The sequence below is a fragment of the Microbacterium sp. LWH13-1.2 genome (assembly GCF_038397735.1).
Classification (GTDB): domain Bacteria; phylum Actinomycetota; class Actinomycetes; order Actinomycetales; family Microbacteriaceae; genus Microbacterium.
The window spans coordinates 1,865,228-1,976,763 of the sequence record NZ_CP151635.1; the positions used below are offsets into that span (position 1 = coordinate 1,865,228).

Genomic DNA, 111,536 nt, shown 5'->3' on the forward strand with positions numbered 1-111,536 from the left:
GTCGACGTCGACGTTCGGCACAGCCGCCGTGTCTGCTTCAGGCTCGGCCGGGCGACCGGGTCGAGCAGCAACAGCTGGCTCGTCCTCAGCATCAGCATCAGCATCAGCATCAGCATCAGCACCTGTCTCCGCACCCGCAGGTTCCGCGGGAAGCTCGATGATCATCGGAGCAGATCCCAGCACCGGTGGAGATACCTCGGCCGCCTCGATCTCGGCTGCGGCCTTCGCAGCGGCCACGGGCTCGTCGATGATCAGATCAGCGACGACCTCGCCGTCGACGACGCTGTCGTCTTCGAGGTCGTCATCGTCGTCCTTCGGGAGGATGACGCTCACCTGAGCGGTGTTGCCGAGGATGCCGATGCCCGAGGTGTCCAGGGATGCGGCGTCGTCGAGCACCCCTCTGGACTCCTCGTCCGGCGTTTCTGCCACGTTCTTCGGGGTCACGTTGTCGCTCCAAGCTTGTGCGGGCCTCGGGTGCGCTGCGTCGAGCGCGGCCTCGCCCGCACAAGATTAGTGCGCCGGGCTGATGACGACCAAAAGATCTCCTGCTTCGACCTGCTGCGTCGTCCCGATGGCGAGGCGTTCGATCACGCCGTCGACGGAGGCGGTGATGGCCGCTTCCATCTTCATCGCCTCGATGGATGCGACCGGTTCGCCGGCCCGCACCGCGGTGCCGACCTCCACCTTGAGCGTCACGACGCCGGAGAACGGCGCGGCCACGTGCCCCGCGACCGAGGTGTCTGCTTTCTCGATCTCGTGTGTGTCGACGGCCACCGCCCTGTCCCTCACGAAAACCGGTCGCAGCTGACCGTTGAGGGTGGTCATCACTGTGCGCATGCCCTTGTCGTCCGCGTCGCCGATGGCCTCGAGGCCGACGAACAGCTGCACTCCGCGGTCGATCTCGACCAGGTGCTCCTGCCCCTGCACGAGTCCGTAGAGGTAGTCGCTGGTGTCGAGCACCGAGAGATCGCCGAACTGCTCCCTCATCTGAGTGAATTCGCGCATCGGAGCCGGGAACAGCAGGGTGTTCAGACGAGAGCGACGGCTTTCACTGTCACCCGCGAGCGCCGCTTCGTCGTCCGCCGAGATCTCGGTGAGTCCGGTGCGCACCGACCGACCGGCCAGCACCTTGGTGCGGAAGGGCTCCGGCCAGCCGCCGGGGAGGTCTCCGAGCTCGCCGGCCATGAATCCGACGACGGAATCCGGCACGTCGTACTTCTCGGGGTTCGCCTCGAAGTCTGCGGGGTCGGCTTTGACCGCCGCGAGGTGCAGCGCCAGGTCCCCGACGACCTTCGACGACGGCGTCACCTTGGGAACACGTCCGAGGATGCGGTCCGCGGCGGCGTACATGTCCTCGATGAGCTCGAAGTCGTCTGCGAGGCCCAGCGCCTTCGCCTGCTGCCGGAGGTTGGAGAGCTGGCCGCCCGGGATCTCGTGGCGGTAGACACGCCCCGTGGGTCCGGGCAGGCCGGACTCGAACGGCGCGTAGACCCGGCGGACGGCCTCCCAGTAAGGTTCGAGATCCGAGACGCTGCCGAGATCGATGCCGCTGTCGCGGTCTGTGTGCGCGAGCGCGGCGACGAGCGACGAGAGCGACGGCTGGCTCGTCGTGCCGGAGAGCGGTGCGGATGCCGCATCCACCGCATCCACGCCCGCGGCGCTGGCGGCCAGAAGAGTCGCGAGCTGTCCGCCAGGGGTGTCGTGCGTGTGGAGGTGGACGGGAAGGTCGAACCGCTCGCGCAGGGCCGTGACGAGCTTCGCGGCCGCGGCGGGGCGCAGCAGCCCTGCCATGTCCTTGATGGCGATGATGTGGGCGCCGGCCGCGACGATCTGCTCGGCGAGGCGCAGGTAGTAGTCGAGCGTGTAGAGGTCCTCGGCCGGGTTGAGCAGGTCGCCCGTGTAGCAGAGCGCCACCTCGGCGACCGCCGTACCGGTGTTGCGGACGGCCTCGATCGCCGGGCGCATCTGCTCGACGTCGTTCAGCGCGTCGAAGATCCGGAAGATGTCGACGCCGCTGGCTGCCGCCTCCTGCACGAATGCCTCCGTCACGGCTGTCGGGTACGGCGTGTACCCCACAGTGTTGCGTCCCCGGAGCAGCATCTGGATCGCGATGTTCGGCAGTGCCGCGCGGAGCTTGTCGAGGCGCTCCCACGGGTCTTCCCCGAGGAACCGCAGCGCGACATCGTAGGTTGCTCCGCCCCAGGCCTCGACCGAGAGCAGTCCGGGCGTCATCCTGGCGATGTGCGGGGCGACGGCGACGAGGTCCCGCGTGCGCACTCGTGTGGCGAGCAGCGACTGGTGCGCATCCCGGAACGTCGTGTCGGTGATGGCGAGAGCGCTCTGCTCGCGCAGGCTTCTCGCGAATCCCTCGGGGCCGAGTTCGAGGAGCCGCTGGCGCGACCCCGCGGCCGGCTCGACCGAGAGGTCGATCGCCGGCAGCTTGGTCCGCGGGTCGAGCGGCCCCGGGTGCGTGCCATGCGGCTTGTTGACCGTGACATCGACCAGCCAGCTGAGGATCCTCGTGCCGCGGTCCTTCGACTCGCGACCTCGGAGCAGATCGGGGCGCTCGTCGATGAACGAGGTGCTCACATCGCCGGCGATGAACGCGTCATCGTCCAGCAGCGCCTGCAGGAAGGGGATGTTCGTCGAGACGCCGCGGATGCGGAACTCCGCCAGCGCACGCCGCGCACGGGCGACGGCCGCCGGGAAGTCGCGACCGCGACAGGTCAGCTTCGCCAGCATCGAGTCGAAGTGCGGGCTGATCTGCGCGCCCTGGTGGACGGTGCCGCCGTCGAGGCGGATTCCGGCTCCACCGGGCGAGCGGTAGGTCGTGATCTTCCCTGTGTCGGGTCGGAACCCCTGCGTAGGGTCCTCGGTCGTGATGCGGCATTGCAGAGCAGCGCCCCGCACGTGCAGGTTCTTCTGTTCGAGTCCCAGCTCGGCGAGCGTCTGACCGGCGGCGATGCGCATCTGGCTCTGCACGAGGTCGACGTCGGTGACCTCTTCCGTGACCGTGTGCTCGACCTGGATGCGTGGATTCATCTCGATGAAGACGACCTCGCCGGTGCGCTCCCCCGCCGTCTCCAGAAGGAACTCCACAGTCCCGGCATTCTCATATCCGATCGAGCGGGCGAATGCGACGGCGTAGCCGTGCAGTGCCGTGCGGATGCTGTCGTCGAGGTTCGGGGCCGGTGCGATCTCGACCACCTTCTGGTGGCGACGCTGCACCGAGCAGTCGCGCTCGAACAGATGGACGGTCTCACCGGACTTGTCGGCGAGGATCTGCACCTCGATGTGGCGAGGACGCAGCACGGCCTGCTCGAGGAACATCCGCGGATCCCCGAAGGCGCTCTCGGCCTCGCGCATCGCCTCGGCGAGTGCGGGGGCGAGCTCCGCGGCCGACTCGACCCGACGCATGCCGCGGCCGCCACCGCCGGCGACGGCCTTTGCGAACAGAGGGAACCCGATCTCTGCCGCCTGAGCCACGAGCGCCTCGACGTCGTCGGATGCCTCGGTCGACCGGAGCACGGGGACACCGGCCTCGATCGCATGGCGTTTGGCCTCGACCTTGTTTCCCGCCATCTCGAGCACCTTCGCCGGCGGGCCGATGAAGGTGATGCCGTTCGCGGCTGCCTTCTCCGCCAGCTCCGGGTTCTCTGAGAGGAACCCGTAACCCGGGTAGATCGCGTCCGCCCCCGCATCCTTCGCGACGCGGATGATCTCGTCGACATCGAGGTACGCGCGGACCGGATGGCCCCGCTCGCCGATCTCGTACGCCTCATCGGCCTTGAGCCGATGGACCGACCCGCGGTCTTCATGAGGGAAGACGGCGACGGTCCTGGCTCCGACCTCGAATGCCGCGCGGAAGGCACGGATCGCGATCTCGCCGCGGTTCGCCACAAGGATCTTCTGGAACATGCACACCTCTGGGGGCTCGATGCACGCCTGAATCGTCGCGCACGGGGCGGGGCTGAGTGTGCACCCAGCCTAGGGGAAGGTAACGTGGTGTTCGTGCACGTACTCAGCGTCAGCTCTCTCAAGGGAGGCGTCGGCAAGACGACCGTGACCCTCGGCTTGGCCTCAGCGGCCTTCGCCCGTGGTGTCCGAACGCTCGTCGTCGACCTCGACCCGCAGTCAGATGTGTCCACCGGGATGGACATCCAGGTGGCAGGTCGGCTCAACATCGCCGATGTCCTGGCGAACCCGAAGGAGAAGGTCGTCCGTCAGGCGATCACCTCCAGCGGCTGGGCGAAGGTGCACCCCGGGACCATCGACGTGCTGATCGGAAGCCCCTCCGCGATCAACTTCGACGGACCGCACCCGAGCGTGCGCGACGTCTGGAAGCTGGAAGAGGCGCTGGCTGCCGTCGAGGCGGACTACGACCTGGTGCTCATCGACTGCGCGCCGTCGCTGAACGCCCTCACCCGCACGGCCTGGGCCGCGAGCGACCGCGTGATGGTCGTCACCGAGCCCGGCCTCTTCTCCGTCGCCGCCGCCGACCGTGCTCTCCGCGCGATCGAGGAGATCCGTCGAGGCCTCTCCCCCCGCCTTCAGCCGCTCGGCATCGTGGTCAACCGCGTCCGCCCTCAGTCGATCGAGCACCAGTTCCGCATCAAGGAGCTGCGCGACATGTTCGGTCCGCTCGTCCTCTCCCCTCAGCTGCCCGAGCGCACGTCGCTGCAGCAGGCACAGGGTGCGGCCAAGCCGCTCCACATCTGGCCGGGCGACTCGGCTCAGGAGCTGGCCTCGGACTTCGACCAGCTGCTCGACCGGATCATCCGCACGGGGCGCATCCAGGTCGCGGAATCGGGCGCTCAGGCCTGACCGACCGCAGACAGCAGAAACGGCCATCCTCTGACGAGGATGGCCGTTTCTTCGTCTGTGCGCGGCTCGGGGCCGCGGATGCTCAGGCGGATCGCTTGGTGCGGCGCGCCGACAGCTCGTCGACCGGGTCCGGTGCCGTCGCATCGAACGCGACCAGCGTGGACTCCACTTCGCGGAGCACCTTGCCGACGGCGATGCCGAATACTCCCTGTCCGCGGCTGACCAGGTCGATGACCTCGTCGTTCGACGTGCAGAGGTAGACGGATGCGCCGTCGCTCATGAGGGTCGTTCCCGCGAGATCGCGGATGCCCGCGCGGCGGAGCTCGTCGACGGCGGTACGGATCTGCTGCAGAGAGATGCCGGTGTCGAGCAGGCTCTTCACGAGCTTGAGCACGAGGATGTCGCGGAAGCCGTAAAGGCGCTGAGAGCCGGAGCCGCTCGCGCCGCGAACGGTGGGCTCGACCAGCTCGGTGCGCGCCCAGTAGTCCAGTTGACGGTAGGTGATGCCCGCTGCACGAGCAGCGACGGCACCGCGATAGCCGACCTCGTCGTCCATGGCCGGCAGGCCGTCGGTGAAGAGGAGTTCGGGTACGAACCGCGGGTCGCCTGCACGCTCATCCGCATTCATCTGAAATCCTCCCTGGAGCCGTTACCTCCACGCTAGAGCAGCCCTCCGGCACCGGCAATGACATCCGTACGACACCGAAGGTGTGTCGCAATCAGTTCGTTACGAAAGCAACCGCGCGATCGCGTCTTTGACGAAGAGCGAACGCACCTCGTCGATCTTCGCGGCAAGATTGGGCGCCATGTCGCTCGCCTTCGCACGCGACGCGGCATCGGTGCGGCGCAGCAGCGACGACAGGGCCGATTCGATCAGCGCCACCTCGCGCTCGGCGCCCTGTCGCAGTGAGCGGAGGTGCCGAGGCTCGATGCCGTGGCGGTCGAGAGCGACCAGACCGCGCAGCAGCGTGACCGTGGATTCCGGGTAGCTCTCCTGTGCCACGATCACGCCGGTGCTGATCGCGTCGTTGAGCAGCTGCGGGCCCGCGCCTGCCGCCGACAGCAGCTCACTGCGACGGTAGCGGCGCGGCGTCGGAGTGATCGAGGGCGGCGGCACGAGAGCCGCTGATTCGCCGTTCGCCTCAGCCTCGTCGAGCTGCTCGCGGATGACGCTGAGAGGGAGGTAGTGATCCCGCTGCAGCGTGAGACCCAGGCGCAGCCGCTCGATGTCGGCCTGCGAGAACTTGCGGTAGCCCGATTCGGTGCGCGACGGCGTGACGATCCCCTGAACTTCGAGGAAGCGGAGCTTGCTCGAAGTGAGCTCGGGGAACTCTGGCGTGAGTCGCGCCAGGACCTGACCGATGCTCAGAAGACCCGCGGACGCCGAGCGTTCGCGGGCGGGGGAAGCCGCCATCAGTCGATCGCCGCGACGCGATCGACGGGAGAGGCGAAGAAGTTCAGCCGGAACTTGCCGACGCGAAGCTCGGTGCCGTCGACCAGAGCACTGCGGTCGACGCGCTCACCGTTCACATAAGTGCCGTTGAGAGAGCGCTGGTCGATGATCTCGAAGGTCGAGCCGGTGCGGGTGACCTCGGCGTGACGACGCGAGACGGTGACGTCGTCGAAGAAGATGTCCGCTTCGGGGTGGCGGCCGACGGTCGTCACGTCCGTGTCGAGCAGGTAACGCGCACCTGCCAGTGCTCCGGAGCGCACCAGGAGCAGTGCGGAACCGGAGGGAAGCGCCGCGATGGCGCTCTGTTCCACATCCGTCAGCTCCGCGCCGAAGGGCACGAAGGAAAGGTCCGAGTCATGCCCGAACGTCTGCGTCACGTCGTGCCTCTGCTCGCCGGCACGATGGATCGCGGCGTCTCCGCCCGATCGGGTTTCGCTGTCTGTCACTTTGCCCTCCTAGTCCTCCAGACTAACTGATCAGCGACCTCACGCGGGAGCTCCCTTCACACTCAGCCCTCGCATACCGATGCTTCATAGGCTGGGCATGTGAAAACCACAGCTCGCCGCCTCCCCTCAGCCCCGATCGCTCTCGCCGCAGCCTTTTTGACAGCGTTCTTGGTGCTGTTCGTGCCGCTCTCCGCCTCAGCGCACGACAGCCTCATCGCGTCGTCTCCTGAGGCTGACAGCACTGTCGACACCCTTCCGGCCGAGCTCACCCTCACGTTCAGCGCGAAGCTCATCGACGGCGACGGCGCGACCGAGATCGTGGTGACCGATCCCGCGGGCACCCCTGTCACCGATGGCGCGCCGACCCTGAACGGTGCGATCGTCACGCAGCCGCTCGCCTCCGAAGCGCCGGCCGGTGCCTATCACGTGATCTGGAAGGTCGTCTCGAGCGACGGCCACCCCACCTCCGGCGAATTCGACTTCACCGTCGCGAGCGGGACGGAGAGCATCCCGACCGAGGAGCCGACGGCATCCCCCACGACCGCCGAGCCGACTCCCGCCGCGACCGCCGGCCCCGGAACGGACATCACGTCCGCACCTGAGGAGAGCGACTCGTCCGCCGCGACGACCATGATCTGGGTGCTCGCGATCACCGGTGTGCTCGTGATCGTCGGCATCGTCGTCTGGCTCGTGATCCGCGGTCGCCGCAGCCCCGGTTCGACCGATTCCGACGTCCCCACGGAGCGATAGGCTTAAGGCATGCCACACTACGATGTCGTCATCCTCGGTGCAGGTCCTGGCGGATACGTCGCTGCGGTTCGCAGCGCGCAGCTCGGTCTGTCCACCGCCATCATCGAAGAGAAGTACTGGGGTGGTGTGTGCCTCAACGTGGGCTGCATCCCCTCCAAGGCTCTTCTGAAGAACGCGGAGCTCGCGCACACGCTCAACCACAAGGCCGACTTCTTCGGCATCTCGGGTGAGTTCACGATCGACTACGGCAAGGCGTTCGATCGCAGCCGCGTCGTCGCCGACGGCCGCGTCAAGGGCATCCACTTCCTGATGAAGAAGAACAAGGTGACCGAGTACGACGGTCGCGGCACCTTCACCGGGCCGAAGGCGATCTCGGTCGCCAAGGCCGACGGGTCGACCGAAGAGGTCACCTTCGACAACGCGATCATCGCGACCGGCTCGAAGGTCCGCCTGCTCCCGGGCGTCCAGCTCAGCGACAATGTCGTGACCTATGAGGAGCAGATCCTCAGCCGCGAGCTGCCGAAGTCGATCGTCATCGTCGGCGCCGGCGCCATCGGCATGGAATTCGCTTACGTGATGACCAACTACGGCGTCAAGGTCACGATCATCGAGTTCCTCGACCGCGCTCTCCCCAACGAGGATGCGGACGTGTCGAAGGAGATCGCGAAGCAGTACAAGAACTACGGCGTAGACATCCTCACCTCCACCAAGGTCGAGTCCGTCGTCGACAACGGCTCGTCCGTCACCGTCTCGTACACCGGCAAGGACGGGCAGCAGTCGTCGATCGAGGCCGACAAGGTGCTCATGTCCGTCGGCTTCGCCCCGAACATCGAGGGCTTCGGACTCGAGGCCACCGGTGTGAAGCTCACCGAGCGCGGTGCGATCGACATCGACGACCACATGCGCACCAACGTCGAGGGCATCTACGCGATCGGCGACGTCACCGCCAAGCTGCAGCTCGCGCACGTGGCAGAGGCTCAGGGTGTCGTCGCGGCAGAGACCATCGGCGGCGCGGAGACCCAGACCCTCGGCGACTACCGCATGATGCCCCGCGCGACGTTCTGCTCGCCGCAGGTCGCCTCGTTCGGCCTCACCGAGCAGCAGGCCAAGGACGAAGGGCGCGAGATCAAGGTCGCGACGTTCCCCTTCATGGCGAACGGCAAGGCGCACGGACTCGGCGAGCCCGTCGGCTTCGTCAAGCTGATCGCCGACGCCGAGCACCTCGAGCTCATCGGCGCCCACATGATCGGCCCCGACGTCTCCGAGCTGCTGCCCGAGCTGACGCTGGCGCAGAAGTGGGACCTCACCGCTCTCGAGCTGGCCCGCAACGTGCACACCCACCCGACTCTGTCGGAGGCGCTGCAGGAGGGCTTCCACGGCCTCGCGGGTCACATGATCAACTTCTGATCCCACCCGATCACCACGAAGGCCCGGCACGCTCACGCGTGACCGGGCCTTCGTGCGTCACCGTCCGGCGCGGCCGTTGTGTCTCAGCTCGAGCCGCGACGGAAGACTGAACCGCACGGTCCATCCGGGCGGCACGATCGACGTCAGCTCCTTCGACGTGTATGAGCGGCGGATGCTGATGAGGCCGTCCTCGCGGATGAACGATCCTCGCAGGAGCACGCCGGAGACGAGCCAGGTCACCGCGCTGTACAGCATGTACGCGGCCCTGCTTCGGGCGATGTCACGATGCACCACGAGCCCGTCTTCGCCGACGAGCCGTCGCGAGTCGAGCAGCAGGCTCTGCAGCTCTTGCGTCGTGAGGTGGTGAAGCAGGTGATTCGAGAAGACCACGTCGTACTGCTCCCCCTCCGCGACGAGTTCCTCCGACAGAGCGCGGCGGTATCGCACGCCGGATCCCCCGTCCTGAGCGGAGGCCCACCGGATCGCGCGCTCATCGGCATCCAGCGCGGTGATCTCGGCGGTCAGTCCGTCGCGCTGGAGCCTCGCCGCGATCATCCGGCAGACGTCGCCGCCGCCGGCTCCGATGTCGAGGATGCGGATCGGACCGCGCCGGGCACGGGGGCGGATGTCTCGACGGTAGAACTCCCCCGGGCCCGACACCAGGGCGTTCACGAGGCGGAAGCGCTCGTAGGTGCGCTCGAGCATGGCGATGTCCGCGTTGGGGTCGTCCATGAGCTCTCGCGCATCGGACGCACGGGTCGAGAGGTCGTGACTCATGCGACGCCGACGGCGACCGTCATCAGGGCGCTCTCGGCCGTCAGCCCCGGCCCGAAGGCCATCGCCGCGACGCGCGACCCGTCGGCGGCGCCGTCGTCGAGGATGCGCTTGATGACGAAGAGGATCGTCGCACTCGACATGTTGCCGTTCACCCGCAGCGTCTCGCGCGCGGGATGCAGCTGAGCATCCGAGAGATTCAGTCGCTCCTGCACCCGATCGAGGATGCTCCGGCCACCGGGATGGATGGCCCAGTGCTCGACGCGGTCTCCGACGCGCCCCTCGTCGAAGGCCTCGGCCAGCTCGCCTTCGCGCGCATAGAGTGGGCGGATCGCCCCGACGATGGTCTCGCCGATGATCTGCGGAACCCTGGTCGACAGGATCATCTCGAAGCCGTGGTCACCGATCGTCCATGCCATGTCCTGCTCGCCCTCTGCGGCGATGGCCGTATGGAAGCCGTCGAGACGGACCCCGGGAGTCGGCGTGGGAAGATCACGGGCCGTGACGATGCCCGCGGCCGCTCCGTCGGCGAAGAGGGAGTTGGCGACGATGAGGTCAGGGTCCTCGGTCGATCTCAGGTGCACCGTGCACAGCTCGACACTGACGACCAGCACTACGGCGTCGGGGTCGGCCGCGCAGAACTGGCTCGCGGCGCGGAGCGCCGGCATCGAGGCGTAGCAGCCCATGAAGCCCAGGTGATAGCGCTGCACGCTGTCAGGGAGCCCGAGCCCCCGCACGATCTCGTACTCCGGGCCGGGGGCATGGAATCCCGTGCACGATGCCGTGATGACGTGCGTGACGTCGGCGGCGGACACGTCGGGGTCGGCGTCGAGGGCGCGACGCGCGACCTCGACGAAGAGACGCGACGCCTCCCTCACGTAGAGGTCGTTGCGTGCCTTGGTGCCGGGTGAGCGGAGAAGGTTGTTCTCCCGCTCGAAGAAGAGCGGCTCGCCGGGCTGCGGATGTGACGAGAACTCGTCGATGACCGTGTGCCGCGTGTCGATACCCGAGCCGTTGAAGGACGCGCCGATGATCCGCTGCGCGAGCCTTCCGACATCCGGCTGCGACGCGAAGATGTCGCGCACCTCGTTCTGCTCGAGGACGGTGTCGGGAACGATCGTCTGCAGCGAGCGGAGGACGGCGGAACGACTCATGTCAGTCACTCAAGCACCACCGCGCATCGAGACGGAAGGGGCTTGCGCCGCGTGTCAGAAACCGAGAGCACGGGCGAGCTTCGAGCCGGATGCCGCGTCACGACCGCCGACGGCGAAGATCGCCCTCTCGACGGCATCGAACAGGGCCTCGCGCCCTGCTGCATCCGCCGGAGCGGCGGGGCCGAGTTCGAACTCCCACTCACGCCACTCGCGCAGGACGTCCTGCCGGAGGTCGGTCGCGCGGACCCGATCGTCGACGAACTCGGCGATCACGCCGTCTGCACCCGAGAGCAGATAGGCGGTGCGGCTGTTCTCGATGCGCGCGAGCGGCGTCAGTCGCCCCGTCGTCCATCGGGAGAGGGTGTCGGTCACCGCATCCGGGATGCTGTCGTCGTCGCCGTCGCCCAGAGGCCAGCCGATCTCGAGACGCCCGTCGCCTTCGCGGGGCCCTTTGATGTGCCATCCGGCATCCGGGCCGCCGGTGCGGCGACGAAGCGCCACTCCGGCACGCGAGAGCTCGGCGTCATCGGTGTCGAGATAGCGGGCGTCGAGCTCGCGCACCTCGCCCTCTGACACGGCGTCGACACCGGGCAGTCCGTCCCACTCGGGGAGGGGCGTGCCCTCGTCGACGTCGTACTTGCGCTCGACCTCGACGACCCTGGTCGGCTCGGAGCCGGACTGCGAAGGAGTGCCGCTCTCAGTCATCCGTGAGCGTGAGGTCCTCGAGGGACTCGTCGAACCAGTAGTCGATCTCGGTGGGCCCGTCGGCGTCGCCGGTGTTCTGCTCCTCGCCGCGTCGGTTGTACACCACCTGGGTCTCGCTGTAGGGGACGATCAGCTTGTCGTCCGCGTCGCCGAGAGGAATGATCTGCCCGTCGAGCGGGCCGCCGTGAAGTCGTGCGAGTGCCATGTGCTCACCCTATCCCCGTCATCGCGGATGAGGGGTCATCCCGCGAGTATGCCCAGGAGCGCGCCGAGGATCATCCACGGCCCGAAGGCGATGCGCGTGGATCGGTCGGCCGCGTGCGATGCCATCAGCGCCAGCGCGTACAGCGCTCCGAGGACGAAGGCCGATGCCGCGCCCACGGCGAGCGCCTGCCAGCTGTGCCATCCGAGCAGCAGACCGATCGCGGCGGCGAGCTTCACATCTCCCCCGCCCATCCCCTCTCGGCCGAGCAGACGGAGCATCGCGTAGAAACCGCCGAGGATCAGCATGCCGAGCGCACCTCTTGTCAGCGCGCCGCCATCACCGGACATCAGGGCATCGACCGCACTGAGCACGAGGAGAGCGGCGAGGGTAGGCAGGACGATCCGGTCCGGCAGCCGATGGGTGCGGATGTCGATCACGACGAGTCGGCAGCCGATTACGAACAGCAGCAGGTGGACGGTCACGACGAGCACGCTGCGGAGATCCATGCCGGAAGGCTAGGAGAAGACGGATGCCGTCCCCGGGCCGGGTGTGGATAACCCCCTGCCCCCATGTCGGAGGTTCGAACTATCGTGATCATCTCCAGTTGCTTTATTAGTACATATCTTCGAGGATGGATTCATGGGGATCGGGCTCGATGCGGTGACCGCGCTCTCTCCGGCTGGCGACTCCCGCGCCGGAGAGGTGCTTCGGCTGCGCCGGGAGATCAGCCGCATGCAGCGCAGACGCAGCGAGCATCCGCTGCTGCCCCTCGATCCGGCCTTCTCCTCCCTGCTTCCCGAAGAGGGGCTGCAGACCGGCACGGCCTATACCGTCTCCCCCTCGCCCAGCCTCGTCCTCGCCCTGCTCGCCGCCGCGTCGAGCAAAGGGCTCTGGTGCGCCGTGGTCGGCATGCCCACGCTGGGGGTCGAGGCTGCAGCCGCCTTCGGCATCGAACTCGCCCGGTTGATCCTCGTCCCCGAGCCGGGAGACCGCTGGCTCGCCGCGACCTCCGCACTCGCCGAGGTCGTGCCGCTGATCGCCGTGCAGCCGGGCAGCCGGGCACGTGATGCCGATGTGTCACGACTGAGCGCACGACTCCGCGACCGTGGGAGCACGCTCCTGGTCACCGAGTCGACAGCGGCCGGCGCCTGGCCGCAGAGCGAGGGTTCCATCCGGCTGCACGACCAGCACTGGCTCGGGGTCGGCGAGGGATGGGGGCTGATCGAGGGATCGACGGCGACCGTGACCGCGAGGACGAGGCACAGCCCACTGTCCTCGAGCGTCCGTGTGCGCCTTCCCGGAACCCACGGAGCGGTCGAGGAGCTGCCGGCCGAGGAGAGCGTCGGAGAGATCACGGCCGAGCCGACCACGCTGCACGGCCTGCGCGGCGGAGCCGGCACCCCGCGCGAGTACCCGCCCCTGGCGGTGGCCGGATGACCTCGCCTCTCCGTGTCCTGGTCCTGTGGTTCCCCGACTGGCCGTTGCGAGCCGCTCTGGGCGGACCCCCGCCGCATGCGCCGACAGCCCTGGTGCAGGCGAACACCGTCATCGCCTGCACCGCATCGGCCAGAGAGCACGGTGTACGCGCAGGTCAGCGTCGCCGCGTCGCGCAGGGACACATCTCGTCGCTGCGCGTGCTTCCCCACGATGCCGCCCGAGACGAGCGGGCCTTCCTGCCGGTGCTGCAGATCATCGAGAAGCACGCCCCCGGTGCGGCTCTGCTGCGTCCGGGGCTCGCGGCGGTGCGCGCTCGGGGCATCTCCCGGTACCACGACGGTGAAGCCGAAGCCGGTCGGGCGCTGATCGACGTCCTCGCCGACGCCGGCTTCCCCGAGGTTCGAGTCGGCATCGCCGACGGACCCTTCACGGCAGAACTCGCCGCCAGGGGGCGCACACCCTGCACCGTCGTGCCCGCGGGGCATGCGAAGGACTTCCTCGACCCGCTGCCCGTGAGCGTGCTGCGCGACGAACAGCTCACCGGTCTTCTGATCCGGCTGGGGGTGCGAACGCTCGGCGAGTTCGCCGGCCTCGACGAGATCGAGGTGCGTGATCGCTTCGGCGAGCGCGGCGCCCGCCTGCACGCCCTCGCCGCCGGAGCGGACTCCCGCGCCGTGGTGCCGCGTCCGCCCGACCCAGAGCTCGTGCGCTCCGTCGAGTTCGAGCCTGCTCTGGCCGGGGCCGACCAGGTGGCATTCGCGGTCCGGCAGACGGCAGATGCGGTGATGCTCGGTCTCGGCGACGCATCGGTCGTGTGCACCGAGGTGCGCATCGACCTGATCGACGACAACGGCACGGTGTTCTCCCGCCCCTGGCTGCACCCGACCTGCTTCGATGCGGCCGACCTCGTAGACAGGGTGCGCTGGCAGCTCGAAGCTCTGGGGGCGGAGTCCGCCAAAGAGCCGATCGACGAGGCGCGGGCTTTCGGCGGCATCGAACTGGTGCGGATCGTCCCCGTGGCCGTCGATGATGCCGCACACCACCAGCCGGGCCTCTTCGGCTCAGGAACTGATGAGCGCCTGCACCACGCCATCTCCCGTGTGCAGACGATGCTCGGCCACGAGGGCGTCGTCACCGCAGCGCTCTCCGGCGGGCGCTGGCTCGCCGACCGACAGGTGCTCACGCCCTGGGGAGAACGCGCGGTCGCACCCCGAGACCCCGGCCGCCCCTGGCCGGGGAGCCTTCCGGATCCGCTTCCCGCCGAGGTGTTCCGACCGCCTCGGCCGATCGGAGTGCTCGCTCCCGACGGCGCGACGGTCCTCGTCGACGAGCGAGGGGCGCTCTCCGCGGCGCCGACCCGCATCGACGGTGACGATGTGCAGGCATGGGCGGGCCCGTGGCCCATCCACGAGCGCCGATGGGACGCCACCGGCGGCAAGCGAGGACACCGCCTGCAGATCATCGACGATCATGATCGCGCCTGGTTGGTCTTCTGCACAGGCGATCGCTGGTGGGCCGAGGGGAGGTATCGCTGATGGGTTGGCACAATCCGCCTCTGTCGTGGAACGAGCTGGAACGCACCCTCAGCGGTGAGGAGTCGCCCTATCCGACCGGCGGGACGCCACCGAGCACGCGGCCGGGCACGCGCCCGGACCCCGGTCCCATCAGCACCCGGCGCAAGAGGACTCCTCCGACCGCGGTCGGACGGCCGGAGGACGCCGTCCCCTACGCCGAGCTGCATGCGCATTCGTCGTATTCCTTCCTCGACGGCGCCTCCTCCCCCGAAGACCTCCTCGCCGAGGCCGAGCGGCTGGGCCTGACCGCTCTGGCGCTCACCGACCACGACGGCTTCTACGGTGCGGCCCGCTTCGCCGAGGTCGCAGAGCTGATGGATGTCAAGGTGCAGACCGTGTACGGAGCCGAGCTCTCCCTCGGACTCGACGCGCCGCAGCGGGGCGCCCCCGATCCGATCGGCGACCATCTGCTCGTGCTCGCCGACGGCTTGGAGGGTTACCACCGGCTCTCCGGCGCGATGACGGCCGCCCATCTCCGAGGCGGAGAGAAGGGCCGCCCCGTCTACGACCTCGACGAGCTGGCCGCCACCGCAGACGGGCACTGGACGATCCTCACCGGATGCCGCAAGGGCGGGGTCCGCCGCGGACTCGAAGCCGGAGACGCGCACACCCCGCTGCGCCGCCTGGTCGATCTGTTCGGGCAGGACCACGTCGCCGTCGAGCTCTTCGACCACGGCGATCCGCAGGACTCGCGACGCAACGATGCTCTCGCAGACCTCGCCAGACGGATGAGGCTGCCCGTGGTGGCGACCAACAACGTGCACTACGCCGCACCCGAGCGGGCGTCGCTCGCCGAAGCCGTCGCCGCGGTGCGGGCCGTGCGCAGCATGGACGATCTCGACGGCTGGCTCCCCGCACACGGAGGGGCGCATCTGCGCAGCGGTGCGGAGATGGCGGCGCGCTTCCGGCGTCACCCCGGCGCGATCTCGTACGGGCTGGAGCTCGCCGCGGCATCCGCCTTCCCTCTCCGCCGCGCGCGCCCTGCGCTCCCGAAGCAGGAGGTGCCGGACGGCCACACTCCGATGAGCTGGCTGCGGCACCTGGTGTGGGAGGCCGTGCCGACGAAGTACCCGCGCCTGGATGACGACGGTCGCCGCCGGATCGGCCGCGAGCTCGACGTCATCCAGGAGAAGGACTTCCCCGGCTACTTCCTCATCGTGCACGGGATCGTCACCGAGGCGAAGCGTCTCGGCATCCTCTGTCAAGGTCGCGGCTCGGCTGCGGCGAGCGCCGTCTGCTACCTGCTCGGGATCACCGCCGTCGACCCGATCCTCTACCGCCTGCCCTTCGAGCGCTTCCTCGCGACCACACGTCAGGAGGAGCCCGACATCGATGTGGACTTCGACTCCGACCGCCGCGAGGAGATCATCCAGTGGGTGTACCGCGAGTACGGGAGGGAACGCGCGGCGCAGGTGGCGAATGTCATCCAGTACCGACCGAAGAACGCCGTGCGCGACATGGCGAGGGCTCTCGGCTACTCGCCCGGACAGCAGGACGCCTGGTCTCGGCAGGTCGACGGATGGAGCTCAGGGCTCGAGGTCGCCGAGGAGCACGACATCCCCGCGAACGTGCTCGAGTATGCGGGCGAGCTGCTGAAGGCGCCTCGGCATCTCGGCATACACTCCGGCGGCATGGTACTGACTGCCAGACCCGTGGGCGAGGTGGTGCCCGTGGAGCATGCGCGCATGGAGAACCGCACCGTCATCCAGTGGGACAAAGACGATGCGGCCTGGATGGGGCTCGTCAAGTTCGATCTGCTGGGCCTCGGGATGCTGGCGGCCCTCCAGCACTGCTTCGACCTCATCCGCGATGCCACGGGCGAACGGTGGACCCTCGAGACGCTGCCCAAAGAAGAGCCGGCGGTCTACGACATGCTCTGCCGTGCGGATTCGATCGGCGTGTTCCAGGTCGAGTCGCGTGCGCAGATCGGCTTGCTCCCCCGACTGCAGCCTCGGGCCTTCTACGACCTCGCCATCCAGATCGCGCTCATCCGTCCTGGGCCCATCCAGGGCGGGGCGGTGCATCCCTTCGTCCGCCGCAAGATGGCGAAGGATGCGCTCGACGAGGAGAACCGCGCCAGGACTGCCAGGGGCGAAGATCCGGTGGTGCTCGAGATCCCCTATCCGCACGACGATCTCAAGCCGATCCTCGAGCGGACGCTGGGCATCCCGATCTTCCAGGAGCAGCTGATCCAGATGGCGACGGCCATCGGCGACTGCACAGCCGACGAAGCCGATCTGCTCAGACGCGCCATGGGATCCAAGCGCGGACTCGAGAAGATCGAGAAGGTCCGCGACAAGCTCTATGCGGGGATGACCAGGCGCGGGCTCTCCGCCGAGCAGTCGGATCGCATCTACGCGCAGATCCAGGCGTTCTCGAACTTCGGTTTCGCCGAATCGCATTCACTGTCCTTCGCCCTGCTCGTCTACGCCAGCTCCTGGCTCAAGCTGCACTACCCGGCTGCGTTCCTCGCTGGGCTGCTGCGGTCGCAGCCGATGGGCTTCTACTCCGCCTCGACGCTCACCGCAGACGCTCGTCGACACGGAGTCGAGGTTCGGCGTCCCGATCTGCACTCCTCGGGTGCGACCGAGACTCTGGAACCACTCGAAGGAGCACCTCTGCGAGCTCCGACCGGACTGGATTCCTGCTCCGACCCGCTGCAACCCCGCGTGCCGCGCTTCGACCGATCCCTGCCCGACGAATCGGCAGCACATCGCAGAGACGGCGGGTATGCGGTGCGCATGGGACTCAGCGGAGTGCGCGGCATCGGTCTGCCGTTGGCTGAGCGGATCGTCGCTGAGCGCGAGTCAGGCGGCCTCTTCCGCGATCTGAACGATCTGGTGAGGCGGACGGATGCCACTGCTGCGCAGCTGGAGGCTCTCGCGACCGCCGGTGCGTTCGAGTGTCTCGGGCTCCAGCGCAGAGAGGCGATCTGGCTGTCCGGAGCGGCCGCGGAGGACCGCTCGCGATTCCTCCCGGGAACGACCGTCGCCGTGCAGCCGCCGCTGTTCACGGATCAGTCCAGCTATGAGCGGCTCTCCGCCGATCTGTGGGCCACCGGCGTCTCGACCGATGACCACCCGATGGCGCACTTCCGCGCACTCCTCCGTGAGCGGGGCGTGCTCACCTCCCTCGACCTCCAGGGCCACGAGACAGGACGACGCATCGAAGTCGCAGGCCTCGTGACGCACCGTCAGCGCCCGGCGACCGCAGCGGGCGTCACGTTCCTCAACCTCGAGGATGAGAGCGGCCTGGTCAACGTCATCTGCTCGACAGGGGTGTGGAGCCGATATCACCGGGTGGCCCGCGATTCGCCCGCTCTCATCATCCGCGGCATCCTCGAGCGCTCGGCGGAGGGCGTCGTGAACGTCCTCGCAGATGCCTTCGAGGACCTCCGCACCGGAGTCACCCATCGCTCTCGGGACTTCCGATGAGCGTCATGTCAGGGCACGCCGCTCAGAGGGTCCGCGGAGCGCTCACCAGAAGCGCTCAGGCTCCGGTTCGGGCACGCGATCCCCACCACCCCAGCGGTCTGCTTCGGCCTTCGCCGCGTCCACCGCGGCATCCGCGCCGTGCAGAGCCGTTCGCGCACTGGTCGCACCTCGTCCGTCGCCGTCGATGTCGACCGTGAGCAGGGTGCGCGATCCGTGGCCGACACCGATCGTCACCGTGCAATCGACGACACGGCCCAGCCACCGGCTGACCCGCTCCCGCGGCTCTTCGGGGCGGCGATACCGGATGCGGGTGTCGAGGTCGATGACAGAGAGGATCACGGACTCACCGGTCAGCTCGTCGACGCACTCCGACACCTCGACACGGTGTCCGTGCGCGATGGCGAGGGGCGCGTTGATCACGAGCTTTCTGTCCATGAATCCACTCTATGAGTGGACGTTCTCGCGGCAAGCCCCAGTCTCGGAAGAAACATTCGTAGATTTATTTGTCCCCCAAATGGCGGACAAGACGATTAAGCGATATTCTGCAGGGAGTAGCGGGGGCTACCGACTGAACATCTGGGGATATCAGTCGAGAGAGCAGCGAAAAGTCTTCGCCGCCTCCCCTACCGTCCGGGAAGGACGGTGAGCCCTCTCGAGCGATCCAAAATGGGGTTTGGATGACTCGAGAGGGCAACCAGTCCCGACTTACGCGCGATCCAGCTCAGACAGCAGTCGCGCGAGGTCGACGGACGCCACCCTGATGCTCTGGTCGGCCACGCCGTGCGGGATCCACAGCGTCCCCTCATGGATGATCCCCCCGCAGCTGTACACCACGTTCGGCACGTACCCTCCGACTGCTCCGAAAGGCTCGATCAGCGGCCGGTCCAGCACGCCGATGACCTGCGACGGATCGTCGAGATCGAGCAGGAGTGCGCCGATGCTGTACGAGCGCATGGGGCCGACCCCGTGAGTGAGCACCAGCCATCCTTCGTCCGTCTCCAGCGGCGGTCCGCAGTTGCCGGTCTGGACGACCTCCCAGAGCGCCCCCGGGCGATGGATCGCCTCTTCGCGCCCCCAGTCCACACCGTCGCGAGAGCGGGTGAGGCTGGTGCACTCGCCATCCGTTCGACTGAGCGCCACCCATTCCCCCGCGATCGGGCGGGGAAAGAACGCCATGCCCTTGGTCGCGCTCGGCGGCCCCGTGAGCCTGTGCACCTCGAAGCTGCGGAAGTCGTCTGTCGTGATCATGCGCGACGCGATCGAGCGGCCGTCATAGGCGGTATACGTTCCGCGGTACCTCGGCCCGCCCGCTCGATGCGCTCCGTCGATCTCGACGAGTCGGACATCCTCCATCCCCCGCCGCTCCTCGTCGGCCGTGGGAAGCAGAACGCGTGCGCTCACCGGGCTCGTCGGTGCGAACTCGGCCCGGTAAGCGGACTCGGCGATGACACGCATGCTCTCGATCTGCTCGCGGGCGCCGTCTTGATGCAGCAGAGGGGGACGCAGGTCCTGCAACACCGCGGCGAACTCCGCAGCAGAGAAGGTCGTCGGGAGCATCTGGACGACCGCGCGGACCATCTCGCCGGATCCTCCCCCGAGGAGCAGCGCATGCTCGAAGCGGCCGCGATCCCAGGCTGCCGCACCGATTTCCGCGACCATGAGCTCCGGCTCTCGAGGGAGGAATCGCCAGGTGCGTCCAGGGCCGACGATGGCCTCGCAGAACTGGATGGATGAGATATGCCCCTCGCCGATCGACCGCACGCTCAGAACCAGACGAAGCTCCCCCGGGGCCAGGTCCTTCTGGTCGGGGTGCACGACGACACTCGGGTTGCACAGCGCCGCCCCCTCGACCGCGAACTCGCTCGAGAACACCGCGCCGACCACGACCGCAGTGTCGTCGTCGAGGTCCGGCGCCCCTGCGGGAAGCACGAGTCGGGCATTCGCGCGCAGTACCTCGACCAGATCGCTGTGTCTGGGTCCGAATCGCTCCCGAAGCGAGCGCGCCTCCGCCGCGAGCACGTCAGGTCGCATGCGCAGGACGCGGCGCAGCACGGCTTCGGTGCGGGAGTCGCCGCCCGGTGTGCTCTCCCCGGGCAGGAACAGTCGGGCGACGACGCGCTCGTGATCCGCGCCGAGCTCGACGCCCGCATCGACGGCGAGCGCGCTCACGAGATCCACCGCCCGGCCATGCGTGCGTTCTGGTTCGTCCTGATCGCGGCGAGGGTGGACTCGGCCCCGCAGTTCTCGTTTCGACCGCCGGGTACGAGACCGTCGTAGCCACCGCCCACGATCGCATCGAACATTGGAATGCCGTTGTCGTTCTCGCCCTCGAACCAGGCCCATGCCCGCAGCACCTCGCCCGCCCACCTGTGGTCGCCGGTGACCTCCAGCGCGTGCGCGCATGCGTCTGCGATCGCGGCCGGCTCGATCGGCTGCTGATCCCACTGCGGCCCCACCGCCCCCGATGCTCGCCCCGAGGAACCCGTCACCGACAGGTGCCCTCTCGGATCCGTCTCGATGCGGAGAAGCCCCTCGAGCATCCTCAGCCCGTCCGCTGCAGTCGCGTGCCATCCGAGCACATAGCCACCCATGATCAGCGCGTCGCACAGAGCGGCGTTGGCGTAGCGCAGCATGGGTTCGGGCCAGCCTCGCCCTCCGTCGTCGACACGGGGAATGCGTGACAGGCATTGGATGAGGAGCATTCGCGCCGCCGTCGCATCCGGTCGCGCCTGCAGCACGTCGGCCGCCCCGACCGCGGCGAAAGCGCTGGCACGGACATCGATCGAGGACTGCGCCGAGGCCCGAAGGAACGCGCGAAGCGCCCTGGCCCGGTGCCCGGCGTCGCGCGAGTACCGCACCGCGGCACCGAGCCCGGCGATCGCCCGACCCCACCAGTCGTCTGTCGTCGGCTCGTCGGTCCAGACGCCTGACGCCGACATCCTGTTGTGCACGACTCCCCGCGCCGACACCGCACGCTCGAGGAAGCCCAGGTAGACGGACTCCAGCTCGTCGAGCTCTGGCGAGCGCAGCGATTCGTGGACCACCACGGTGAGCGCACGGGCGACGTCGTCCGTGCAGTAGCCGTGCTCCGCCCGCGGCCGCTGGAACTCCGCATGCTCGTGCAGGCCGAGCGGCGTCGTCATCGCCACGAGATGCGCGAACGCCATCGGCGCGATCGCCGGAGCCTGCACCGCCCTCATCGCCTGCTGCCTGCCATCGACAGTTCCGCGGCGAGCGCTCGATACCGGTCGGCGATGCTGTTCCACCCGGTGACGGAGGTCAGATCGCGAGATCGCGCGGCTGCGTCCAGCGCGAGACGGGGGTCGTCGAGAAGACCCCGTATGGCAGCCCCGATCGCATCCGGATCCTGGTGGGCGACGAGAGCTCCGCCTCCTCCCGCGAGCATCTCGATCGCATGAGGGAATCGCGTGGCGACCACCAGCTTTCCCGCGGCCATCGCCTCGACAAGGACGCCGGACGTGGCCTGATCGTGGGAGTCATAGGGAAGCACGACGATGTCCGCTGCCGCGACCTGTGCGGCGAGCTCCTCCGACTCGAGATAGCGCGCGTCGATCTCGACGGCACCGCCGACGCCGAGCTCATCCGCGAGAGCCCACAGCGAGCGCCGATAGTGCTCACCGTCCTCGAGCACGACCTTGGGATGCGTCTGCCCGAGCACGCGATAAAGCGGCTGCGGATTCAGCTCCTTCATGGTCGCGAGCGCCCTGATCACCCATTCGATGCCTTTGCCGGGCCCGAGCAGGCCCCAGGTGAGGAGCACCGGTCGAGTGGAATGGGCTGCGGATACGGGCAACTTCCACTCGTCGACGCCGTGCGGGATCATGCACAGCCGCTCATCGGGCACGCCGTACTCGCGCGAGAGCAGCGATGCGGCTGTGGAGGTCATCGCCACGATCACGTCGGAGTTATCGACGATCCGGGCCGTCACGCTCCGCTGATGAGGGGTCGGTGACGGGAGCACGGTGTGCATGACGACGATCCTGGGTGCCCGCAACCGTTCGAGCAGTTCTACGACCTCGTCACCGTCGGGACCGCCGTAGATCCCGTACTCGTGCTGGATCACCACGACGTCGCAGGTGTCGAGCGCTGCGAGCGCCGACTCGCGATCCGCGGCCGAGCCCGGCTTCAGCATCTCGGGCGCGACCCGCAGTCGCGCAGTCGGGACCGATGGTCCAGCGGGCACGCCGTCGTCCACTCGCACCACCAGGCACTCGTCCACGCCGTTCGACGCGACGGCAGTCGCGAGCGCGGCGGTGAACGTCGCAAGGCCGCAGCGCGTGGGCGGGTAGGTACTCAGAAAACCGAAAAGCGTCATTGGTGCGCATCCCATCCGCGATGGACCGGGTACCGACCCGGTCCTACGACGAGACGTCTGCCGATCGGCACCTCCCGCGGAATCACCCGAGGGGGATCCGGTCATCGACCAACGACCCGCTCTACGGGCTGCCGACGCTGTTGTCCTCAGAGTACGCCAGTTGCCAGGTGCCCGGGCCGCCCTGGCCACGCGGGCCGCCCGCCGGCGCGACTTCAGTGCTCGCGGCGACGAAGGCACGCCGGATGCCGCCCGCCACCCACCGTTCCGATCCGGCTCAGCGCACGAGGCGCGCACGCAGCGAGTCGAGAAGCAGACCGACACCGAGTTCGAACGTGCGGTCGGCCCTGGCGGTGCCGCGCTCTGACCCTTCGAGCACCCGACCGAGCGTGCGAGTGCCCTCCCCGGGCTCCCACACCTCGTCCGGCGAAGCCAAGTCGAGACCGAAGCCGATTGCGAAGGCGTCGATGACCGCTATCACCGTGAGCACCTCATCGTCGGGGAAGCCGCCCTCGACGAGCACGGTCGCGAGGTCGTCATAGGCCGCGATCACCGCGGGGTGGGTGATGGTCTTGCCGATCAGCAGAGGCACGAGCGCCGGGTGGTCGGCGTACATGCGCCGTTGCCGCCGGAGCAGTTCGACGAGGAACCGATCCCAGGGTTCGTCGCGCGATTCGACGCGGTAGTCCTCGATGAGCCTGCCGCGCATGAGCTCGATGATGCCGTCCATGCCGTCGACGTGGTTGTACAGAGACGAGGGGCGCACGCCCAGCCTGCGGGCGATCGCATTCACCCCGAAGGGCTCTCCCGCCCTCGACAGCTCGAGGCCGGCCGCGCCGATGATCTCGGGCGACAGAAGGGGACTCGACGGCCTGGGCATCGCACGCTCGCTCTCTGATCCGGTGGGGTGGCGAGAAAGGCCTTCCCCGCAGCATCCCTCCTGTGCATAATAGTGAACATCATTCGTTGACGAACACCATTCGTTTACGGAATCGTGCCACACCCGACGCACTCCGGCATCACCTCCGCGCACATCGACGTGCCCCCTCTCCGTGGGAGATTCATGACCGTCATCGACCTCAGCACCCGAGTCCCGCTTCGCGTGCCCACCGCCACCGCCACCTTCGCGATCGGCATCGCCGGCTACCTCGGCGTCAACCTGTCGCCCTACATGATCACGGCCGCGCAGACCGGTCTCGGCATCGACGTGCTCGCCGCGAGCTGGCTCGTCACCGCGACTCTCCTGCTCACTGCGGTCACCGGCCTCGCCATCGCGCCGCTCTGCGCCGGCGCGCACCGACGCACCGTCGCGCGGGCGGGCCTCTCGATCGCGGCGGTCGGCTTCGCCGCGGCCGCCCTCGTCCCCCCGCTCATGCTTCCGGCGCTCCTCCTCGGTGGCGCGGGCGCCGGCGGTGCCGTCGCGGCATCCGGCGCTGCCCTCGCCGCCTTCCGCAACCCCGACCGCGTCGCGGGTTTCAACGGCCTCGCGAACCGCGGCGTGATCACGATCGTCCTCGCGGTCATCCCCCTCGTCGGCCTGGCCCCGATCGACGTCTTCGGTGCGCTGGCCCTGTTCAGCATCCTTGGTCTCGTCGTCTCGGCGTGGCTGCCGGCGGCACCAGTCGTGGATCCTCGGGCAGCGGCTGCGGTGGCCGAAGCGATGCCGATCGAGGTGCCGCCGACCGGCACGGTCCGACTCTCCCCCGCGCGCTCGCGCACGGTCACGATCGCCGGCTTCGGTCTGCTCGTCGTGTTCGCGCTGTGGGCGGCGAGTGAGGATTCGCTCTGGGCCATGGCCGGCGTCATGGGCGCAGAACAGACGGGGCTGACACCGGAAGGACTCGGCCTTGCGCTCAGCGGAGCGACGGCGGGCGGACTCGTCGGGTCTGTGCTGCTGATGATCGTCGGATCCCGGCTGGGTCGAGCGGTGCCGCTCGCGGTGCTGTTGCTCGCCGGAGGTGTGCTCAAGATCGTCGAGGGATTCACAACCGACCCCACAGCGTTCATCGTCGTCTTCATCGCCTGGAACACCGTGTACGCGATCGCCTTCATGTACTTCGTGTCGACCTCGGCGGCACTCGACGCCGACGGTCGCTGGTCGGGACCGCTCCTCGCCGTCTACCTGGTCGGATCGGCACTCACACCTGTGATCGGCGCCGCGCTCGTGAGCGTTCTCGGGTTCCAGGGATTCGCCGTCGTCCTCGGCATCGCGAGCTTCGTCCTCGCGGTGCCCGCGAGCGCGATCGCCCTCCTCTCCACACGCCTCGAGCGTGCCGCCACGACCGCTCGGGAGTCCCTCTGATGGCCCGCACCCTGTTCCACAACGCCCGCTTCTTCACCGCCGACGACGTCGCTTGGGCCGATGCCGTCGTCGTCGACGGGGAGTCGTTCGCCTTCGTCGGCGCAGCAGCCGACGCGCCTCCTGTCGACGAGACCGTCGACCTCGGTGGCCGCACCGTGCTCCCCGGCTTCACCGATGCGCATACTCACCTGCTGATGATGGGCGAGGCGCTCGGACAGGTGGGCCTCACCGACGCGGGCTCGCTCGCGGAGATCCAGAGCAGACTGAGCCGGGCGCGGCAGAGCGCCGACGGAGAACTGCGCGGACGTGGATGGCTCTTCGACGCGATACCCGGTGGCGTACCGACGGCCGCGATGATCGACGCCGTCGTCTCGGACATCCCGGTCTACCTCGACGCGAACGACTATCACTCCTGCTGGGTGAACTCGGCAGCGCTGAGCGCCCTCGGTATCACCCGCGACACACCGGATCCGATCGGCGGAAGGATCGAAAGGGATGCCGACGGCGAGGCGACCGGGATGCTCTACGAGACCGCGGCGCAGCAGCATGCCTGGGCCCACCGCGACGCGGTGACCACGGACGCGCAGCGGGATGCCGCCGTCGCGCGGGTCGTCGACGCCTACCTCGCGTCGGGGGTGACGGGCGCCGTGGACATGGCGTTCGACCGTCTCGCCCTGGACGCGCTCGGACGAGCGGCGGAGCAGGGCGGGCAGCCGCTGCGGATCGCCGCGCACTGGTTCGTCGCGAATACCGGCGACGACGAGGCCAACGTGGCTCAGGTCGCTGAGGCGACGCGACTCGCCGACACTGACACGACCGGCGTCAGGGTGATCGGCATCAAACTCGTCCTCGACGGCACGATCGACGCGTGCACAGCCGCGATGCGGGCGCCCTACGCCGACGGCACGAACGCGGCTCCGATCTGGCCCTCCGAGCGCCTGCTGCCGGTGGTCGTAGCGGCGGATGCCGCCGGGTTGCAGGTGGCGATGCACGCGATCGGCGACGAGGCGAGCACCCTCGCGCTGGACGCCATCGAGCATGCGATCGCCGTCAACGGCGACCGCCCGCGCCGCCACCGGATCGAGCACCTCGAGTACGCGGCGCCCGGGACGGCCGAGCGGATGGCCCGCCTCGGCGTGACGGCATCCATGCAGCCGGTGCATGCCGACCCGGCGATCTTCGCGAACTGGGCCGCGCAGCTCGGCGACGACCGCGCCGATCGCGCGTTCGCATGGCCGGAGTACGAGGATGCCGGAGCGCTGCTCGCGTTCTCGACCGATGCGCCGACGGCACCGCATGAGGCTCTCGCGAACATGTATGTCGCCGCGACGCGGGCGTCGGCCCTGGACCCGCACGTGTCGGCCGTGCATCCGCAGTTCGCGCTGCCGCTCGATCGCGCGATCGGTCACGCCACCCGCGATGCTGCGGCGTCGATCGGCGACGGCGCCTGGCGCGGTCGCATCGCGGTCGGTCAGGCAGCGGACTTCGCGGTGCTCGACACCGATCCGTTCACGGCAGGCAGCGGTTCCCTGCTCACGGCGCGGGTCGTGCGGACGGTGATCGCCGGACGCACGGCGTACGAGGCCTGAGACGGAGGTGGAGGAGCCCGCGATCAGCTCCGTCAGTTGTCCGGCGTGAGCGCCAGCCGGGTTCCCCATGGGTCGCTCAGCCGCAGCGTACGCCCGTCGTCCTCCGACGGGATGCTGTGGAACGAGAGGCGGTCGGCGAGTTCGTCGATGTCGGAGCGAGTAGGCACGCTCACGCGCACGTCGCCGAGTCCGAGGGAGGCCGCGCGTGGTCCTGCTCCGGCGCTCTGCCAGGTGTTCATGCCGATGTGGTGGTGATATCCGCCCGCGGACACGAACAGCGCCGAGTCGCCGAGGGCAGCGGTGACGTCGAATCCGAGGATGTCGGAGTAGAACCGGCGGGCCGTCGGGATGTCGCCGACCTGCAGGTGCACGTGGCCGATCGTGGCCGTCTGGCCGGCGTCCACGGCATCCGGCGCCAGCCACCGCCGGAGGAACTGATTCGGGTCGAGCGCGAGGGAGTCCATGTGCACCGACCCGTCTGGCGCGACCTGCCACTGCTCCCGAGGACGGTCGTGATAAAGCTCCAGACCGTTGCCTTCGGGGTCGGTGAAGTAGAACGCCTCGCTGACGAGGTGGTCGGCCGACCCCGTGAACGTCTGCGGGGCGCGCTGCGCCACCGAGAGCAGGGCGGCTGCCAACCGTGACTCATCCTGGAACAGGATCGCCGTGTGGTAGAGCCCGGCGGCACGGGGATCGGCCGTCGGAAGGTCCTTCTCCTGGCGCAGCCGCATGATCGGTTCGCCGGCACGACCGAGTGTCGCGGTCGCCCCGGATTGGTCGAGGATGTCGAGGGTCACGGCCTGCTGGTAGTAGCCCGTCATCGCGTCGAGGTCGCGCACCAGCAGCTCGACCGCGTTATGCGCGCGCCATCGGGTGCGGACCCTGCCGTGGCGACGGCCGGGGCGCGCCAGGCGTCGATCGTGCTTGTCATGATCGGCTCCGTTCGGCCCGAGATCGGGCCGTCGTCGAAATTAATTGTCGCTACAAGTAACGTACGATGAGCCCATGGTATTCCGGGTTCCTCGAATGGACGAGCGCGAGTCCGAGGCTTGGCTCGGACTCATCGCCGTGTCTCAGCTGCTTCCCGTCGCGTTGGATTCGCAGCTGCAGAGGGATGCGCACCTGACGCATTTCGAGTTCATGGTGCTGACCTCCCTGCGCTTCGCGCCCGAGAACACTCTGCAGATGAGCGAGCTCGCCGCATCGACGAACGCCACGCTCCCCCGGCTCTCGCACGTGTGCACCCGGCTCGCGACCCGCGGCATCATCGACCGCTTCCCCAGCCCCGAAGACAAGCGCGCGACGAACGTCCGCCTCACCGCCGAGGGGCGACGACAGCTGATCCATGCGATGCCCGGTCACGTAGACACGGCCCGACGGCTCGTGATCGATGCGCTGACGCCCGCACAGCTCGAGTCGCTCGCCGAGATCACGGACGCGATCACCGCGCGCCTCACGGATGGAGAGCATCGCTCCCCTGTACCTCGTTGAATGCTCGGCCGCAGAGCGTCGGTGCGGCACCCGGATGCCGTGAGATCGCGCCATAGGCTGGGACGATGCTCATCGCTCTGATCCGCCCCGTCGAGTCCAGCACCGTCGATGTGATCGGGACAACTCTTGCAGAGGTGCTGGTGGAACTCGAAAAGCACCGCAAGCCCGGGTTTGACCTGACGTCGGCCCCCGTACGGATGCTCAAGGGTGAGGCGAAGATGGAGGCCATGGGCACGTTCAAGCGGGTCGACGGCATCGAGCAGATCGAGGCCGACGACATGGCATCACTCCGGGCGAAGGTGCCCGAGGGCTGGCGGATGCTGACGGTGCGGTCGGCGTAACCGCCGCCGCATCAGAAGACCCCCACCTGACCCGGAGGCCCGATGGGGGTCTTCATCTGAGTTCCAGTCAGCCGCCGGACGGGTTCTCGAGCGGCTTGCCGTCGTCGTCGGTGGTCTCGTCCTCGAGGATCTCCTCGGTGCTCTTCGACGTCGACTCCTCGGGGGCGCCGCCGGAGGCGGTGTCCGCCTCGTCGTCGCCGCCGGATGTTCCGTGCGTGTTCTGCAGATCACTCATTGCATCTCCTCTGTCGGAGAGGCCGACGCTACGCGCGGGTGCCCGATCGGCGGAGGGGGTTGACGGGCGGCGGAATCGGGATGCTGTGGAGATCGAAGCATCTCGGGTATGGAAAAAGCCCCGGAGATCCGCGTGATTCTTGCGATTCTCCGGGGCTTACTGGTCGGGCTGACAGGATTTGAACCTGCGACCCCTTGACCCCCAGGCAGCCCCGACCCGGTTTCCGGGGTAGACGACAGCTCTCGCCTCTTCCCGCCTCTCCCCGTGTTTCCGGGCTTTTTGGCAGGCTCCGGGAGAGGCGACGTGAGCACTCGGGAAGCTACGTCAGGCGTCGTTGGAGCCCTTTCGGAGCCCTTCGCAGCCCTATTGCGCGTTGTTCTGGTCGGCGTCCCACTCTGAAGGCACCCTCGCTGCGAGCCAGGATGTGACGCCCAGCGGTCCCCAGCCAATGGCTTCGAGCCTGGGAAGAGCGCACCACGGCAGAGATGCGCAAGGCGAAGCGTGGCGGAGAGAAGCTGCTCCCGCCCAGCACGGATGGCCTTCTTCTGCGCGAGAACCAGCCCGCGAGGGCGATTGTTCGATTCGCCGCCGACATCAGGTCCCATCGTCAGAAGTTCCTCTGGCAGGACCGCATCCCACTGGGGACCGTCGGTCTGCTCGAGGCCTGGACCGTCAACACAGTCGCAAAGGTGCACAAGCGCCTCGTCACCAACCTCACCAAGGACACCACAGCGGCACCCGCCGCCTGAACTAGGAGCACCACATGTCCATGACCGATCACGAAGCGCACTCGATGCGCGTCGTCGAAGCCCTCCGAGCGGAAGTCGTTGATGCCGCTGCACTGGCGACCGTCTACATGGGGCCAGAGCGCACCCTCACCGACACCGAGCGTGAGGAAGCCCCGGCGAAGCTGCGCCGCGCGGCCGAGACCTTCGCCAACCTTGCCAACCTCATCGAGAAGGACTGAATCATGCCCCAGCAGACCTACGCGCCTGGCGGAACGGTCGCCGTCGCTGACCTCGAAGTCGGCGACCTGATCTTCGCCCGACACAACCTCCAGACCAAGGAGCCGAGCCACCCGGTCGAGGTCGTCCGACTGCAACCATCTGCCGCCACGTTCTCGCCCCCGATGGTCCGCGTCGTCGTCCGCAACCTGCTCGGCGTGACCCTGCCCGCTTGGGCCATCGGGCGCTCGGGCTACCTGGCCCTGGACAAGACCTTCTTCCGCGCCGTGCCCGAGGCTCCAGAGGAGTGATCCCCGTGCACCGCCCGTTCCCTCCGCGGAAGACGCTCGGCACGCAATACAACCTGCGCCCCGCAACGGGTCCCGTCGAGGCTCAGCGCCTCCAACCCGGCGACGTGATCGTGATCGATGACGAGTGCCCCGTCTTCATCGTCTCGATCAACCGCAAGCACGGCCGCATCCGCGTCTGGGGGAAGTTCATCTGGCAGACCCAGCGCGAGCTGCATTGGAAGGCCGGCACCTTCGACTACACACAGCGACTCGCCCGCGCCCTCCCCGGCGAGTATCCCGACTCGCGCCGTCACACCCGCTGATTCCGCCCCCACCAAGGAGCACGACATGGCACACATCACCACCAAGGAGACGTCGAAGGGCACCGCCTACACGGTGCACTGGCGCCCACAATCGGGCACTTTCCGGAAGAAGGTCTTCTACGTGAAGCGCGAGGCCGAACGTCATCGCGACAAGATCGAGCACGAGCTTGCAGACGGCAACTCGACCGAGCACCTTTCCGGCCGGTCGAAGACCTTCCGGCAGGCTGCGGAAGCGATGATCGCTGCGAGCGCTCACCTCAAGCAGAAGACTCTCGACGGGTACGAGATCGCACTGCGCGTGCACGCATATCCCGCGTTCGAAAACCGGCGCATCTCGACCTTGAAGGCCGCGGACATCGACGGCTGGCTCGCGGACGTCCGAACTAAGCCGAAGGCGGACGGTGAGCAGCGCACGGAGACGAGCGTCCTCGGGACGTACAAGGTGGTGCGCAAGGTGTTCTCCTACGCCTACGCCCACCGGCTGATCCCGTTCAACCCCTGTATCGCCGTCACGAAGCCGAAGGCCGACACCGCTGAGGCGCGCTTCCTCTCGGTGGAAGAGGTAAACCGTCTCGCCGCCGAACTAACGGCCCAGCCGCCGTACGACCTGCTGGTGCGGTTCGGCGCTCTGACCGGGCTGCGCATTGGCGAGGTAGCAGCACTACGCATCCGGGACATCGACCTGCGTCGGGGTGAGGTGCAGGTGCGCCGGAACATGACGCATACCAGCAAGGGCTACGTCCTCGGCACCCCGAAGACCGCGCGGGCCGTGCGAGACGTGCCGATCCTGGACGAGACACTGTTCCACGACCTGGGCGTGTACCTGCGCCAGCACCCGCACCGCGACGACCTGGAGGCGGGATTGTGGCCGGGGAAGGTACCAGGACACAACAAGCTCAGCTATGAGCACACCTTCGACCCCAAGGGCTTCTATCGCTACACGTTCAAGCCTGCCGCTACCCGCGCTGGACTCGACGGCCTGCACTTCCACGAGCTTCGCCACACCTTCGCCACGCTGGCGCTAGAGTCCCGCGCGCTTGACATGCACGAGCTATCCCGGGCGATGGGCCATGCCAGCTACGCCATCACCGACGGGGTCTACGCCCACGTCCGCCCTCGCGACTTCAGCGCACACCGAGCTGCATTCTCGGCACACATCTCGGCTGGGACTTCGCCTGCGCCAGTGCGCCAGATCGGAGGCTAGAGCGTCGGGTCAGCAGTCGACCACGGCCCATAAATCGTCTTCCTGGACCGGATGTAGCGGTGGGTCATGTCCCACCAGCCAACGAAGACGACGATCGCGACCAAGATCATGACTAGTCCAGCGAGAACGAGCTCCTTGCTCCAAACGACGACTCCGGCCGAGGCGAGATTGACACAACCAGCCGCGATGAGCGCCAGCCAGAACTCACGTCGTGTTCCGCCTTCGGCCTGGCTCAGCGAGCCAAGTCGCGGCCTCTGGATGTTTCTCGGATCTGCTCGGTACTCGTATGCAATCCGCGCTCGCTCACACAACAGGCGGATCGCGCGCCGAATAGGGATCGCGACGACCACGAGCGAAGCGAGGAAAGCCAGCACGACCGACCACCACTCAGGCGAGTTCCGCGTCCAGAGGAAGAACTGCGCGACGCCGACAAACAGAAGCCACACAGGCATGAGGAATCGCCAGCCCGGCACGAGCATCCCCGCAACGATGCTGGCTGACACCTCTACGTGCAGCTCTCGCAAAAATGCCGCCCGCGATTCATCAGGCTCATCGTTCAGCGCCTCGCGGATCCACTTCTCCCGACGCCGGAGCAGAGATGGTAGCGCGGCTTGTGTCAGAGCGGTGACCACGGCGACTGTCGCAGTGAGAACGCCCAGCACCTTGGCAACGGAGTCCAGCGCTTCGGCGATGTCGAGAGGCGGCGTGGTCACGCCATCATCCTGGCAGAGGCTGTGGACAACTGGAGTCCTTTTGGAGCCCTTGGCGTTTCCCGGACATGCAGAAGGCCCGGAGACTCCTGCGAGTTTCCGGGCCTTTCTCGGTCGGGCTGACAGGATTTGAACCTGCGACCCCTTGACCCCCAGTCAAGTGCGCTACCAAGCTGCGCCACAGCCCGTTGTTCTGCACTCTCGCGCAGGCAACTCCCCTATCTTAGCCCCACTCGCGCGTGCTCCGCGAACCGAGCGCCCGCCGGGCGTTGCGGGGTGTCGGACGCCCGGCGTACGGTCGCATGCATGGTGACGATCACGACTGAGGTGGCGACGGCCGCCCGATGGGATGACGTGCAGCATGCGCTCACCGGCGGCGGCGACGGTGCGAGCTGTCAGTGCATCTGGCCGATGCTGACGAACAAGGATTGGCATGAGACGACGACTCCGCAGCGAACGGAGATGCTCCGCGACGAGATCGCCGAGGGTCCGCCTCCTGGCCTGATCGCCTATGTCGACGGCGAGGCCGCGGGGTGGATCCGCATCGGACCGCGCTCGATGCAGGCGCGGATTCCGCGCACCCGCATGATCGCCGCCGCCACGGCCGAGCCGTTCGACGACGATTCGGTCTGGGCGGTGACGTGTTTCGTCGTCCGCCGCGAGCATCGAGGGGCAGGACTCAACCACGAGCTGCTGCGCGCCGCAGTCGATTTCGCGCGTACATCCGGAGCGCGGCTCATAGAGGGCTACCCGGTCGACACCCGAGGCGAGAAGAAGCGCACCAACGATCTGTTCCACGGCACGCTGGGCACATTCCTGGCGGCGGGATTCGGGGAGCAGACCGCGATGAAGCCCGGTCGCACGCTCGTCACGCTGGAGCTGACGGCGTGAGCGACGACTAGCGTGGGAGCATGAGCGAAGAGCATCCGACCATCGACGACCCCGAGCTCGGCACCCTCACCCGCGCGACGACCGAGCTCACCGACGGCACGGTCCTCACTCACGACTGGTATGCCGGCGGAACCGTCGTTCAGGGCGCGCCCCTCGACCTCATGATCGAGGGCACGAACTCGGACGAGGCGAGCGCGCTGCTCCCCCACGTCCACGAGACCGTCGCCGCTCTCGCGGTTCTCCGACGCCTCGCCTCCGACGCCATCGTCACGGCGTTCAGCACAGGGACGCCGGAGCAGCACGAGCTCGACGACGCCGCCTCCGATCTCACCCTCGAGACCCTCGAGGCATCCGCCGACGGAACCATCGTGTTGCACTTCATCGACTCGTGCGGCGAGCACTTCCCCGAGGGTTACTGGCCCGCAGTGCATCTCGGCACCGACGGCCAGATCACACAGGTGACCGTCGAGTCCTGACAGCAGGCGTCTGCATCACCCGCCATACGATGGGTGGATGCAACGCCGCTCGTCCGCCCCGCCCCTGTGGTCCTTCATCCCGTACATCACGGTATCGGCGATCCATGTGGCGTTGCTCGCTCTCGAGAGCCCGGCGGCAGGCCCGAGCAAGTTCCTGCTGATGCCGCTGCTCGCGATCCCCGTGCTCGTATCGGTGCGCATGATCCGCTCACCTGCCGCTCTGGCGCTGCTCCTCGCGGCCGTCGCGTTCTCCTGGCTCGGCGACAGCGCGGGAGCGCTTTTCCCCGATGCTCCCGAAGTGCCGCTCATGCTCCTCTTCTTCGGCATCGCACACCTGGCATACATCGCCCTCTTCGTCCGATACCTCGGCCGGGGACGGATGCCGTGGTGGGCTCTCGTCTACGCCGCATGGTGGGTCGCGATGCTGGCCCTTCTCGGCCCGCACGCAGGAGCACTGCTCATCGCCGTCGCGGTCTATGGGCTCGTCCTGGGCGCGACCGCCGCGTTCTCGACCCGGTGTCGCCCACTCGTCGCCGTCGGCGGTGCGTTGTTCCTCGCGAGCGATACGCTGCTGGCGCTCCGCCTCTTCCTCCCCGACTCGCTCCCCGCCTGGAGCAACCCCGCGATCATGGCGACCTATACGATCGGGCAGGGACTGATCATCGCGGGCGCGCTGATCGCACTGAGAAAGCGAGATGCCTGATGGCTGATGCCGCACGGGTCGACAGCTGGCTCTGGGCGATCCGCGTCTATAAGACGCGTTCCGCCGCGACGACTGCATGCCGTGCGGGGCATGTACGTGTCAACGGCGAGAAGGTCAAGGCCGCGCAGCACATCCGGATCGGCGACGAACTGCGCGTGCGCATCGCGGGTTTCGACCGGATCCTCTTCGTCCGCCAGTTGCTCGTCAAGCGCGTCGGGGCTCCACTCGCCGCGTTGGCGTACGAGGACCGCACTCCGGAACGCGAGCCGCAGGCGGCGCTGGGACTGCGCGATCGAGGGGCGGGCAGGCCCACGAAACGCGAGCGACGGGACATCGACCGGCTGCGCGGGCGCAGCGCGGAGGATGACGGTATATTCCACGGCTAGCCCTGTGTCAGTTCGAACATATCTTCTAAACTGGAGGCATGGCTCAGCGCACCGATCTCGACCTCGATCTCGAGGAGCGCTGTCGCCTGCTCGATGAGTGGGTCGACACGCGGCGTCGGATCGCTGCCCTCGAGGCCGAGTCCTACGCGCTCCTCGTCGAACGCATCGGCGTGCACAACCGTGACGTCACCGAGAGCCCACACCACCGCGATGCGATCTATCGCTCGATGATCGCGGAGTACTCCGCAGCCGGGCACATTCCCAAGGGCTCGATCGAGTACGCATTCACCGACGCCCGCACCCTGTCACTGTCATTGCCTGCCGTCTTCGCATCCTTCGCCGCCGGCTCGATCACTGCGCACCATGTCCGTGAGATCGTGCGAGCCAGTGAGATCGTCGACGACGCCATCCGCGACGGACGCGTGGAAGCCGCGACCATGGGCCTCTACGAGTCCGCAGTGCTCGTGATCGCCGAGCACGACACCGCGTCGCGCACGAAGTCCCACGCTCGAAAGGTCGCGGCCGGCCTCGTAGGCGAGACCGTCGTCGAGACTCAGCGCCGGGCGGAAGCCGAACGCTGCGTCAGCGTCAGGTCCGTCGGCGATGGCCTGGCTGCCCTCACGGCGATTCTGCCCGAGTGGGTCGCCGTGGCGATCTCCGATCGACTCACACAGATGGCACGACACATCGATCGCACTCGCGACGAGCGAGAGCCGATCCTCGACCCGCTGGAAGACACCGAGAACTCGTTGCGCCTCTCCGACCTCTCCCCCGATGATCCGCGATACGACGCGTACTTCAAAGCCGGAGTCATCGCTGCCGACGGCACCTTCGTCCTCGATCCGCTCGCTGGTCTGATCGACCCGATGACCGATCCTTCCAGCCCCGACATCGAGCATCTCTCCCGCGACACCCGCACGTTCGACCAGATCCGCGCAGATGTCCTCGCCGACCTGCTGCTCGCCGCCGACCCGAGTGAAGCGAACGGCACCGGGCTCGAGAACATCTCGGCCCGCATCCAGGTCACGGTCGCCGCGAGCACTCTCACCGGAGACGACGATCGACCGGCCGAACTCGACGGCCACGGGCCACTCGATCCCGATGTCGCCCGCGGGCTCGCGGGGCGTTGCACGGGATGGGCGCGCCTGTTCCTCGACGCGGCGGGGCTGGTCACCGAAACCGACGCATACTCCCCCACAGAGCAGATGAAGCGGTTCCTCCGAGCGCGGGATGAGCACTGCAGGTTCCCTGGGTGCAGGATGCCGGTGCACCGATGCGAGATCGACCACAACCACGACCATGCGCGCGGCGGGCGGACACGCGTCGACAATCTCAGCCACTTCTGCACCACACACCACTCGCTCAAGCACCCCGACATCGATGAACGCTACCGATGGACCGCCCGGCAGACCTCCGATGGGACGGTCACCTGGACGAGTCCGCTCGGCCGCAGATACTCCGACCCACCCCGTCGACGAGTCATGTTCGTCTGACATGTTCGTCTGACATTCACGACGAACGGCGCGACTCTCTCCGCGGCAGGCCGGGGGCGCCAGAACGCGCGGACGCACAGCCGCACAGCCGCACAGACGCACAGACGCACAGACGCACAGCCGCACAGGCCCACGGCGCTTCGCTGCCCTGCCTCGACTCAGTTCGCCGAGGGCGCGGTCGCTTTCATCACGATGTAGAAGGCCGCAATGAGTGCCGCCGCTATGAGGAAGATCACGACGAAGGCCACGACGGCTCCGATCACGAACACGATCATGAAGAGCGCGTTGAGCGCGGCGATGATCGCTGCGGCTCTCAGCGCACGACGGGTCACCGATCCGGGGGCAGCTGCATCGCGCGGTCCACCGCGGGAGCTCAGAACATCCCACGCACGGGCGCGGGTCGCGCGGACGATGGTTACCACGAGCAGCACCACCGAGATCCAGAAGGCGCTGAAGGCGATCGCATTGCCGAAAGGGAAGAACAGGAAACGCAGAGGGAAGTAGCTGTCACCACCGAACATGGCCAGGTGCACCGCGACCGTTCCGCTGATCGCGGCGCCGACGCCGATCGCATCGCCCACACGATCCGCAGCCGACGGCGGAACCCGATTCCGGCTCATGGCGCCGCGTCGAGGGTGCCGAGCAGCCATCCTGCGGACTGCACCTGCGACGCCCCGGCCGCGAAGACTCGATCCTGCAGCTCGCGATCGCTCGTCACGGCCACGACGCGTTGGCCCGCGCGAACTCGACGCTCGACCTCGGCGACGATCGTGTCGTCACCGGCGGCATCCGCCTCGACCACCGACACCACACCGGACGGAAGCAGCGGGGCGGACTCGTCCGTCTCCGGTGCCGAGATCCCACGAGCGCGACCCTCGACCACGAGCGCGATCTCCGGGAACCAGGTCGTTCCGCCGATGCCGAGGCCAGACGCCGGCACGGCGAGCCCGTCCAGACGCGAGGCGAGGCGCGTCGCGGCACCGGCACGGTCCTTCCACCATCCGTCCGGCACGGAACCGACGACGTTGGCACCATCCACGACAAGGGACGGCCGCACGTCGAGCAGTTCCCGCAGCGTAGGCCAGGCGCTGCCGAACCCCGGATGCAGGGGACGTGAATCGACCTCGTCCACCGGTACCCATTCGAGAGCCACGCTCTCGGGATCGCTGATCACCGGCTCGAACGGCCGTACCACGTCGGCGATCACGGTCGTGTACGACCAGACATCCAGATCGAGCACGCTCGTGAAGCGCGGGCGGACCGAGCCGTCCGGCACGCCTGCTTCCTCCTGCGCCTCGCGCACTGCGCCCACGATCGCGCTCTCCCCCGCGTGCAGAGCACCGCCCGGCAGACCCCAGGTTCCGCCGAAATGGCTCCAGGAGACCCGGTGCTGCAGAAGGATCCCGCGCTCGTGGTCGAACGCGAGCAGCCCGGCCGCACCGAAGCGCCCCCAGTACTTCTCCCCCGACGGCGCGATCACCCAGGCATCACCAGGGTTCCGCGGCCCGTCCGGGCGACGAGGTTCACCGGCAGCGGGAGGTACGACAGTCACCCCTTCAGCCTGTCACAGCATCCGGGTATCGGCATCCGCGCGGGTCATATGCGGGAACAGCCGCCCTGGCGGACGGCAGTTCCGGAGCACTCGCATCGACGCCCGGCAGACACAACTGTGCCCGCGCGAATTCGCGCGGGCACAGCGGCGACTCGGATGCGACTCAGCGCTGGCGCTTCTCGCGGACGCGCATGTTGATGACGATCGGGGTTCCGTCGAACTCGTACAGCTCGCGAAGGCGACGCTGGATGAATCGGCGGTATCCCGGGTCAAGGAATCCGGTCGTGAACAGCACGAACGTCGGCGGACGCGTCGACGCCTGGGTGCCGAACAGGATGCGCGGCTGCTTTCCTCCACGCAGCGGGTGCGGGTGCTCGGCGACGAGTTCGGCGAGGAAGGCATTGAACTTGCCCGTCGGGATACGACGATCCCAGTTCTCGAGAGCCGTCTCGAGCGCGGGCACCAGCTTGTCGAGGTGACGGCCGGTCTTGGCCGAGATGTTCACGCGCGGAGCCCAGGCGACGTGCGCCAGGTCCTGCTCGATCTCACGCTCGAGGTAGCGGCGGCGGTCCGCGTTCTCGAGATCGTCGTCGTTGAGACGATCCCACTTGTTGAACGCGAGCACGAGCGAGCGACCGGACTCGAGCACGAGATCGATGATGCGCACGTCCTGCTCGCTGATCGTCTCGGAGACATCGAGGACGACGACTGCGACCTCGGCCTTCTCGAGAGCAGCCGAGGTGCGCAGCGAGGCGTAGAAGTCAGCGCCCTGCGCCATGTGCACGCGGCGACGGATGCCGGCGGTGTCGACCAGGCGCCACAGCTTGCCGCCGAGCTCGACGATCTCGTCGACCGGGTCGCGGGTCGTACCCGCGAGGTCGTTGACGACCACTCGCTCCTCGCCTGCGGCCTTGTTGAGCAGCGAGGACTTGCCGACGTTCGGGCGACCGAGGATCGCGACGCGACGAGGTCCACCGATCTCCGCTTTCGCGACCGCCGAGACATCCGGAAGCGTCTTCAGCAGAGCGTCGAGAAGGTCGGCGACTCCACGACCGTGGATCGCCGAGACCGGGTGGGGCTCACCGAGTCCGAGGTTCCAGAGAGCCGCGGCCTCGGGCTCCTGGCGGGCGTCGTCGATCTTGTTCGCGACGAGGAAGACGGGCTTGCCGCTCTTGCGCAGCAGCTTCACGACGTGCTCGTCGGTCGACGTGGCGCCGACCATCGCGTCGACGACGAACAGCACGACATCGGCGAGATCGATCGCGACCTCTGCCTGAGCGGCGACGGAGCGGTCGATACCACGAGCGTCGGGCTCCCAGCCTCCGGTGTCGACGAGCGAGAAGCGACGGTCGGCCCACTCGGCCTTGTACGTCACGCGGTCGCGGGTCACACCGGGGGTGTCCTCGACGACGGCTTCGCGGCGGCCGAGGATGCGGTTCACGAGCGCGGACTTGCCCACGTTCGGTCGTCCGACGATCGCGACGACCGGCAGCGCGGGGAAGAACTGGATCCCGTCCTCGCCCATCGTGATCCCGGCGAGAAGCGCAGCATCCTCATCGTCCAGGTCGTAGTCGGCGAGACCCGCACGCAGCGTCTCGGCGCGCGCCTCGGCGAGCTGCTCGTCGAGCTGCTCCATCTTCTCGGCGAGCTGGTCGGGGCCGCCTTCGTATTCGTCGTCAGCCATGGTGTACTCCTCGGATTCGTTCGATCACCGTGAGGACGGCGTCGATGGTCTGTGGGAAATCGAGCTCCGTCGAATCGACGACCTCGACGCCCTCTGCGGCGTTCAGGAAGTCGACGACGGCGCTGTCGGATGCGTCGCGCTTGTGCAGTGCGGCGGCGACGGCTTCGGCGTTCTCGCCGGCGAGTTCGCCGGCACGTCGTGCGGCGCGCACCTCGGGCGCGGCCGTGAGAAGGATGCGGACGGGTGCGTCCGGGGCGACGACGGTCGTGATGTCACGCCCCTCGACGACGACGGCAGGGTACGGCGCGTCGGCGACGAGAGAGCGGAACAGATGGTTGACCTGCTCGCGCACCTCGGGCACTCTCGCGACCCCGCTCACGGCGCCGGAGACCGACGGCTCGCGGATCGCGTCGGTGACGTCCACGTCGCCGACCTGCACGGTGCGGTCGTCGGGGTCGAGGCCCAGGCGCACCGGGAACTCGGCAACCGCGGCGAGGACGGCTTCGGCATCCGCCGTGTCCGCACCCCGGTCGAGAACATGCCAGGCGAGTGCGCGGTAGGCGGAGCCGGTGTCCAGGTAGCCGAATCCGAGCTTGCGGGCGACGGCCTTGGACACGCTGGACTTGCCGGAGCCGGCCGGTCCGTCGATGGCGATGAAATCAGTCATTGGTGGTACCTGCAATCCGCCAGCCGCGTTCCTGGAGTCCGGTGATCGCCCCGTGCAGTGCAGCGGGCTCGACGCTGATCTCGGCGAGACCGAACTGCGCGCCCGGTGAGTGCTCGAGGCGGAGGTCCTCGACGTTCACGCCGAGCTCGCCGAGTTCGCCGAACAGTCGACCGAGCTGACCTGCGGTGTCGTCGATCATGACGACGAGGGACTCGAACCTCTGGTTCTGCCCGTGCTTGCCCGGCAGACGTTCGACGCCGTCGTTGCCCTGCCGGATGGTCTCGGCCACCACGCGCCGGGCGCCGGGCGCCTCAGGGGCGCGCAGGGCGTCCGACACCTCACGGAGATCGGCTGCCAGAGCGTCGAGGATCTCCACGACGGGCTCGGCGTTCGCGCCGAGGATCTGCACCCAGAGCTCAGGGGCGGATGCCGCGATGCGCGTCGTGTCACGCACACCCTGGCCCGACAGGCGCAGCGCGCCCTCATCGGCCACCGCGAGCCGTCCGGCGAGGAGGCTGGCGACGACCTGCGGAACGTGCGACGTGAGAGCGACGGAGCGGTCGTGCTCCTCCGGGGTCATCTCGAGCGGCATCGCGCCGACGTCGAGCGCGAGGGCCTCGACCAGAGCGAGGTCTGCGGCCCTGGTGTCGGCATCGCGGCAGACGACCCAGGGGCGACCGATGAAGAGGTCGGCGCGTGCGGAGATCGCTCCGCCGCGCTCGCGTCCGGCGAGAGGGTGCGAGCCGATGTAGCGCGTGATGTCGACACCGCGGTCGCGCAGACTGCGGAACGGCTCGAGCTTCACGCTCGCGACGTCCGTGACGACGGCGTCGGGGAATCGGGCCAGCTCCGCCTCGATCACGTCGGCGGTGACGTCCGGCGGCACGGCGACGACGATGAGCGTCGGTGCGTCGTCGTCGGCCACGGCACGACCTGCGCCGTAGTCGATCGCCAGGCGCAGCTGCGCGGGTGAGGTGTCGGCGAGGACGACGTCGATGCCCTTGGCGCGGAGCGCGTGGCCGATGCTCGCGCCGAGCAGACCGGCGCCGACGACGCGCACGGTTCCGGAGAGCCTGGCCGCGATTCGCGGCGCGACGGAACTCCGAGCCCCCGTGGGCGCACTCGTCGTATCGGTCACTCGTTCTCCTGCTGCTCGCCTGGCGCCTCGGCGACACCGGAATCACGGCGCGACAGAGTCAAGAGCGCGCCCAGTTCGATTTTAGTCAGTTCGCGCGTCTTCCCAACCGGGAGGGTTCCCAGGTGCAGCGGGCCGAACTGCCGACGCACGAGCTCGGTGACGGGGTGGCCGACCGCGGCCAGCATCCTGCGCACGATCCGATTGCGCCCCGAGTGCAGGGTCAGCTCCACGAGGCTCGACCCGCGGGAGGTGTCGAGCAGGCGTGCCTTGTCTGCGGCGATCGGCCCGTCGTCGAGCTCGATCCCCTTGGTGAGCTTCGAGATCGTCTGAGCCGTCACCTCGCCTTCCACCTTCGCGATGTAGACCTTGGTGACGCCGAACGACGGGTGCGCGAGCACGTGTGCGAGGTCGCCGTCGTTCGTCAGGACCAGCAGGCCGCTGGTCTCGGCATCCAGACGTCCGACGTTGTAGAGGCGCTCCTCATAGTCGTCGGTGAAGCGGCGCAGGTCGGGACGGCCGTTCTCGTCACGCAGGCTGCTCACGACGCCGGTGGGCTTGTTGAGCATCACATAGCGCTTCGACACATCGAGCTGCACAGCGGCGCCGTCGACGTCGATGAGGTCGTTCTCGGGGTCGACGCGCCGGCCGAGCTCGGTCACGGTCACGCCGTTGACGCGGATGCGCCCTTCGACGATGTACTGCTCGATCACGCGCCGCGAGGCCACGCCCGCCGCTGACAGCACCTTCTGCAGGCGCACGCCCTCGGGTGTCTCGAAGCCGCTCATCGGATGGTCCCTTCGTCGAAACTGAAACTCTGCGTCGAGACCACGCGGACGGCCGTCCTCGGAACCCCGCTCATCGGATGGTCCCTTCGTCGAAGCCGTCTGCGCCGTCGTCGAGCAGAGGAGAGATGGGGGGCAGCTCGTCGAGCGAGTTGATGCCCAGGTGTTGCAGGAGTGCGTCGCTGGTGCCGTAGTTGATCGCACCGGTCTCGGAGTCTGCGAACAGCTCCGTGATGAGTCCGCGCGCGAGCAGCGTGCGCACCACGGAATCGACGTTCACCGCACGTATCGATGCCACCTGGCTGCGAGTGACCGGCTGCTTGTAGGCGATCACCGCGAGCGTCTCGAGCGCCGCCTGCGACAGACGCGCGGGAGCCTGGCCGCCGACGAACTCGGCGACCACGTCGTCGTGATCCTCGCGGACGTAGAGACGCCAGCCGCCACCGACCTCGCGGAGCTCGAACCCGCGCCGTGGCCCCTGACCCTTGCCGTCGTAGTCGTCGACGAGCGTCTCGATCGTCTGACGCACCGCAGCGACGGGCGAGCCGACCGCGGCCGCGAGAGCGACGAGACCGATCGGCTCGTCGATGATCAGCAGGATCGCCTCGATCCGTTCGGAGAGAGGCGATTCGCGAACGACCTCGTCGGTCGGGGCTTCTGTCACGTCATCGGTCATAGTCGGCCCCCAGAGATGCCAGAGTCTCGTCCGACCAGGTGTCGGCGGCCCAGCGCAGCGTCAGCTCGCCGAGCGGTTCCAGTTGTTCGAAGGAGAGCGCCGCATGGCGGTACAGCTCCAGGACGGAGATGAATCGCGCGACCACGATCCCGGGTTCCGTGACCCCCGCGACCAGCTCGCGGAAGCTCACCGACTCGGCGGTGCGCAGCAGGGTCACGACGATTGCGGCCTGCTCCCGGATGCTCACGAGCGGGGCGTGCAGGTGATCGAGCCCGACGTGAGGGATCTCCTTCGGCGCGAACGCCAGCAGAGCCAGCGCGGCGAAGTCGTCGGCGCTGAGCGACCAGACGAGCTCGGGTGTCTTCTTGCGATGCTTCTCGTCCAGACGCACGGCCCGCACATGGCGGCGGTCCTCACGCTGCAGGCAGCGGGCGAACCACGTCGCGACCTCTTTGAACGCGCGGTACTGCAGGAGGCGTGCGAACAGCAGATCGCGGGCTTCGAGCAGCGCCACGGCCTCGGCATCCACCAGCTCTCCCTGCGGCAGGAGACCGGCGACCTTCATGTCGAGCAGTGTCGCCGCGACCACCAGGAACTCGGAGGCCTGGTCGAGCTCTTCGTCGTCGTCGAGCTCCTTGAGGTACGCGATGAACTCGTTCGTGACGGCGCTCAGCGACACCTCGGTGATGTCCATCTCATGCTTCGAGATGAGAGTGAGCAGCAGGTCGAACGGTCCGTCGAAGTTCGTCAACGAGACCCGGAATCCGGGATCGGCGACCGGTGGCTCGCTGAGATCGGTGGGTGCCGGTCCCTCGGCAGCCGTGGCTGCGGCCTCAGCCGCGGTGTCGGACGGCTCGACCTCAGGCGACAGCGCCACGGGCGACCAGCTCCCGCGCCAGCCGCAGGTACGCCTGGGCGGCGGCGTGCTCCGGTGCGAACTCGGTGATGGGCACACCGGAGACCGATGCGTCGGGGAACTTCACCGTGCGTCCGATCACGGTCTCGAGGACGTCGTCGCCGAACGCCTCGACCACTCGCTCGAGCACCTCGCGCGAGTGCAGGGTGCGCGGGTCGTACATCGTGGCGAGGAGGCCGTCCATCGTGATCGACGGGTTCAGCCGGTCGCGCACCTTGTCGATGGTCTCGATCAGCAGCGCCACACCGCGCAAAGCGAAGAACTCGCACTCGAGCGGGATGATCACGCCGTGCGCGGCGGTCAGCGCGTTGACGGTCAGCAGACCCAGCGACGGCTGGCAGTCGATGAGGATGACGTCGTACTCCCCCGCCACCTGACGCAGCACGCGGGCGAGGATCGTCTCACGCGCGACCTCGTTGACGAGGTGCACCTCGGCTGCCGACAGGTCGATGTTGGCGGGCATCACGTCGAGGCCTTCGACACCCGAGTGCACGATCGCGTCGTGCGCGTCGCGCTTCGTGTCGAGCAGCAGGTCGTAGATGGTCGGCACGTCGTGTGTCTGGATGCCGAGGCCGGCCGACAGCGCGCCCTGGGGGTCGAAGTCGACGGCGAGCACCTTGCGACCGTATTCGGCCAGCGCAGCGGCGAGGTTGATCGACGTCGTCGTCTTGCCGACGCCGCCCTTCTGGTTGCACAGGGCGATGATGCGAGCGGGACCGTGCGATGCGAGCGGTTCCGGGGTCGCGAAGCCGTGATAGGGACGCCCGGTGGGTCCCATGGGTGTGTCGTCGGTCTTCGACGTCTTCGCCCTGGACTTCGCCGCGTTCTCAGCCACCGATTCTCCTGCTCCTTCGTGCTTGGTCGATTCTAGCGATCGCCCGGGGGGATCGACGCCTCAGCCCCGGCGATCCCGCGTTTTCGCCGCGCCGCCCGCGCGTGGCGGGTCAGCGGGCGCGGGGGTGGGAGGTCGCGTAGATGTCGCGCAGGGTGTCCACCGACACGTGCGTGTAGATCTGGGTCGTCGCCACCGACGCGTGGCCGAGCAGCTCCTGTACGACGCGCACGTCGGCGCCCCCCTGCAGCAGATGCGTCGCGAACGAGTGGCGCAGGGTGTGCGGCGAGACCTCGGCGGTGATGTGCGCGTGCTCGGCCGCCGCACGGATCACGAGCCACGCGCTCTGCCGAGACAGCGGGGCACCGCGGGCGCCGAGGAACAGGCGGGCCGAGGCTCGCCCCTTCGCCGCAAGCCCGGGCCGCACCCGCGTGAGGTATGCGTCCACCGCTGTGCGGGCGAACGATCCGATCGGAACTATGCGCTCCTTCGATCCCTTGCCCCGAAGCCGGAGGACGTCGCCGTGGGCGAGGTCGTCGACGTCGAGGCCCACTGCCTCCGACACTCGGGCACCGGTCGCGTAGAGCAGCTCGAGAAGGGCCCGGTCCCGGATGCCGATCGGATCCTCGGCGCTCGGCGCTTCGAGCAGCCGCTCGACCTGATCGATGGTCAGCGCCTTGGGCAGCCGGCGCGGAGCCTTGGGGGGCCTCAGACGGCCGCTGGGGTCGTCGTCCTCGATGCCCTCACGGGCGAGGAACCGATGCCATCCCCGCACGGACGACTGCAACCGCGCGAGGCTCGTCGCGGCCGGCGCCGGGTCGGCGGAGGAGCGATCAGCGATGAAGCGCCCCACGATCGCCGGAGTGATCTCGGCGGTGTCGACGATGCTCTCGGCATCCAGCCACTCCAGATAGCCGCCGAGATCGCGACGATAGGCCGCGATCGTGTGCTCGCTGAGCCCGCGCTCGATCGTGACGTGGCGCAGATACGTGTCCAGCGCACGATCGAGTTGCATCCTCAGCTCCGGTCGCGCAGCCTCTGCGCGGCCGCGAGCGCACCGATGCTGAGGATGCCGTTGCGCATGCGGCCGTCGAGGATCGCCCTGACCACGTCGTCGAGCGGAACCCACTCGACGCGGATGTCAGCTTCTTCGTCCTCCCGCGCGTGCGCGGACGGTGCAGCAGAGATCCCTGTGGCGAGGAAGAGGTGGATGACCTCGTCGTTGCCGCCAGGTGTCGTCCATGACGAGACGAGGGGCTCCCACTCCGCGGCGACCAGGTCGGCTTCCTCGGCGAGCTCGCGCCGGGCAGCCTCGACGGGCTCCTCCCCAGGCACGTCGAGCAGACCGGCGGGCAACTCCCAGTCGCGGTGACGGATCGGATGCCGATACTGCTGGATAAGCAGCACGCGTCCGTCGTCGTCGAGCGCGAGGATCGCGACGGCGCCCGTGTGCGCGACGTACTGGCGGCGGATCTCACCATCGCCGTAACGCACGCGGTCGTCGCGCACGTTCCAGACGACGCCCTCGAACCCGACCTCGCTGTGGAGGACCTCGGGCTCGAAGGGCTCGTCCCGCAGTTCGTCGAACTCAGGCATCGGCTCCGCCGAACTCACGCATCGGCTCCGCCGAACTCAGGCATCGGCTTCCACGTCGAACAGCTCGCTCGAGCGGTGACGCTCGATCGCCGCTCCGACGAGACCGCGGAACAGCGGGTGCGGATCGGTCGGACGCGAGCGGAGCTCGGGGTGTGCCTGCGTGGCGATGTAGTACGGGTGCACGTCGCGCGGAAGCTCGACGTACTCGACGAGGTCGAGCTCGGGGTTCAGCCCCGAGAAGACGAGACCGGCCTCGGACAGACGCGTGCGATAAGCGTTGTTGACCTCGTAGCGGTGGCGGTGGCGCTCCGAGGCCTCCGGCGCGCCGTACAGCTCGCTCGCCAGCGAACCTTCGGCCAGCGCAGCCTTGTAGAGGCCGAGACGCATCGTGCCGCCCAGGTCGCCGCCGTCGAGGATCTCGACCTGCTCGGCCATGGTCGCGATGACGGGCTCGGTGGTCTCGGGGTCGAACTCGCTCGAGGATGCTCCGGCGATGCCGGCCACGTCACGGGCGTACTCGATGACCATGCACTGCAGGCCGAGGCAGAGGCCGAGGGTCGGGATCCCTTGCTCGCGTGCGAACTTCAGCGCGCCGAGCTTGCCCTCGATGCCGCGAATGCCGAATCCACCGGGGACGCAGATGCCGTCGAGTGCGGCGAGCTGCTCCTGCGCGCCCTCGGGAGTCTCGCAGCGGTCCGAGGGGATCCAGCGGATGTTGACCTTGGTCTCCTGGGCGAAGCCGCCGGCCTTGAGCGCCTCGGTGACCGAGAGGTAGGCGTCGGGGAGGTCGATGTACTTGCCGACCAGGCCGATCGTCACCTCGTGCTTGGGGTTGTGCACCGCATGCAGCACTTTGCTCCACCGCGACCAGTCGACCTCATCTGCGGCCTTCTGGTCGAGGCCGAGGCGGCGCACGATGTACGAGTCGAGGCCCTGATCGTTCAGCGTCGAGGGAATGTCGTAGATGCTCGGCAGGTCGACCGTGTTGATGACGCCTTCGGCGTCGACGTCGCACATGAGCGCGATCTTGTTGCGGTTGCTCTCGCTGACCGGACGGTCGCTGCGCAGCACGAGGGCGTCGGGCTGGATGCCGACCTGGCGGAGGGCCGCGACCGAGTGCTGGGTGGGCTTGGTCTTCTGCTCGCCGGACGCGCCCATGAACGGCACGAGCGATACGTGCACGAAGAACACGCTGTCACGACCGAGTTCGTGGCGGAGCTGACGTGCCGCCTCGAGGAACGGCTGCGACTCGATGTCACCCACCGTTCCACCGACCTCGGTGATGATCACGTCGGGACGGGGGTCCTCGGTCGCCTGCAGACGCATGCGTCGCTTGATCTCGTCGGTGATGTGCGGGATGACCTGCACGGTGTCGCCGAGGTACTCGCCGCGGCGCTCGCGCGCGATCACCTGCGAGTAGATCTGTCCGGTCGTGACGTTGGCAGCCTGCGACAGGTTGATGTCGAGGAAGCGCTCGTAGTGTCCGATGTCGAGATCGGTCTCGGCGCCGTCGTCCGTGACGAAGACCTCGCCGTGCTGGAACGGGTTCATCGTGCCCGGATCGACGTTCAGGTACGGATCGAGCTTCTGCATGACGACGCGGAGTCCGCGTGCCGTCAGAAGGTTGCCGAGGCTTGCGGCAGTGAGCCCCTTACCCAAAGACGAAACGACACCACCCGTCACAAAGATGTGCTTGGTCGTGTCGTTCTTGGGCCCCGCAGAAGAAGAGTTCATCACGGGCTTCGATCCTATCAGTCAGTGGAGGTGCCGAGGGTGAGAAGTTCCCGAGCGTGGGTGATCGCGGCGTCCGAATCGGTCAGTCCGGAGAGCAGTCGGGCCATCTCGGCCTCGCGCTCCTCCCCCTCCAGACGGCGGACGCTGGATGCTGTGACCGCGCCGTCGTGGGATTTGACGACCGAGAGATGGTTCGTGGCGAACGCCGCGACCTGCGCGAGATGCGTCACCGCGATGACCTGCGACTTCTCGGCGAGTCGGGCGAGTCGTCGCCCGACCTCGATCGCCGCGGCGCCGCCGATGCCGGCGTCGACCTCATCGAACACGAAGGTCGGCACGGGGTCGGTTCCGGCGATCACGACCTCGATCGCGAGCATGACACGCGAGAGCTCTCCCCCGGACGCGCCCTTGCCGACCGATCTGGGCTCGGCTCCGGGGTGCGGTGCCAGCAGGATCGCGACGTCGTCGCGGCCGTGCGCGCTCTCGGCACCCGGTGTGACGGCGACCTCGAGTCGCGCGTCGGGCATCGCGAGCGCGTGCAGCTCATCGCTCACGGCGACGCCGAGCTTCGCGGCGGCTGCCGTGCGCTCTGCGGTCAGCGCATCGGCTCGGGCGTCGAGTTCGGCGCGAGCGGTGTCGCGCTCGGCTTCGAGCCGATCCAGTCGCTCGCCGTCGTCGTCGAGCTCGGCGAGCCGAGCAGAACCCGTCTGCCAGAGCTCCAGTGCCTCATCGAGCGATCCGTGCGCACGGATCAGGGTGCCGAGGGCCGCACGGCGCTCCTCGACCGCTGCGAGCTCATGCGGGCCGGTCTCATCGAGGTCCGCGAGGTACGCGGACAGCTGACCTGCGACATCGGCGATGCGATAGCCGATGTCGGCGAGGCCGGCGGAGATCTCTGTGAGTGACGTGTCGGAGACGCGCTCGAGCGCTCGACGCGCTTCGGCGATCAGAGCGGATGCGTCGGGTTCGCCCTCTTCGTTCGAGAGCGCGCCGTGAGCCAGGGAGGCGGCGAGACGGAGCTCCTCGGCATTCGCCAGGCGTTCCGCCCGCGCGGACAGCTCGACGTCCTCGCCCGGCTCGGGCGCCGCGGCCTCGATCAGGGCGAGCGCCTCGCGCAGGCGCACGGCCTCTTCGGCCCGCCGATCGCGGTTCTCCGTGATATCGGTGATCTCGGCGTCGAGCTCGCGCCAGCGCGCGAACGACGAAGCGTACGCCTCGAGCGCCCTGGCGATGGAGGCACCTCCGAAGCGGTCGAGAGCATCCCGCTGAGCCGCGGATGAGCGCAGTCGAAGCTGCTCCGACTGTCCGTGGACGACGACGAGTTCCTCGGCAAGGGCGGAGAGCACCCCCGCAGGCGCTGCGCGGCCTCCGACGCTCGCTCGGCTGCGCCCGTCGGCGCTGAGCGTGCGAGACACGTAGAGCTCTGCAGCACCCGCTCCTGCGGGCTCCAGCTCTCCCCCGGCGTCCGCGACGATGTCGGCGACATCTCCGGACTCGGGGACGATCCATACTCCGGCGACCGATGCCTGCGTCGCTCCTGCGCGCACCGCACCGGAATCCGCGCGCTGTCCGAGCAGCAGCCCGAGACCCGTCACCACCATGGTCTTGCCCGCACCGGTCTCGCCGGTGATCGCGGTGAACCCTGCGCCGAGAGGCAGCACGGCGTCGGCGATCACGCCGAGCCCCTGCATCCGCATCTCCTCGATCATGCGATCGGCCCCTGTCCTCGCCAGCCCGCGACCGGCAGCTGGAACTTGCGCACCAATCGGTTCGTGAACTCGGTGGGGTGCAGACGGGCGAGCCGCACAGGGCGCGACGATCGCCGCACCACGACACGCGCGCCCGGCGGGAGGTCGTGCGACCGTCGACCGTCGCACCAGAGGATGCCGGCGCCCGAAGTGCCTTCGAGCATCTCGATCGCCACTGCGGCATCCGGGCTCACGACGAGCGGCTTCGCGAACAGCGCGTGGGCTGAGAGCGGCACGACGGCGATGGCCTCGACGCTCGGCCAGATGACAGGGCCGCCTGCCGAGAAGTTATAGGCGGTGGACCCGGTCGGGGTCGACACGACCATGCCGTCGCAGCCGAAGCTCGACAGCGGGAGTCCGTCGATCTCGAGCACGACCTCGATCATGCGCTCACGGCTGGCCTTCTCGACCGTCGCCTCGTTCAAGGCGAAGGTCTCGTACACGACCGTGCCGTCGACGTCCTTGACCCGAACCGACAGAGCCAGACGGTCCTCGACCTCGTAGTCGCGGTCGATGACGCGTCGCACGGCCGCATCCATGTCGTCCCGATCGATCTCGGCGAGGAACCCGACGTGTCCCATGTTGATGCCGAGCACCGGTGCCGCGCAGCCTCGCACGAGCTCGGCGGCACGGAGGATCGTGCCGTCGCCTCCGAGGACGATGGCGAGTTCGAGCGCGTCCTGCTGGACCGTCTCGCCGAGCACGTCGACGTCGGCGAAGCGCGGATCGACCGCGCGCAGGTCGACGCTGTCATCGGCCGCGAGCACCGGGCGCGCACCGGCGCCGCGCAGCTCGTCGATCACCTTCCGGGCTGCATCGACCGTGTCCTCGCGCCCGGCGTGGGCGACGACCAGGATGTTGCGCTCGTTCATCGTCTCCCTGCCAGTGCGTTGATGCGGTCCGACCATTCTGACGGATCGCTTCCGCGCCCCGGCGCCAGGTGCAGAAGATATTCCGAGTTGCCGTGCGTCCCCAGGATCGGGGAGGGAAGGATGCCGAGCATCCCGAGTCCTGCGTCGAATGCGCTCCATGCGGTGCGAGCCACGGCATCGGCACGAGTCGCGGGGTCGGTGACGAGCCCGCCGCGCACCGCGGTGCGCCCGACCTCGAACTGCGGCTTCACCAGCAGCACGATGTCGGACGTGGGCGCGGCGATGCCCGCGACTGCGGGGAGGACGAGCTCGAGCGAGATGAACGAGAGATCGCCGACGACCAGGTCGGGAGCCTCGGTCTCACCCGTGACATCCTTCAGGTTCTCGGGCGTCATGTGACGGACGTTGTAGCCCTCGACGAGCACGACGGCGGGGTCGGCAGCGATGGACGCCGCCATCTGGTCGTGGCCGACGTCGACAGCGAGAACCCTACGGGCTCCTCGCTCGCGGAGCACCTGGGTGAATCCGCCCGTGGAGGCTCCCATGTCGAGCGCGAGGCGCCCTTCGGCAGAGATCGCGAAGCCGTCGAGTGCGGCGATCAGCTTGTGAGCCGCCCGGCCGACATAGTGATCTGTCGCGGCGACGGTGATCTCGGCGGAGTCGGCGACAGGCGTCGAGGCCTTCACGACCGGTCGGCCGTCGATGCTCACCACGCCTTCTGCGATCAGAGTGGCGGCGTGGGTGCGCGAACGGGCGAGACCTCGCGCGGCGAGGGCAGCATCGAGTCGCGTCATCGGGCGCCCGGTGCGTCGCGCTGATCGAGCTTCGCGCCGCTGTCGAGGCGGCGGGAGAGTTCGTCATGCAGCCCGGAGTACGCGCCCGCGCGGGCAGCGAGAGGCTGCCCCTCGATCAGGCGCAGGCGACTCCACAGACCGTCGGTCGGTGCGTTCGTCGTCTCTTCGCTCACGGTTCTACTGTACGCGGCGGGGCCGACACGGCGGCGGAGCCACGGCGGCGCGAACCACCTGGCCCACACCGGCACCTATCAGGGACGGTGGAACGGGTCGTCGTAGAGACGCTCGGGCACGCGAAGCACGAACACCGGAGTTCCGGATGCCCAGATCGCGGCCGCACCCGCGCGCAGCAGGTCGATCTGCGAGTCGCCCTCGGCGACGATCTCGACGTCCGCTCCGACGACGCGGACGGACGCGCCGTTGACCGAATGGATGCCGTCCTTCGACGTGACCTCGGGGTACGGCTCATGCAGCTCCCGGAGGTCGCTGAGGATGTAGGTCGGCCGGGATCCTTCGGGAGCAGCGAGCACGTGCTTGGGACGGTCGATGCCCGTGAGCACGAGCGCGGAGTCGATGCCTGCACGAACGGCACCGAGGATGTCGGTGTCGAGGCGGTCGCCGATGAACAGAGGCTTCTTCGCGCTGAAACGCTCTGTCGCCTCTTCGAAGATCGGAGTCTCGGGCTTCCCCGCGACCGTCGCGAGACGGCCGATGGCCGTGTGCACGGCGGACACGAGCGTCCCGTTGCCGGGGGCGACACCGCGTTCACGCGGGATCGTCCAGTCGGTGTTGGTGGCGATCCAGGGGATGCCGCCGTCCTCCTCTGGCACCTTCAGTGCGAAGGCGGCCTCGGCCAGATCAGTCCAGGCCACTTCGGGAGCGAAGCCCTGCACGACGGCGTCCGGAGCATCCTCTGCGCTGCGGGTCACCGTGTAGCCGGCCTTCTCCGCCTCGTCGACGAGCCCCGCTCCCCCGACGATCAGCAGCGTCGCCGGAGGCGGCACGATCCCGGCGAGCAGGCGCATCGCCGCCTGCGGGCTGGTGATCACATCGGCCGGAGCGACATCGAGCCCGAGGCTCGTCAGGTGCTCGGCTACCGAGGCATCCGTGCGCGACGCGTTGTTCGTGATGTACCCGAGTCGCGCGGACGCCGCAGCGGCGTTGAGGCTCTCCACGGCGTGCGGAAGTGCACCCGGACCCGCATAGACGACACCGTCGAGGTCGGCCAGCACGGCATCCACCCCGGCGAGAGGCGTCCGAAGCGCAGGCTTCTTCGAGAACAACCCCACTACGCCTCCTCGGAGGAGTCGGATGCGGAGCGCTTGTCGTCCTCCGGGGCGGGATCGGACTCGTCGGACGCGAGCGCATCGTCGTCCTCGTCCTCGCCGAGGAGCTCGCGCACCTCGTCGTCGATCGACGGCTCGGGCTCGATGTCTGCGTCCGAGTCCGCTTCTGCGTCTGCATCTGCATCTGCGTCTGCGTCTGCATCTGCATCTGCGTCTGTGTCTGCATCTGCGTCTGCATCTGCGTCTGCATCTGCGTCTGCATCTGCGTCTGCATCTGCGTCTGCATCTGCGTCTGCATCTGCATCTGCATCTGCGTCTGCATCATCCGTGACGGCTTCAGCGCCATCAGCGCGAGCGCTCTCGGCGACGGGCTGCTTTGCGTGGTCCTCGTCGTCGAAGTCCCCTTCGATGAGGCCGTCTTCGATGATGATCTCCTCGTCGCCGGCCTCGTCCACTCCGAGCGCTTCGGCAGCGACCTCGGCACGGTGCGCCCAGAACTCGGCTTCATCGGTGCGTCCGAGGTCCTCGAGAACGGCGGCGCGAGCGGAGAAGAGCGCGGGGCTCCACTCGAACGCGCGGTCCGGGTCGAGCTCCGGGATCTCGAGCTCGCCGAGTGCGAGTTCCAGGTCGCCCTGGTCGAGACGTGCGCCGGACATGGCTATCGCCAGCGAGACGCGGACAGGCGTGGGGAGAGCGGCCCGGTCGATCGCTCGGCCGGTCTCGAGCGCACGGTCGGGACGACCGATCCCGCGCTCGCTGTCGACCATGAGGGCGATCTGATCGTCCTTGCCGGAGATGCGACGGTACGTCCGCAGCTCGCGGAGCGCGAGAGCGAAGTCCTCGGTCGCGTAGGCCGTGATGCCGAGCGTCTCGCGCACGATGGCGATACGACCTGCGCGACGCGACGCCGCGAGGGCGTGCTCGTGGGCGAGCGCCGGGTCTTCGTCGATGAGGCGGGATGCCATGGCCAGGTGACGCGCGACGAGGTCGGCGTTCTCCTTGCTCAGTGTCTTCAGCTCGTTGCGCGCAGAGGTGTGCAGGTCGCGTGCAGTGACGTCGTCCGGAATGTGCGGGTCGTTGAACCGCGGACGGTCGCCATCGGCCTGTACCGGACGTTCGCGACCCGCTCCCCCGCGCTGCGGGTACGAGCGAGACGAGTCACGGTCCTGGCGGGGAGCGCCACCGTCGCGGTTGTCACGGTTGTACCCACCCGAGCGAGGTGCGCCACCATCGCGGTTGTCACGGTTGTACCCACCCGAGCGAGGTGCGCCACCATCGCGGTTGTCACGGTTGTACCCACCCGAGCGAGGTGCGCCACCATCGCGGTTATCGCGGTTGTACCCACCCGAACGGGGAGCCCCGCCATCGCGGTTATCGCGGTTGTACCCACCCGAACGGGGAGCGCCACCATCGCGGTTATCACGGTTGTACCCACCCGAACGGGGAGCGCCACCATCGCGGTTATCACGGTTGTACCCACCCGAACGGGGAGCGCCACCATCGCGGTTATCACGGTTGTACCCACCCGAACGGGGAGCGCCACCATCGCGGCTATCACGGTTGTCGCGGTTGTACCCACCCGAGCGGGGAGCCCCACCGTCGCGGTTGTCGCGGTTGTACCCACCCGAGCGGGGAGCGCCGCCATCGCGGTTATCGCGGTTGTACCCACCCGAGCGGGGAGCCCCGCCATCGCGGTTATCGCGGTTGTACCCACCCGAGCGAGGTGCCCCGCCATCGCGGTTGTCACGGTTGTAGCCACCGGAACGAGGTGCGCCACCGTCGCGGTTGTCACGGTTGTAGCCACCGGAACGAGGTGCGCCACCGTCGCGATTGTCACGGTTATAGCCACCGGTGCGAGGTGCGCCACCGTCGCGATTGTCACGGTTATAGCCACCGGTGCGCGGTGCGCCACCGTCGCGACTATCACGGTTATAGCCACCGGTGCGCGGTGCGCCACCGTCGCGACTATCACGGTTATAGCCACCGGTGCGCGGTGCGCCACCGTCGCGACTATCACGGTTATAGCCACCCGAGCGCGGGGCGCCACCGTCGCGACTATCACGGTTATAGCCACCCGAACGGGGAGCACTGCCGTCGCGGTTGTCGCGGTTGTACCCACCCGAGCGAGGGGCACCACCATCGCGGTTGTACCCACCCGAGCGGGGAGCACCACCCTCACGGCTGTCACGGTTGTAGCCACCCGAACGAGGTGCACCACCATCACGGTTGTCACGGTTGTACCCGCCGGAACGGGGAGCGTCATCACGACGCGGGCCGCTGCTGCGGTTCTGGTCGGGGCGTCCACCGGAAGGACGGTGACCGCGCGATCCATTGTCGTCGTTGCGACGCGGACGGCGCTCTTGGTCTTCCGGCATGATGCTCCCTGTTCTAGATGTTGTTAACGCAAAATGGCCACCCAACGATGGGTGGCCATTTGCTTAAAAGAAGTCCGGCGGTGTCCTACTCTCCCACAGGGTCCCCCCTGCAGTACCATCGGCGCTGTGAGGCTTAGCTTCCGGGTTCGGAATGTAACCGGGCGTTTCCCTCACGCTATGGCCGCCGAAACACTATAGATGTTTCAATCAAAACACATAACAAAGTCATTGTCATGCGGTTCTCGACCGTACATCGAGAACCACTCAGTGGACGCGTAGCACCAACAAACGGTGTGTTATCAAGTCATCGGCTTATTAGTACCAGTCAGCTGCATGCATTACTGCACTTCCACATCTGGCCTATCAACCCAGTAGTCTGGCTGGGAGCCTCTCACCCGAAGGTATGGAAATCTCATCTTGAGGCCGGCTTCCCGCTTAGATGCTTTCAGCGGTTATCCATCCCGAACGTAGCTAATCAGCGGTGCTCCTGGCGGAACAACTGACACACCAGAGGTTCGTCCAACCCGGTCCTCTCGTACTAGGGTCAGATCCTCTCAAATTTCCTACGCGCGCAGCGGATAGGGACCGAACTGTCTCACGACGTTCTAAACCCAGCTCGCGTACCGCTTTAATGGGCGAACAGCCCAACCCTTGGGACCTACTCCAGCCCCAGGATGCGACGAGCCGACATCGAGGTGCCAAACCATGCCGTCGATATGGACTCTTGGGCAAGATCAGCCTGTTATCCCCGAGGTACCTTTTATCCGTTGAGCGACAGCGCTTCCACAAGCCACTGCCGGATCACTAGTCCCGACTTTCGTCCCTGCTCGACCTGTCAGTCTCACAGTCAAGCTCCCTTGTGCACTTACACTCGACACCTGATTGCCAACCAGGTTGAGGGAACCTTTGGGCGCCTCCGTTACTTTTTGGGAGGCAACCGCCCCAGTTAAACTACCCACCAGGCACTGTCCCTGAACCGGATTACGGTTCGAAGTTAGATATCCAGAGTGACCAGAGTGGTATTTCAACAATGACTCCACATGAACTGGCGTCCATGCTTCACAGTCTCCCACCTATCCTACACAAGCCACACCGAACACCAATACCAAGCTGTAGTAAAGGTCACGGGGTCTTTCCGTCCTGCTGCGCGTAACGAGCATCTTTACTCGTAATGCAATTTCGCCGAGTTCGCGGTTGAGACAGTTGGGAAGTCGTTACGCCATTCGTGCAGGTCGGAACTTACCCGACAAGGAATTTCGCTACCTTAGGATGGTTATAGTTACCACCGCCGTTTACTGGGGCTTAAATTCTCAGCTTCGCCTTGCGGCTAACCGGTCCTCTTAACCTTCCAGCACCGGGCAGGCGTCAGTCCGTATACATCGTCTTGCGACTTGGCACGGACCTGTGTTTTTAGTAAACAGTCGCTACCCACTAGTCTCTGCGGCCTCCAAACGCTTTCGGAGCAAGTCCTAATACGTCGAAGGCCCCCCTTCTCCCGAAGTTACGGGGGCATTTTGCCGAGTTCCTTAACCACGATTCTCTCGATCTCCTTGGTATTCTCTACCTGACCACCTGAGTCGGTTTGGGGTACGGGCGGCTAGAACCTCGCGTCGATGCTTTTCTTGGCAGCATAGGATCATCCACTTTTTATCCGCATCGTGTCTCAGCCTATGTGAGAGACGGATTTGCCTATCTCTCGGCCTACGCACTTGCGCCAGGACAACCATCGCCTGGCTTGGACTACCTTCCTGCGTCACACCTGTTAATACGCTAACCGCACCAGAATGGGGTCGTGCGCTAGGCCCAGAGCGTCACCCCGAAGGGATCAGTCACTGGGATTCAGACACTTAGCACTACTGGATTAGCTTGGGCGGTTCTTCGCCGGTACGGGAATATCAACCCGTTGTCCATCGACTACGCCTGTCGGCCTCGCCTTAGGTCCCGACTTACCCAGGGAAGATTAGCTTGACCCTGGAACCCTTGGTCTTTCGGAGGACGTGTTTCTCACACGTCTTTCGCTACTCATGCCTGCATTCTCACTCGTGTAGCCTCCACGGCTGGTTTACACCGCCGCTTCGCTGGCCACACGACGCTCTCCTACCCATCAACACGGCTGGACCACGAAGGCCTACCAATAATGTCAATGCCACAACTTCGGTGGCGTGCTTGAGCCCCGTTACATTGTCGGCGCGGAATCACTTGACCAGTGAGCTATTACGCACTCTTTCAAGGGTGGCTGCTTCTAAGCCAACCTCCTGGTTGTCAAGGCAACTCCACATCCTTTCCCACTTAGCACGCGCTTTGGGACCTTAGTTGGTGGTCTGGGTTGTTTCCCTCTCGACTATGAAGCTTATCCCCCACAGTCTCACTGCTGCGCTCTCACTTACCGGCATTCGGAGTTTGGCTGACGTCAGTAACCTTGTAGGGCCCATCGGCCATCCAGTAGCTCTACCTCCGGCAAGAAACACGCAACGCTGCACCTAAATGCATTTCGGAGAGAACCAGCTATCACGAAGTTTGATTGGCCTTTCACCCCTATCCACAGCTCATCCCCTCAGTTTTCAACCTAAGTGGGTTCGGTCCTCCACGACGTCTTACCGTCGCTTCAACCTGGCCATGGATAGATCACTTCGCTTCGGGTCTAGGACATGCGACTGAATCGCCCTATTCAGACTCGCTTTCGCTACGGCTACCCCACACGGGTTAACCTCGCCACATATCGCTAACTCGCAGGCTCATTCTTCAAAAGGCACGCTGTCACAGCTACTAAGGCTGCTCCAACGGTTTGTAAGCAAACGGTTTCAGGTACTATTTCACTCCCCTCCCGGGGTACTTTTCACCTTTCCCTCACGGTACTTGTCCGCTATCGGTCATCTGGGAGTATTTAGGCTTATCAGGTGGTCCTGACAGATTCACACGGGATTTCACGGGCCCCGTGCTACTTGGGATACTCTTCGCGCCACGGTTGGCATTTCGACTACGGGGTTGGCACCCTCTATGACCGGCCTTTCAAGACCGTTCGTCTATACCATCGTGTAACGCCGCCATCTCGGCAGAGATGACTGAAAAGTCCCACAACCCCCAACGTGCAACGCCTGCCGGCTATCACACACGCTAGGTTTAGCCTGTTCCGGTTTCGCTCGCCACTACTAACGGAATCGCGGTTGCTTTCTCTTCCTGTGGGTACTGAGATGTTTCACTTCCCCACGTTCCCTCTACCCGCCCTATATATTCAGGCGGGAGTCACTAGGTCGGCACGCCGCCCAGCGGGGTTTCCCCATTCGGACACCCTCGGATCAAAACTTGCTTATCAGTTCCCCGAGGCTTATCGCAGATTGCTACGTCCTTCTTCGGCTCCAGATGCCAAGGCATCCACCGTTTGCTCTTAAAGACTTGAAATCACATGAGTTTGAATCAGAATCGACACCAGGCCCGAAAGCCTGCCATGAAATTGACTAATGATCTTTAAGATCATCTTGTGCAACCGACCGAAGCCGGCTGCAAGATGCTCGCGTCCACTGTGTAGTTCTCAAAGTACGGGCGGTACCCCTTCTCGCCACCCCACACGGGGGAAACAACAAGAGGCCCAGAGGTACAGAAACGATCCGAAGATCGCATCCGGTCCCTCAGGACCCAACAGCGTGCAGGTGCGACATCCGAAGCCCTCCCCGTTCCCACCGCAAGCGGTGTACTAAGAGAAACCTTCATCCTTCGCACCATGTCAAATGTTCCACCCATGAGCTCCCAGCGAAGAACGTATGCCTTCGAACTGGGTTCTGGACTCCGAAGAGTCAGATGCTCCTTAGAAAGGAGGTGATCCAGCCGCACCTTCCGGTACGGCTACCTTGTTACGACTTAGTCCTAATTACCGATCCCACCTTCGACGGCTCCCTCCACAAGGGTTAGGCCACCGGCTTCAGGTGTTACCGACTTTCATGACTTGACGGGCGGTGTGTACAAGACCCGGGAACGTATTCACCGCAGCGTTGCTGATCTGCGATTACTAGCGACTCCGACTTCATGAGGTCGAGTTGCAGACCTCAATCCGAACTGGGACCGGCTTTTTGGGATTCGCTCCACCTCGCGGTATTGCAGCCCTTTGTACCGGCCATTGTAGCATGCGTGAAGCCCAAGACATAAGGGGCATGATGATTTGACGTCATCCCCACCTTCCTCCGAGTTGACCCCGGCAGTATCCCATGAGTTCCCACCATTACGTGCTGGCAACATAGAACGAGGGTTGCGCTCGTTGCGGGACTTAACCCAACATCTCACGACACGAGCTGACGACAACCATGCACCACCTGTTTACGAGTGTCCAAAGAGTTGACCATTTCTGGCCCGTTCTCGTATATGTCAAGCCTTGGTAAGGTTCTTCGCGTTGCATCGAATTAATCCGCATGCTCCGCCGCTTGTGCGGGTCCCCGTCAATTCCTTTGAGTTTTAGCCTTGCGGCCGTACTCCCCAGGCGGGGAACTTAATGCGTTAGCTGCGTCACGGAATCCGTGGAATGGACCCCACAACTAGTTCCCAACGTTTACGGGGTGGACTACCAGGGTATCTAAGCCTGTTTGCTCCCCACCCTTTCGCTCCTCAGCGTCAGTTACGGCCCAGAGATCTGCCTTCGCCATCGGTGTTCCTCCTGATATCTGCGCATTCCACCGCTACACCAGGAATTCCAATCTCCCCTACCGCACTCTAGTCTGCCCGTACCCACTGCAGGCCGGAGGTTGAGCCTCCGGATTTCACAGCAGACGCGACAAACCGCCTACGAGCTCTTTACGCCCAATAATTCCGGATAACGCTTGCGCCCTACGTATTACCGCGGCTGCTGGCACGTAGTTAGCCGGCGCTTTTTCTGCAGGTACCGTCACTTTCGCTTCTTCCCTGCTAAAAGAGGTTTACAACCCGAAGGCCGTCATCCCTCACGCGGCGTTGCTGCATCAGGCTTGCGCCCATTGTGCAATATTCCCCACTGCTGCCTCCCGTAGGAGTCTGGGCCGTGTCTCAGTCCCAGTGTGGCCGGTCACCCTCTCAGGCCGGCTACCCGTCGACGCCTTGGTGAGCCATTACCTCACCAACAAGCTGATAGGCCGCGAGCCCATCCCCAACCAATAAATCTTTCCAGTAACTGACCATGCGGTCGCTACTCGTATCCAGTATTAGACGCCGTTTCCAGCGCTTATCCCAGAGTCAGGGGCAGGTTGCTCACGTGTTACTCACCCGTTCGCCACTGATCCCACAGAGCAAGCTCCGTGTTCACCGTTCGACTTGCATGTGTTAAGCACGCCGCCAGCGTTCATCCTGAGCCAGGATCAAACTCTCCGTAAAAAAGAAATGCATACGACACCGGGAAAACGGTGACGCAGCGAGTTTGATGCTGACCAAAGAGACAAATCATTGCTGACTTTATCCGTTGCCAACCCCACAAGGAGGTTGGTCTTTGATCCAAAGGAATCTCATCCAGCCGAAGCTGAATCGAGGTTATTTGGCATTTGACAAGTGCACGCTGTTGAGTTCTCAAGGATCGGATGCTCCCACGACCCAGTCATCACAACCAGGCCCGAAGGGCAACTTCTCTATCTTAGCCACCCCGACTCGCTTGTCAAATCAGCGCGCCGTGCAGATCTTGGATCCGCTGCGCAGCTGTTGACAGCCGCAGATTGGGTGGATCTCCCATCCTAGACGCAGGCGTCTGTTCTCACAAGTGAGTGGAGTGGGAGGTGGTTCTCCGCTTGAGGGGGGTGAAGCTCTCGGCCTCTCCGCTTCCCTGTGGGGCGAACAAGTAATAAGTTACGTGGGTTCCGGGGTTCTGGCAAATCGAGGCACCACCCCCGGGCGTGTCGCACCCGATGCTATCCGGGGTTTTCCCAGTCCAGGCTGGATTATCGCCTTGGATCGGCGTCACGAGTACGATCGCAGCGTGATGCACCCCCCGATTCCCTCCCCCTCCGCTGCCCTGGTGGAGCGGGTGTTCTCCGAGCTCGGCTTGACGGACCAGAAGGTGGATCTCGACGTCGTGCCACCGCATCCCGTCCCCCTCCCCTCACGCCTGGCCACCGCGGATCTCGCGTGGGCGAGCGTGTGCGCAGTCGGCCTGGTGGCCGGCATCCGCGAACGTCCCGATCCGGATCGCATCTCAACCGCCTACAGGAGCGATCGTGTTCTCGCGGTCGATGGCATCGCGCCCGACGTCTGGTCGGCGCACTCGGGGTTCTGGCGCTCGGCCGACGGATGGGTGCGCACCCACGGCAACTATCCGCACCACGCCCAGCGGCTCCTCACCGGGCTCGGACTCGATCCGGGCGCGAGCGGTGACGACGTGCGCGAGGCCATCCTGGAGTGCACGACGACCGAGGCGGTCGGACTCATCACCGCAGAACGCGGCCTCGCCGTCCCCGTGCTCGGCGAGGACCCTCACCTCGATGCGCGGTGGCGCTCCGCTCCCCTGCTCGATGTCACACGGCCGGATGCCGTGGATAACCGCGGTCGTCTCCGCAGCACTCCGCTCGCGCAGGACCGCGGTGCACCACTCGCCGGCATTCGCATCCTCGACCTCACGCGCGTGATCGCAGGCCCCGTGTGCACCCGGACTCTCGCGCTGCTCGGCGCCGACGTGCTCCGAGTGGATCCGCCAGACCTGCCGGAGCCCGAATGGCAGCACCTCGACACCGGCCACGGCAAGAGAACGACGTTGCTCGAGGCGAGAAGCGAGCGCTTCCGCGAACTCCTCGCCGCCGCGGATGTCGTCGTGCTCGGATACCGGCCGTCATCGCTCGACCACCTCGGCCTGTCCGCATCCGCGCTGACCGAGCGGTATCCGGGGCTGGTGATCGCCCAGCTGAGCGCCTGGGGCATGGACGAGCCGGATCGAGCCGGCTTCGACAGCCTGGTGCAGGCCGCATCGGGGATCTCGCTGATCGAGTCGCCCGACGGCGATCGGCCAGGAGCACTCCCTGCCCAGGCACTCGACCACAGCGCCGGCTACCTGCTCGCGACCGCTGTCATCGCGCTGCTGGAGCGGCGTCGACGCGAAGGCGGCAGCTGGACGGTGCGCACGTCACTGCGTCGGGTGGCCGCTGAGCTGCTCGGGATGCCTCGCGCCGATGAGCCGGAACCTCCGCGCGAGGTCGACACCGGCGCTCACTCCACGACGTTCGACGTCGCCGGGCGGAAGGTCACCACGGCGAGTGCCGCACTTCCCGGGCTCGAGTTCGCGGCGCCGCATCGCTGGGGGTCGGATCAGCCGCGCTGGTGATTCCGGCGGAAGAGGGGCAGGGCCAGGCACAGCGCGAGGGTCAGCGCGCCCCACAGCGCGCAGGCCGGAGGCAGTATCCGATACGCGAGGTGCTGATACGTGAACTCCTCGGTGAAGGGACCGTACGCCAGGTATCCGATGACCGTGGCCGTCACCAGCACCACCGGAAGCGACAGCCACCACGAGATCCGGACTCCCGCAGGCAGTGTCCTGGCCACCTCGCCCCGCGGTTCGGTTCGACGCAGGCGGAGCGTCGCCCAGATCGCGATCACCACAAGGCCGATCACGCTCGACCCGTGCTGCAGCCACTTGTAGCCGGTCAGAGGGCCCCACATCTCGTCGAGCGCGGGGAAGGCATCGACGCCCCAGCGCCCCTCGTGCGTGAAGAGATCCCAGACGATGTGCGACAGCACCCCCAGGATCAGCGAGACGGCGAGCAGCACCGGGTACAGCCGGCGCGTCGACCCGGCACCCACAGCGAGTCGTGCCGCCTCCGCTCCCGATCGGGACCACTCGGCAGGAATCCGGGTCGCCAGCCAGAGCGGGGCGAATTCACCGACGGCCGGACGGAGCACGACCCGCCAGATGACGAACAGCACGAAAGCGACCAGGGCAGTCCACACCACGTTGTCGAACGTGTGCGTGAACGAGTAGTCGAGGCCGACACCGCGCAGGAACAGGGGAAGGTCGGGCGTCATCGCGCCGATCGCGATCGCGGCCGGCACCAGCGGAGTGCGGATGAAGGGCAGTGCGACCAGGGCGTGGCTCGGTGTGAACGGCATCCGATGTCTCCTGTCGGTTCGGCCGGTGTGAAGCGTGACGGCGGCCACCCGAGAACAGCCCAGGTGACCGCCGTCTCGCGATCAGAAGTCGATCGTCAGGCGAGGAAGACTCCCGCAAGGGTCTTCTTGCCGCGGCGGAGCACGGAGACGCCGCCGGGCAGGGTTCCCTGCACGGTGGCCGCCTCGTCATCGACGCGTTCGCCGTCGAGCGACACGCCGCCCTGACCGATCGCACGGCGAGCCTCGGACAGGCTCGAGACCAGCCCCGTCGCGACGAGCGCGTCGACGACCGACGAGCCCTCGTCGACCGTGACGTTCGGGAGCTCTTCCAACGCGGTGCGCAGCGTCGATGCGTCCAGCGCGGTCAGATCCCCCTGGCCGAACAGAGCATCGGATGCCGCGATCACGGCGGCCGTCGCATCGATCCCGTGGACCGTCGCGACGACCTCGAGCGCCAGGCGCTTCTGCGCGGCACGCCGGAACGGCTCGGACTCGACGAGCGCCTCGTACTCCTCGATCTCGGCGCGGGTCAGGAACGTGAAGACCTTCAACCGCTCGATGACGTCGGCATCCGCCGTGCTGAGCCAGAACTGGTACATCCGGTACGGGCTGCACATCTCCGGATCCAGCCAGATCGCATTGCCCTCGCTCTTGCCGAACTTGGTGCCGTCGCTGTTCGTGATCAGCGGCGTGCCGATCGCGTGCGCGGCGACGCCCTCGGACCGACGGATGAGATCGGTGCCGCTGGTGAGGTTGCCCCACTGGTCGGAGCCGCCCGTCTGCAGGACGCAGTCGTACTGGCGGTACAGCTCGAGGAAGTCCATGCCCTGCAGGATCTGGTAGCTGAACTCGGTGTAGCTGATGCCCTCATCCGAATTCAGTCGCGCGGCGACTGCATCCTTCTTGAGCATCGTGCCCACACGGTAGTGCTTGCCGATCTCGCGCAGGAAGTCGATCGCCGACAGCGGCGCCGTCCAGTCGAGGTTGTTCACGATGCGGGCGGCGTTGTCGCCCTCGAAGCTCAGGTAGCGCTCGACCTGCGTCCGCAGGCGTCCGACCCACTCCTCGACGGTCTCACGCGTGTTGAGCGTACGCTCGGCAGTGGGCCGCGGGTCTCCGATGAGGCCGGTCGAGCCGCCGACCAGGCCCAGCGGCCTGTGCCCGGCGAGCTGGATGCGACGCAGCGTCAGCAGCTGCACCAGGTTGCCGAGGTGCAGGCTGGCAGCAGTCGGGTCGAAACCGCAGTAATACGTGATCGGGTCCCCGGCGAGAAGGGCGCGCAGCGCCTCCTGGTCAGTGGACACATGGACGAGGCCGCGCCACAGCAGTTCGTCCCACACGTTCTCGAACGTGGGGTCGATCGCCGGCGGGGCGGTCGTCAGATCGGTATTCGACACGCGCTCCAGGCTATCAGCGGTCAGTGCCTGCCATTCGCCTCCGCACGGGCGGATCGCCGCTGTCAGCTGTGGGCTGCCCACCACACCAGGAACGCCGCGCCGAGACCGATCACCCAGCTCACGAGACTGCCCACCAGGAAGTACTCGGCCCGCGCCCCGGTCTCACCGTCGCGCGAGATCTCGGGGAATCGCACGATGCCCTTGGCCGCGAGCATCGCCGCGAGGATCGGGTAGGCGGCGGCCAGAGTGAGGATCATCACCAGGATGCGCTCGAGCGGCCCGATCAGCCGGCCGCCTTTGAATCCCGCACGAGGATCGGACGCCGGGATACGGGCGGTCGCCCCCTCGACAGCCGCGTCCTCGGCAGTCGCGCCCTCGACAGCCGCGTCCTCGACCGCGGCGTCATGCCCCTGTTCGGCGGCGACGCCGTCGGAGGCGGCAGGGATCGAGACCTCGGTGTCGGACGCGACGAGCCGCAGCTCGGCGGGACGCCAGGTGTGCTCGCCGTCGAGCGCGGCGCGCACCACGAGGTTCGAGGACTCGAGCAGGAAGACAGCCGCGCCCAGGGTGAGTATCGCGAGATCGAACGGGACGTCGCCGACGGGTGAACGCAACGTCCACACCGAACCGATCAGACCGGCATCCGCTCGAGCACCGAGCCACACCACGGCACCGATGCACAGCACGCCGAGCAGCACGGCGGGCCAGAACCCGAGCGGTGCCGGTCGCTCCGACGGCATGCACCAGACCCACAACGCACCGACGACCAGACCTGCGAGCATCGGCAGCAGCGCATCGCTCACGCTGCCGAGGAGCAGCAGGATGACGGCCACCACGAGGTAGCCGATCCACCGACGCGGTGCGAACTGCCGCACGAGATCGGCGGCACCCACCGCCAGCAGCAGGAATCCGGCGACGATCATGCGTTCGATCCTCTCAAGGCGGCCACTCCCTCGATCAGTGCGGCGCTCCCCGCGCTCCTCAGCGACTTCGAGACGCTCGGCTGCGAGATGCCCTCCTCGGCCGCCAGCTCATGCTGAGATCTGCCGATCAGGCGCCCGTAGGTGAGACGGCGCTCGCGCTCGTTCATCGCGCCGACGAGCTCGTCACGGACGAGGAGGTAGGCGTTCGATGCGGCGATCACGCTGTCCATGACCTCATCCTGCCCGGGAGCACCGACAATCCATGTGCGCGTGCGCGGCACGGCGCGGCCCTCCCTCGCATGCACGGTCTCGATCGCGGCTCGCGCGGCGTACCAGCCGGGGCCGTCGGCGAGTTCGCCGTGCACGGAGTCGACCGCGCGCACGTCGCCGACACCGATCCCGAAGCGGAAGGCGATGCCGTCGGGAAGAGCGAGCTGGATCATCAGGAGCGACACCATCGCGTCTTCGAGCGCAAGGTAGACACCCTGCTGCTCGTCGCCTACCGTGGGCGTCAGCGGCTGCTGCGCGAGGGGCAGATCACCCTCCACCCGCCTGATGGTGTCGTCGAGGATGCGCTGCGCCGCCGACCGATCGTCGAGCTGACGAGAGCCCACGATATCGGCGAGTACGGCGATGACCATGTGATAACCGTATCACGAATAACTTCCATTTATGCCCTATTTGGCTATAGTCTCGGAACATGCCTGAATCACACATCATCCCCTGGGCCGACGGCTCCTGGACACACGCACCTGCCGCTCTCGCCACAGAGGGCGAGAGCCTCGCCGTGACCGCCGTGGAGGGCAGCGACGCCTGGCGTCACACCGCCTACGGCTTCGTGCACGACACCGAGCATGCGCTTCTCGCTCCCCTGGCGGTGGGAGACGCGATGGACGTCACCTTCCGCGCACCGTGGGACGGCCAGTTCGACCAGGCAGGTGTCTTCGTGCGCATCGACGACGAGCACTGGATCAAGGCGGGCGTCGAGTATGCCGACGAGCATCTCGGCCTCGGAGCCGTCGTCACCGACATCCGCTCCGACTGGTCGGTCGGGTACGTCGACGACTGGCACGGCAGCGAGATCACCGTCCGCGTGAGCCGCTGGGCGGATGCCGTGATCGTGCGCGCACGTGCGGACGACGGCGAATGGCGCCTCGTCAGGGTCGCTCCGTTCGACGGCGATGCCGCCGCATCCGCCGGTCCTTTCCTCGCCGGGCCCACGCGTTCCGGTCTCGTCGTGCGTTTCACCCGCTGGACTCGTTCGGCCGCCGACGCCGCGCTGCACTGAGCCGCGTCGACAGACCATCAGCGGAGAACCGAAAGGCCCGCGGAGACTCTCGTCGAGAGTGTCCGCGGGCCGTTCTGCGTGGTGCGAGTCGTCGCGCCGCCGAGACGCCGGCTAGAGGCCGAGCGCGTGCGCGGCCGCCTGAGCCCGGGCCACGAGCTCGGCGCGCTGCTCGGCCACCCGCACGGGCGCGGTCCCTCCGGCTCCGGTGCGCGATGCCACCGACCCCTCGATCGTGAGAACCTCACGGACATCCGGCACCAGGTGCGGCGATACCGACAGCAGCAGCTCGTCGGAGGCGTCCTCGAGGCCGATCCCCTGCTCCTCGCAGGCGCGGACGAGGGCGCCGGAGATCTCGTGCGCATCGCGGAACGGGACACGCCGCTTGACGAGCCACTCGGCGACATCTGTCGCCAGCGAGAAGCCCTGAGGTGCGAGCGCCGCCATCCGCTCGGTGTCGAAGCGCAGCGTCGCGATCATTCCGGCGAACGCGGGGAGCACGACCTCGAGCGTCTGCACCGAGTCGAAGACCGGCTCCTTGTCCTCCTGCAGGTCGCGGTTGTAGGCGAGCGGGAGGCCCTTGAGCGTGGCCATGAGACCCGACAGGTTTCCGATCAGACGCCCGGACTTTCCGCGAGCCAGCTCGGCGATGTCGGGGTTCTTCTTCTGCGGCATGATGCTCGACCCGGTCGAGTAGCTGTCGTGCAGCGTCACGAATCCGAACTCCCGCGTGTTCCAGAGGATGATCTCCTCGCTCAGACGCGAGATGTCGACGCCGGTCATCGCGGTGATGAAGGCGAACTCGGCCACCACGTCGCGTGCGGCCGTGCCGTCGAGCGAGTTCTCGGCCGGACGATCGAGGCCCAGCTCGGTCGCGACGAGAGCCGGGTCGAGGCCGAGCGTCGACCCCGCGAGGGCTCCCCCGCCGTAGGGCGAGACGCCGGCACGACGACGCCAGTCGACGAGGCGCTCGAGCTCCCGCACGAGCGGCCATGCGTGCGCCTGCAGGTGATGGGCGAGCAGCACCGGCTGCGCGTGCTGCAGGTGCGTGCGTCCGGGGAGGATCGCGTCGGGGTGCGCCTCCGCCTGCGCGACGAGCGCGTCGATGACGCGGAGCAGGTCGCGGGCGATCACGCGGGCATGATCGATCAGATACATCCGCACGAGCGTGGCGATCTGGTCGTTGCGGCTGCGGCCTGCGCGCAGGCGCCCGCCCAGCTCCGGCCCGAGCTCGGCGATCAGCGCCTGCTCGAGAGCACCGTGCACGTCCTCATCGGAGGGGACGGGCTGCAGGGTGCCGTCCGCGACCTTGCGCGCGACGGCATCCAGTCCCTCGTGCATCCGCGCCGCCTCATCGGACTCGAGGTATCCGGCCGCCGCGAGCGCGGTCGCGTGGGCGTGGGAGCCGGCGATGTCGTACGGTGCGAGCACCCAGTCGAAGTGCGTCGAGCGGCTGAGCTCGACCAGCTCGGGTGAGGGTCCGCTCGCGAAACGAGCTCCCCACAGCGCGCCCTCGTTGGTGCCTTCGTTCTTCGAGTCGACCATCACGCGTCCTTCTTGCCGAGCAGCCAGACGAGCAGCGCTTTCTGGGCGTGCAGACGGTTCTCGGCCTCGTCCCAGACGACGCTCTGCGGGCCGTCGATCACCTCGGAGTCGACCTCGTAGCCACGGTCGGCGGGGAGGCAGTGGATGAAGATCGCCTCGGGATCGGCGATCTGCATCGTCTCGGGTGTCACCTTGTAGCCCCCGAGATCGCGGATGCGCGCGAGCTTCTCCTCCTCCTTGCCCATCGACACCCAGGTGTCGGTGACCACGACGTCCGCACCGGCCGCCGCCTCGACGGCGTCGGTGTAGAGGGTGATGGACCCGCCGGTCTCGGCGGCACGGCGGTCGGCCGCCTCGACGACGTCGGCGCGAGGCGCGTAGTCGGCGGGCGACGCGATCCGCACGTGCATGCCGGCGGTGACGCCTGCCAGCGCGTAGGAGTGCGCCATGTTGCTCTGCCCGTCCCCGAAGAAGGTCAGCGTGAGGCCCTTCAGGTCTCCCTTGTGCTCGCGGATCGTGAGGAGGTCGGCGAGCAGCTGGCACGGGTGGAAGTCGTCGGACAGCGCGTTGACGACGGGGACCGTGGTTCCCTCCGCCATCTCCTCGAGCCCCGCCTGCGCGTAGGTGCGCCACACGATGGCCGCGACCTGTCGTTCGAGAACGCGAGCCGTGTCGGACGGAGTCTCCTTGCCGCCGAGCTGGCTGCTGGCCGTGGAGATGATCAACGGCGAGCCGCCGAGGTCGGCGATGCCCACCGCGAACGAGACGCGGGTGCGGGTCGAGGACTTGTCGAAGATCACCGCGACCGTCTGGGGACCGGCGAGCGCCTTGTTCGCCCAGCGGTCCTTCTTCAGCTCGATGGCGAGATCGAGGATCTCCGCCTGCTCGGCGGGGGTCAGATCGTCGTCACGCAGAAGGTGGCGGGTCATGCGAGGGCCTTTCCGGATTCGGTGAGGGATGCCTGGACATCGGCGAGCGATGCGGCGAAGAGTTCGCGGAACTCGGCGAGTTCGGCGTCGCCGATGGTGAGCGCTGGCGCGATGCGCACGGTCTCGGGGTTCGCGGCGTTCACGATGAGCCCGCGCTCCTGGGCGGCGGCGACCACGTCGTTCGCGACGGGAGCGCTGAGTGCCACGCCGATGAGGAGCCCCCGGCCGCGGATCCCGGTGACGAGGGGCGAGTCGAGCCCGGTGATGATCTCACGGAGCTCCTCGCCCCGACGCGCGGCGTTGTCGACGAGGCCCGCGCTCTCGATCTCGGTGAGCACCGCGTCGGCCACAGCGGTCGCCAGCGGGTTGCCGCCGAACGTCGAGCCGTGCGAACCGGGGGTGAAGAGCGAGCTCGCCGCGCCGTAAGTGACGAGTGCGCCGATCGGAAAGCCGCCGCCGATGCCCTTCGCGAGCGTGATGGCGTCGGGGGTGATGCCCTCGTGGCTGAATCCGAACCAGGCTCCGGTGCGTCCCGCGCCCGTCTGGATCTCGTCGACGATGAGCAGTGCCCCGTGCTTCAGAGTCAGCGACCGCGCCGCCTGCAGGTAGCCCTCCGGCAGTTCGACGACACCGGCTTCGCCCTGGATGGGCTCCACGATCACGGCCGCGACCCGATCGTCGATCGCTGCCTCGAGGGCCTCGATCGTCGCCGGGATGTGCTCGACGCCGCCGGGCATCGGCTCGAAGGGCGCGCGCATCGCAGCCTTGGCAGTGAGCGCGAGCGAGCCCATGGTGCGCCCGTGGAACCCGTTCTCGAGGGCGATGATGCGCGGCTTCTCCGTGCCGCCGTGCAGACGGGCGAGCTTGAACGCCGCCTCGTTGGCCTCGGCTCCGGAGTTCGAGAAGAACACGCGGCCGTCGATGCCGGCACCGGCGAGGCGCTTCAGCCGTGCGGCGAGCGCGAGCTGCGACGGAGTGGCGAAGTAGTTCGACACGTGTGCGAGAGTCGCCGCCTGCCGTGAGACGGCCTCGACGAACACCGGATGCGCGTGCCCGAGCGACGTCACCGCGATGCCGGCGAGGAAGTCGAGGTGGCGCTTGCCCTCGGAGTCCCAGAGGTATGAGCCCTCGCCACGAGTGAGCATCGCCAGGCGGGGCCCGGCGTTGAGGACCAGATCGCTCGCTGCGTCATCCTGCCAATTGCTCATGCGTTCGTCCCTGCGCTTCCCATGACCACTTCTGTTCCGATTCCCTTGCTGGTGAAGAGTTCGACGAGCACCGAGTGCGGCACGCGTCCGTCGATGATGGCGGCGGCGTCGACGCCGCCTTGGATCGCATCCAGGCAGGCCTTCATCTTCGGGATCATGCCGGATTCGAGTGTCGGGAGCATCTCGATGAGCGCCTCCGAGGTGAGGTGCGAGACGAGCGAGTCGCGGTTGGGCCAGTCGGCGTAGAGCCCGGGGACATCCGTGAGGATGACGAGCTTGCGTGCGTTCAGCGCCACGGCGAGGGCTGCAGCCGCGGCATCCGCGTTCACGTTGAGGGACTGACCGGGGTGGTCGAGATCGGGCGCGATGCTGGAGACCACCGGCACTCGGCCGGCAGCCAGGTGGTCGAGCACGGGCGTCGGGTCGACCTCGACGACGTCTCCGACGCGACCGAGATCGATCTCCTCGCCGTCGATCACCACGCCTCGACGACGACCTCCGAAGAGCCCCGCGTCCTCCCCGCTGAGACCGGTCGCGATCGGACCGTGCGAGTTGATCTTCGAGACGAGCTGCGGGTTCACCTGACCGGTGAGAACCATGCGCACGACGCTGATGGCCTCGGTGTTCGTGACGCGGTAACCGCCCTTGAACTCGCTCGGGATCTCGAGCCGCTGCAGCATGTCGGAGATCTGCGGCCCACCGCCGTGCACGACCACCGGCTGCACGCCGACGTAGCGCAGGTAGGCGATGTCCTGCGCGAACGCCTCCTGCAGCTCGTCCGAGACCATGGCGTTGCCGCCGTACTTGACCACGACGATCTGGTCGCGGAACTTCTTCAGCCACGGAAGCGACTCGATGAGCGTCGCGGCCTTGACCGCGGCGACGTCTGGCGTGGTGTCCTGGATGTCGGTCATGAGGCGTAGGCGCTGTTCTCGTGCACGTAATCGTGGGTGAGGTCGTTCGTGAGGATCGTGGCCGTGGCGTCGCCGACCTTGAGGTCGATCACCAGGTGCGTAGCACGGGGCGTCAGGTCGACCTCCTCGCGGGGGCGATCGGGGCCGCCTTCGCTGCACACGCGCACGCCGTTCATCCAGACATCCACGTCGTACGGGTCGAACTGGGCGTTCGTGGTGCCGATCGCGGCGAGCACTCTGCCCCAGTTGGGGTCGTTTCCGAAGATCGCCGCCTTGAACAGATTGTTGCGGGCGACCGAGCGGCCGACCTCCACCGCTTCGCCCTCGGAGACCGCGTGCTGCACCTCGATGGTGATGTCGTGGCTCGCGCCCTCGGCATCCCCCTGCAGCTTGACCGCGAGCTGCTGGCACAGCTCCCGCAGTGCGGCCGAGAAATCCTCGAGGTCGGGAGTGACGCCGGACGCGCCGTTCGCGAGCAGGGTGACCTGGTCGTTCGTCGACATGCATCCGTCGGAGTCGAGCCGGTCGAACGTGGTTCCGGTCGCGGCACGCAGCGCGGCATCCGCCTCGAGCGGCTCGAGCACGGCATCCGTGGTGATGACGACCAGCATGGTCGCAAGGCCGGGGGCGAGCATGCCCGCGCCCTTGGCCATTCCGCCGATGCTCCAGCCGTCGCGGCTGACGACGGCGGTCTTCGACACGCTGTCGGTGGTCATGATGGCCTCGGCCGCGACCTCGCCGCCGTCGGCCGACAGCTCGGCGATCGCCTGCTCGGTGCCCGTGAGCACCTTGGCACGGAAGACCTCGTCGCCGACGCCGATGAGACCGGTCGAGCACACGAGCACGTCGCCGGCGCTAATGCCGAGGAGCTCTGCGGCCCGCTCGGCGGTCTGGTGCGTGGTCTGGAAGCCGAAGCTGCCGGTGAAGCAGTTCGCTCCCCCCGAGTTCAGCACGACCGCCTCGACCACGCGATCGGCGACGGCCTGCTGCGACCAGATGATCGGGTTGGCCTTGGCACGGTTGCTCGTGAAGACCGCGGCGCCGACTTTGCGCGGGCCACGGTTGACGACCACGGCGACATCGGGCTTGCCGGTCGTCTTGAGGCCGGCGGCGACTCCGGCCGCCTCGAATCCTGCGGGGGCGGTGACGCTCACGGCGCGACTCCGTTCACTGAGAGAGCGCGGGACTCGGGCAGCCCCAGCGCGAGGTTCATGGACTGGATGGCAGCGCCTGCGGTGCCCTTGACGAGGTTGTCGACGGCGGTCACCACGGTCACTCTGTTCGCCGCGCGATCGATGGCGAGACCGATCAGGGCGGTGTTCGCACCGACGACGTCGGCCGTGCGCGGGAACTGACCGGTCGGCAGGAGCTGCACGAAGGTCTCGTCACCGTAAGCCTCTTCCCACGCGGCCCGGATCTCGGCATCGCTGACGCCATCGATGATCGGTGCGGTCGACGTGGCGAGGATCCCCCTCGACATCGGCACGAGCACGGGCGTGAACGAGATGCGGATGCCGTCGGGCGCCGCTCCGGACGCCGCGGCGAGCGCCTGGCGGATCTCGGGGATGTGCCGATGGGTGCCGCCGACCGCATAGGGGTTGGCGCTGCCGAGGATCTCGCTCGCGAGCAGGTTGGTCTTGAGGCTCTTGCCTGCGCCCGAGGGGCCGACGGCGAGCACCGAGACGATGTCCCCCGCGTCGATCACTCCCGCGGCGACCCCCGGAGCGAGGCTCAGACTCACGGTCGAGGCGTTGCACCCGGGCGCGGCGATCCGCGTGGCGCCACGCAGCATCTCCCTCTGCTTGACGCCGCCGACCAGCAGCTCGGGCACGCCGTACGCCCAGGGCTCGTGGAAGTCGCCCCCGTAGAACGAGTCCCATGAGTCCTGCGAGGTGAGTCGGTGGTCGGCTCCCGCATCGATCACGAGCGGGGTGTCGCCGAGCGCGTCCGTGTACTGGCCGGACTGACCGTGCGGGAGAGCGAGGAAGACGATGTCGTGCCCTGAGAGGATCTCGGGGGTCGTGTCCTGCAGCGTGAGATGGGCGAGAGAGCGCAGATGCGGCTGATGCTGCACCAGCGGTTGGCCTGCATTCGAGTGCGCCGTGACGGTGCGGATCTCGATGTCGGGATGCGACGCGAGGAGGCGCAGGATCTCGCCGCCCGCGTAGCCGGATGCGCCGGAGACGGCGACGGAGTACGTCATGCTTCTACCTTAACGGTCGGGCCCCGTGTCGAACTCGGGGTGCAGTGTCGGGAACCGGGGCGGCGACACCGGCACTCGACCGCCGTGCGTGTGCAGGCAGAAGCGCAGGGTCGCCTAGAGTCGGCGGCCGCTGCGGCGTCGGCGCACGGCGATGACGCTCGGAGCGAGCGTCAGAGTTGCGGTGGCGGCCGAAGGCATGCCGCGACGATAGCGCGCTCGTCGCGGCATGCGCAAATCCGATCCGTCACGCAGAGGCGGCAGAGGCGAACGGTGCGGCGAAGAAGGCGAGCTCGTGAGCGCTCGACACCTCGAAGGCTCTGAGCATCCGAGCCCGGGCGGCCGGGGCGGCGGTCGCCGCAGCGGCCGAGACCAGGGCGATCGCCTGGTCCGTGGCGTCCTCGAACGCCGGGTCCGCGTAGGTTGCGAGCCAGGAGGCGTACGGATGCCGGGGATCCCGCGCATATTCGCCGAACTCCCCCGCGTGCAGACGCTGGCCGAGGTCGGTGTAGAGCCAGAAGCACGGCAGAACCGCGGCGATGAGTTCGGCGTAGTCGCCTCCGAACGCCACGGAGCGCAGGTGGTCGAGGTAGGCCACGGTCGCAGGAGCGGGAGCGACCGAGAACATCGCCGCATCCACTCCCTCATCCGGAGTCAGCCACGACGCATGGAGCTCGAGCTCGCCGATGATCGCTCCCTCGGCGGAGCGCGCCCAGAATGCCTGCTCGTGCGGAGTGGGTGCGAGGCGTGAGGCTTCGGCGAGCACGCGGGCGTACTCGCGGAGGTACAGCGCGTCCTGCGCGAGGTAGAACAGGAACGGCTCCCGAGCGAGAGTGCCGCCGGCCAGTCCGCGGATGAAGGGGAGTTCGTCGATCCCCGCCCTCACATCGGCCGTGCGCGCCCACCACGCGGCCCGGATCTGTTCCGGCGTCGGTCTCGTCTCGAGCCCGCCGCGCTCCCACAGCCCCGCGAAATGGCTGACCGGTCCGTGACCGCGTCCGACATGCAGCGGCTCGCTCTCGCGCAGTGACTCGCGCAGCCACGCCCGGGTCGAGGCGACGGCGTCGACGGCCGTCTCGCCACGAGCCAGACGGGTGGCCAGCGCGGAGGAGAGCGAGCACCCCGTGCCGTGTGTGTTCGCGGTGCGGATCCGAGTGCCCTGGTACTCCCGTCTCACTCCCTCGGCGGCGTCCACGAGCGCATCGGGGACGTCGTCCCCGGCGAGATGCCCGCCCTTGACGAGCACCGCCGCCCCGATCGCCGTCGACAGATCCTCCGCTGCGGCGAGCGCTTCATCCCACCCCGCGATCGTCCGCCCGGCCAGCACGGCGAGCTCGCCGAGGTTGGGGGTCACGACATGTGCACGCCGGAGGAGCTCTCGAACTGCCGCCTCGGCATCTTCATCGAGCAGCCTGTCGCCGCTGGTGGCGACCATCACCGGGTCGACGACGACGATCGGCGGCCGAACGGCATCGAGCCAGTCGGCGACCGTGCGGGTGACGTCGGCGTTCGCGAGCATCCCGATCTTGACCGCGTCGATGACGATGTCGTCGGAGATCGCATCGAGCTGCTCGCGCAGGAAGGCCGCAGGCGGCACATGCACGCCGCGCACGCCGATGGTGTTCTGAGCGGTCAGCGCGGTGAGCGCCGCCATGCCATATCCTCCGTTCGCGGCGATCGACTTGAGGTCGGCCTGGATCCCCGCTCCACCGGAAGGGTCACTCCCGGCGATGCTGAGCACCCTCGGCGTGCCCGCCGCGCGCCAACGACGCACGAATGCCCCCGCGGTCTCGGCCGGATCCGCAGCCGCGCACAGCGCCGAGACCACGGCGAGGCCGGCCGCGCCCGCAGCCCGCAGCCGTTCGGTGTCGTCGATCGCCACGCCCCCGATCGCCACGCACGGTATCTCGGCCGCCTCGACGAGGGTGCGGAACCCCTCGATGCCGAGGGCGGGCGGATGGTCGGGCTTGGTGGTGGTGGGGCGGATGACGCCGACGCCCAGATAGTCGACCGTGCCGGGCGGCAGCGCGCGCACAGCCTCGAAGTGCTCCAGGCTGTTCGCCGTGAGGCCGATGAGCGCCTCGACGCCCAGAGCTTCTCGTGCGCGCAGCACCGGCGCGTCGCCCTGCCCGAGATGCACGCCGTCGACGCGCGCGCCCTGCTCCCGCGCGGCGAGGGCAGCATCCAGGCGGTCATTCACGACCAGCAGTGCACGACCGTCGATCACGCGCGAGAGCTCGACGAGCTGCGTCGCGATCTCGGCATCCGTCGCCGTCTTGTCCCGCAGCTGCACGACGCGGACACCCCCGTCGACGGCGCGGCGGACGGTCTCGACGAGACCGCGTTCCCCGCAGAGATCCGGGTCCGTCACCAGATACAGCGAGAGGTCCGCGATCACAGCGCATGCTCCTCGACGCGTGCCGCACCGCCGATGTCGTGCGGCTCCACGGATGCGAGCGCGTCGAGGAGCTCGACCGCGAAGCTGCCAGGTCCCGAGGCCCGTGCGGCGGCGCGTTCCGCAGCGATCGTGTACACCAGGCTCGCCGACGCGACGGCGGTCAGCGGATCGATCCCCGCGGTGCGGGCGGCCCCCAGGAAGGCGGCCATCACGGCGCCCAGTGCGCACCCGCCACCGGTGACCCTGGTGAGCAGCTCGTCGCCGTTCGCGATCCGCACGACGCGCCGCCCGTCGGTGATCAGGTCGACCGGCCCCGAGACGGCGACGACCGAGCCGTGACGGGCCGCGAGTGCGAGGGCGGCGTCGGAGGCGGCATCCGTGGTGTCGGTGGCATCGACCCCACGCCCTCCGGCGCTGAGTCCTGCGAGTGCGAGGATCTCGGACGCGTTCCCGCGGATCGCCGTGGGGCGCCGGGCGACGAGGTCGTGCGCGAGCGCGGTGCGCACGGGCAGCGAACCGATCGCGACCGGATCGAGCACCCAGGGAGTGCCGGAGGCTGCGGCACCGGCGACGGCTTCGAGGATCGCGGCCCGCTGCTCGGGGGTCGGAGTTCCGAGGTTGATCAGCACTCCGGACGCGACGCCCGCGAAGAGGCCCGCCTCGTCGACGATGTCGACCATCGCGGGTGCTGCCCCGAGAGCCAGCAGCACGTTGGCCGTGAAGCCCGTGACGACGGAATTGGTGATGCAGTGGGTCAGCGGTGGTGACTCACGGAGCGCGGACAGCAGCTCGGCGGCCGAGGCCACCAGGGTCGATTCGGATTCTGGACGCAGACGATCGCTCAATGCGACATCCCTTCGCTAGTACGAACTAGATCAGGTTCGACGGGTCTGTTCTCAGCCGCGGATGCGGCACCCCGTGTCACTGCTCGAAGTCTAGCGACGACCGGACATCACCCTCGCCGCTGCAGCAGGTCCATCTCGTCCACGCGGGTGAGCCCCGCGCGCCTGTCACGGTCGACCCCTCGCTCCTGCTCGTCGGCGACGACGGCCGCGACGGTCTCGTCGAGCGGGCGCAGGTTGCCGCCCGCGGCGCGATACCGGGCGTTGGTGCGGGTCATGAAGCCGGTCATCCCGGCGGGCAGCCAGAGGGGCAGCGAGCGCTCCCCCGCCCAGTACCCGACGCCGTTCTCGATCAGCCACTCGTCATCGGCCGTCACCGTGTCACCCCCGTGTGCGGCACTCCGTCGCACGGTCGCGAGCACCTCGGCGAGCGGATGCAGGTCGCCGATCGCGTTGACCACGCCCGTGGCATGCGTCGTGGCGACGAACTCCGACAGATCGTCGACGTCGATCACCTGCGCGCTGCGCCCCTCGGCATTCGGCAGCAGAACGGGCCCGTCGACCGCGCGCAGGAAGGCCGCAGCCCAGTATCCGAAGCGATCGCTCGGGTCGCCCTCGCCGACGATCAGCCCGGGGCGTGCGATCAGCGCTCGCTCACCGAGGGCACGCACGGCGTTCTCGGCCGCGACCTTCTGCGCGCCGTACTCGTACTCGTCACCCGGCTTCGCCGGTGCATGAACGGGAGCCGTCTCGTCGGCTCCCACCGTCGCGTCGTCGGAGTACACCGACATCGACGAGACATACGTCCAGCGGGCGGCCCGTTCCCCGAGCGCGGTCACCGCCGCCTCGACGTGGGCCGCATCCGATGAGACATCGATCACGTGGTCCCAGTCGCGACCCGTCACGGCGTCGTAGGCCGCAGGGTCCTCCCGGTCGGCCAGCACGAGGCTCGCCCCCTCGGGAGACGGGCGTCCTCCCCGTGCGAGGCACATCACGGTAGCCCCGTTCACCAGCATCCGCCGGGCGATCCGGCCCGACAGCCAACCCGTTCCGCCGAGGATCAGTACGTCTGTCATGCACCCATGCCATCAGCATCCGTGCACGAGCGGAAGGGTCTTCCGCTCAGGGCGGATGCCGTGCTCACGACCTGTGCAGGTCACCCAGCCCGGCAAGCACCGGCACCGTCCACGAGGAGTCAGGGCGCCACTGCCGCCACTCCGGATCGAACGGCCACTCGCCCGCATGGAACGACTCGATCGCGGCGTCCGCGTGTCGCTCGATCTGCGCGGCCTGCTCGCGCGTGAGGCGCCCCTGAGCGATGGCCGCGACCAGCTCGTCCTCATCCTTGAGGTGCACGCGGCCGTCCGGTTCGATCTCGACGTCGAGGATGTGATCCGACGAGTAGGTGTCGCGGTCGGTGCGCAGGTGAGCGTTCTCGAGGTTCACGTACCATCCGGCGAACTGCCAGTCCGACCCGCTCACCTCGCTCCAGAACAACCACACCGACCACGCGGCGCCCGTCGGGGCGATGCGGAGGATGCCGTTGCCCCACCACTCCTCGACGATCCGCGTGCGGGGCTCGAGCCAGCGACGCTCCAGCGGGACCGCGCGTATCCGCTCGCCCTCGGGCGTCCCCTGCCCCTCCTGGAGGGTTCCCGGCGCGAGCCAGGCCACGAGACCGCGCTCGTCGTCGCGCACGACGCGCATGGGCGTGATGGTCGACGGGTCACCCGGCTGCCAACCCGGCTTGCGGTAGTGCCAGTCGATCTGATCGCCCGGCTGCAGGAAGGGCCCGTCTCCCATCGCTCTGACGCCGTCCGGCACCGCCGCGGGGGTGCTGTGGGGAAGGATGCTCATCACGACACGCTACCTCGGGCACCCGCGGGATTCGGGTCGGCTCGGCGAGGCGATCGCATCCAGATTCGACGCCACGACCACCGCCTCGCGAACCGCCCCGTATCGGGGTGCGGCTCGCGAAGCGATGGATCAGTCGCGCAGCGTCGCGCCGAAGCGCTCGGAGGCGACGGCGACGCCGGCGAGCTTCGCCTCGGTGGCCTCGGCCGCCGTGAGCGTGCGGTCGTCGGCGCGGAACCGCAGCGCGAACGTGAGGCTCTTCTCCCCCTCGGAGAGGCCTTCTCCTCGGTAGTCGTCGACGAGACGGATCGCCTCGAGCAGCGCACCGGCGCCTTCCGTCAGCGCGGCGCGGACCGCGCCGGCCGGCACGTCGGCGCCGAGCACGAGCGAGACGTCCTGCGTGGCGGCGGGGAACGTCGACAGGGAAGCGGCGACGGCGCGAGGCTCAGCCAGCGCCAGGATGCCGTCGAGGTCGAGCTCGAGAACCGTGGCGCGGCCGGGAAGGTCGGCGCCGGCGGCGACGTCGGGGTGGAGCTCGCCGACATAGCCGACCTCGACACCGCCCACCGACAGGACGCCGGTGCGCCCGGGGTGCAGCGCCGTACGCTCGCCCTGGGCCACCTCGATGTCCACGCCGGCAGCTGCGGCGATGACGCGAGCCGCGTCCAGCGCTTCCGACAGACCGGCCGCTTCAGCCGCACGGCCGGGCTGGCGTGCCACGACATTGCCCGTGAACAGCGCCGCGACGTGGCGGTGCTGCGGCGGGATCGACGCGTTCAGCGCGGCGAGCGTCTCGTCCGACGGACGCACGCCGAGCGGCGGAACCTCATCGGTGCCGTACTCGACACCAGGCTCGGGCAGGAAGACGACGCCGGTCTCGAACAGGGCGAGATCTGTGAGACCGCGGGAGATGTTGCGATGCGCGGTCTGCAGGAGCCCCGGGATGAGCGAGCGACGCAGGAACGGTGCGGATCCGTCGAGCGGGTTCGCGATGCGGATGCTCGGCACGTGCTCGCCCGACGCGGAACCGTGCAGGTCGTTCTCCGACTCGGTGGTGAACGGGAAAGACGGCGTCTCGACGAGTCCGGCGGCGGCCAGCGCGTCGGCGACGCGGCGACGACCCTGCTGGTGCGGCGTCAGGCCGCGACCCGATGGCGGCGTGGGCAGCACCGAGGGGATTCGGTCGAGCCCGTGGATGCGGGCCACCTCCTCGGCGAGCGACCACTTGTCGGTGAGGTCGGGGCGCCAGGTCGGCGGAATGACGATCCACCCGGCATCCGCCTCGGTGACCTCCGCGCCGATCGTCGTCAGCGCACCCTCGATCTCGGCGTCGGTGTAGTCGACGCCGATCAGGCCCTGGACGAATCCGCGCGGAAGCTCGATGTCGCCGACGAAGATCTCGGCGAACAGTGCGCCGCCCTCGTCGGTGAGCGTGCCGCCGGCGAGCTCGACCATCAGGTCGGCGGCGCGCCGTGCGGCGACGAACGGGACGAGCGGGTCCACTCCGCGCTCGAAGCGCTTGGAGGCCTCACTCGGCAGCTTGTGACGACGCGCGGTGCGCGCGATCGTGATCGGGTCGAACGTCGCGGCCTCGATGAGCACGTTGTGCGTGGTGTCGCTCATCTCGGTGGTGCCGCCGCCCATGACACCGGCGAGCCCGATCGGACCGGACTCATCCGTGATGAGCAGGTCTTCGGTGTGGAGCGTGCGCTCCTGACCGTCGAGCGTCGTCATCTTCTCGCCGACGGCCGCACGGCGCACCGTGATTCCCCCCGCGAGCTTGTCGAGGTCGTAACCGTGCAAGGGCTGGCCGAGCTCGAGCATCACGTAGTTGGTGATGTCGATCAGGATGCCGAGCGAGCGCATGCCTGCGAGCGACAGGCGAGCGATCATCCACGGCGGGGTGGGGCGCGACGGGTCGACGTCGCGGACGACACGGGTGACGAACTCGCTCGCTCCGACGCGGCCGCGCACGGGGGTGGCGTCGTCGACGATCGCCGTATGACCGGTTCCGGGCTGGAGTTCGGCGAAGTCGCGTTCGGCCGGGTCGCGGAACGTCGCTCCGGTGGCGTGCGAGTACTCGCGTGCGACACCTCGGAGCGAGAACGCGTAGCCGCGGTCGGGCGTCACGTTGATCTCGACCGCGACATCGTCGAGACCGAGCAGGCTGATCGCGTCGGTGCCGACGGGAGCGTCGATTCCGAGGTCGGCGAGAACGAGGATGCCGTTGTGCTCGTCACCGAGACCCAGCTCACGCGCTGAGGCGATCATGCCGTCGGACACATGACCGTAGGTCTTGCGGGCGGCGATCGGGAACGGCCCAGGCAGCACAGCGCCCGGCAGCGTCACCACGACCTTGTCGCCGGCGACGAAGTTGTGCGCACCGCAGACGATCCCGCGGATGCCGCCATTCGCCTCGCCGACGTCGACCTGGCACCAGTTGATCGTCTTGCCGTTGGACTGCGGCTCCCCTTCGAGGGAGACGACCTGTCCGACCACGACGGGACCCGAGATCTCGAAGCGGTGGATATCCTCCTCCTCGAAGCCGACGGTGACCATCGCCGCCAGAACGTCTTCGGGCGTCGCATCCGCTGCCAGATCGACGTACTCACGCAGCCACGAAAGCGGGACGCGCATCACACCACCATCCCGTACTGCTCGCTGAAACGGACATCGCCCTCTGCCATGTCCCGCATGTCCTGCACATCGCTGCGGAACATGAGTCCGCGTTCGACGCCCATACCGAAGGCGAAGCCGCTGTAGACGTCGGGGTCGATCCCCGCCGCACGCAGCACGTTCGGGTTGATCATGCCGCAGCCGCCCCACTCGATCCAACGGGCGCCGCCCTTGAAGGTCGGGTGCCACAGGTCGAGCTCGGCAGACGGCTCGGTGAAGGGGAAGAAGTTCGTGCGGAAGCGCGTCTTCGCCTCCGGTCCGAAGAGCTGACGCGCGACGTGGTCGAGCGTGCCCTTGAGGTGGGCCATCGAGATGCCCTTGTCGACGACCAGACCCTCGAACTGCGTGAAGACGGGGAGGTGCGTCGCATCGAATTCGTCGGTGCGGTACACACGGCCGGGGCACAGCACGTAGATCGGCACGTCGCGGTCGAGCATCGAGCGCACCTGCACGGGACTCGTGTGCGTGCGCATCACGAGATGGCGCGAGGGCGGGTCGACGTAGAAGGTGTCCTGCTCCTGGCGAGCGGGGTGGTCGACGTCGAAGTTCAGCGCGTCGAAGTTGAACCACTCGTGCTCGAGCTCGGGCCCTTCCGCGATCTCCCAGCCCATACCGACGAAGATGTCGGAGATCTGCTCGCTGAGGAGGGTGAGCGGATGCCGCGCGCCGACGCGGGTCCGAGAGGGAACGGCGGTGATGTCGATGCGCTCGGATTCGAGACGGGCGGCGACCTCGGCGGCTGCCAGCTCCTCCTCCTTGGCGGCGAGGGCCTTCGTGACCTGACCGCGCCCCTGCCCGACGAGCTTGCCGAAGGCCGCCTTGTTCTCGGGAGCCACCTGCCGCATCGAGGCGTTCAGGGCGGCGAGAGGCGAGCCGTCTGCGACATGAGCGGCTCTCGCCGCCTTCAGTTCGGTGGTATCGGCGGCCGCACTGATCGCTTCGAGTGCGGCCGCGACGGCGGCCTCGACCGCTTCCGGGGTGATTTCGGGAGACTCAGACACGAGACAGGAGTCTACCGGGACGGCAGACCGCTCCTTCCGGGGGCCGGGCTCAGAGCGGGCCGAACATCGGCACTGCGCCCAGGGGCACCCACGTGACCCGATCGCGCTCGAGCGCGGCCACGAGCCGCTGGTCCCGCTCCGCCTCGCGACGCAGCGTCTGACGCCCCCGGCCGATGACCGCGGCCGGGATCACGAACACCGAGACGAGCAGGAGTGCGAATCCTGCGTCGAGGACGAGGAGCGGCACCGGGTCGACCGAGGAGACGATTCCGGGGATCAGGAAGACGTTGAGCGCCCCGAAGATGCTGGTTGCGGCGATGAGGCCGCCTCCGAGCGAGCCGGCACCCCGGGTCGTGTACGACGTGCCGGGTTTCGGGATCCAGCCTCTCACCCGTGCGAGGAGCACGCCGGAGACGACGGCGACGATGCCACCGATGATCATCGACGGCACGTATGCCGAAGGCGGCATGCCGACCGCCAGCAGGACGAGCCCGAAGACGACGGACGACGAGCCGAGCGCGAGGAACGAAGCCCACATCCCACGGCGCATCGCGCGGGCATCGGCGACCTCACGCAGCCGGGACCGGGAGTCCGTGCCATGCAGCGCGGCCAGGTCAGCATCCATCCACTCCGCGAGCGTGCGGCTCGTCGCAGGCGGATAGGCGGAGACCGGCTCGATACGCATCACGACGGACGCTCAGATCGGGCCGGGGCCGTCCTTGCCCGCGACACCGCCCCCGCGCTGCAGGGTGATGAGCTCGGTGTCGGTGCCGTCGCCGTGCTGGCGCGGGTCCCCGGCTGCCTGGATCGCCTTGACCTTCGGCGAACGGCGGGTGCTGATCTCCACCCACTTCGCGATGCCGGAGAGAATGAGGCACATGACGATGTAGATGCCGCCGATCACGAACGCCGACTGCAGGATCGGACGACCCTGCTGCGACGTCAGCTGCTTCGCGTAGTACAGCAGCTCCGGGTAGGTGATGATGAACCCGAGGGCGGTGTCCTTCATCGTCACGACCAGCTGCGCGACGATCACCGGGAGCATCGCCCGGATCGCCTGCGGCAGGAGGATCAGTCGCATGACGCCGCTCTTGCGGAGACCGATGGCGTACCCGGCTTCCTTCTGTCCGCGGGGCAGCGACTCGACGCCGGCGCGAAGCACCTCGGCGAGGACCGACCCGTTGTAGGCCATGAGGGCGAGCACGACGGCCCAGTACGGATCCATCTTGATGCCGACCACGGGAAGCCCGTAGTAGAGCAGCATCATGAAGACCAGAACCGGGACCGCGCGGAACAGCTCGGTGATCGCAGTGATGGGGATGCGGATCCACGCATGGTCGGACAGCCGCCCGATCGCGAGCAGGAATCCGAGGATCACGCTCAGGAGCGCGGCGAACCCGAAAGCGGCCAGTGTGTTGCCGAGCGCCTTGAGGATGCCCATCCACACGTTGGAGAACGTGAAGACGTACCACTTCTCTGCCGAGAACTGGCCGGTCTCGACCATTCGGAAGACCACGAATCCCACGGCGACGAGGACGAGGACGATCGTGAGGGCGGCGATGATGCGGTTGCGGGCGATCGCCCGGGGACCCGGGACGTCGTACAGTACGGAACTCATCGCGCGATCCTCCATCGGTTCTCGAGATATCGCTGCAGCCAGCTCAACAGCAGCACGAGGGCGACGAACACCACAGCGACCCAGAGCAGGACCTCCATGGGGTTGCCGGGTCGGTCGGCGGAATCGTTGACAGTCGATCGCAGAGCCGCGAGCTCGGCGACCGAGAACCCGGCAGCGACGGTCGTGTTCTTCAGCAGGGCGATGAACACGCTCATCATCGGCGGGACCACGGAGCGGAACGCCTGCGGGAGGATCACGAGACCCATCACCTGGCCGAAGGGCAGACCGATCGCTCGCGCGGCTTCGGCTTGGCCGACCGGAACGGTGTTGATTCCCGCCCTCAGCACCTCCGCCACGTAGGTGGCGGTGTAGATGCCGATGGCGAGGATGCCGAGCACCAGGTTCGACAGCTCGGGGAGGCCCAGCTGCGGGTACCCGAAGATGAAGAAGAAGAACACGAGGGTGAGCGGGGTGTTGCGCACGGTGTTCACGTACACGGTGCCGACGCCCCGGGCGATCGGCACGGGCGACACGCGCATCGCCCCGACGATGAGGCCGAGGATCAGCGCGATGACCCCACCGGCGAAGAACACGAGCAGCGTGTTGCTGATCGCCTCTCCCCAGAGATCGAGGTTGCCGAAGATGACGTCCACGCCACCCTCCCTTCTTCAGACTGTGCGGGCGGCCCCCCGAAGGAGGCCGCCCGGGTCAGATCAGTACGCGTCGACTTCGGGCTGCTCGACCTCGATGCCGCTGGAGCCGAGGTTCGCGTCGAAGATCGCCTGCCAGATGTCGCCACCGTCGGTGAAGAGCTCGTTGATGTGCGTGCGCAGTGCGTCGTCGCCCTTGGTGAGGCCGACGCCGTAGCGCTCCTCCGTGAAGAGGCCGCCGGTGACCTTCACGTCATCCGGGTACTGAGCCGCGTATCCGATCAGGATCGCCTGGTCGGTGGTGACCGCGTCGACCTTGCCGTCGATCAGGTCCTGGACGCAGGCGGAGTACAGGTCGTACTCCTGCGTCTTGATGTCGGGGAAGTTCGCCTTGATGTTCTGGATCGGCGTCGAGCCGGTCGCCGAGCAGACGGTCTTGCCGTTGAAGTCCTCGAGCGCCTCGGCGTCGTCCGCATCCGCAGCGACCAGGAGCCCCTGTCCGGTGATGAAGTACGGGCCGGCGAAGTCGATGAGCTCCTTGCGCTTGTCGTTGATCGAGTAGGTGCCGACGTAGTAGTCGATGTCACCGTTGGTGATCGCCTGCTCGCGGTTCGCCGAGGCGATCGGCTTGAACTCGATCTTGTCCTCGTCGTAGCCGAGCGAGGCCGCGATCCAGCGGGCGATGTCGACGTCGAAGCCGGTGCGCTCCCCCGTCGTGACATCCAGGTAGCCGAGACCGGGCTGGTCTTCCTTGACGCCGACGATGACCTTGTCGCGCTCCTGGATGGCGTCGAACGTCGGGCTGCCCTCGAGCTGGACGTCTTCGGCGACCTCGAACCAGGTGGAGTCCTCGCCTTCGTCGCTGCCGGTTCCGGCGCCAGGGCTGGACGGGCTGCCGCTGTTGCAGGCGGTCAGCGCGAACAGTGCCACCGTCGCGATCCCGATTCCTGCCAGTGTGCGTGTGCGTCGCATGTGCGTCTCCTTCGTGTGCTGTGTGTGCAAAGGTCTGTGAAGCTCGTCAGTGCGTGAGGAGCTTGGAGAGGAAGTCCTTGGCGCGATCGCTCTTCGGGTTCGTGAAGAACTCCTCGGGAGTCGCCTCCTCCACGATGCGCCCGTCGGCCATGAAGACCACGCGGTTGGCGGCCTTGCGGGCGAAGCCCATCTCGTGGGTGACGACGATCATGGTCATGCCGTCGTGGGCGAGCTCGACCATGACGTCGAGAACCTCGTTGATCATCTCGGGGTCGAGCGCGCTGGTCGGCTCGTCGAAGAGCATGACCTTGGGCTGCATGGCGAGAGCACGTGCGATCGCGACGCGCTGCTGCTGTCCGCCCGAGAGCTGCGCGGGGAGCTTCGATGCCTGCTGGGCGACCCCGACGCGCTCGAGGAGCGTCATGGCCTCCTTGTCGGCGTCCGCCTTCTTCATGCCTCTCACCTTGATGGGGCCGAGGGTGACGTTCTCGAGGATCGTCAGGTGCGCGAAGAGGTTGAACGACTGGAACACCATGCCGACGTCGGCGCGCAGGTTCGCGAGTCCCTTGCCCTCGGCGGGAAGCGCCTTGCCGTCGATGCTGATCGTGCCGCTCGTGATCGTCTCGAGCCGGTTGATCGTCCGACACAGCGTCGACTTCCCCGAGCCGGAGGGGCCGATCACGACGACGACCTCACCGGCGTTCACCGTGAGATCGATGTCCGTGAGCGCCTGGAAGTCGCCATAGTGCTTCTGGACGTTGTCGACCACGACGAGAGGCTTACCAGAGGTCATCATTTCTCCAAACTAGCCAGGTCGGACACGTGGCTCCATACAGTCGCGGCGACATTTACACGTTCGTAACCACGACAAGGGCGCGATCGCTCGGAATCATCGGAGTGCCCCACGGCCCGCCCCCGCGAGCCGTGGGGGCGCCCCTGCCGCTGCGTTCCTCCCCCAAGCGGGACGAAGTGGCAAGCCTCCGATCGGATCCGATCACGAGACGACCCGAGGGATGGACGGAGCCCGCGCCTGCATGAGTGGCGTGGGCTCTGTGACATCTGAATTCTCCGTCGAATCGATCGCGATCGACCCCCAGATTGGCAGAGCCCCGCCTGCGAGAGCGGGCTTCTTGAGGATTTCTTGAGGGCTCAGTCCCGCTGGCCCCGGTAGTACTCGACCGCTCCGGGGTGCAGCTCGACAGGCCCCGTGAAGATGGCCTGTCTGCGGTCGAGGAGAGCGGCCGCGGGGACGTCCTGCGCGATTCGGGTTCGGGCGCCGAACAGGCCCGTGAGGATGTCGTGGACGACGGCATCCGGGGTGCCCGTTGCCGTGACGAGGTAGTTCGGGACCGCCATCGTGGGCTGCGATTCGTCGAGTCCGTAGAGGCCGACGGGGAAGTCCGACGGCCGATAGGCGTCGGAGAAGCGTGCATTGATCGCGTTCACCCAGGTCTGATCGATCGGGAGCAGACGCACGGGTGTCGTCAGTGCGAGTTCCGCGATACCCGGCGTGGGGATGCCGCCGACCCAGAAGAAACCGTCGATCTCGGATCGTTCCAGCGCGCCGATGGAGTCGCGAAGCCCGAGTTGCGGGTCGCCGATCGACGTGATGTCGACGGCGGCCGCATCCAGCGCTCGAGCAGCGATGACATGGACCCCCGAGTTCTCCGCGCCGAGCGACACCGTCATCCCCGTGAGGTCGCCGATCTCGTCGATGTCCGAATCCGCGCGGACGACCACATGGAGGTACTCGTCGTAGAGCCGGGCGACTGCCCTCACCGGCAGGGGATCATCGAAGGCTCCGGCGCCCGCGACCGCGTCCGCAGCCGCATCGCCCTGGGCGAAGCCGAGAAGCGCGTCTCCCGCGCTCACTTGCAAGAGGTTGTCGACCGAGCCCGCCGACTCCTCCGCGACCACGTCGACGTCGAGCGACGCCGAGAGCTCGTCTGCGAGCTCGGAACCGTACGCGAAATAGACTCCGTCGGATCCTCCGCTCGCGATCTCATACCTCGAGTCGTCCCATTCGCTCGCTCGAGTACTGCATGCGCTCGACGCCCCGACGACGAGCAGCACGGCGATCGCTGCGGAGATCCGCGTCCAGGTCCGGCGAGCGCCGCCTCGCCCACTCATCGGGCAGCTCCGTCCGGGAGCAGCAGCGTGACCAGCAGACCGCCGCCGCCGGGCGACTCGACCCGGAGCTCGCCGCCGATCGACCCGAGCAGGTCGGTGGCGATCGCAAGCCCCAATCCCGATCCCGGTGTCTCGCCGCTGTCGTCGCTGCGCCAGAATCGGTCGGCCGCGTTCGTCGCCTGCTCGGGCGTGAGGCCCGGCCCGTGATCGCGGACGGTCAGGCGACACACATCGCCGTCACGTCCCGCACCGATCTCGACGACCGCACCCGAGGGCGAGAACTTGACCGCGTTGTCGATGACCGCATCGAGTGCGCTCTCGACGATCGTGCGATCTGTGACGCTCAGCACAGGGTCGCTCCCGACCGCGTGCGTGCGGATCCTCCGCTGCGATGCCACCTCGCTCCACGCATCGGCCCGTCTGGTCGCGAGAGTCGTGAGGTCGACGGCGGAGATCGTGGTGTCCGCACGTCCTCCTCGGGCAAGGCCGAGCAGAGCCTCGAGGATCCGCGCCATCCGCCTCCCCTCCTCCCGCGTCTCCTCGACGTCGTCGTCCCACTCGCGGTCGAGGCCCGTCGCGAGGTGCTCGACGCGCAGCAGCAGCGCGTTGAGCGGATTGCGCAGCTCGTGCGAGGCGTTGAGTGCGAACTCCTGCTGACGCGTCATCACCCTCTCGATCTCGTCCGCCATGCCGTTGAACACTCGGGTCATCCGGCGCAGCTCCGGAGGGCCCGTGTCCTCCGCGACCCGAGCATCCATCTCGCCGCGTTCGATCGCGACCATGGCCTCGTCCAGGCGACGCACCGGAGACAGCACCCATCGCGCGAGCTGGAAGACGAGAAGCACTCCGAGCCCGATCGACACGATCGACACGAGCGCCAGCACGAAGACCTGCTGCACGATCTCGGTGCGCGGCGCCTCGACATCGGCCGACACCATCACCGCTCCGATGACGTCGCCGTCGTCGAAGACCGGCTCGATTATCGAGGAGTCCGCAGTGCCCCAGGGGAAGACAGGTTCAGGAGCCTCCGCTCGACGTCCGGAGAGGGCGAGCCGGACCCTGGCCGCTTCGTCCTCCGCGATCACCTCGGCATCGCTGTTCCCCGACGCCCAGACACTTCCCGTGAGATCGAACACCCTGACATCGATGCCGTAGACCTCTTCGAAACGCCTGACCTCGGCGTCGATCACGGTGGTGCTCCCCGAGCGCAGCGCCTGCCGCGCGCTCGTCACGAAGTACCCCACATCCCCGAGCTGCTCGGTGTAGAACGCCTGCTGGATGCTGCGGGTGGCGCTCCACGCCGCCGCTCCGCCGAGCGAGAGCAGAATCGCCACCAGAGGAACGAGGAACACCACGATGAGACGCCTGCGCACCGGACGTCACCCCACCAGCCGGTAGCCGACGCCGCGCACGGTCTCGATCAGGCTGACCTGGCCGACCTTGCGCCGGATCGCGCCGACATGAACCTCCAGCGAATGTCCGAAGCCCCGCCAGTCGGTGTTCCACACCTCGCGGATCAGGCGCTCCTTCGGTACTGCGACGCCCGGATATCTGGCCAGGACCGCGACGATGTCGAACTCCTTCCGCGTGAGCTCGATGGGCACTCGGTCGATGACGACCTGGCGGGCGATGAGGTCGATCTCGACATCTCCGCCCTGGAGTCGCACGTGAGCCTCCGACTCCGGGCGCACCGGCCTCGAACGGCGAGTGACCGCCTCGATGCGGGCGAGGAGCTCGTGAACGTCGTAGGGCTTGACGACGAAGTCATCCGCGCCGGCTCGCAGACCTCTGATCCGCTCCGCGACCTGATTGCGTGCGGTCACGATGACGATCGGGACCTCCGAGCGACCCCGGATACGACGGCACAGATCGATGCCGTCGACGTCGGGCAGTCCCAGGTCGAGAAGGACGACCTCGGTATCGGCGCCCAGCATCTCCAAGGCGGACGCGCCGTCGGCTGCCCTCGCCGTGGCATACCCCGATCGCGCGAGGAAGGCCTCGAGCGCAGCGGCGACGCGCTCGTCGTCCTCCACGATCAGAATCCGCATCGACTCCGGGTCCCCTTCTCCGCTCGAGCAGGCACAAACCTATCAGTCGTGCCGGCTCACCTCGGATGGGGCGATCAGGAGAGGGATTCCGCCCGCTGGGCGAAGGCGCTCTCATAGAGGCACACGCTCGCCGCCGTCGCGAGGTTCAGCGACTCGGCGCGACCGAAGATGGGAAGCTTGAGCACCTGATCGGCCTGAGCCAGAGCGTCGTCCTCAAGACCCCGTGCCTCGTTACCGAACAGCCACGCGGTCGGCTGCGCCAGGACACCGTCTGCACGCGCCCGCAGCAGATCGTCGCCCTTCACATCAGCAGCCACCACCCGCAGTCCGGCGGCGTGCGCCTTCGTCACGACGTCGTCGAGCTCGGCGCCCACAGACACCGGCAGGTGGAACAGCGAGCCGGTGGTGGCCCTGACGACCTTGGGGTTGTACGGATCGACCGTCCGGCCGGTGAGGATCACCGCATCGGCGCCCGCCGCATCTGCGGCCCTGATGATCGTGCCGAGGTTGCCCGGGTCACGGATCTCCTCGCAGATCGCGACGAGACGAGGAGATGACGCGAAGACGTCGCGCACCGAGGTCGGGGTCTGCCGGACGACCGCGACGAGTCCCTGCGGCGTCACCGTGTCGGCCATCGCATTCAGCACGTATTCCGTGACGTACTCGACCTCGACGTCGGCCTCGGCCGCCTTCGACCGGATGTCGGGGTGCTTCTCCCACCCGGTCGGGGTCGCGAAGAGCTCGACGATGGCTTCGGGGCTGTAGGTCAGCGCCTCGCGGACGGCCTGGGGGCCTTCGAGGAGGTACAGACCCGTCTCACTGCGCGCGCTGCGCTTGGTCAGCTTCGCGACGGCTCGGACTCGGGGCGAACGGGGGTTCTCCAGCACGTTCACAGTCTAGAGAACAGCAGGCACCTCGCTGCGCATACACCGGGGAAACAACAGAGGACGCCCTCCCGAAGGAGAGCGTCCTCTGTGGTGAAGAGCTGCTTACGCGGCCGACTTCGGAGCGTTGACGTCAGAGGGCAGAGCCTTCTTCGCCGTCTCGACCAGCGTCGTGAAGGTCGCTGCGTCGTTGACCGCGAGGTCGGCGAGCATGCGACGGTCGACGGTGACACCCGCGAGACCGAGGCCCTGGATGAAGCGGTTGTACGTGATGCCGTTCTGGCGTGCAGCGGCGTTGATGCGCTGGATCCACAGGCGACGGAAGTCACCCTTGCGCTTGCGACGGTCGCGGTACGAGTAGACCAGCGAGTGGATGACCTGCTCTTTGGCCTTGCGGTACAGGCGCGAACGCTGACCGCGGTAACCCTTTGCGCGCTCGAGGATGACCCGGCGCTTCTTGTGGGCGTTTACCGCCCGCTTGACTCTTGCCATTTTCCTGTGTTCCTATTCGTGCGTTCGGGCGCTCAGCGACCGAGAAGCTTCTTCGCGACCTTGGTGTCAGCCTTCGACAGCACCTGGTCCTGGTTGAGGCGGCGGGTGCGACGGCTCGACTTGTGCTCGAGGTTGTGGCGCATTCCGGCCTGCTGCTTCTTCAGCTTGCCGCTGCCGGTGATCTTGAAGCGCTTCTTAGCACCCGAGTGGGTCTTCTGCTTCGGCATCTTCTCTTCCTTCGTATGGCGCCTTCTCAGGCGACGGTGTCAACCCGCGGTGCGGGAGTCTTGGGGCGGGAGTTACTCCGCTGCGGCCTCGGCCGGTGCGTCTGTGTCGCCCTTGGCCTCACGAGCGGCCTGCTTGTTCGCCGCGCGCTGTGCGTCGCGAACCGCATTCTGCTCCTGCTTGGCCTCGGACTTGCTCTTCAGCGGTGCCACGATCATGACCATGTTGCGACCGTCGATGGTCGGGTTCGACTCGACGGTTCCGAGCTCGGCGACATCCTCGGCGAACTTGCGGAGAAGGCGGACACCCTGCTCGGGGCGCGACTGCTCACGACCGCGGAACAGGATCATGGCCTTCACCTTGTCGCCCGCCTTGAGGAAGCCCTCGGCGCGCTTGAGCTTCGTCGTGTAGTCGTGCGCCTCGATCTTCAGGCGGAAGCGGACCTCCTTGAGAATGGTGTTCGCCTGGTTGCGGCGAGCTTCCTTCTCCTTCTGGGCGGCTTCGTACTTGAACTTGCCGTAGTCCATGATCTTGACCACGGGCGGCTTCGAGTTCGGTGCGACCTCGACGAGGTCGAGGTCGGCTTCCTGCGCAAGGCGCAACGCCGCCTCGATGCGGACGACGCCGATCTGCTCACCCGCGGGGCCGACGAGGCGGACCTCGGGGACGCGGATGCGCTCATTGGTGCGGGGATCGCTGATGCGTAACTCCTTAGACGATGGGATTCGGCCACCAGGACGCAGTCAGCATCCCGGGCGAAATCAGAATCGTCCCACCCACCGGCATTCAGACGCCGGCTCCGCACCCTGCCTGCCGGATCCGTCTGACGACGCGATCCGGTGGAGTGCAAGACCCGGTAGCCTGGAACGGCAAGCGCGGGTGGGAAGTGAATCCTCTTTCGTACCGGAGCATGACGCTCCGGAGCCCGACACAGTCTAACAGAAGGCAAGGCGAAGTGACGAACCAGGCATCGGACGAGGCTGCACGCGAGCGCGAAGAGCGCTGGGCACGGCAGGAGGAGGCGGCGTCCTCCGCCACTCGGGACATCGCGGACGTACCCGCTGTCGAGGTCATCACGACCGCGGCGGTGCACCTCATGAGCGCGGCAGCGGTCAAGCTCGGCCTCGCCGACGACCCGCGCGCGGCTGAGCAGCTCGATCTCGACGAGGCTCGCAAGCTCATCAACTCTCTGGCCGGTCTGATCACCGCCGGCGCACCCGAGATCAGCGACATGCACGCACGCTCGCTACGCGACGGCCTGCGCTCTCTGCAGCTCGCGTTCCGCGAGGCATCGACCATCCCCGACCCGATCGGCAAGGGGCCGGGCGAGAAGTGGACAGGGCCGGTCAACTAGCCTCTTGCGCTCGGATCTCGCGGTCCGGGCTCCGGGCCTTCCGTCGCACCCGGTACTCCCCGTTCGCTGAGCGAGCGGGGCGAGTCAGGGCTCCAGGATGAGCGGCGGGGCGGTGGAGGCTCCCCCGCACTGACCGGTCGGAGGCGTCCAGTCGATGGCGTGCTCGGACTCTCGCAGAAGCGATCCGTCGGCGCCGAAAAGACGGATCGTCACCGTCTCAGGTGCACGCATGTCGAGATTCAACGTCCATTCGGCGCCGTCCTGATCGGCCCAGAAAATCGTCGACACCGATCCCGTCGGCGGAATCTCAGCTGCGCGCGGCGAGCACTCGTCATCGACGCAGAACTGCAGCTCGGCGATGCCGTCGATCGCGCTCGCGTCGACCGTCAGCGTGTTGATCCAGCCGATTGCCGGGCAGGCGGTCGCGCAACCGGTGAGGGCCAGCAGGAACACTGGTGTGGCGATCGCGGCTGCTGCTCTGCGCATGCCGCCACCCTAGCGAAGCCGAACCGGCCGACAACGCGGTCAGACCGAGCGGCGGAGCTTCACGGTCAGAGAATCCGCGAGCACCGCGATGCGGTCGTCTGCCGCCCAGCGCTGCGCGAGACGCGCGAGCACGGCGTCGAGCACCTCGCGCTCGAGGCCGTCGATCAGTTCGAGGATGACGATCAGCTCGGGACCGCGCAGACGCGCATCCGGATCGCCGGCGGCGACCGCCACGTCGATGACCGCGAGCTCGTGCGCGATGCTCTCCTGCAGAGCGGTGAAGACCTCGGGAGACAGGAAGCTCGGCTCCCACCGATGCCCCTGCGCTATCGCCCACACAGCGGGGCGACGGAACACGAACTCGGTCTCGGAAGTGGGATCGAGAACGATCAGGTCGGTGTCCTCTGCGGATGCCGACAGCGCCACGCGCGTGGCCTCGACCGGGATCGGCCGCGCGGTCGCGTCCCAGCGCTGCATCGCCTCGACGGAGGAGAACACGGGCTGCACGCGCCGGCCGTCGGGTGCAGCCACAGTGACGATCGACAGCTCCTGCGTCTTGTCGACCGTGAGCCCGCTGGGTGCGACTCCCTCTTCGCCCTTCTCGGCGATGAGCGGAATCAGCACTCGGGCGGTGCGAAACGCGTCGACCACCTCGGCCTGGGCGCCGGCTCCCGCACGGAAGCGAAGGAGCGCGTCGAGGAGGGCGGGGTCGGCAGAGCCATCATCGCCCGCATGTGGGTTCGACTCGAAGCTTCGCCCCTCCCAGGGCACACCCGCGGAGTCGCCTCGGTTCCCCGCGGCGTGATCGTGCGCGCCATGGCCCTCGGGGCCGTGACCGCAGGGGTCGTCAGTCTCCCGCGACATCCAGAGCCTCAGCCAGCGTGAACGCCCCGGCGTACAGGGCCTTGCCGACGATCGCGCCCTCGACGCCCAGCGGCACCAGCTCGCGGAGCGCGGCGATGTCGTCGAGGTTCGCGATGCCGCCCGATGCGACGACGGGCTTCGGTGTGCGCGAGGTCATCTCGCGAAGGAGTTCGAGGTTCGGGCCCTTGAGCGTGCCGTCCTTGGTGACGTCGGTGACGACGTACCGGCTGCAGCCGGCATCCTCGAGGCGCTCGAGGACCTCCCAGAGGTCGCCGCCCTCCTTGGTCCAGCCACGTGCGGCGAGAGTGGTGCCGCGGACATCGAGGCCCACGGCGATCGCCTCGCCGAAGCGACCGATCACGTCCGCCGCCCACTCCGGGTTCTCGAGCGCGGCGGTGCCGAGGTTGATGCGCGTCGCACCGCTCTCGAGAGCGGCCTCGAGCGTCGCGTCGTCACGGATTCCGCCCGACAGCTCGACGTTGACGTTCTTGAACTGCTTGATGACCTTGCGGAGGATCGGGGCGTTGCTGCCGCGACCGAACGCCGCGTCGAGGTCGACGAGGTGGATCCACTTCGCGCCCTGCGCGACCCACTCCCCTGCCGCATCCAACGGGTCGCCGTAGCTGGTCTCGGTGCCTGCCTCGCCCTGCGTGAGGCGGACGGCCTTGCCACCCGCGACATCGACAGCGGGGAGCAGAGTGAGAGAAGGGGACTGCGCGAAGTCGTTCATGACGTCCTCAGGTGAGATGGGAGGGCCGATTCGTCGGCACGAGAGTCGACACTAGCCCGCGTGTCCGCCCGCTCCAAAATGATGACGGCAGAGAACGACGGACGCCACGCGGTAGCCTCGAAGACGCCCCTGTTCGGTCGGTGAGGAGATGTTCCATGGTGCGCGATGCGGAAGCACGTGGAAGCGGACCCCTGCGTCGGGGCAATCCGATGCCTCCCGAGGTTCCGGAGAGCGGCAAGCCCGAGCAGCCCCGGCAGGAGCCCGAGCAGCCCCGGCAGGAGCCCGAGCAGAGCCCGCAGGCAGATGCCGAGCAGAGCCCGAGGGCTTCGCACCCGTCGACGCCCGCAGCAGATGACGCCGACCCGCCAGCCGCGAACGCCCCCGCCGCGAACGATGGCGGTGCCGTGGACTGGTCGGCGCCGACGCCGACGCCCCCACGATCCCCTGCAGCGAGTGTGGCGTCGAGCGCTCCCGCGCCGGGAACACGCGCTGCGGCAGCGGCTGCCGCAGCGGCAGCGCCTGCCCTCCCTCAGACGAACGCGCCGGCGCAGGCACGGGCGACCTCCGCATCCGCGGACGCCGGCCGACCCGCTGCTCTGACCCCTCCCCCCGTCCAGCAGGCCGCGCGCGCCGAGCCGCAGCAACCCGCTGTCCCGCCCGCACCTGCCAGGACGACCCCCACCGGGGGACCTTCGGCCGTGCCGGTCGCGCCGATCGTGCCGGCGGTCCCCGCGCCACCTGCACAGCCTGCGACCACGCCGCTCCGCCCCTCGACCGCACCGGCATCACAGGCATCACAGGCATCACCGAGCTTCTCCGCTCCCCCGGCGACCGTCCCATCGGCTCCGAATCCGGGCGCTCCGGACACTCGCCCCACCGCGATCCTCCAGGCGCAGGGCCCGGTCCAGGCGCAGCCCCCTGTCCAGGCGCAGGGCCCGGTCCAGGCGCAGGCCCCTGCCACAGCGACGCCGATCCCGCCCGCCGCGGTCGCGCCCGGCGCCACCGCACCCAGGGCCACCGCACCGGCGCAGACGGAAGCAGCAGCCTCCTCTCGTCGCCGCCAACGGGAGCAGGGAGTCGAACGCCGCTCCTTCCTGCAGGAGGAACGACGGGAGGAGCCTGCCCGCCGGGGCGGTCGCGGATTCCTCAATCGTGTCGGGTTCTCCCTCGGACCCAATGCGCGTGAGCGTGCGATGCGCGACGACGAGCACGAGGTCAGCCGCCATTGGCCGGGTCCGCGCACCGTCGCTGTCGTCAACGGCAAGGGCGGGGCTGGTAAGACTCCCGCCACGGTGCTGTTGTCGGCCGTGTTCGCCCAGTACGGCGGCGCGGGCGTGCTGGCCTGGGACAACAATCAGACCCGAGGCACGCTCGGATGGCGCACCGAGACCGGCGCTCACGACCGCACCCTGCTCGAGCTCCTGCCGCAGACGCAGCGCCTGCTCGGCGCCCAGGGCCAGTCGGCCGATCTGGCGCACTTCGTGCACCACCAGCCGCAGGAGAAGTACGACGTGCTGCGGTCCAAGCCCATCCGGCTGGCCCACGAGAATCGTCTCAGCCCGGCGGATGTGGACTCGATCCACGCGGTCGCTGCGAAGTTCTACCGACTGATCATCATCGATTCGGGCAACGACGAATCCGATCCGATGTGGTTGCGCATGATCGACCTCGCGGATCAGATCGTCGTCGCGACGACGACGCGCGACGACCACGCCGAGGCCGGAGCGCTGCTTCTCGAAGCGCTCGAGGACCGCGACGAACGCTCAGCGCGCCTCGCGCGCGAATCCGTGGTCGTGGTCAGCCAGGCCGACCCCAAAGCCTCATCCGCGGAGATCGCAGAGGTCGTCGCGGGGTACCGGCCGCTGGCGCGTGAAGTCGTCGACATCCCGTTCGATCGCGAGATGGTCGACGGACACCTCCGTCTTCGTGCGCTCTCGGCGCCCACTCAGCAGGCGTGGCTGTCGGCCGCAGCCGCGGTCGCGCGCGGTTTCTGACGCGCAGCGACCAGCGCGTCCCGCCTCAGGGACGCAGGCTGTCGACCCAGTTGCGGAGCAGCTGGATACCGGCCTCGCCGGACTTCTCGGGGTGGAACTGCGTGGCCGAGAGCGGACCGTTCTCGACGGCGGCGAGGAACGGGTCTCCGTACGTCGTCCACGTCAGCACAGGCTGCGGGAACGGCGGGATGACGTCGAGTTCCCACGACTGCGCAGCGTATGAGTGCACGAAATAGAAGCGTTCGTTCTCGATCCCCTTGAAGAGCACCGAGTCGGCGCCGGATTCGACGGTGTTCCAGCCCATGTGCGGCAGCACCGGAGCGTTCAGTTCGGTGACGGCTCCCGGCCATTCACCGAGACCCTCCGAATCGTGACCGCGCTCGACGCCGTGGGAGAAGAGCACCTGCATTCCGACGCAGATGCCGAGGACAGGTCGCCCGCCGGCGAGCCGCCGATCGATGATCTCGTCGCCGCCATGTGCGCGAAGCGCGTCACGAACGGCCTGGAAGGCACCCACGCCGGGCACGACGAGGCCGTCAGCCTCGAGCGCCTCCTTGCGGTCGCGCGTGAGCACTGCATCCGCCCCCGCCGCGAGGAGCGCCTTCACCGCAGAGTGCACGTTGCCGGACTCGTAGTCGAAGACGGCGACCCGAGGAGCAGTGCTCACAGCGCACCCTTGGTCGACGGGATGCCGTCGACCAGCGGATCGAGCGCCTTGGCCTGGCGGAACGCACGTGCGAAGGCCTTGTACTCGGCCTCGGCGATGTGGTGCGGGTCGCGCCCGCCGAGCACACGCACGTGCACCGTCAGACCGGCGTTGAACGTGATGGCCTCGAAGGAGTGACGCACGAGGGAGCCCGTGAAGTGACCGCCGATGAGGTGGTGCTCGAAGCCTGCAGGCTCCCCGGTGTGCACGAGGTACGGACGGCCCGAGATGTCGACGACGGCCTGTGCCAGCGCCTCGTCGAGCGGAACGAGGGCGTCGCCGTAGCGGGAGATCCCCGACTTGTCGCCCAGCGCCTCCCGGATGGCCTGGCCGAGCACGATCGAGATGTCCTCGACCGTGTGGTGCGCGTCGATCTGCGTGTCGCCGGATGCGCGCACGGTGAGGTCGGTGAGCGAGTGCTTCGCGAACGCCGTCAGCATGTGGTCGAAGAACGGCACCGACGTGTCGATACGGCTCGCACCGGTTCCGTCGAGGTTCAGCTCGAGCTCGACGGTGGACTCCGACGTGCTGCGCACACGCGTGGCGGTGCGCGGGGTCTGGGCGGGGGTGCTCATGAAGCCGATCCTATCGAGGCGAGGGCATCGAGGAATGCGGTGGTCTCCGCCTCGGTGCCGGCGGTGACGCGGAGGTGTCCGGGGATCCCGACGTCGCGGATCAGCACTCCCCGGTCGTACAGCTGCTGCCAGACCTTCTGCGGCTCTGCCACTCCTCCGAAGAGGACGAAGTTAGACCACGACTCGTGCGGGGTGTAGCCGAGCGCCTCGAGGGTCGCCGAGATGCGATCGCGCTGCTCGACGATCTCCTCGACCATGCCCAGCATCACATCGGAGTTGCGCAGCGCTGCGACGGCTGCGGCCTGCGTCAGCGCACTGAGGTGGTAGGGCAGCCGCACGAGGCGCAGCGCGTCGATGAAGGCCGGATCGGCGGCGAGATAGCCCACGCGGGCGCCCGCGAACGCGAACGCCTTGCTCATCGTGCGCGAGACCGCGAGCCGCGGGCGCCCCTCGAGCAGGGTCAGCGCGGAGGCTGCGTCGCGCGGAGCGAACTCCTGGTACGCCTCGTCGACCACGACGATGCCGCGGGATGCCTCATAGACGGCCTCGACGACGTCGAGGCCGAGCGGCGTGCCCGTGGGGTTGTTCGGCGAGCAGATCAGGATGACGTCGGGGTCGACCTCCGCGACCTGTGCGGCCGCCTCGTCCGGTGTGATCGTGTAGTCGGGCTGCCTGGTGCCCGCGATCCATCGTGCTCCCGTGCCCTGCGAGATCAGCGGATACATCGAGTAGGTCGGTGCGAAGCTGAAGGCCGTGCGACCAGGGCCGCCGAATGCCTGCAGGATGTGCTGCAGCACCTCGTTCGACCCGTTGCCCGCCCAGATCCGGCTGGCGTCGAGGCCGTGACCGAGGTATTCGGCGAAGCCCTCGCGCAGTGTGGTGAACTCGCGGTCGGGGTAGCGGTTGACGTCACGAAGCGCGACCGCGATGTCATCGAGGATGTCGCTTGCTACGGCATCCGGAATCGGATGAGTGTTCTCGTTGACGTTGAGGGCGACCGGCAGCGGCGCCTGGGGGGCCCCGTACGGCGTGAGCCCTCGGAGGTCGTCGCGAAGGGGGAGGTCAGCGAGTGATGCAGTCACCCTTCCCATGGTAAGCGTCGTGAACCCCACGGATGCGCGCGGTGACAGAGAATGAAGCCCGCCCGTCGCCCGCGCCGATCGCTCACTCGGAGTACTGCGCGGGGATCGCCAGTTCCTGGCCGATCTGGAGGGCGCCGCCACGGAGCATGTTCAGGCGTGTGATGTCACCGATGACCTCGCGCGGGTCTGCACCGGGTGCGATGCCCTCGGCGATCGACCAGAGCGTGTCGCCCGGCATCACGGTCACGGTGGCGAAGGAAGCCGCCGCGACCTGCTCACCCGAGGCCATCGCACTGCCGCCGCTCAGCGCGGCGAAGGCGATGCCCGCCGCGAGCGGGAGTGCGGCCAGCGCGAGCACGACGCGACGACCGCGCACCGTCAGACGGAGCTTCGTCGCCGGACGTGCCGGGAGGACTGCTGCGTTGCTGAAGGCGATGGTGCTCATGTCGTGCTCCTCTGCATCTACCGCGTGAGCGGTGAAGTTGGCGTAGCGTTCGCATTCGCGCCTCGGCCGGGAGCCGTGAATGCGAAGCTACGTTCCGAAGTTATCTTCGAATTCGAACATCTGTCAAGCGTTCTTCGAAAAACTACCCGCGAATCAGAAGACACGCTCGAACAGATCTTCCACATCTGGCCGATTCTCGGATACGGTTTCGATACGAACACCCCACCACGGGCCTCCGACATTCGAACTGAGACGCCGGAATCGCACACCTGAGGAGCACCATGAGCGACAACTCCGCCACCGACGCCGAGGTTCCGCGCACCCGTCGCCGGAAGAGCCTGAGCCCCAAGCAGATGGCGATCCTCGAGGTCATCCAGACGTCGATCAGCAGGTACGGCTACCCGCCGAGCATGCGCGAGATCGGAGACGCGGTGGGACTCAAGTCGCTGTCGAGCGTGACTCATCAGCTCGGGCAACTCGAACTCAGCGGCTACCTGCGCCGCGACCCCGGCAAGACCCGCGCCATGGAGGTCCTGATCGATCTTCCCGGCACGAGCGGCGAGAACCCGGCAGACGTCGCGACTCCCGTGGGCGATGCCGCCCTGGTTCCCCTGGTCGGCCGGATCGCCGCCGGCGTTCCCATCACCGCCGATCAGCAGGTCGAGGAGATCTTCCCGCTCCCGCGCCAGCTCGTCGGCAAGGGCGATCTCTTCATGCTGAAGGTCTCCGGAGAGTCGATGATCGACGCTGCCATCTGCGACGGCGACTGGGTCGTCGTCCGCTCGCAGGGCAGCGCGGAGAACGGTGAGATCGTGGCGGCGATGCTCGACGGCGAGGCGACGGTCAAGGTGCTCCGCCGTCGTGACGGCCACACCTGGCTGCTGCCGCGCAACTCCGCATTCGAGCCCATCCTCGGTGACGAGTCCGTCATCCTCGGAAAGATCGTCGCGGTACTGCGCGCCGTCTGACGGCCTCCGAACGCACGGCTCAGGAGCCACGCCTAGGCTCGAAGCATGTCTTCGCCGTTCGGTACCTGGACCTCCCCTTTCTCTGCAGCCCGGATCGCCGCGTCCTCTCCGAGGATCGACGGCTCGGCATTCGTCGGCGACGAGATCTGGTGGGGAGAGTCGATTCCTTCCGAGGGTGGTCGGCTCACCGTGCGCAGCTCGACCGGCGCCGAGATCCTCCCTGCTCCGTGGAGCGCCCGCTCCCGCGTCCACGAGTACGGCGGTGGAGCGTGGACCGCGGACGCCGAGGGCACGCTCTACTTCGTCGACGCGAAGGATCAGCGGGTGCGCCGGATGCGCCGCGGAGGCGAGCCCGAGCCGCTGACACCCGCAGGCCCCGCCCACGGCGGTCTGAGACTGCAGCAGGGGCGGCTCTTCGCCGTCCGTGAGGACCTCACCAGCACCCCTCATCGTCGCGGCATCGTCGAGATCCCCGTCGACGGCTCCGCGGCGGCGGACCCGACACTGGTGAGGACCGTCGTCGAGGGCGACGCCTTCTACGGGCATCCGGCGCTCTCACCCGACGGGTCACGGATCGCCTGGGTGCAGTGGACGGGCGCGCAGATGCCCTGGCAGCGCGCCACGCTCACGATCTCCGATGGGGTCGAGACCCTCGAGCTGCCGACGCGTGCGGCCCTCCAGCCCGAGTGGACGGGCATCGACGAGCTGTTGTACGCGGATGACCCGAGCGGCCGATGGGCGCTGCATCGCCAGGAGCTGGACCGTCTCGACGTCGCTGCGCCTGCCGTGCGTGTCGACGACGTCGACGCGGACACGGGATACGGCCTCTGGGTGCTGGGCAACCGCTGGTATCGCCCCCTCGACGACGGCCGGATCGTCGCGGTGCGCACGAACGGACGCGACGAGGTCGTCCTGCTCCACGCGGACGGAAGTGCCCGCACGCTCGCCGTGCCCGCCGACGGCCATGTCAGCGTCGACGACGTCTCGGGATCCCGCGTCCTTCTCTCGGGTAACAGCTCGACCACGACACCCGGCGTGTGGTGCGTCGACGTCGACTCCGACGAGGTGACCGCGGTCACCGGAGCAGAACCGAGCGACGCGGCGTGGATGCCCCCCGCCGCACCGATGCTCATCGACGGTGCGCACGGTCCGGTACATGCGTTCGCCTATCCGCCTGCCCACCCCACGGCCTCGGCACCGGCGGGAGAGCTTCCTCCCTACGTGGTGCTCGTCCACGGCGGTCCCACAGCGCACGTGACGGGAGCCGTGTCGGCCGTCATCCCCTTCTACACGAGCCGGGGCATCGGTGTGCTCGACGTGAACTACGGCGGTTCGACCGGGTACGGGCGCGCATACCGAGAACGACTCGACGGAGAGTGGGGCGTGGTCGACGTCGACGACGTGATCGCGGCCGCGAGAGGCCTCGCCGAGACGGGTGTCGCGGATCCTGCGCGCATCGCGATCCGTGGTGGCTCCGCCGGCGGTTGGACCGTGCTCTCCGCTCTCGTGCGCGGCGGGACCTTCGCCGCGGGGATCAGCCGATACGGTGTCACGGACCTCCGGATGCTGGCCGAGCACTCCCACGACTTCGAAGCGCACTACATCGAGGGCCTTGTGGGTCCACTGCCCGAGGCCGAGGAGCTGTACGTCGCCCGCTCACCGCTGACGCACGTCGACCGTATCGACGTGCCCGTGCTGCTCATGCAGGGCGCGGATGACCGTGTCGTGCCGCCTGCGCAGTCGGAAGCCGTGCGCGACGCCCTCGACGCCCGAGGCATCGATCACGAGTATGTCCTGTACCCGGGCCAGGGCCACGGATTCCGCTCGACCGAGACGATCGTCGACGCCCTCGAGCGTGAGCTCGCGTTCCTCGGGCGTGCGTTCGGATTCACCCCGTCGAGCTGATCAGTCTCCGGTGCGGTTGCGCAGGCGCATCGCCCGCTCGGCCTCGCGCGTGTCCTGACGTTCGCGCAGGGTCTGACGCTTGTCGAACTCGCGCTTTCCCTTCGCGAGAGCGATCTCGACCTTGGCACGCCCGTCGGAGAAGTACAGCTTGAGCGGGATCAGGGTGTAGCCGCCGGCCGACACGGCATGCTGCAGCTTCGCGATCTCTTCACGGTGCAGCAGCAGCTTGCGGATGCGCTTGGCAGAGTGGTTCGTCCAGTGGCCCTGCGAGTACTCCGGGATGTGCACGGAGTCGAGGAAGACCTCGTTCCCCTTGACGAACGCATATCCGTCGCTCAGGTTCGCGCGCCCCTGACGCAGCGACTTCACTTCGGTGCCGGTGAGCACCATCCCCGCCTCGTACGACTTCTCGATGTTGTAGTCGTGACGTGCGCGACGATTGGTCGCGATGACCTTCTCCCCGCGTTCCCTGGGCATGATTCTCTCCTGATCCGCGTCGCGCAGTGGTTCAAGAGCCCGATGCCGGGCGCACGACAGCCTGTCAGTCTATACCGACGACGCACCCGCCGGCGACGTGGTCAGGTGCGCAGCCAGCGGCGGATCGCGAAGCCGGCCGACAGCGCGGCCAGGACGACGCCGATACCGATCAGCACGGGCACGACGACCGCGGCATCCTGCATGGTCACCCAGGTGGTGATGAACGGGACCCGCCCTCGCAGATAGCCGTTCACACCGAAGTGCACCCCCGCGACCACCGCGGCACTCGCGAGCACAGAGCCGAGGAAGGCGGCGAACACGCCCTCGAGCACGAACGGCGTCTGGATGAAGCGGTTCGAGGCTCCCACCAGGCGCATGATCCCGATCTCCTTGCGTCTGGCGTACGCCGACAGCCTGATGGTCGTGCCGATCAGAAGGATGGCGGCGATCAGCATGAGCACGGCGATGCCGACCGCGATGTACGTGGCGACCGTCAGCGCGGAGAACAGCGGCTCGAGATACTGCAGCTGGTCGGTGACCTGCTCGACACCTGCCACGCCGTTGAACGCCTCTGCTATCACCTGGGATTGCCCCGGGTCCTTCATCGTCACGAAGAAGACCTCGAAGGCCTGCTCCGGGGTGATGACGCTCGCCTGATCCTCCCCCAGCTGCTCCACGAGCTTCGCGTACGTGTCCTCCTTGGAGTCGTAGCTCACCTCGCTGATCAGCGGTGCGAGCGCCTCGCCCTCGAGCTGGGCACGCACGGCATTCACCTGCTCTTCCGAGGCACCGCCGTCGACGCACGTCTTCTGTTCCGAGAGGTCGGAGCACATGTAGACGGCCACCTGCGCGCGTTCGGTCCAGTAGCCGCGCATCGTGCCGATCTGGGCCTGCATGAGGATCGCGGCGCCGACGAACGTCAGCGACACGAAAGTGACGAGAACGACCGAGATGACCATCGAGATGTTGCGGCGGAGGCCTCCGAGGGCCTCGGTGAGGATGAGTCCGATTCTCATGAGGTCGGCCCCACTTCCTCGGCACCGTCGTCGGACAGACCGAGACGATCGGCGACGCCGAGCTCGGCGACGTCGACCTGCGGAAGCAGGATCGGATTCGTGAGCGGACCGACGGATGCCGGCGCTTCGGCGGGCCTCGCGTCGGCGATCGGCGGCTCGATGGGGGCGGCCTGGGCCTCAGGGGTCTCGGATGCCGTGGGCACGGCGTCGGGGGATGCGGCTGCGGCCTTGCGCTGCGCGCTGAGCTCTTCAGCGAGCGCAGCGCGGACCACGGACAGGTCGGCAGTCTGGCGCTGCACCTCCTGCACTGCGGTGAGAGCAGCGGCTGCCGCAGCTCCTCGAATCTCTTCGGGCACGAGACGGGGGATGTTGGAGGTGTCGCCGTACCCGCCGTGCACCTCGTCGCGCACCATCTCGCCGTCGCGGAGCTCGATGACTCGACGCTGCATCTGATCGACGAAGGCCGCTTCGTGCGTGGCCATGAGAACGGTGGTGCCACCGGCGTTGATCCGGGCGAGCAGCTGCATGATGTCGACCGAGGTCGCCGGGTCGAGGTTTCCCGTGGGCTCATCCGCGAGCAGCACCTGGGGCCTGTTCACGAGCGCCCTGGCGATCGCGACACGCTGCTGCTCACCGCCGGACAGCTCATGCGGCATCCGCTTCTGCTTGCCGTCGAGTCCGACCAGAGCGAGTGCCTCCGGCACCGCCTGCTGGATGAATCCGCGCGAGGAGCCCGTGACCTGCAGGGTGAATGCGACGTTCTGGTAGACGGTCTTCGACGGCAGGAGGCGGAAATCCTGGAACACGGAGCCGATGTGGCGACGGAAGTACGGCACCTTGCGGTTCGCGAGCGATCGCAGGTCGCGTCCGAGAACGGCGACGCGGCCGGTCGTCGGCACGTCCTCTCGGAGGATGAGTCGCAGACAGGAGGACTTGCCAGACCCCGATGCACCGACGAGGAAGACGAACTCCCCGCGTTGCACTTCGAAGTCGACAGCGGACAGAGCGGGGCGTGAGGTCCCGCGATAGCGCTTCGTGACGTTCTCGAACCGAATCATGGCTGTTCGAGCCTAAGCGCGCCGTGTCTCCTGCTCGCGAGCGACACCCCGCGCACCCGCGGAGTGTCGTCCCGCACTGCTATACATGGAGGTGCCGATCCATGCCGTCTGCGTGGACCACAACTCCGAGGGGGAACCATGACGACGCCTGCAGGCTGGTATGACGACGGATCCGGGCGTCAGCGCTGGTGGGACGGCACGCAGTGGACAGAGCACTTCGCTCCGGTCGCAGAGCCTTCCGCGACCGAGGCAGAGCCTTCCGCGACCGAGGCAGAGCCTTCCGCGACCGAGGCAGAGCCTTCCGCGACCGAGGCAGATACGTCCCTCTCCGAGTCCTCATTCGCCGGCTACGACACGGCAGCGACCGATGACGGCGCCGCCGCAGTCGATGAATCCCCCGGTGCCGATGCGACCCCTGAGTCCGCAGCAGCCGCCGAGACCGCGGCCTCGCTCGACTCCGTGGCGGCCGTCGAGAGCCCTTCATGGAACGCGCCCGCCGGCGAGTCCATCGCAGCCGACTCGGGCTCCTCGTCGCCCGTAGACGAGGTCGCAGCTCCCGAGTCCGCCGCATCGTGGTCGACCCCCGAGACTCCTTCCGACGCATCGTCGACGGAATACACCGCGCCCGGCGCCACCACGCCGCTCGACGGCAACGTCCCTCCGTACGCGAACGCCGCGCCCGCCTACCCCGGCAGCGCGCCCGCCTACCCCGGCGCGGATGCAGGACAGACGCAGGCCTATCCCGCACCCGGCTACCCGGGGGCGACCCCCAGCCACCCCGGTGCCAGCGCCTATGCGCCGGCAGGTCAGGCCTACGGCGCTGCGGGCGGCTACCCGCCCGCATACGCAGGTGCCGCACCCGCAGCGTCGACCAAGCCGTCCGTCCTCGGCATCGTCGGCCTCGGCCTCGCAGCCCTCGGCACGATCCTGTCGTGCGTCCCCGTGATCCTCGGATTCGGGTGGCTGCTGCTCGCCGCCGGCTTCATCGTCTCGCTGATCTCGCTCTTCCTCAAGGGCAAGAAGTGGCCGGGCATCTCGGGCCTCATCCTCTCCGTGGTCGGCGCCATCGTCGCCGTCGTGATGGCGTTCGTCTTCATCTTCGCGACCGTGGCCGAAGCAGTGCGCGATCTGCCGACCGCACCCCCGTCCAGTGACTCCGATACCGACAACGGCACCGACCCCGGCACCGACGACGGAGACACGGGCCCCACGGATGTCGTCGAGGGCGAGCTCGGCTCCCCTGTCACGATCGAGCAGATGTCGGGCACCAGCGAGGTCACGATCAACTCGGCCACGTGGGCGACGTCGGACGGATCGAGCATCCCCTCCACCAACGGCGGCTATGTGATCCTCGACGTCACGTTCACCGGCGTCTCGGGCACGAGCTACATCAACCCGTTCTACTTCGCACTCGAGACCGCCGAAGGCGCCGAAGGCACCTACGACTACTACGTCGACGGAATCGTTGCGGAGGAGCTCGCCGCCGGTGACACCGTCAACGGCAAGATCACCTTCGACGTCGCGCAGAGTTCCTCGTACGAGATCATCTTCACCGATGAGCTCCTGCAGGAGGTCGCACGCGTCTCGTTCACTCCGTCCGCCGGCTGAGCTTCGAGCACGGAGCACCAGGCATGACGACCCCGGCGGGGTGGTACGACGACGGTTCAGGCCGTCAGCGTTGGTGGGACGGAGTCGCGTGGACGGAGCACACCGTCGCGGCGCAGGCTCAGACCATCGCGCCGGCTTCTGCCAGCACGCAGCAGCAGGGTTCCGCGCAGCGGCCGGATTCCCCACAGCAGCAGGCGGCACCGCAGGACACCGCCGCTGACGGCATCGCCACGCCCGCTGTCGACGCTCCCGGGCAGTCGACAGCGGGCGTGGATCCGGTCGTCGGCAGCCCGACATCCCCCGCGACCGAGTCTGCGACGTTCGAGCCACCGTACATTCTGCAGACGGCGAATTCGGCCGCCGCGCACCCCGGGCCCGCTGCAGGTGCGCCCGTCTGGGGTCAGGCGCCGGTGTACGGCCAGCAGGGCACTGCCTACCCCGCACAGGGTGCGACCGCTCCCTTCGGAGTGATCGCTCCCCCGCCGGCGAAGCCGAAGCTCTCTGTTCTCGGCATCATCGGTCTCGCCGTCGCGGTGATCGGACTCGTCCTGTCCTGCTTCCCCTCGATCGCGATCGCAGGCTGGGTGCTGTTGGGAGTCGGTTTCGTCGTCTCCTTGGTGTCGGTGTTCCTCCGCGGAACGAAGTGGCCGGGAATCGTCGGCATCGCCGTGAGCGTTCTCGGAAGCATCGTCGCGATCGCGGTGACGCTCCTGTCGCTCAGCACGGCTGCCCCCGACGCGACAGCACCGACATCATCGACCGGCTCCTCATCGGATGGCGAGGAACCCGACGAGTCGGCGGCTGAGGGTGCCGAGAGGGTCTACATCAACGACCTCGAGGTCGGTCACTGCCTCCCCCTGGTCGAGTGGGAGGACGAGGTCTACGACCTTCCGGTCGTCCCGTGCGATCAGCCGCACACCGATGAGGTCTACTTCATCTTCGATGCGCCGGACGGCGACTTCCCCGGTGACGCCGAGCTGCAGAACCTCGCGACCGAAGGCTGCGACGCCGCCTTCGAGGAGTTCATCGGCATCCCGTACGCGGACTCGGTGCTCGACAACTACTGGTTCGTGCCCACGGAGACCTCATGGAAGCGCATGGACGACCGCGCCATCCAGTGCATCGTGTTCGACTACGAAGAGGTCACGGGAACGCTCGAAGGCGCCGCCCGCTGAGACGAGCTCAGTCCTCGTCTTTGCGCTTGCGCCAGCGGATGCCCGCCGAGATGAATCCGTCGAGGTCACCGTCGAACACGGCAGCGGGGTTGCCCGACTCGTGCCCGGTGCGCAGATCCTTGACGAGCTGCTGACCGTAGAGGAAGTACGAGCGCATCTGGTCGCCCCAGCTCGCCGTGATGTTGCCGGCGAGTTCCTTCTTCTTCGCGGCCTCCTCCTCCTTCTGGAGCAGCAGGAGGCGGGTCTGCAGCACGCGCATGGCGGCGGCGCGGTTCTGGATCTGCGACTTCTCGTTCTGCATCGACACGACGATGCCGGTCGGGAGGTGTGTGAGGCGCACGGCGGAGTCGGTGGTGTTGACCGACTGGCCACCAGGGCCCGACGAGCGGAACACGTCGACGCGGATGTCGTTCTCGGGGATGTCGACCTCGGTCGCCTCCTCCATGAGCGGGATGACCTCGACCGCGGCGAACGAGGTCTGACGCTTGTCGGCAGAGCCGAACGGGCTGATGCGGGCCAGACGGTGCGTGCCGGCCTCGACAGAGACGGTGCCGAACGCGTAGGGCGCGTCGATCTCGAACGTCGCCGACTTGATGCCTGCGCCCTCGGCGTAGGAGGTGTCGAGAACCTTGACGGGGTACTTGTGACGCTCGGCCCACCGCAGGTACATGCGCATGAGCATCTCGGCGAAGTCGGTGGCGTCGTCGCCACCGGCACCGGAGCGGATCGTGATGATGGCCGAACGCTCGTCGTACTCGCCGTCCATCAGCGTCTGGACCTCGAGCTGGTTGATGATCTCGGTGAGAGCGCTGAGCTCGGCGCGCGCCTCGACGGCCGATTCCTCATCGCCCATCTCGTTCGCGAGCCCGACCAGCACCTCGAGGTCGTCGAGTCGCGAGCCGATGCCCTCGACCCTGGCGAGTGCCGACTGCCGATGGCTGAGCGCGCTGGTCACCTTCTGGGCGCGCTCGGGGTCGTCCCAGAGGTCCGGCACACCGGCCTCCTCGCTGAGACGTGCGATATCGGAACGGAGCGTATCGACGTCGATGACCTCGCGAATGTCACCGTAGGTGAGTCGCAGGGCCTGGATGTCGGCGGAGAGATCGAGTTCGAGCATGTCGCGTCCAGCCTAACGTGCCGCCTGCTCGCGCGGGGACTGCATGAGAACGGGGGTAGCGTGAAACGAGTGAGCAACGCATCCACGGTCCTGAGGCGATTCGGACCGATGGTGTACCTGCCGACGATCCTCTTCTCGCTCGGCGAGGGGGCGGTCATTCCGCTGATCCCGGTGATCGCCGCGCGCATGGGCGCCGATATCGCGTTCGCCGCGCTCGTGGCATCCGCACTGGTCGTCGGTCAGCTCTGCGGAAACCTTCCTGCAGGTTGGGCCGTGGGCCGCATCGGCGAACGCTTCACGATGGTGATCGCCGGCGTGATCGCGATCGGCGCCGGCGTGGGCATGGTCTTCGCGCCGTCGCTGGGCGTGCTCGCGGCATCCGTGTTCCTCCTCGGCTTCTGCGCCGCCGCCTTCGGTCTCGCCCGTCACGCCTTCATGACGACGAGGGTGCCGATCGCGTTCCGCGCCCGTGCGCTCTCACTGCTGGGCGGCAGCTTCCGTCTGGGGATCTTCGTCGGCCCGTTCGTCGCCGCGGGGCTGCTGCAGCTGTTCGGGTCGGAGACTGCTGCGATCTGGTTCTTCCTCGGCTGCCTGATCGTCATGGTGCTTCTCGTGCTGTTCGGTCCGGATCCCGAGAAGACGATCCCGCCGACCACCGCGGTGCGCACAGCTCCCCTGTCTGAGGACTCCGGGGAGCCGGTCACCGGCTCGATCCCGACCGTCGGCCGTACGGGCATCTTTCGTACGATGTGGCAGCAACGCACCGTGCTCGGTCGCCTCGGTCTCGCCGCCGCGTCGCTGTCAGCGGTGCGTTCGGCCCGACAGGTCGTGCTGCCGTTGTGGGGCCTCTCGCTCGGTCTCGATGCGTCGACGATCGCCCTCGTCGTCGGGATCTCGGGTGCGATCGACTTCGCCCTGTTCTATGCGAGCGGTCAGGTTATGGACAGATTCGGTCGCCTCTGGGCGGCGATGCCGGCGATGGTCCTCATGGGTGCCGGATTCCTCGCGATGTCGTTCACGCATGACCTCGACGCAGCAGTGCTGTGGTTCGGCATGTTCGCCGCGGTGCTCGGCGTGGGCAACGGGCTGTCGAGCGGCATCCTCCTGACGCTGGGCGCCGATGTCGCGCCGAAGCAGCAGCCGGCCGCGTTCCTCGGCTCGTGGCGCACGTTGACGGATGCCGGCGGGGCCATCGCTCCCCTGATGGTGTCGGGGATCATCGCGATCGCCTCGCTGCCGATAGCGGCCGCGGCCATGGGCGTGATCGGCCTGGTAGGCGCCTGCGGGTTCATCCGCTGGATCCCCCGGTTCGTTCCTCGCACGAAGGAGAAGCCTCATGAGCGGTGAGCTTGCCGCAGATGTACGTCGACTGGTCCTCGGGGCCGCGGCGGCTTCCGACCATGAGAGAGCGACGCAAGCCGACTTCGCGACGTTCTTCCCCGACGAGTATGGCCCCGTGTCTCGCGACGACGGCCCCGACCACGCCACGGCGTCAGCACTCGTGTTCGATCCGACACTCACCCGCACGCTTCTCGTGTTCCATGCCAAGGGGCAGTTCTGGGTGCAGCCGGGTGGGCATCTCGAGTCCGATGATGGGTCGATCGCGGATGCCGCTTTGCGCGAGCTGCGGGAGGAGACAGGTGTCGTCGTGTCGGGTCTCGCCGAGCCTCTCGTGTACGACCTCGATCATCACGGGCTCTCGTCAGCCTTCGGCCGGTGTTCCTCGCATCTCGACATCGGGGTCGCCGTCGTCGTCCCGGACAGCGCGGCGCTGATCGTGAGCGACGAGTCGGAGGATGTGCAGTGGTGGCCGATCGCTGCGCTCCCCGATCAGGTGCCGCCGGGGTTCGACTTACGCGTACGGAGATTGCGCGACCGGCTTCCCTCCTGACGGGTGACAGGCTCTGCCGGGCCGGACATCATCTCAGCGCCGTGCGACTCGTGCCGGTCGCCTCGAGCTGCACACCGTCGGAGATGAACAGCGACAGCAGCGGCGGATTCCACTCGGCGGCGACCGTCACCCGAGCCGAGAGTCCGTCGGGTGCGGTGGCTGACAGCAGATTCGCGTCGCCCGGCCACTCGGCGACCAGCGCGACCGCCTGCTCTCTGACGCCCTGATCGGTGAGGTCGGCGTGCACCGTCGCCCCGTCGACGACCACCGTGAACCCGTCGGCTCCGGCGAGCGCTGCCGCGTCGGCGAGCGCGTCGAGCCGCTTCTGGGAGATGTACAGGTCGGTGGCGCACACGCTCACGAAGATCAGTGCGAGAGCGAGCAGCGCGTATCCCAGCGTGAGGAGCAGCACGCTCCCGTCGTCGTCTCTCACCCCGCGCCCCATAGCCTCGAGACCTTCTGCACCGCGGTTCCCTCGACAGAGACGGATGCCGCCTCATCCAGCCCGAAGATCGCCGGAACGAACGGCAGCGAGACCCTCGCTGCAACCACGACCGTGATCGTCGCACCCGCGGACGGGCAAGCCGCGATCTCGGGACCGCAGGTCACGGTCACATCGGCCGAATCGGGGTCGATGCCGTATTGCTCTGCGACGCTCGCGAGCACGCGTTCTCCGCTCAGCTCCGCACTGTCCGCATCCGACGCGAGGGCGATGGCCCGCGCCGTGTGTCGGGCCGCCGCCTCCGCGCCGAGCGCCTGCTCCTGGATCGCGCCGAGCGCGATGATCAGGTAGACGAGCGGCACGAGCAGCACCACCCCGACGGCGATGAACTCGAGAGCCGCGGAGCCGTCGTCATCCATCGCCGAACGACTCTTCCGGAGCATGCGCCTCCACCTCCAGCGCGAAGGGGATGCCGATCAGCCCGATCACCGGCAGTGTGGTCCGCACGCGCACGTCGATCGTCGGCTGCCCGAGCGACGTCGAGCGCCCGATGGTCACGTCCTCGGCATACGCCTCTCCGACAGCACGGACGATCTGTGCGCGCGCACGCTCTGCGCCGTCCTCGAGGCTCGTGTCGGCGAGTGCAGCGTGATACGCCCCCTCGACGGCCGAATCGTGCACGACGTTGCGGACGTACACCGCAAGAGCGAGCTGCATCACGGCGAGCGTGAGCAGAGTGAGCAGGGTCCCCACCATCACGAACTCGACCGCGCTCGAACCGCGTTCGTCGAGAAGTCGGCGACGGATCGTCGGGTTGGGCATGGGAGCACTCGCCCGTCAGATGCCCGACACGCGTTGGATCGCCTGTTCGAACAGAGTGCTCAGT

109 protein-coding genes, 1 tRNA gene, 3 rRNA genes and 1 riboswitch (1 of these 114 cut by a window edge) are annotated in these 111,536 nt (G+C 67.8%); of the genes, 31 read left to right on the forward strand and 82 right to left on the reverse strand.

Features of this window, described 5'->3' with window-relative positions:
- A protein-coding gene (locus tag MRBLWH13_RS08825) for a MinD/ParA family protein (RefSeq protein WP_341958171.1) crosses the window boundary here: on the reverse strand, positions 1 to 444 show its 5' end (the start). Its footprint begins 1,680 nt before the window's first position; the window shows 444 of its 2,124 coding nt (coding positions 1-444); its start codon is at positions 442 to 444; the stop codon falls past the left edge of the window.
- Positions 445 to 510: 66 nt separating this feature from the next.
- The gene (locus MRBLWH13_RS08830) at positions 511 to 3,918 is read right to left on the reverse strand and encodes a pyruvate carboxylase (protein WP_341958172.1); all 3,408 of its coding nucleotides are present in this window, start codon (positions 3,916 to 3,918) and stop codon (positions 511 to 513) included.
- Positions 3,919 to 4,011: 93 nt separating this feature from the next.
- Here MRBLWH13_RS08830 and MRBLWH13_RS08835 point away from each other — a divergent pair, with 93 nt between their 5' ends.
- A complete protein-coding gene (locus MRBLWH13_RS08835) occupies positions 4,012 to 4,824 on the forward strand; it encodes a ParA family protein (RefSeq protein WP_311244406.1) in 813 nt (270 codons plus the stop codon).
- Between the two features lie 82 nt (positions 4,825 to 4,906).
- Here MRBLWH13_RS08835 and MRBLWH13_RS08840 read toward each other — a convergent pair whose 3' ends face one another.
- From MRBLWH13_RS08840 to MRBLWH13_RS08850, 3 genes are all read right to left on the reverse strand, one after another.
- A complete protein-coding gene (locus MRBLWH13_RS08840) occupies positions 4,907 to 5,452 on the reverse strand; it encodes a MerR family transcriptional regulator (protein ID WP_056516435.1) in 546 nt (181 codons plus the stop codon).
- 99 nt (positions 5,453 to 5,551) lie between these two features.
- Positions 5,552 to 6,238, reverse strand: coding sequence for a MerR family transcriptional regulator (locus MRBLWH13_RS08845; RefSeq protein WP_341958175.1), 687 nt, complete (start codon positions 6,236 to 6,238; stop codon positions 5,552 to 5,554).
- Complete coding sequence (locus tag MRBLWH13_RS08850) at positions 6,238 to 6,723, reverse strand: FHA domain-containing protein (protein WP_341958177.1); 486 nt, start codon at positions 6,721 to 6,723, stop codon at positions 6,238 to 6,240. Before MRBLWH13_RS08850 ends, MRBLWH13_RS08845 begins: the two co-directional genes overlap by 1 nt.
- Before the next feature lie 99 nt (positions 6,724 to 6,822).
- Here MRBLWH13_RS08850 and MRBLWH13_RS08855 point away from each other — a divergent pair, with 99 nt between their 5' ends.
- Complete coding sequence (locus tag MRBLWH13_RS08855) at positions 6,823 to 7,473, forward strand: copper resistance CopC family protein (RefSeq protein ID WP_341958179.1); 651 nt, start codon at positions 6,823 to 6,825, stop codon at positions 7,471 to 7,473.
- Positions 7,474 to 7,482: 9 nt separating this feature from the next.
- Positions 7,483 to 8,880: a dihydrolipoyl dehydrogenase gene (gene lpdA / locus MRBLWH13_RS08860; protein ID WP_042538477.1), complete on the forward strand. Its 1,398-nt coding sequence runs from the start codon at positions 7,483 to 7,485 to the stop codon at positions 8,878 to 8,880.
- A 57-nt stretch (positions 8,881 to 8,937) separates the two neighbouring features.
- On the opposite strand, the gene MRBLWH13_RS08865 is transcribed toward lpdA, so the two are convergent.
- The 5 genes from MRBLWH13_RS08865 to MRBLWH13_RS08885 are packed head-to-tail and all read right to left on the reverse strand — an operon-like array spanning position 8,938 to position 12,224.
- Positions 8,938 to 9,657, reverse strand: coding sequence for a methyltransferase domain-containing protein (locus MRBLWH13_RS08865; protein ID WP_341958182.1), 720 nt, complete (start codon positions 9,655 to 9,657; stop codon positions 8,938 to 8,940).
- Entirely contained in the window at positions 9,654 to 10,808 is a 1,155-nt protein-coding gene (locus MRBLWH13_RS08870) for a type III polyketide synthase (protein WP_341958185.1), read from the reverse strand. The genes MRBLWH13_RS08865 and MRBLWH13_RS08870 overlap by 4 nt, the downstream gene beginning before the upstream one ends.
- Before the next feature lie 54 nt (positions 10,809 to 10,862).
- Complete coding sequence (locus MRBLWH13_RS08875; RefSeq protein WP_341958187.1) at positions 10,863 to 11,513, reverse strand: CYTH domain-containing protein; 651 nt, start codon at positions 11,511 to 11,513, stop codon at positions 10,863 to 10,865.
- Positions 11,506 to 11,718 (reverse strand): hypothetical protein, encoded by a 213-nt coding sequence (locus MRBLWH13_RS08880; RefSeq protein WP_056516419.1) that lies wholly within the window; start codon positions 11,716 to 11,718, stop codon positions 11,506 to 11,508. Before MRBLWH13_RS08880 ends, MRBLWH13_RS08875 begins: the two co-directional genes overlap by 8 nt.
- A gap of 35 nt (positions 11,719 to 11,753) precedes the next feature.
- Positions 11,754 to 12,224, reverse strand: coding sequence for an A24 family peptidase (locus MRBLWH13_RS08885; protein ID WP_341958189.1), 471 nt, complete (start codon positions 12,222 to 12,224; stop codon positions 11,754 to 11,756).
- 133 nt (positions 12,225 to 12,357) lie between these two features.
- Here MRBLWH13_RS08885 and MRBLWH13_RS08890 point away from each other — a divergent pair, with 133 nt between their 5' ends.
- Genes MRBLWH13_RS08890 through MRBLWH13_RS08900 form a run of 3 tightly spaced genes read left to right on the forward strand, consistent with a single transcriptional unit; the run spans position 12,358 to position 18,163 of the window.
- Complete coding sequence (locus MRBLWH13_RS08890; protein ID WP_341958191.1) at positions 12,358 to 13,155, forward strand: hypothetical protein; 798 nt, start codon at positions 12,358 to 12,360, stop codon at positions 13,153 to 13,155.
- Positions 13,152 to 14,690 (forward strand): DNA polymerase Y family protein, encoded by a 1,539-nt coding sequence (locus MRBLWH13_RS08895; RefSeq protein WP_341958192.1) that lies wholly within the window; start codon positions 13,152 to 13,154, stop codon positions 14,688 to 14,690. The genes MRBLWH13_RS08890 and MRBLWH13_RS08895 overlap by 4 nt, the downstream gene beginning before the upstream one ends.
- Positions 14,690 to 18,163 (forward strand): error-prone DNA polymerase, encoded by a 3,474-nt coding sequence (locus MRBLWH13_RS08900; RefSeq protein ID WP_341958194.1) that lies wholly within the window; start codon positions 14,690 to 14,692, stop codon positions 18,161 to 18,163. Before MRBLWH13_RS08895 ends, MRBLWH13_RS08900 begins: the two co-directional genes overlap by 1 nt.
- A 42-nt stretch (positions 18,164 to 18,205) precedes the next feature.
- Here the strand turns inward: MRBLWH13_RS08900 and MRBLWH13_RS08905 are convergent, their stop codons facing one another.
- From MRBLWH13_RS08905 to MRBLWH13_RS08925, 5 genes are all read right to left on the reverse strand, one after another.
- The gene (locus MRBLWH13_RS08905; protein ID WP_341958196.1) at positions 18,206 to 18,598 is read right to left on the reverse strand and encodes a hypothetical protein; all 393 of its coding nucleotides are present in this window, start codon (positions 18,596 to 18,598) and stop codon (positions 18,206 to 18,208) included.
- Between the two features lie 270 nt (positions 18,599 to 18,868).
- Positions 18,869 to 20,332 carry a glycosylase gene (locus MRBLWH13_RS08910; RefSeq protein ID WP_341958198.1) on the reverse strand — a complete coding sequence of 488 codons (1,464 nt, stop codon included), beginning with the start codon at positions 20,330 to 20,332 and terminating at the stop codon, positions 18,869 to 18,871.
- Positions 20,329 to 21,363 (reverse strand): glycosyltransferase, encoded by a 1,035-nt coding sequence (locus tag MRBLWH13_RS08915; protein WP_341958199.1) that lies wholly within the window; start codon positions 21,361 to 21,363, stop codon positions 20,329 to 20,331. The genes MRBLWH13_RS08910 and MRBLWH13_RS08915 overlap by 4 nt, the downstream gene beginning before the upstream one ends.
- On the reverse strand, positions 21,360 to 22,499 hold the full coding sequence (locus MRBLWH13_RS08920) for a glycosyltransferase (protein WP_341954363.1): 1,140 nt from the start codon (positions 22,497 to 22,499) through the stop codon (positions 21,360 to 21,362). Before MRBLWH13_RS08920 ends, MRBLWH13_RS08915 begins: the two co-directional genes overlap by 4 nt.
- Positions 22,500 to 22,773: 274 nt before the next feature.
- Entirely contained in the window at positions 22,774 to 23,376 is a 603-nt protein-coding gene (locus MRBLWH13_RS08925; protein ID WP_341954365.1) for a TetR/AcrR family transcriptional regulator C-terminal domain-containing protein, read from the reverse strand.
- Positions 23,377 to 23,559: 183 nt separating this feature from the next.
- Here MRBLWH13_RS08925 and MRBLWH13_RS08930 point away from each other — a divergent pair, with 183 nt between their 5' ends.
- Positions 23,560 to 24,798 carry an MFS transporter gene (locus tag MRBLWH13_RS08930; protein WP_341954367.1) on the forward strand — a complete coding sequence of 413 codons (1,239 nt, stop codon included), beginning with the start codon at positions 23,560 to 23,562 and terminating at the stop codon, positions 24,796 to 24,798.
- Positions 24,798 to 26,387 carry an amidohydrolase gene (locus MRBLWH13_RS08935; protein ID WP_341954369.1) on the forward strand — a complete coding sequence of 530 codons (1,590 nt, stop codon included), beginning with the start codon at positions 24,798 to 24,800 and terminating at the stop codon, positions 26,385 to 26,387. Before MRBLWH13_RS08930 ends, MRBLWH13_RS08935 begins: the two co-directional genes overlap by 1 nt.
- Positions 26,388 to 26,419: 32 nt before the next feature.
- Here the strand turns inward: MRBLWH13_RS08935 and MRBLWH13_RS08940 are convergent, their stop codons facing one another.
- Entirely contained in the window at positions 26,420 to 27,226 is an 807-nt protein-coding gene (locus MRBLWH13_RS08940; protein ID WP_341954371.1) for a VOC family protein, read from the reverse strand.
- 166 nt (positions 27,227 to 27,392) lie between these two features.
- On the opposite strand from MRBLWH13_RS08940, the gene MRBLWH13_RS08945 reads away from it, so the two are divergent.
- Together MRBLWH13_RS08945 and MRBLWH13_RS08950 are read left to right on the forward strand one after the other, a co-directional pair.
- On the forward strand, positions 27,393 to 27,878 hold the full coding sequence (locus tag MRBLWH13_RS08945; RefSeq protein WP_341954374.1) for a MarR family transcriptional regulator: 486 nt from the start codon (positions 27,393 to 27,395) through the stop codon (positions 27,876 to 27,878).
- A gap of 65 nt (positions 27,879 to 27,943) precedes the next feature.
- The gene (locus MRBLWH13_RS08950; protein ID WP_341954376.1) at positions 27,944 to 28,219 is read left to right on the forward strand and encodes a hypothetical protein; all 276 of its coding nucleotides are present in this window, start codon (positions 27,944 to 27,946) and stop codon (positions 28,217 to 28,219) included.
- A 67-nt stretch (positions 28,220 to 28,286) separates the two neighbouring features.
- On the opposite strand, the gene MRBLWH13_RS08955 is transcribed toward MRBLWH13_RS08950, so the two are convergent.
- Positions 28,287 to 28,454, reverse strand: a complete 168-nt coding sequence (locus MRBLWH13_RS08955; RefSeq protein ID WP_164481734.1) for a hypothetical protein — start codon at positions 28,452 to 28,454, stop codon at positions 28,287 to 28,289.
- 485 nt (positions 28,455 to 28,939) lie between these two features.
- Between MRBLWH13_RS08955 and MRBLWH13_RS08960 the strand changes: the two genes are divergently transcribed.
- From MRBLWH13_RS08960 to MRBLWH13_RS08980, 5 genes are read left to right on the forward strand one after another with little or no spacing between them, the layout of a single operon-like run.
- Positions 28,940 to 29,203 (forward strand): hypothetical protein, encoded by a 264-nt coding sequence (locus MRBLWH13_RS08960; protein WP_341954379.1) that lies wholly within the window; start codon positions 28,940 to 28,942, stop codon positions 29,201 to 29,203.
- Positions 29,204 to 29,217: 14 nt separating this feature from the next.
- Positions 29,218 to 29,421: a hypothetical protein gene (locus tag MRBLWH13_RS08965; RefSeq protein ID WP_341954381.1), complete on the forward strand. Its 204-nt coding sequence runs from the start codon at positions 29,218 to 29,220 to the stop codon at positions 29,419 to 29,421.
- A 3-nt stretch (positions 29,422 to 29,424) separates the two neighbouring features.
- On the forward strand, positions 29,425 to 29,709 hold the full coding sequence (locus MRBLWH13_RS08970) for a hypothetical protein (RefSeq protein ID WP_341954383.1): 285 nt from the start codon (positions 29,425 to 29,427) through the stop codon (positions 29,707 to 29,709).
- Positions 29,706 to 30,011 (forward strand): hypothetical protein, encoded by a 306-nt coding sequence (locus MRBLWH13_RS08975; RefSeq protein WP_341954385.1) that lies wholly within the window; start codon positions 29,706 to 29,708, stop codon positions 30,009 to 30,011. Before MRBLWH13_RS08970 ends, MRBLWH13_RS08975 begins: the two co-directional genes overlap by 4 nt.
- Before the next feature lie 25 nt (positions 30,012 to 30,036).
- Positions 30,037 to 31,215 (forward strand): site-specific integrase, encoded by a 1,179-nt coding sequence (locus tag MRBLWH13_RS08980; protein ID WP_341954387.1) that lies wholly within the window; start codon positions 30,037 to 30,039, stop codon positions 31,213 to 31,215.
- Here the strand turns inward: MRBLWH13_RS08980 and MRBLWH13_RS08985 are convergent.
- Together MRBLWH13_RS08985 and MRBLWH13_RS08990 are read right to left on the reverse strand one after the other, a co-directional pair.
- Entirely contained in the window at positions 31,212 to 31,928 is a 717-nt protein-coding gene (locus tag MRBLWH13_RS08985; protein ID WP_341954389.1) for a hypothetical protein, read from the reverse strand. The two genes, MRBLWH13_RS08980 and MRBLWH13_RS08985, sit on opposite strands and share 4 nt — an antisense overlap.
- 111 nt (positions 31,929 to 32,039) lie before the next feature.
- Positions 32,040 to 32,113: transfer RNA gene (locus MRBLWH13_RS08990), tRNA-Pro, on the reverse strand.
- A gap of 118 nt (positions 32,114 to 32,231) precedes the next feature.
- On the opposite strand from MRBLWH13_RS08990, the gene MRBLWH13_RS08995 reads away from it, so the two are divergent.
- Genes MRBLWH13_RS08995 through MRBLWH13_RS09015 form a run of 5 tightly spaced genes read left to right on the forward strand, consistent with a single transcriptional unit; the run spans position 32,232 to position 35,874 of the window.
- On the forward strand, positions 32,232 to 32,816 hold the full coding sequence (locus MRBLWH13_RS08995; protein WP_341954391.1) for a GNAT family N-acetyltransferase: 585 nt from the start codon (positions 32,232 to 32,234) through the stop codon (positions 32,814 to 32,816).
- A 20-nt stretch (positions 32,817 to 32,836) separates the two neighbouring features.
- Positions 32,837 to 33,292 carry a hypothetical protein gene (locus tag MRBLWH13_RS09000; protein WP_341954393.1) on the forward strand — a complete coding sequence of 152 codons (456 nt, stop codon included), beginning with the start codon at positions 32,837 to 32,839 and terminating at the stop codon, positions 33,290 to 33,292.
- 37 nt (positions 33,293 to 33,329) lie between these two features.
- On the forward strand, positions 33,330 to 33,995 hold the full coding sequence (locus MRBLWH13_RS09005) for a lysoplasmalogenase (protein ID WP_341954395.1): 666 nt from the start codon (positions 33,330 to 33,332) through the stop codon (positions 33,993 to 33,995).
- The gene (locus MRBLWH13_RS09010) at positions 33,995 to 34,381 is read left to right on the forward strand and encodes an RNA-binding S4 domain-containing protein (protein WP_341954397.1); all 387 of its coding nucleotides are present in this window, start codon (positions 33,995 to 33,997) and stop codon (positions 34,379 to 34,381) included. The genes MRBLWH13_RS09005 and MRBLWH13_RS09010 overlap by 1 nt, the downstream gene beginning before the upstream one ends.
- Positions 34,382 to 34,419: 38 nt before the next feature.
- Positions 34,420 to 35,874, forward strand: coding sequence for a DUF222 domain-containing protein (locus tag MRBLWH13_RS09015; RefSeq protein ID WP_341954400.1), 1,455 nt, complete (start codon positions 34,420 to 34,422; stop codon positions 35,872 to 35,874).
- Positions 35,875 to 36,032: 158 nt separating this feature from the next.
- Here MRBLWH13_RS09015 and MRBLWH13_RS09020 read toward each other — a convergent pair whose 3' ends face one another.
- From MRBLWH13_RS09020 to MRBLWH13_RS09105, 18 genes are all read right to left on the reverse strand, one after another.
- Complete coding sequence (locus MRBLWH13_RS09020) at positions 36,033 to 36,494, reverse strand: hypothetical protein (protein ID WP_341954402.1); 462 nt, start codon at positions 36,492 to 36,494, stop codon at positions 36,033 to 36,035.
- Positions 36,491 to 37,426: an NUDIX domain-containing protein gene (locus MRBLWH13_RS09025; protein WP_341954404.1), complete on the reverse strand. Its 936-nt coding sequence runs from the start codon at positions 37,424 to 37,426 to the stop codon at positions 36,491 to 36,493. The genes MRBLWH13_RS09020 and MRBLWH13_RS09025 overlap by 4 nt, the downstream gene beginning before the upstream one ends.
- Positions 37,427 to 37,589: 163 nt before the next feature.
- Positions 37,590 to 39,110 (reverse strand): ribosome biogenesis GTPase Der, encoded by a 1,521-nt coding sequence (gene der / locus MRBLWH13_RS09030; protein WP_056306901.1) that lies wholly within the window; start codon positions 39,108 to 39,110, stop codon positions 37,590 to 37,592.
- Positions 39,103 to 39,777, reverse strand: a complete 675-nt coding sequence (gene cmk, locus MRBLWH13_RS09035; RefSeq protein ID WP_341954408.1) for a (d)CMP kinase — start codon at positions 39,775 to 39,777, stop codon at positions 39,103 to 39,105. Before cmk ends, der begins: the two co-directional genes overlap by 8 nt.
- Positions 39,770 to 40,915 carry a prephenate dehydrogenase gene (locus tag MRBLWH13_RS09040; protein ID WP_082488127.1) on the reverse strand — a complete coding sequence of 382 codons (1,146 nt, stop codon included), beginning with the start codon at positions 40,913 to 40,915 and terminating at the stop codon, positions 39,770 to 39,772. Before MRBLWH13_RS09040 ends, cmk begins: the two co-directional genes overlap by 8 nt.
- Positions 40,912 to 41,700: a pseudouridine synthase gene (locus MRBLWH13_RS09045; protein ID WP_341954413.1), complete on the reverse strand. Its 789-nt coding sequence runs from the start codon at positions 41,698 to 41,700 to the stop codon at positions 40,912 to 40,914. The genes MRBLWH13_RS09040 and MRBLWH13_RS09045 overlap by 4 nt, the downstream gene beginning before the upstream one ends.
- Before the next feature lie 70 nt (positions 41,701 to 41,770).
- Positions 41,771 to 42,373: an SMC-Scp complex subunit ScpB gene (scpB, locus tag MRBLWH13_RS09050; RefSeq protein WP_056516368.1), complete on the reverse strand. Its 603-nt coding sequence runs from the start codon at positions 42,371 to 42,373 to the stop codon at positions 41,771 to 41,773.
- On the reverse strand, positions 42,363 to 43,250 hold the full coding sequence (locus MRBLWH13_RS09055; RefSeq protein WP_341954417.1) for a ScpA family protein: 888 nt from the start codon (positions 43,248 to 43,250) through the stop codon (positions 42,363 to 42,365). Before MRBLWH13_RS09055 ends, scpB begins: the two co-directional genes overlap by 11 nt.
- Complete coding sequence (locus MRBLWH13_RS09060) at positions 43,234 to 44,067, reverse strand: ParA family protein (protein WP_056517281.1); 834 nt, start codon at positions 44,065 to 44,067, stop codon at positions 43,234 to 43,236. Before MRBLWH13_RS09060 ends, MRBLWH13_RS09055 begins: the two co-directional genes overlap by 17 nt.
- Before the next feature lie 166 nt (positions 44,068 to 44,233).
- Positions 44,234 to 45,136, reverse strand: a complete 903-nt coding sequence (gene xerD / locus MRBLWH13_RS09065; RefSeq protein ID WP_341954420.1) for a site-specific tyrosine recombinase XerD — start codon at positions 45,134 to 45,136, stop codon at positions 44,234 to 44,236.
- 2 nt (positions 45,137 to 45,138) lie between these two features.
- A complete protein-coding gene (locus tag MRBLWH13_RS09070; protein WP_341954421.1) occupies positions 45,139 to 45,717 on the reverse strand; it encodes an NUDIX hydrolase in 579 nt (192 codons plus the stop codon).
- A gap of 36 nt (positions 45,718 to 45,753) precedes the next feature.
- Positions 45,754 to 47,451, reverse strand: coding sequence for a CTP synthase (locus MRBLWH13_RS09075; RefSeq protein WP_311244457.1), 1,698 nt, complete (start codon positions 47,449 to 47,451; stop codon positions 45,754 to 45,756).
- A gap of 17 nt (positions 47,452 to 47,468) precedes the next feature.
- Complete coding sequence (recN, locus tag MRBLWH13_RS09080; protein ID WP_341954425.1) at positions 47,469 to 49,160, reverse strand: DNA repair protein RecN; 1,692 nt, start codon at positions 49,158 to 49,160, stop codon at positions 47,469 to 47,471.
- The gene (locus MRBLWH13_RS09085) at positions 49,157 to 50,071 is read right to left on the reverse strand and encodes an NAD kinase (protein ID WP_341954427.1); all 915 of its coding nucleotides are present in this window, start codon (positions 50,069 to 50,071) and stop codon (positions 49,157 to 49,159) included. Before MRBLWH13_RS09085 ends, recN begins: the two co-directional genes overlap by 4 nt.
- Entirely contained in the window at positions 50,068 to 50,865 is a 798-nt protein-coding gene (locus MRBLWH13_RS09090; RefSeq protein WP_341954429.1) for a TlyA family RNA methyltransferase, read from the reverse strand. Before MRBLWH13_RS09090 ends, MRBLWH13_RS09085 begins: the two co-directional genes overlap by 4 nt.
- A complete protein-coding gene (locus MRBLWH13_RS09095; RefSeq protein ID WP_167347478.1) occupies positions 50,862 to 51,038 on the reverse strand; it encodes a hypothetical protein in 177 nt (58 codons plus the stop codon). The genes MRBLWH13_RS09090 and MRBLWH13_RS09095 overlap by 4 nt, the downstream gene beginning before the upstream one ends.
- 78 nt (positions 51,039 to 51,116) lie before the next feature.
- Entirely contained in the window at positions 51,117 to 52,154 is a 1,038-nt protein-coding gene (locus MRBLWH13_RS09100) for an HAD-IIA family hydrolase (protein WP_341954433.1), read from the reverse strand.
- Complete coding sequence (locus tag MRBLWH13_RS09105) at positions 52,154 to 53,116, reverse strand: hypothetical protein (protein WP_341954435.1); 963 nt, start codon at positions 53,114 to 53,116, stop codon at positions 52,154 to 52,156. Before MRBLWH13_RS09105 ends, MRBLWH13_RS09100 begins: the two co-directional genes overlap by 1 nt.
- 102 nt (positions 53,117 to 53,218) lie before the next feature.
- Here MRBLWH13_RS09105 and MRBLWH13_RS09110 point away from each other — a divergent pair, with 102 nt between their 5' ends.
- Positions 53,219 to 54,553 (forward strand): hypothetical protein, encoded by a 1,335-nt coding sequence (locus tag MRBLWH13_RS09110; protein ID WP_341954437.1) that lies wholly within the window; start codon positions 53,219 to 53,221, stop codon positions 54,551 to 54,553.
- A 45-nt stretch (positions 54,554 to 54,598) separates the two neighbouring features.
- Here the strand turns inward: MRBLWH13_RS09110 and rrf are convergent.
- The 3 genes from rrf to MRBLWH13_RS09125 form a co-directional block, all read right to left on the reverse strand.
- A 5S ribosomal RNA gene (rrf, locus tag MRBLWH13_RS09115) occupies positions 54,599 to 54,715 on the reverse strand.
- A 106-nt stretch (positions 54,716 to 54,821) separates the two neighbouring features.
- Positions 54,822 to 57,925 (reverse strand): 23S ribosomal RNA (locus MRBLWH13_RS09120).
- Positions 57,926 to 58,332: 407 nt separating this feature from the next.
- Positions 58,333 to 59,857: ribosomal RNA gene (locus tag MRBLWH13_RS09125) — 16S ribosomal RNA — on the reverse strand.
- The 16S, 23S and 5S rRNA genes sit together here, the layout of an rRNA operon.
- A 595-nt stretch (positions 59,858 to 60,452) precedes the next feature.
- On the opposite strand from MRBLWH13_RS09125, the gene MRBLWH13_RS09130 reads away from it, so the two are divergent.
- Complete coding sequence (locus MRBLWH13_RS09130) at positions 60,453 to 61,784, forward strand: CoA transferase (protein WP_341958269.1); 1,332 nt, start codon at positions 60,453 to 60,455, stop codon at positions 61,782 to 61,784.
- Here MRBLWH13_RS09130 and MRBLWH13_RS09135 read toward each other — a convergent pair.
- The 4 genes from MRBLWH13_RS09135 to MRBLWH13_RS09150 form a co-directional block, all read right to left on the reverse strand.
- Positions 61,769 to 62,566 (reverse strand): DUF4184 family protein, encoded by a 798-nt coding sequence (locus tag MRBLWH13_RS09135; protein WP_341954439.1) that lies wholly within the window; start codon positions 62,564 to 62,566, stop codon positions 61,769 to 61,771. The genes MRBLWH13_RS09130 and MRBLWH13_RS09135 overlap by 16 nt on opposite strands.
- 95 nt (positions 62,567 to 62,661) lie before the next feature.
- A complete protein-coding gene (gene tyrS / locus MRBLWH13_RS09140) occupies positions 62,662 to 63,963 on the reverse strand; it encodes a tyrosine--tRNA ligase (RefSeq protein WP_341954442.1) in 1,302 nt (433 codons plus the stop codon).
- Positions 63,964 to 64,025: 62 nt separating this feature from the next.
- The gene (locus MRBLWH13_RS09145) at positions 64,026 to 64,886 is read right to left on the reverse strand and encodes a hypothetical protein (protein ID WP_341954445.1); all 861 of its coding nucleotides are present in this window, start codon (positions 64,884 to 64,886) and stop codon (positions 64,026 to 64,028) included.
- Complete coding sequence (locus MRBLWH13_RS09150; protein WP_341954447.1) at positions 64,883 to 65,527, reverse strand: SatD family protein; 645 nt, start codon at positions 65,525 to 65,527, stop codon at positions 64,883 to 64,885. Before MRBLWH13_RS09150 ends, MRBLWH13_RS09145 begins: the two co-directional genes overlap by 4 nt.
- Before the next feature lie 59 nt (positions 65,528 to 65,586).
- On the opposite strand from MRBLWH13_RS09150, the gene MRBLWH13_RS09155 reads away from it, so the two are divergent.
- On the forward strand, positions 65,587 to 66,174 hold the full coding sequence (locus MRBLWH13_RS09155; RefSeq protein WP_341954450.1) for a DUF1349 domain-containing protein: 588 nt from the start codon (positions 65,587 to 65,589) through the stop codon (positions 66,172 to 66,174).
- 111 nt (positions 66,175 to 66,285) lie between these two features.
- Here MRBLWH13_RS09155 and argH read toward each other — a convergent pair whose 3' ends face one another.
- From argH to infC, 24 genes are all read right to left on the reverse strand, one after another.
- Entirely contained in the window at positions 66,286 to 67,716 is a 1,431-nt protein-coding gene (gene argH / locus MRBLWH13_RS09160; protein WP_341954451.1) for an argininosuccinate lyase, read from the reverse strand.
- Positions 67,716 to 68,645 carry an ornithine carbamoyltransferase gene (argF, locus tag MRBLWH13_RS09165; protein ID WP_341954452.1) on the reverse strand — a complete coding sequence of 310 codons (930 nt, stop codon included), beginning with the start codon at positions 68,643 to 68,645 and terminating at the stop codon, positions 67,716 to 67,718. Before argF ends, argH begins: the two co-directional genes overlap by 1 nt.
- Positions 68,642 to 69,853 (reverse strand): acetylornithine transaminase, encoded by a 1,212-nt coding sequence (locus MRBLWH13_RS09170; RefSeq protein ID WP_341954453.1) that lies wholly within the window; start codon positions 69,851 to 69,853, stop codon positions 68,642 to 68,644. Before MRBLWH13_RS09170 ends, argF begins: the two co-directional genes overlap by 4 nt.
- Positions 69,850 to 70,767, reverse strand: a complete 918-nt coding sequence (argB, locus tag MRBLWH13_RS09175) for an acetylglutamate kinase (protein WP_056513034.1) — start codon at positions 70,765 to 70,767, stop codon at positions 69,850 to 69,852. The genes MRBLWH13_RS09170 and argB overlap by 4 nt, the downstream gene beginning before the upstream one ends.
- Positions 70,764 to 71,921 carry a bifunctional glutamate N-acetyltransferase/amino-acid acetyltransferase ArgJ gene (gene argJ / locus MRBLWH13_RS09180; RefSeq protein ID WP_341954457.1) on the reverse strand — a complete coding sequence of 386 codons (1,158 nt, stop codon included), beginning with the start codon at positions 71,919 to 71,921 and terminating at the stop codon, positions 70,764 to 70,766. Before argJ ends, argB begins: the two co-directional genes overlap by 4 nt.
- Positions 71,918 to 72,970, reverse strand: a complete 1,053-nt coding sequence (argC, locus tag MRBLWH13_RS09185) for an N-acetyl-gamma-glutamyl-phosphate reductase (RefSeq protein WP_341954459.1) — start codon at positions 72,968 to 72,970, stop codon at positions 71,918 to 71,920. Before argC ends, argJ begins: the two co-directional genes overlap by 4 nt.
- Positions 72,971 to 73,214: 244 nt before the next feature.
- On the reverse strand, positions 73,215 to 75,365 hold the full coding sequence (locus tag MRBLWH13_RS09190; protein WP_341954461.1) for a bifunctional hydroxymethylpyrimidine kinase/phosphomethylpyrimidine kinase: 2,151 nt from the start codon (positions 75,363 to 75,365) through the stop codon (positions 73,215 to 73,217).
- Complete coding sequence (thiM, locus tag MRBLWH13_RS09195; protein WP_341954463.1) at positions 75,362 to 76,210, reverse strand: hydroxyethylthiazole kinase; 849 nt, start codon at positions 76,208 to 76,210, stop codon at positions 75,362 to 75,364. Before thiM ends, MRBLWH13_RS09190 begins: the two co-directional genes overlap by 4 nt.
- A riboswitch (TPP riboswitch) is annotated at positions 76,201 to 76,294 on the reverse strand. It overlaps the preceding gene by 10 nt.
- 23 nt (positions 76,295 to 76,317) lie before the next feature.
- Positions 76,318 to 77,283: an NAD-dependent epimerase/dehydratase family protein gene (locus tag MRBLWH13_RS09200; protein ID WP_341954466.1), complete on the reverse strand. Its 966-nt coding sequence runs from the start codon at positions 77,281 to 77,283 to the stop codon at positions 76,318 to 76,320.
- A gap of 64 nt (positions 77,284 to 77,347) precedes the next feature.
- A complete protein-coding gene (locus MRBLWH13_RS09205) occupies positions 77,348 to 78,064 on the reverse strand; it encodes a DUF402 domain-containing protein (protein WP_341954468.1) in 717 nt (238 codons plus the stop codon).
- Positions 78,065 to 78,193: 129 nt separating this feature from the next.
- The gene (gene pheT, locus MRBLWH13_RS09210) at positions 78,194 to 80,698 is read right to left on the reverse strand and encodes a phenylalanine--tRNA ligase subunit beta (protein ID WP_341954470.1); all 2,505 of its coding nucleotides are present in this window, start codon (positions 80,696 to 80,698) and stop codon (positions 78,194 to 78,196) included.
- A complete protein-coding gene (gene pheS / locus MRBLWH13_RS09215; RefSeq protein WP_341954472.1) occupies positions 80,698 to 81,738 on the reverse strand; it encodes a phenylalanine--tRNA ligase subunit alpha in 1,041 nt (346 codons plus the stop codon). Before pheS ends, pheT begins: the two co-directional genes overlap by 1 nt.
- Positions 81,739 to 81,787: 49 nt before the next feature.
- Positions 81,788 to 82,426 (reverse strand): hypothetical protein, encoded by a 639-nt coding sequence (locus tag MRBLWH13_RS09220; RefSeq protein WP_341954474.1) that lies wholly within the window; start codon positions 82,424 to 82,426, stop codon positions 81,788 to 81,790.
- A gap of 9 nt (positions 82,427 to 82,435) precedes the next feature.
- A complete protein-coding gene (locus MRBLWH13_RS09225; RefSeq protein ID WP_341954477.1) occupies positions 82,436 to 83,356 on the reverse strand; it encodes an amino acid ABC transporter permease in 921 nt (306 codons plus the stop codon).
- Positions 83,353 to 84,009 (reverse strand): amino acid ABC transporter permease, encoded by a 657-nt coding sequence (locus tag MRBLWH13_RS09230; protein ID WP_056513061.1) that lies wholly within the window; start codon positions 84,007 to 84,009, stop codon positions 83,353 to 83,355. The genes MRBLWH13_RS09225 and MRBLWH13_RS09230 overlap by 4 nt, the downstream gene beginning before the upstream one ends.
- A 60-nt stretch (positions 84,010 to 84,069) precedes the next feature.
- Positions 84,070 to 84,978, reverse strand: a complete 909-nt coding sequence (locus MRBLWH13_RS09235; protein ID WP_056513064.1) for a glutamate ABC transporter substrate-binding protein — start codon at positions 84,976 to 84,978, stop codon at positions 84,070 to 84,072.
- A 46-nt stretch (positions 84,979 to 85,024) separates the two neighbouring features.
- The gene (locus MRBLWH13_RS09240) at positions 85,025 to 85,771 is read right to left on the reverse strand and encodes an amino acid ABC transporter ATP-binding protein (RefSeq protein ID WP_056514823.1); all 747 of its coding nucleotides are present in this window, start codon (positions 85,769 to 85,771) and stop codon (positions 85,025 to 85,027) included.
- Positions 85,772 to 86,127: 356 nt separating this feature from the next.
- On the reverse strand, positions 86,128 to 87,108 hold the full coding sequence (locus tag MRBLWH13_RS09245; RefSeq protein ID WP_341954481.1) for a TAXI family TRAP transporter solute-binding subunit: 981 nt from the start codon (positions 87,106 to 87,108) through the stop codon (positions 86,128 to 86,130).
- Positions 87,105 to 88,481: a HAMP domain-containing sensor histidine kinase gene (locus MRBLWH13_RS09250; protein WP_341954483.1), complete on the reverse strand. Its 1,377-nt coding sequence runs from the start codon at positions 88,479 to 88,481 to the stop codon at positions 87,105 to 87,107. Before MRBLWH13_RS09250 ends, MRBLWH13_RS09245 begins: the two co-directional genes overlap by 4 nt.
- Before the next feature lie 6 nt (positions 88,482 to 88,487).
- Positions 88,488 to 89,156 (reverse strand): response regulator transcription factor, encoded by a 669-nt coding sequence (locus tag MRBLWH13_RS09255; RefSeq protein WP_341954485.1) that lies wholly within the window; start codon positions 89,154 to 89,156, stop codon positions 88,488 to 88,490.
- Between the two features lie 74 nt (positions 89,157 to 89,230).
- Positions 89,231 to 90,043 (reverse strand): RNA methyltransferase, encoded by an 813-nt coding sequence (locus tag MRBLWH13_RS09260; RefSeq protein WP_341954487.1) that lies wholly within the window; start codon positions 90,041 to 90,043, stop codon positions 89,231 to 89,233.
- Between the two features lie 102 nt (positions 90,044 to 90,145).
- Complete coding sequence (gene rplT / locus MRBLWH13_RS09265; RefSeq protein WP_029262486.1) at positions 90,146 to 90,532, reverse strand: 50S ribosomal protein L20; 387 nt, start codon at positions 90,530 to 90,532, stop codon at positions 90,146 to 90,148.
- A 32-nt stretch (positions 90,533 to 90,564) separates the two neighbouring features.
- On the reverse strand, positions 90,565 to 90,759 hold the full coding sequence (gene rpmI, locus MRBLWH13_RS09270; protein ID WP_017828564.1) for a 50S ribosomal protein L35: 195 nt from the start codon (positions 90,757 to 90,759) through the stop codon (positions 90,565 to 90,567).
- Positions 90,760 to 90,831: 72 nt separating this feature from the next.
- Positions 90,832 to 91,482, reverse strand: a complete 651-nt coding sequence (infC, locus tag MRBLWH13_RS09275; RefSeq protein ID WP_341958271.1) for a translation initiation factor IF-3 — start codon at positions 91,480 to 91,482, stop codon at positions 90,832 to 90,834.
- 230 nt (positions 91,483 to 91,712) lie between these two features.
- Between infC and MRBLWH13_RS09280 the strand changes: the two genes are divergently transcribed.
- Positions 91,713 to 92,111 (forward strand): DUF1844 domain-containing protein, encoded by a 399-nt coding sequence (locus MRBLWH13_RS09280; protein WP_341954492.1) that lies wholly within the window; start codon positions 91,713 to 91,715, stop codon positions 92,109 to 92,111.
- A gap of 84 nt (positions 92,112 to 92,195) precedes the next feature.
- Here MRBLWH13_RS09280 and MRBLWH13_RS09285 read toward each other — a convergent pair whose 3' ends face one another.
- The 3 genes from MRBLWH13_RS09285 to priA are packed head-to-tail and all read right to left on the reverse strand — an operon-like array spanning position 92,196 to position 94,191.
- Positions 92,196 to 92,597, reverse strand: a complete 402-nt coding sequence (locus tag MRBLWH13_RS09285; protein ID WP_341954494.1) for a hypothetical protein — start codon at positions 92,595 to 92,597, stop codon at positions 92,196 to 92,198.
- Positions 92,598 to 92,636: 39 nt separating this feature from the next.
- Positions 92,637 to 93,461: an SseB family protein gene (locus MRBLWH13_RS09290; RefSeq protein WP_341954496.1), complete on the reverse strand. Its 825-nt coding sequence runs from the start codon at positions 93,459 to 93,461 to the stop codon at positions 92,637 to 92,639.
- The gene (priA, locus tag MRBLWH13_RS09295) at positions 93,445 to 94,191 is read right to left on the reverse strand and encodes a bifunctional 1-(5-phosphoribosyl)-5-((5-phosphoribosylamino)methylideneamino)imidazole-4-carboxamide isomerase/phosphoribosylanthranilate isomerase PriA (protein ID WP_056312186.1); all 747 of its coding nucleotides are present in this window, start codon (positions 94,189 to 94,191) and stop codon (positions 93,445 to 93,447) included. Before priA ends, MRBLWH13_RS09290 begins: the two co-directional genes overlap by 17 nt.
- A gap of 155 nt (positions 94,192 to 94,346) precedes the next feature.
- On the opposite strand from priA, the gene MRBLWH13_RS09300 reads away from it, so the two are divergent.
- The gene (locus MRBLWH13_RS09300; RefSeq protein WP_341954500.1) at positions 94,347 to 96,185 is read left to right on the forward strand and encodes an AAA family ATPase; all 1,839 of its coding nucleotides are present in this window, start codon (positions 94,347 to 94,349) and stop codon (positions 96,183 to 96,185) included.
- Between the two features lie 25 nt (positions 96,186 to 96,210).
- On the opposite strand, the gene hisH is transcribed toward MRBLWH13_RS09300, so the two are convergent.
- From hisH to MRBLWH13_RS09320, 4 genes are all read right to left on the reverse strand, one after another.
- Positions 96,211 to 96,852, reverse strand: a complete 642-nt coding sequence (gene hisH / locus MRBLWH13_RS09305; RefSeq protein WP_341954502.1) for an imidazole glycerol phosphate synthase subunit HisH — start codon at positions 96,850 to 96,852, stop codon at positions 96,211 to 96,213.
- The gene (hisB, locus tag MRBLWH13_RS09310; protein WP_341954504.1) at positions 96,849 to 97,466 is read right to left on the reverse strand and encodes an imidazoleglycerol-phosphate dehydratase HisB; all 618 of its coding nucleotides are present in this window, start codon (positions 97,464 to 97,466) and stop codon (positions 96,849 to 96,851) included. The genes hisH and hisB overlap by 4 nt, the downstream gene beginning before the upstream one ends.
- Positions 97,463 to 98,557 (reverse strand): histidinol-phosphate transaminase, encoded by a 1,095-nt coding sequence (locus MRBLWH13_RS09315; RefSeq protein WP_341954506.1) that lies wholly within the window; start codon positions 98,555 to 98,557, stop codon positions 97,463 to 97,465. Before MRBLWH13_RS09315 ends, hisB begins: the two co-directional genes overlap by 4 nt.
- Before the next feature lie 73 nt (positions 98,558 to 98,630).
- Positions 98,631 to 98,993, reverse strand: coding sequence for a LysM peptidoglycan-binding domain-containing protein (locus MRBLWH13_RS09320; protein ID WP_341954508.1), 363 nt, complete (start codon positions 98,991 to 98,993; stop codon positions 98,631 to 98,633).
- Between the two features lie 281 nt (positions 98,994 to 99,274).
- Here MRBLWH13_RS09320 and lexA point away from each other — a divergent pair, with 281 nt between their 5' ends.
- Positions 99,275 to 99,961 (forward strand): transcriptional repressor LexA, encoded by a 687-nt coding sequence (gene lexA / locus MRBLWH13_RS09325; RefSeq protein ID WP_056513101.1) that lies wholly within the window; start codon positions 99,275 to 99,277, stop codon positions 99,959 to 99,961.
- Positions 99,962 to 100,006: 45 nt separating this feature from the next.
- Complete coding sequence (locus tag MRBLWH13_RS09330; RefSeq protein ID WP_341954511.1) at positions 100,007 to 101,866, forward strand: prolyl oligopeptidase family serine peptidase; 1,860 nt, start codon at positions 100,007 to 100,009, stop codon at positions 101,864 to 101,866.
- Here MRBLWH13_RS09330 and smpB read toward each other — a convergent pair whose 3' ends face one another.
- The 3 genes from smpB to ftsE all read right to left on the reverse strand — a co-directional run bounded on the left by smpB (position 101,867) and on the right by ftsE (position 104,417).
- Positions 101,867 to 102,343 carry an SsrA-binding protein SmpB gene (gene smpB / locus MRBLWH13_RS09335; RefSeq protein WP_056312202.1) on the reverse strand — a complete coding sequence of 159 codons (477 nt, stop codon included), beginning with the start codon at positions 102,341 to 102,343 and terminating at the stop codon, positions 101,867 to 101,869. It abuts the gene before it with no gap.
- Positions 102,344 to 102,444: 101 nt separating this feature from the next.
- The gene (gene ftsX, locus MRBLWH13_RS09340; protein WP_056513106.1) at positions 102,445 to 103,359 is read right to left on the reverse strand and encodes a permease-like cell division protein FtsX; all 915 of its coding nucleotides are present in this window, start codon (positions 103,357 to 103,359) and stop codon (positions 102,445 to 102,447) included.
- Positions 103,356 to 104,417, reverse strand: a complete 1,062-nt coding sequence (gene ftsE, locus MRBLWH13_RS09345) for a cell division ATP-binding protein FtsE (protein ID WP_341954516.1) — start codon at positions 104,415 to 104,417, stop codon at positions 103,356 to 103,358. The genes ftsX and ftsE overlap by 4 nt, the downstream gene beginning before the upstream one ends.
- A 138-nt stretch (positions 104,418 to 104,555) precedes the next feature.
- On the opposite strand from ftsE, the gene MRBLWH13_RS09350 reads away from it, so the two are divergent.
- Both MRBLWH13_RS09350 and MRBLWH13_RS09355 read left to right on the forward strand, forming a co-directional pair.
- The gene (locus MRBLWH13_RS09350) at positions 104,556 to 106,025 is read left to right on the forward strand and encodes a DUF2510 domain-containing protein (protein ID WP_341954518.1); all 1,470 of its coding nucleotides are present in this window, start codon (positions 104,556 to 104,558) and stop codon (positions 106,023 to 106,025) included.
- Positions 106,026 to 106,048: 23 nt separating this feature from the next.
- The gene (locus MRBLWH13_RS09355) at positions 106,049 to 107,200 is read left to right on the forward strand and encodes a DUF2510 domain-containing protein (protein ID WP_341954519.1); all 1,152 of its coding nucleotides are present in this window, start codon (positions 106,049 to 106,051) and stop codon (positions 107,198 to 107,200) included.
- 7 nt (positions 107,201 to 107,207) lie between these two features.
- On the opposite strand, the gene prfB is transcribed toward MRBLWH13_RS09355, so the two are convergent.
- Positions 107,208 to 108,317 carry a peptide chain release factor 2 gene (prfB, locus tag MRBLWH13_RS09360; protein WP_056312213.1) on the reverse strand — a complete coding sequence of 370 codons (1,110 nt, stop codon included), beginning with the start codon at positions 108,315 to 108,317 and terminating at the stop codon, positions 107,208 to 107,210.
- A 108-nt stretch (positions 108,318 to 108,425) separates the two neighbouring features.
- On the opposite strand from prfB, the gene MRBLWH13_RS09365 reads away from it, so the two are divergent.
- Together MRBLWH13_RS09365 and MRBLWH13_RS09370 are read left to right on the forward strand one after the other, a co-directional pair.
- Positions 108,426 to 109,664 carry an MFS transporter gene (locus tag MRBLWH13_RS09365; protein ID WP_341958272.1) on the forward strand — a complete coding sequence of 413 codons (1,239 nt, stop codon included), beginning with the start codon at positions 108,426 to 108,428 and terminating at the stop codon, positions 109,662 to 109,664.
- Positions 109,654 to 110,208 carry an NUDIX domain-containing protein gene (locus MRBLWH13_RS09370; protein WP_341954523.1) on the forward strand — a complete coding sequence of 185 codons (555 nt, stop codon included), beginning with the start codon at positions 109,654 to 109,656 and terminating at the stop codon, positions 110,206 to 110,208. Before MRBLWH13_RS09365 ends, MRBLWH13_RS09370 begins: the two co-directional genes overlap by 11 nt.
- Positions 110,209 to 110,236: 28 nt before the next feature.
- Here MRBLWH13_RS09370 and MRBLWH13_RS09375 read toward each other — a convergent pair whose 3' ends face one another.
- From MRBLWH13_RS09375 to MRBLWH13_RS09385, 3 genes are read right to left on the reverse strand one after another with little or no spacing between them, the layout of a single operon-like run.
- Entirely contained in the window at positions 110,237 to 110,641 is a 405-nt protein-coding gene (locus MRBLWH13_RS09375) for a hypothetical protein (RefSeq protein WP_341954525.1), read from the reverse strand.
- Positions 110,638 to 111,093, reverse strand: a complete 456-nt coding sequence (locus tag MRBLWH13_RS09380; RefSeq protein ID WP_341954527.1) for a TadE family protein — start codon at positions 111,091 to 111,093, stop codon at positions 110,638 to 110,640. Before MRBLWH13_RS09380 ends, MRBLWH13_RS09375 begins: the two co-directional genes overlap by 4 nt.
- Positions 111,062 to 111,472 carry a TadE/TadG family type IV pilus assembly protein gene (locus tag MRBLWH13_RS09385; RefSeq protein WP_341954529.1) on the reverse strand — a complete coding sequence of 137 codons (411 nt, stop codon included), beginning with the start codon at positions 111,470 to 111,472 and terminating at the stop codon, positions 111,062 to 111,064. The genes MRBLWH13_RS09380 and MRBLWH13_RS09385 overlap by 32 nt, the downstream gene beginning before the upstream one ends.
- Between the last annotated feature and the right edge of the window lie 64 nt (positions 111,473 to 111,536).

Excerpts from the sequence above, each read along its gene's own strand:
- MRBLWH13_RS08915 (WP_341958199.1), bottom strand. The coding sequence starts at position 21,363 with ATGAGGGCGGTGCAGGCTCCGGCGATCGCGCCGATGGCGTTCGCGCAT.
- MRBLWH13_RS09320 (WP_341954508.1), bottom strand. The coding sequence starts at position 98,993 with ATGAGCACCATCGCCTTCAGCAACGCAGCAGTCCTCCCGGCACGTCCG.
- MRBLWH13_RS08905 (WP_341958196.1), bottom strand. The coding sequence starts at position 18,598 with ATGGACAGAAAGCTCGTGATCAACGCGCCCCTCGCCATCGCGCACGGA.
- lpdA (WP_042538477.1), top strand. The coding sequence starts at position 7,483 with ATGCCACACTACGATGTCGTCATCCTCGGTGCAGGTCCTGGCGGATAC.
- MRBLWH13_RS08920 (WP_341954363.1), bottom strand. The coding sequence starts at position 22,499 with ATGACGCTTTTCGGTTTTCTGAGTACCTACCCGCCCACGCGCTGCGGC.
- MRBLWH13_RS09010 (WP_341954397.1), top strand. The coding sequence starts at position 33,995 with ATGGCTGATGCCGCACGGGTCGACAGCTGGCTCTGGGCGATCCGCGTC.
- MRBLWH13_RS09350 (WP_341954518.1), top strand. The coding sequence starts at position 104,556 with ATGACGACGCCTGCAGGCTGGTATGACGACGGATCCGGGCGTCAGCGC.
- MRBLWH13_RS08870 (WP_341958185.1), bottom strand. The coding sequence starts at position 10,808 with ATGAGTCGTTCCGCCGTCCTCCGCTCGCTGCAGACGATCGTTCCCGAC.
- argB (WP_056513034.1), bottom strand. The coding sequence starts at position 70,767 with ATGACCGACATCCAGGACACCACGCCAGACGTCGCCGCGGTCAAGGCC.
- MRBLWH13_RS08895 (WP_341958192.1), top strand. The coding sequence starts at position 13,152 with ATGACCTCGCCTCTCCGTGTCCTGGTCCTGTGGTTCCCCGACTGGCCG.
- rplT (WP_029262486.1), bottom strand. The coding sequence starts at position 90,532 with ATGGCAAGAGTCAAGCGGGCGGTAAACGCCCACAAGAAGCGCCGGGTC.
- ftsE (WP_341954516.1), bottom strand. The coding sequence starts at position 104,417 with ATGATTCGGTTCGAGAACGTCACGAAGCGCTATCGCGGGACCTCACGC.
- MRBLWH13_RS08865 (WP_341958182.1), bottom strand. The coding sequence starts at position 9,657 with ATGAGTCACGACCTCTCGACCCGTGCGTCCGATGCGCGAGAGCTCATG.
- MRBLWH13_RS09235 (WP_056513064.1), bottom strand. The coding sequence starts at position 84,978 with ATGCGACGCACACGCACACTGGCAGGAATCGGGATCGCGACGGTGGCA.
- xerD (WP_341954420.1), bottom strand. The coding sequence starts at position 45,136 with ATGCAACTCGATCGTGCGCTGGACACGTATCTGCGCCACGTCACGATC.
- MRBLWH13_RS08950 (WP_341954376.1), top strand. The coding sequence starts at position 27,944 with ATGCTCATCGCTCTGATCCGCCCCGTCGAGTCCAGCACCGTCGATGTG.
- MRBLWH13_RS08830 (WP_341958172.1), bottom strand. The coding sequence starts at position 3,918 with ATGTTCCAGAAGATCCTTGTGGCGAACCGCGGCGAGATCGCGATCCGT.
- MRBLWH13_RS09370 (WP_341954523.1), top strand. The coding sequence starts at position 109,654 with ATGAGCGGTGAGCTTGCCGCAGATGTACGTCGACTGGTCCTCGGGGCC.
- MRBLWH13_RS08845 (WP_341958175.1), bottom strand. The coding sequence starts at position 6,238 with ATGGCGGCTTCCCCCGCCCGCGAACGCTCGGCGTCCGCGGGTCTTCTG.
- MRBLWH13_RS09005 (WP_341954395.1), top strand. The coding sequence starts at position 33,330 with ATGCAACGCCGCTCGTCCGCCCCGCCCCTGTGGTCCTTCATCCCGTAC.
- MRBLWH13_RS09075 (WP_311244457.1), bottom strand. The coding sequence starts at position 47,451 with ATGAACTCTTCTTCTGCGGGGCCCAAGAACGACACGACCAAGCACATC.
- MRBLWH13_RS09255 (WP_341954485.1), bottom strand. The coding sequence starts at position 89,156 with ATGCGGATTCTGATCGTGGAGGACGACGAGCGCGTCGCCGCTGCGCTC.
- MRBLWH13_RS09155 (WP_341954450.1), top strand. The coding sequence starts at position 65,587 with ATGCCTGAATCACACATCATCCCCTGGGCCGACGGCTCCTGGACACAC.
- MRBLWH13_RS08925 (WP_341954365.1), bottom strand. The coding sequence starts at position 23,376 with ATGCCCAGGCCGTCGAGTCCCCTTCTGTCGCCCGAGATCATCGGCGCG.
- MRBLWH13_RS09000 (WP_341954393.1), top strand. The coding sequence starts at position 32,837 with ATGAGCGAAGAGCATCCGACCATCGACGACCCCGAGCTCGGCACCCTC.
- MRBLWH13_RS09145 (WP_341954445.1), bottom strand. The coding sequence starts at position 64,886 with ATGATCGTCGCCGGATTCCTGCTGCTGGCGGTGGGTGCCGCCGATCTC.
- MRBLWH13_RS08955 (WP_164481734.1), bottom strand. The coding sequence starts at position 28,454 with ATGAGTGATCTGCAGAACACGCACGGAACATCCGGCGGCGACGACGAG.
- MRBLWH13_RS09045 (WP_341954413.1), bottom strand. The coding sequence starts at position 41,700 with ATGAGCGGCTTCGAGACACCCGAGGGCGTGCGCCTGCAGAAGGTGCTG.
- smpB (WP_056312202.1), bottom strand. The coding sequence starts at position 102,343 with ATGCCCAGGGAACGCGGGGAGAAGGTCATCGCGACCAATCGTCGCGCA.
- MRBLWH13_RS08980 (WP_341954387.1), top strand. The coding sequence starts at position 30,037 with ATGGCACACATCACCACCAAGGAGACGTCGAAGGGCACCGCCTACACG.
- MRBLWH13_RS08945 (WP_341954374.1), top strand. The coding sequence starts at position 27,393 with ATGGTATTCCGGGTTCCTCGAATGGACGAGCGCGAGTCCGAGGCTTGG.
- MRBLWH13_RS09020 (WP_341954402.1), bottom strand. The coding sequence starts at position 36,494 with ATGAGCCGGAATCGGGTTCCGCCGTCGGCTGCGGATCGTGTGGGCGAT.
- rpmI (WP_017828564.1), bottom strand. The coding sequence starts at position 90,759 with ATGCCGAAGCAGAAGACCCACTCGGGTGCTAAGAAGCGCTTCAAGATC.
- argF (WP_341954452.1), bottom strand. The coding sequence starts at position 68,645 with ATGACCCGCCACCTTCTGCGTGACGACGATCTGACCCCCGCCGAGCAG.
- pheT (WP_341954470.1), bottom strand. The coding sequence starts at position 80,698 with ATGCGCGTCCCGCTTTCGTGGCTGCGTGAGTACGTCGATCTGGCAGCG.
- MRBLWH13_RS09070 (WP_341954421.1), bottom strand. The coding sequence starts at position 45,717 with ATGCCTGAGTTCGACGAACTGCGGGACGAGCCCTTCGAGCCCGAGGTC.
- MRBLWH13_RS09105 (WP_341954435.1), bottom strand. The coding sequence starts at position 53,116 with ATGGCATCCCGCCTCATCGACGAAGACCCGGCGCTCGCCCACGAGCAC.
- MRBLWH13_RS09200 (WP_341954466.1), bottom strand. The coding sequence starts at position 77,283 with ATGACAGACGTACTGATCCTCGGCGGAACGGGTTGGCTGTCGGGCCGG.
- priA (WP_056312186.1), bottom strand. The coding sequence starts at position 94,191 with ATGAACGACTTCGCGCAGTCCCCTTCTCTCACTCTGCTCCCCGCTGTC.
- recN (WP_341954425.1), bottom strand. The coding sequence starts at position 49,160 with ATGATCGAGGAGATGCGGATGCAGGGGCTCGGCGTGATCGCCGACGCC.
- MRBLWH13_RS08970 (WP_341954383.1), top strand. The coding sequence starts at position 29,425 with ATGCCCCAGCAGACCTACGCGCCTGGCGGAACGGTCGCCGTCGCTGAC.
- MRBLWH13_RS09060 (WP_056517281.1), bottom strand. The coding sequence starts at position 44,067 with ATGGGACCCACCGGGCGTCCCTATCACGGCTTCGCGACCCCGGAACCG.
- MRBLWH13_RS09285 (WP_341954494.1), bottom strand. The coding sequence starts at position 92,597 with ATGCGCAGAGCAGCAGCCGCGATCGCCACACCAGTGTTCCTGCTGGCC.
- argC (WP_341954459.1), bottom strand. The coding sequence starts at position 72,970 with ATGACGTACTCCGTCGCCGTCTCCGGCGCATCCGGCTACGCGGGCGGC.
- MRBLWH13_RS08960 (WP_341954379.1), top strand. The coding sequence starts at position 28,940 with ATGCGCAAGGCGAAGCGTGGCGGAGAGAAGCTGCTCCCGCCCAGCACG.
- scpB (WP_056516368.1), bottom strand. The coding sequence starts at position 42,373 with ATGACCGATGACGTGACAGAAGCCCCGACCGACGAGGTCGTTCGCGAA.
- ftsX (WP_056513106.1), bottom strand. The coding sequence starts at position 103,359 with ATGAGAATCGGACTCATCCTCACCGAGGCCCTCGGAGGCCTCCGCCGC.
- MRBLWH13_RS09205 (WP_341954468.1), bottom strand. The coding sequence starts at position 78,064 with ATGAGCATCCTTCCCCACAGCACCCCCGCGGCGGTGCCGGACGGCGTC.
- argH (WP_341954451.1), bottom strand. The coding sequence starts at position 67,716 with ATGGTCGACTCGAAGAACGAAGGCACCAACGAGGGCGCGCTGTGGGGA.
- MRBLWH13_RS09150 (WP_341954447.1), bottom strand. The coding sequence starts at position 65,527 with ATGGTCATCGCCGTACTCGCCGATATCGTGGGCTCTCGTCAGCTCGAC.
- MRBLWH13_RS08880 (WP_056516419.1), bottom strand. The coding sequence starts at position 11,718 with ATGGCACTCGCACGACTTCACGGCGGCCCGCTCGACGGGCAGATCATT.
- MRBLWH13_RS08995 (WP_341954391.1), top strand. The coding sequence starts at position 32,232 with ATGGTGACGATCACGACTGAGGTGGCGACGGCCGCCCGATGGGATGAC.
- MRBLWH13_RS09330 (WP_341954511.1), top strand. The coding sequence starts at position 100,007 with ATGTCTTCGCCGTTCGGTACCTGGACCTCCCCTTTCTCTGCAGCCCGG.
- MRBLWH13_RS08900 (WP_341958194.1), top strand. The coding sequence starts at position 14,690 with ATGGGTTGGCACAATCCGCCTCTGTCGTGGAACGAGCTGGAACGCACC.
- MRBLWH13_RS09225 (WP_341954477.1), bottom strand. The coding sequence starts at position 83,356 with ATGAGTTCCGTACTGTACGACGTCCCGGGTCCCCGGGCGATCGCCCGC.
- MRBLWH13_RS09365 (WP_341958272.1), top strand. The coding sequence starts at position 108,426 with ATGGTGTACCTGCCGACGATCCTCTTCTCGCTCGGCGAGGGGGCGGTC.
- MRBLWH13_RS09380 (WP_341954527.1), bottom strand. The coding sequence starts at position 111,093 with ATGCTCCGGAAGAGTCGTTCGGCGATGGATGACGACGGCTCCGCGGCT.
- MRBLWH13_RS08935 (WP_341954369.1), top strand. The coding sequence starts at position 24,798 with ATGGCCCGCACCCTGTTCCACAACGCCCGCTTCTTCACCGCCGACGAC.
- MRBLWH13_RS09170 (WP_341954453.1), bottom strand. The coding sequence starts at position 69,853 with ATGAGCAATTGGCAGGATGACGCAGCGAGCGATCTGGTCCTCAACGCC.
- MRBLWH13_RS08965 (WP_341954381.1), top strand. The coding sequence starts at position 29,218 with ATGTCCATGACCGATCACGAAGCGCACTCGATGCGCGTCGTCGAAGCC.
- MRBLWH13_RS09245 (WP_341954481.1), bottom strand. The coding sequence starts at position 87,108 with ATGAGTGGGCGAGGCGGCGCTCGCCGGACCTGGACGCGGATCTCCGCA.
- MRBLWH13_RS08885 (WP_341958189.1), bottom strand. The coding sequence starts at position 12,224 with ATGGATCTCCGCAGCGTGCTCGTCGTGACCGTCCACCTGCTGCTGTTC.
- MRBLWH13_RS09315 (WP_341954506.1), bottom strand. The coding sequence starts at position 98,557 with ATGGGAAGGGTGACTGCATCACTCGCTGACCTCCCCCTTCGCGACGAC.
- der (WP_056306901.1), bottom strand. The coding sequence starts at position 39,110 with ATGGCTGACGACGAATACGAAGGCGGCCCCGACCAGCTCGCCGAGAAG.
- hisB (WP_341954504.1), bottom strand. The coding sequence starts at position 97,466 with ATGAGCACCCCCGCCCAGACCCCGCGCACCGCCACGCGTGTGCGCAGC.
- MRBLWH13_RS09135 (WP_341954439.1), bottom strand. The coding sequence starts at position 62,566 with ATGCCGTTCACACCGAGCCACGCCCTGGTCGCACTGCCCTTCATCCGC.
- MRBLWH13_RS09240 (WP_056514823.1), bottom strand. The coding sequence starts at position 85,771 with ATGACCTCTGGTAAGCCTCTCGTCGTGGTCGACAACGTCCAGAAGCAC.
- MRBLWH13_RS08875 (WP_341958187.1), bottom strand. The coding sequence starts at position 11,513 with ATGACTGAGAGCGGCACTCCTTCGCAGTCCGGCTCCGAGCCGACCAGG.
- MRBLWH13_RS09090 (WP_341954429.1), bottom strand. The coding sequence starts at position 50,865 with ATGACGCGACTCGATGCTGCCCTCGCCGCGCGAGGTCTCGCCCGTTCG.
- cmk (WP_341954408.1), bottom strand. The coding sequence starts at position 39,777 with ATGACTGATTTCATCGCCATCGACGGACCGGCCGGCTCCGGCAAGTCC.
- MRBLWH13_RS08930 (WP_341954367.1), top strand. The coding sequence starts at position 23,560 with ATGACCGTCATCGACCTCAGCACCCGAGTCCCGCTTCGCGTGCCCACC.
- MRBLWH13_RS09015 (WP_341954400.1), top strand. The coding sequence starts at position 34,420 with ATGGCTCAGCGCACCGATCTCGACCTCGATCTCGAGGAGCGCTGTCGC.
- MRBLWH13_RS09130 (WP_341958269.1), top strand. The coding sequence starts at position 60,453 with ATGCACCCCCCGATTCCCTCCCCCTCCGCTGCCCTGGTGGAGCGGGTG.
- MRBLWH13_RS08890 (WP_341958191.1), top strand. The coding sequence starts at position 12,358 with ATGGGGATCGGGCTCGATGCGGTGACCGCGCTCTCTCCGGCTGGCGAC.
- MRBLWH13_RS08840 (WP_056516435.1), bottom strand. The coding sequence starts at position 5,452 with ATGAATGCGGATGAGCGTGCAGGCGACCCGCGGTTCGTACCCGAACTC.
- MRBLWH13_RS09290 (WP_341954496.1), bottom strand. The coding sequence starts at position 93,461 with ATGTCGCGGGAGACTGACGACCCCTGCGGTCACGGCCCCGAGGGCCAT.
- MRBLWH13_RS09355 (WP_341954519.1), top strand. The coding sequence starts at position 106,049 with ATGACGACCCCGGCGGGGTGGTACGACGACGGTTCAGGCCGTCAGCGT.
- lexA (WP_056513101.1), top strand. The coding sequence starts at position 99,275 with ATGAGCGACAACTCCGCCACCGACGCCGAGGTTCCGCGCACCCGTCGC.
- prfB (WP_056312213.1), bottom strand. The coding sequence starts at position 108,317 with ATGCTCGAACTCGATCTCTCCGCCGACATCCAGGCCCTGCGACTCACC.
- MRBLWH13_RS09300 (WP_341954500.1), top strand. The coding sequence starts at position 94,347 with ATGGTGCGCGATGCGGAAGCACGTGGAAGCGGACCCCTGCGTCGGGGC.
- MRBLWH13_RS09385 (WP_341954529.1), bottom strand. The coding sequence starts at position 111,472 with ATGCCCAACCCGACGATCCGTCGCCGACTTCTCGACGAACGCGGTTCG.
- MRBLWH13_RS09085 (WP_341954427.1), bottom strand. The coding sequence starts at position 50,071 with ATGAACGAGCGCAACATCCTGGTCGTCGCCCACGCCGGGCGCGAGGAC.